Origin of the sequence: Caballeronia arationis (assembly GCF_001544975.2) — a bacterium.
Lineage (GTDB): Bacteria > Pseudomonadota > Gammaproteobacteria > Burkholderiales > Burkholderiaceae > Caballeronia > Caballeronia arationis.
Genome location: NZ_FCOG02000019.1, coordinates 1 through 114,198 on the forward strand (window position 1 = coordinate 1; position 114,198 = coordinate 114,198).

The 114,198-nt window shown below is 64.8% G+C and carries 100 protein-coding genes and 1 tRNA gene (1 of these 101 only partly in view); 55 read left to right on the forward strand and 46 right to left on the reverse strand.

Annotation, left to right across the window (positions count from 1 at the left end; genetic code table 11):
• Nucleotides 1–116: 116 nt before the first annotated feature.
• Entirely contained in the window at nucleotides 117–389 is a 273-nt protein-coding gene (locus tag AWB81_RS13785; protein ID WP_062636188.1) for an oxidative damage protection protein, read from the reverse strand.
• Nucleotides 390–466: 77 nt separating this feature from the next.
• On the reverse strand, nucleotides 467–1,855 hold the full coding sequence (argA, locus tag AWB81_RS13790) for an amino-acid N-acetyltransferase (RefSeq protein WP_062636190.1): 1,389 nt from the start codon (nucleotides 1,853–1,855) through the stop codon (nucleotides 467–469).
• Between the two features lie 22 nt (nucleotides 1,856–1,877).
• Between argA and hrpA the strand changes: the two genes are divergently transcribed.
• Complete coding sequence (hrpA, locus tag AWB81_RS13795) at nucleotides 1,878–6,686, forward strand: ATP-dependent RNA helicase HrpA (RefSeq protein ID WP_062636192.1); 4,809 nt, start codon at nucleotides 1,878–1,880, stop codon at nucleotides 6,684–6,686.
• Nucleotides 6,687–6,764: 78 nt separating this feature from the next.
• Here hrpA and AWB81_RS13800 read toward each other — a convergent pair whose 3' ends face one another.
• The 4 genes from AWB81_RS13800 to AWB81_RS48755 form a co-directional block, all read right to left on the reverse strand.
• Nucleotides 6,765–7,328: an outer membrane protein assembly factor BamE gene (locus AWB81_RS13800; RefSeq protein ID WP_087134974.1), complete on the reverse strand. Its 564-nt coding sequence runs from the start codon at nucleotides 7,326–7,328 to the stop codon at nucleotides 6,765–6,767.
• A 103-nt stretch (nucleotides 7,329–7,431) separates the two neighbouring features.
• Complete coding sequence (locus AWB81_RS13805; protein ID WP_144444131.1) at nucleotides 7,432–10,305, reverse strand: YadA-like family protein; 2,874 nt, start codon at nucleotides 10,303–10,305, stop codon at nucleotides 7,432–7,434.
• Nucleotides 10,298–10,561, reverse strand: coding sequence for a hypothetical protein (locus AWB81_RS48750; protein WP_087134975.1), 264 nt, complete (start codon nucleotides 10,559–10,561; stop codon nucleotides 10,298–10,300). The genes AWB81_RS13805 and AWB81_RS48750 overlap by 8 nt, the downstream gene beginning before the upstream one ends.
• A gap of 8 nt (nucleotides 10,562–10,569) precedes the next feature.
• Nucleotides 10,570–10,698, reverse strand: a complete 129-nt coding sequence (locus AWB81_RS48755) for an ESPR domain-containing protein (protein WP_087134976.1) — start codon at nucleotides 10,696–10,698, stop codon at nucleotides 10,570–10,572.
• A gap of 523 nt (nucleotides 10,699–11,221) precedes the next feature.
• Between AWB81_RS48755 and AWB81_RS13820 the strand changes: the two genes are divergently transcribed.
• The 4 genes from AWB81_RS13820 to AWB81_RS13835 all read left to right on the forward strand — a co-directional run bounded on the left by AWB81_RS13820 (nucleotide 11,222) and on the right by AWB81_RS13835 (nucleotide 15,152).
• Nucleotides 11,222–12,235, forward strand: coding sequence for a YncE family protein (locus AWB81_RS13820; RefSeq protein WP_062636396.1), 1,014 nt, complete (start codon nucleotides 11,222–11,224; stop codon nucleotides 12,233–12,235).
• A gap of 55 nt (nucleotides 12,236–12,290) precedes the next feature.
• Nucleotides 12,291–13,316: a sterol desaturase family protein gene (locus AWB81_RS13825; protein WP_062636200.1), complete on the forward strand. Its 1,026-nt coding sequence runs from the start codon at nucleotides 12,291–12,293 to the stop codon at nucleotides 13,314–13,316.
• A gap of 192 nt (nucleotides 13,317–13,508) precedes the next feature.
• The gene (locus AWB81_RS13830; RefSeq protein WP_062636202.1) at nucleotides 13,509–14,336 is read left to right on the forward strand and encodes an EI24 domain-containing protein; all 828 of its coding nucleotides are present in this window, start codon (nucleotides 13,509–13,511) and stop codon (nucleotides 14,334–14,336) included.
• A 9-nt stretch (nucleotides 14,337–14,345) separates the two neighbouring features.
• Nucleotides 14,346–15,152 (forward strand): competence/damage-inducible protein A, encoded by an 807-nt coding sequence (locus AWB81_RS13835; RefSeq protein WP_062636205.1) that lies wholly within the window; start codon nucleotides 14,346–14,348, stop codon nucleotides 15,150–15,152.
• A 33-nt stretch (nucleotides 15,153–15,185) separates the two neighbouring features.
• Here the strand turns inward: AWB81_RS13835 and AWB81_RS13840 are convergent, their stop codons facing one another.
• Nucleotides 15,186–15,650, reverse strand: a complete 465-nt coding sequence (locus AWB81_RS13840; RefSeq protein ID WP_062636207.1) for a rhodanese-like domain-containing protein — start codon at nucleotides 15,648–15,650, stop codon at nucleotides 15,186–15,188.
• 372 nt (nucleotides 15,651–16,022) lie between these two features.
• On the opposite strand from AWB81_RS13840, the gene glnA reads away from it, so the two are divergent.
• The 3 genes from glnA to ntrC all read left to right on the forward strand — a co-directional run bounded on the left by glnA (nucleotide 16,023) and on the right by ntrC (nucleotide 20,370).
• Entirely contained in the window at nucleotides 16,023–17,438 is a 1,416-nt protein-coding gene (glnA, locus tag AWB81_RS13845; RefSeq protein WP_062636209.1) for a type I glutamate--ammonia ligase, read from the forward strand.
• 162 nt (nucleotides 17,439–17,600) lie between these two features.
• Complete coding sequence (gene glnL / locus AWB81_RS13850; protein WP_062636212.1) at nucleotides 17,601–18,743, forward strand: nitrogen regulation protein NR(II); 1,143 nt, start codon at nucleotides 17,601–17,603, stop codon at nucleotides 18,741–18,743.
• Between the two features lie 118 nt (nucleotides 18,744–18,861).
• The gene (ntrC, locus tag AWB81_RS13855; RefSeq protein ID WP_062636214.1) at nucleotides 18,862–20,370 is read left to right on the forward strand and encodes a nitrogen regulation protein NR(I); all 1,509 of its coding nucleotides are present in this window, start codon (nucleotides 18,862–18,864) and stop codon (nucleotides 20,368–20,370) included.
• 21 nt (nucleotides 20,371–20,391) lie between these two features.
• Here the strand turns inward: ntrC and xth are convergent, their stop codons facing one another.
• Entirely contained in the window at nucleotides 20,392–21,168 is a 777-nt protein-coding gene (gene xth / locus AWB81_RS13860) for an exodeoxyribonuclease III (protein ID WP_062636397.1), read from the reverse strand.
• A 244-nt stretch (nucleotides 21,169–21,412) separates the two neighbouring features.
• Complete coding sequence (locus AWB81_RS13865; protein WP_143753656.1) at nucleotides 21,413–22,399, reverse strand: toll/interleukin-1 receptor domain-containing protein; 987 nt, start codon at nucleotides 22,397–22,399, stop codon at nucleotides 21,413–21,415.
• A 235-nt stretch (nucleotides 22,400–22,634) separates the two neighbouring features.
• Between AWB81_RS13865 and AWB81_RS13870 the strand changes: the two genes are divergently transcribed.
• Nucleotides 22,635–23,909, forward strand: a complete 1,275-nt coding sequence (locus tag AWB81_RS13870; RefSeq protein WP_062636218.1) for an amidohydrolase family protein — start codon at nucleotides 22,635–22,637, stop codon at nucleotides 23,907–23,909.
• Between the two features lie 53 nt (nucleotides 23,910–23,962).
• On the opposite strand, the gene AWB81_RS13875 is transcribed toward AWB81_RS13870, so the two are convergent.
• The 6 genes from AWB81_RS13875 to fixL all read right to left on the reverse strand — a co-directional run bounded on the left by AWB81_RS13875 (nucleotide 23,963) and on the right by fixL (nucleotide 33,623).
• Entirely contained in the window at nucleotides 23,963–26,104 is a 2,142-nt protein-coding gene (locus AWB81_RS13875) for a M3 family metallopeptidase (RefSeq protein ID WP_062636220.1), read from the reverse strand.
• 154 nt (nucleotides 26,105–26,258) lie between these two features.
• Entirely contained in the window at nucleotides 26,259–27,128 is an 870-nt protein-coding gene (folD, locus tag AWB81_RS13880; protein WP_062636221.1) for a bifunctional methylenetetrahydrofolate dehydrogenase/methenyltetrahydrofolate cyclohydrolase FolD, read from the reverse strand.
• A 381-nt stretch (nucleotides 27,129–27,509) separates the two neighbouring features.
• Complete coding sequence (locus AWB81_RS13885) at nucleotides 27,510–28,460, reverse strand: DUF2950 domain-containing protein (RefSeq protein WP_062636223.1); 951 nt, start codon at nucleotides 28,458–28,460, stop codon at nucleotides 27,510–27,512.
• Nucleotides 28,461–28,527: 67 nt separating this feature from the next.
• Nucleotides 28,528–29,952, reverse strand: coding sequence for a DUF3300 domain-containing protein (locus AWB81_RS13890; protein ID WP_374730487.1), 1,425 nt, complete (start codon nucleotides 29,950–29,952; stop codon nucleotides 28,528–28,530).
• Nucleotides 29,953–30,459: 507 nt separating this feature from the next.
• Complete coding sequence (gene fixJ / locus AWB81_RS13900; RefSeq protein WP_062636227.1) at nucleotides 30,460–31,098, reverse strand: oxygen response regulator transcription factor FixJ; 639 nt, start codon at nucleotides 31,096–31,098, stop codon at nucleotides 30,460–30,462.
• Nucleotides 31,095–33,623, reverse strand: coding sequence for an oxygen sensor histidine kinase FixL (gene fixL / locus AWB81_RS13905; RefSeq protein ID WP_062636229.1), 2,529 nt, complete (start codon nucleotides 33,621–33,623; stop codon nucleotides 31,095–31,097). Before fixL ends, fixJ begins: the two co-directional genes overlap by 4 nt.
• Before the next feature lie 270 nt (nucleotides 33,624–33,893).
• On the opposite strand from fixL, the gene aceE reads away from it, so the two are divergent.
• From aceE to lpdA, 3 genes are all read left to right on the forward strand, one after another.
• Nucleotides 33,894–36,599, forward strand: a complete 2,706-nt coding sequence (aceE, locus tag AWB81_RS13910) for a pyruvate dehydrogenase (acetyl-transferring), homodimeric type (RefSeq protein ID WP_062636231.1) — start codon at nucleotides 33,894–33,896, stop codon at nucleotides 36,597–36,599.
• Nucleotides 36,600–36,686: 87 nt separating this feature from the next.
• Complete coding sequence (aceF, locus tag AWB81_RS13915; RefSeq protein WP_062636233.1) at nucleotides 36,687–38,336, forward strand: dihydrolipoyllysine-residue acetyltransferase; 1,650 nt, start codon at nucleotides 36,687–36,689, stop codon at nucleotides 38,334–38,336.
• A gap of 109 nt (nucleotides 38,337–38,445) precedes the next feature.
• The gene (gene lpdA, locus AWB81_RS13920) at nucleotides 38,446–40,521 is read left to right on the forward strand and encodes a dihydrolipoyl dehydrogenase (protein WP_087134977.1); all 2,076 of its coding nucleotides are present in this window, start codon (nucleotides 38,446–38,448) and stop codon (nucleotides 40,519–40,521) included.
• 207 nt (nucleotides 40,522–40,728) lie between these two features.
• Here lpdA and AWB81_RS13925 read toward each other — a convergent pair whose 3' ends face one another.
• Nucleotides 40,729–41,304, reverse strand: coding sequence for a phasin family protein (locus AWB81_RS13925; RefSeq protein ID WP_062636235.1), 576 nt, complete (start codon nucleotides 41,302–41,304; stop codon nucleotides 40,729–40,731).
• A gap of 312 nt (nucleotides 41,305–41,616) precedes the next feature.
• Here AWB81_RS13925 and AWB81_RS13930 point away from each other — a divergent pair, with 312 nt between their 5' ends.
• Complete coding sequence (locus tag AWB81_RS13930) at nucleotides 41,617–42,570, forward strand: histone deacetylase family protein (protein ID WP_062636238.1); 954 nt, start codon at nucleotides 41,617–41,619, stop codon at nucleotides 42,568–42,570.
• 396 nt (nucleotides 42,571–42,966) lie between these two features.
• On the forward strand, nucleotides 42,967–44,163 hold the full coding sequence (gene pbpG / locus AWB81_RS13935) for a D-alanyl-D-alanine endopeptidase (RefSeq protein ID WP_062636239.1): 1,197 nt from the start codon (nucleotides 42,967–42,969) through the stop codon (nucleotides 44,161–44,163).
• Nucleotides 44,164–44,249: 86 nt separating this feature from the next.
• Here the strand turns inward: pbpG and AWB81_RS13940 are convergent, their stop codons facing one another.
• On the reverse strand, nucleotides 44,250–45,056 hold the full coding sequence (locus AWB81_RS13940; protein WP_062636241.1) for an IclR family transcriptional regulator: 807 nt from the start codon (nucleotides 45,054–45,056) through the stop codon (nucleotides 44,250–44,252).
• Nucleotides 45,057–45,226: 170 nt separating this feature from the next.
• Here AWB81_RS13940 and AWB81_RS13945 point away from each other — a divergent pair, with 170 nt between their 5' ends.
• Complete coding sequence (locus AWB81_RS13945) at nucleotides 45,227–45,949, forward strand: (Fe-S)-binding protein (protein WP_062636243.1); 723 nt, start codon at nucleotides 45,227–45,229, stop codon at nucleotides 45,947–45,949.
• 18 nt (nucleotides 45,950–45,967) lie between these two features.
• Nucleotides 45,968–47,380, forward strand: coding sequence for a lactate utilization protein B (locus AWB81_RS13950; RefSeq protein WP_062636245.1), 1,413 nt, complete (start codon nucleotides 45,968–45,970; stop codon nucleotides 47,378–47,380).
• Nucleotides 47,381–47,466: 86 nt separating this feature from the next.
• On the opposite strand, the gene AWB81_RS45695 is transcribed toward AWB81_RS13950, so the two are convergent.
• Entirely contained in the window at nucleotides 47,467–48,006 is a 540-nt protein-coding gene (locus AWB81_RS45695) for a hypothetical protein (protein ID WP_062636247.1), read from the reverse strand.
• 250 nt (nucleotides 48,007–48,256) lie between these two features.
• Here AWB81_RS45695 and AWB81_RS13960 point away from each other — a divergent pair, with 250 nt between their 5' ends.
• The 10 genes from AWB81_RS13960 to iscX all read left to right on the forward strand — a co-directional run bounded on the left by AWB81_RS13960 (nucleotide 48,257) and on the right by iscX (nucleotide 55,143).
• Entirely contained in the window at nucleotides 48,257–48,499 is a 243-nt protein-coding gene (locus tag AWB81_RS13960; RefSeq protein ID WP_062636249.1) for a hypothetical protein, read from the forward strand.
• A gap of 149 nt (nucleotides 48,500–48,648) precedes the next feature.
• Nucleotides 48,649–49,131, forward strand: a complete 483-nt coding sequence (locus AWB81_RS13965; protein ID WP_062636251.1) for a low molecular weight protein-tyrosine-phosphatase — start codon at nucleotides 48,649–48,651, stop codon at nucleotides 49,129–49,131.
• 132 nt (nucleotides 49,132–49,263) lie between these two features.
• Nucleotides 49,264–49,791: a Fe-S cluster assembly transcriptional regulator IscR gene (gene iscR / locus AWB81_RS13970; RefSeq protein ID WP_062636253.1), complete on the forward strand. Its 528-nt coding sequence runs from the start codon at nucleotides 49,264–49,266 to the stop codon at nucleotides 49,789–49,791.
• Between the two features lie 85 nt (nucleotides 49,792–49,876).
• Nucleotides 49,877–51,100 (forward strand): IscS subfamily cysteine desulfurase, encoded by a 1,224-nt coding sequence (locus AWB81_RS13975; protein WP_062636260.1) that lies wholly within the window; start codon nucleotides 49,877–49,879, stop codon nucleotides 51,098–51,100.
• Nucleotides 51,101–51,159: 59 nt separating this feature from the next.
• Entirely contained in the window at nucleotides 51,160–51,588 is a 429-nt protein-coding gene (iscU, locus tag AWB81_RS13980) for a Fe-S cluster assembly scaffold IscU (RefSeq protein ID WP_062636262.1), read from the forward strand.
• Nucleotides 51,589–51,712: 124 nt separating this feature from the next.
• Nucleotides 51,713–52,036, forward strand: coding sequence for an iron-sulfur cluster assembly protein IscA (iscA, locus tag AWB81_RS13985; RefSeq protein ID WP_062636264.1), 324 nt, complete (start codon nucleotides 51,713–51,715; stop codon nucleotides 52,034–52,036).
• An 86-nt stretch (nucleotides 52,037–52,122) separates the two neighbouring features.
• Nucleotides 52,123–52,653, forward strand: coding sequence for a Fe-S protein assembly co-chaperone HscB (hscB, locus tag AWB81_RS13990; RefSeq protein WP_062636266.1), 531 nt, complete (start codon nucleotides 52,123–52,125; stop codon nucleotides 52,651–52,653).
• A 42-nt stretch (nucleotides 52,654–52,695) separates the two neighbouring features.
• Nucleotides 52,696–54,561, forward strand: a complete 1,866-nt coding sequence (gene hscA / locus AWB81_RS13995; RefSeq protein WP_062636268.1) for a Fe-S protein assembly chaperone HscA — start codon at nucleotides 52,696–52,698, stop codon at nucleotides 54,559–54,561.
• Between the two features lie 28 nt (nucleotides 54,562–54,589).
• Nucleotides 54,590–54,931: an ISC system 2Fe-2S type ferredoxin gene (gene fdx, locus AWB81_RS14000; protein WP_062636270.1), complete on the forward strand. Its 342-nt coding sequence runs from the start codon at nucleotides 54,590–54,592 to the stop codon at nucleotides 54,929–54,931.
• A 14-nt stretch (nucleotides 54,932–54,945) separates the two neighbouring features.
• Entirely contained in the window at nucleotides 54,946–55,143 is a 198-nt protein-coding gene (gene iscX, locus AWB81_RS14005) for a Fe-S cluster assembly protein IscX (RefSeq protein WP_062636272.1), read from the forward strand.
• A gap of 117 nt (nucleotides 55,144–55,260) precedes the next feature.
• Here the strand turns inward: iscX and AWB81_RS14010 are convergent, their stop codons facing one another.
• From AWB81_RS14010 to AWB81_RS14030, 5 genes are all read right to left on the reverse strand, one after another.
• Nucleotides 55,261–56,034 (reverse strand): glycine zipper 2TM domain-containing protein, encoded by a 774-nt coding sequence (locus tag AWB81_RS14010; RefSeq protein WP_062636274.1) that lies wholly within the window; start codon nucleotides 56,032–56,034, stop codon nucleotides 55,261–55,263.
• A gap of 265 nt (nucleotides 56,035–56,299) precedes the next feature.
• Nucleotides 56,300–57,826, reverse strand: coding sequence for a lysine--tRNA ligase (gene lysS / locus AWB81_RS14015; protein WP_062636276.1), 1,527 nt, complete (start codon nucleotides 57,824–57,826; stop codon nucleotides 56,300–56,302).
• A 114-nt stretch (nucleotides 57,827–57,940) separates the two neighbouring features.
• Nucleotides 57,941–59,045 (reverse strand): peptide chain release factor 2 gene (prfB, locus tag AWB81_RS14020; RefSeq protein WP_096032058.1). Its coding sequence is split into 2 segments (ribosomal slippage): nucleotides 57,941–58,963 and nucleotides 58,965–59,045, totalling 1,104 coding nucleotides; the frame shifts between segments, so codons are not numbered across the junction.
• A 142-nt stretch (nucleotides 59,046–59,187) separates the two neighbouring features.
• On the reverse strand, nucleotides 59,188–60,894 hold the full coding sequence (recJ, locus tag AWB81_RS14025) for a single-stranded-DNA-specific exonuclease RecJ (protein WP_062636283.1): 1,707 nt from the start codon (nucleotides 60,892–60,894) through the stop codon (nucleotides 59,188–59,190).
• A gap of 18 nt (nucleotides 60,895–60,912) precedes the next feature.
• A complete protein-coding gene (locus AWB81_RS14030) occupies nucleotides 60,913–62,019 on the reverse strand; it encodes a hypothetical protein (RefSeq protein WP_062636285.1) in 1,107 nt (368 codons plus the stop codon).
• A 195-nt stretch (nucleotides 62,020–62,214) separates the two neighbouring features.
• On the opposite strand from AWB81_RS14030, the gene AWB81_RS14035 reads away from it, so the two are divergent.
• From AWB81_RS14035 to ftsB, 10 genes are all read left to right on the forward strand, one after another.
• Nucleotides 62,215–63,468 carry a lipoprotein-releasing ABC transporter permease subunit gene (locus AWB81_RS14035; protein ID WP_062636286.1) on the forward strand — a complete coding sequence of 418 codons (1,254 nt, stop codon included), beginning with the start codon at nucleotides 62,215–62,217 and terminating at the stop codon, nucleotides 63,466–63,468.
• Entirely contained in the window at nucleotides 63,461–64,168 is a 708-nt protein-coding gene (gene lolD / locus AWB81_RS14040) for a lipoprotein-releasing ABC transporter ATP-binding protein LolD (RefSeq protein ID WP_062636288.1), read from the forward strand. The genes AWB81_RS14035 and lolD overlap by 8 nt, the downstream gene beginning before the upstream one ends.
• Nucleotides 64,169–64,181: 13 nt before the next feature.
• Entirely contained in the window at nucleotides 64,182–64,970 is a 789-nt protein-coding gene (locus tag AWB81_RS14045) for a TatD family hydrolase (protein WP_062636291.1), read from the forward strand.
• 83 nt (nucleotides 64,971–65,053) lie between these two features.
• Complete coding sequence (locus AWB81_RS14050) at nucleotides 65,054–67,690, forward strand: ComEC/Rec2 family competence protein (RefSeq protein WP_062636294.1); 2,637 nt, start codon at nucleotides 65,054–65,056, stop codon at nucleotides 67,688–67,690.
• A gap of 48 nt (nucleotides 67,691–67,738) precedes the next feature.
• Nucleotides 67,739–68,560: an alpha/beta fold hydrolase gene (locus AWB81_RS14055; RefSeq protein ID WP_062636296.1), complete on the forward strand. Its 822-nt coding sequence runs from the start codon at nucleotides 67,739–67,741 to the stop codon at nucleotides 68,558–68,560.
• 124 nt (nucleotides 68,561–68,684) lie between these two features.
• Nucleotides 68,685–70,385, forward strand: coding sequence for a CTP synthase (gene pyrG, locus AWB81_RS14060; protein ID WP_062636298.1), 1,701 nt, complete (start codon nucleotides 68,685–68,687; stop codon nucleotides 70,383–70,385).
• Nucleotides 70,382–71,236 (forward strand): 3-deoxy-8-phosphooctulonate synthase, encoded by an 855-nt coding sequence (gene kdsA / locus AWB81_RS14065; protein WP_062636300.1) that lies wholly within the window; start codon nucleotides 70,382–70,384, stop codon nucleotides 71,234–71,236. The genes pyrG and kdsA overlap by 4 nt, the downstream gene beginning before the upstream one ends.
• Before the next feature lie 84 nt (nucleotides 71,237–71,320).
• On the forward strand, nucleotides 71,321–71,608 hold the full coding sequence (locus AWB81_RS14070) for a DUF1330 domain-containing protein (protein ID WP_062636302.1): 288 nt from the start codon (nucleotides 71,321–71,323) through the stop codon (nucleotides 71,606–71,608).
• A gap of 109 nt (nucleotides 71,609–71,717) precedes the next feature.
• A complete protein-coding gene (gene eno / locus AWB81_RS14075; RefSeq protein WP_062636304.1) occupies nucleotides 71,718–73,001 on the forward strand; it encodes a phosphopyruvate hydratase in 1,284 nt (427 codons plus the stop codon).
• Nucleotides 73,002–73,090: 89 nt separating this feature from the next.
• Complete coding sequence (ftsB, locus tag AWB81_RS14080) at nucleotides 73,091–73,546, forward strand: cell division protein FtsB (protein WP_062636306.1); 456 nt, start codon at nucleotides 73,091–73,093, stop codon at nucleotides 73,544–73,546.
• 85 nt (nucleotides 73,547–73,631) lie between these two features.
• Here ftsB and AWB81_RS14085 read toward each other — a convergent pair whose 3' ends face one another.
• From AWB81_RS14085 to AWB81_RS14095, 3 genes are all read right to left on the reverse strand, one after another.
• Nucleotides 73,632–73,994, reverse strand: coding sequence for a hypothetical protein (locus AWB81_RS14085; protein ID WP_062636308.1), 363 nt, complete (start codon nucleotides 73,992–73,994; stop codon nucleotides 73,632–73,634).
• A 137-nt stretch (nucleotides 73,995–74,131) separates the two neighbouring features.
• Nucleotides 74,132–75,082: an Hsp33 family molecular chaperone HslO gene (hslO, locus tag AWB81_RS14090; RefSeq protein ID WP_062636310.1), complete on the reverse strand. Its 951-nt coding sequence runs from the start codon at nucleotides 75,080–75,082 to the stop codon at nucleotides 74,132–74,134.
• A 46-nt stretch (nucleotides 75,083–75,128) separates the two neighbouring features.
• Nucleotides 75,129–75,653 carry a gamma carbonic anhydrase family protein gene (locus AWB81_RS14095; protein ID WP_062636312.1) on the reverse strand — a complete coding sequence of 175 codons (525 nt, stop codon included), beginning with the start codon at nucleotides 75,651–75,653 and terminating at the stop codon, nucleotides 75,129–75,131.
• 197 nt (nucleotides 75,654–75,850) lie between these two features.
• On the opposite strand from AWB81_RS14095, the gene AWB81_RS14100 reads away from it, so the two are divergent.
• The 10 genes from AWB81_RS14100 to AWB81_RS14145 all read left to right on the forward strand — a co-directional run bounded on the left by AWB81_RS14100 (nucleotide 75,851) and on the right by AWB81_RS14145 (nucleotide 85,114).
• Complete coding sequence (locus tag AWB81_RS14100) at nucleotides 75,851–76,687, forward strand: ferritin-like domain-containing protein (RefSeq protein WP_062636314.1); 837 nt, start codon at nucleotides 75,851–75,853, stop codon at nucleotides 76,685–76,687.
• Nucleotides 76,688–76,747: 60 nt separating this feature from the next.
• On the forward strand, nucleotides 76,748–77,641 hold the full coding sequence (locus tag AWB81_RS14105; RefSeq protein WP_062636316.1) for an alpha/beta fold hydrolase: 894 nt from the start codon (nucleotides 76,748–76,750) through the stop codon (nucleotides 77,639–77,641).
• 59 nt (nucleotides 77,642–77,700) lie between these two features.
• Nucleotides 77,701–78,531: a 3',5'-nucleoside bisphosphate phosphatase gene (locus AWB81_RS14110; RefSeq protein ID WP_062636401.1), complete on the forward strand. Its 831-nt coding sequence runs from the start codon at nucleotides 77,701–77,703 to the stop codon at nucleotides 78,529–78,531.
• Nucleotides 78,532–78,735: 204 nt separating this feature from the next.
• Nucleotides 78,736–79,368 carry an L-threonylcarbamoyladenylate synthase gene (locus AWB81_RS14115; RefSeq protein ID WP_062636318.1) on the forward strand — a complete coding sequence of 211 codons (633 nt, stop codon included), beginning with the start codon at nucleotides 78,736–78,738 and terminating at the stop codon, nucleotides 79,366–79,368.
• Between the two features lie 222 nt (nucleotides 79,369–79,590).
• Complete coding sequence (locus tag AWB81_RS14120) at nucleotides 79,591–80,256, forward strand: site-2 protease family protein (RefSeq protein WP_062636320.1); 666 nt, start codon at nucleotides 79,591–79,593, stop codon at nucleotides 80,254–80,256.
• 4 nt (nucleotides 80,257–80,260) lie between these two features.
• A complete protein-coding gene (locus tag AWB81_RS14125) occupies nucleotides 80,261–81,463 on the forward strand; it encodes a tryptophan--tRNA ligase (RefSeq protein ID WP_062636323.1) in 1,203 nt (400 codons plus the stop codon).
• Entirely contained in the window at nucleotides 81,463–82,056 is a 594-nt protein-coding gene (locus tag AWB81_RS14130) for a class I SAM-dependent methyltransferase (RefSeq protein ID WP_062636325.1), read from the forward strand. The genes AWB81_RS14125 and AWB81_RS14130 overlap by 1 nt, the downstream gene beginning before the upstream one ends.
• A gap of 42 nt (nucleotides 82,057–82,098) precedes the next feature.
• On the forward strand, nucleotides 82,099–83,004 hold the full coding sequence (gene dapA, locus AWB81_RS14135; protein WP_062636327.1) for a 4-hydroxy-tetrahydrodipicolinate synthase: 906 nt from the start codon (nucleotides 82,099–82,101) through the stop codon (nucleotides 83,002–83,004).
• Nucleotides 83,005–83,187: 183 nt separating this feature from the next.
• Nucleotides 83,188–84,330: an NlpB/DapX family lipoprotein gene (gene bamC / locus AWB81_RS14140; protein WP_062636329.1), complete on the forward strand. Its 1,143-nt coding sequence runs from the start codon at nucleotides 83,188–83,190 to the stop codon at nucleotides 84,328–84,330.
• A gap of 10 nt (nucleotides 84,331–84,340) precedes the next feature.
• Nucleotides 84,341–85,114: an MBL fold metallo-hydrolase gene (locus AWB81_RS14145; protein WP_062636330.1), complete on the forward strand. Its 774-nt coding sequence runs from the start codon at nucleotides 84,341–84,343 to the stop codon at nucleotides 85,112–85,114.
• A 112-nt stretch (nucleotides 85,115–85,226) separates the two neighbouring features.
• Here AWB81_RS14145 and AWB81_RS46855 read toward each other — a convergent pair whose 3' ends face one another.
• Both AWB81_RS46855 and AWB81_RS14160 read right to left on the reverse strand, forming a co-directional pair.
• The gene (locus tag AWB81_RS46855) at nucleotides 85,227–85,478 is read right to left on the reverse strand and encodes a hypothetical protein (protein WP_167306330.1); all 252 of its coding nucleotides are present in this window, start codon (nucleotides 85,476–85,478) and stop codon (nucleotides 85,227–85,229) included.
• Nucleotides 85,479–85,709: 231 nt separating this feature from the next.
• The gene (locus AWB81_RS14160; protein WP_087134979.1) at nucleotides 85,710–86,918 is read right to left on the reverse strand and encodes a cupin domain-containing protein; all 1,209 of its coding nucleotides are present in this window, start codon (nucleotides 86,916–86,918) and stop codon (nucleotides 85,710–85,712) included.
• A 33-nt stretch (nucleotides 86,919–86,951) separates the two neighbouring features.
• Between AWB81_RS14160 and AWB81_RS14165 the strand changes: the two genes are divergently transcribed.
• A complete protein-coding gene (locus tag AWB81_RS14165; protein ID WP_062636335.1) occupies nucleotides 86,952–87,503 on the forward strand; it encodes an FKBP-type peptidyl-prolyl cis-trans isomerase in 552 nt (183 codons plus the stop codon).
• A gap of 59 nt (nucleotides 87,504–87,562) precedes the next feature.
• On the opposite strand, the gene AWB81_RS14170 is transcribed toward AWB81_RS14165, so the two are convergent.
• The 5 genes from AWB81_RS14170 to AWB81_RS14190 all read right to left on the reverse strand — a co-directional run bounded on the left by AWB81_RS14170 (nucleotide 87,563) and on the right by AWB81_RS14190 (nucleotide 94,625).
• On the reverse strand, nucleotides 87,563–88,891 hold the full coding sequence (locus AWB81_RS14170; protein WP_374730488.1) for a hypothetical protein: 1,329 nt from the start codon (nucleotides 88,889–88,891) through the stop codon (nucleotides 87,563–87,565).
• Nucleotides 88,854–91,547 (reverse strand): DNA mismatch repair protein MutS, encoded by a 2,694-nt coding sequence (gene mutS, locus AWB81_RS14175; RefSeq protein ID WP_062636338.1) that lies wholly within the window; start codon nucleotides 91,545–91,547, stop codon nucleotides 88,854–88,856. Before mutS ends, AWB81_RS14170 begins: the two co-directional genes overlap by 38 nt.
• A gap of 201 nt (nucleotides 91,548–91,748) precedes the next feature.
• Nucleotides 91,749–92,117: an ElaB/YgaM/YqjD family protein gene (locus AWB81_RS14180; RefSeq protein WP_062636341.1), complete on the reverse strand. Its 369-nt coding sequence runs from the start codon at nucleotides 92,115–92,117 to the stop codon at nucleotides 91,749–91,751.
• A 197-nt stretch (nucleotides 92,118–92,314) separates the two neighbouring features.
• On the reverse strand, nucleotides 92,315–93,613 hold the full coding sequence (gene lplT / locus AWB81_RS14185; protein WP_062636343.1) for a lysophospholipid transporter LplT: 1,299 nt from the start codon (nucleotides 93,611–93,613) through the stop codon (nucleotides 92,315–92,317).
• 208 nt (nucleotides 93,614–93,821) lie between these two features.
• Nucleotides 93,822–94,625, reverse strand: coding sequence for an inositol monophosphatase family protein (locus AWB81_RS14190; protein ID WP_062636345.1), 804 nt, complete (start codon nucleotides 94,623–94,625; stop codon nucleotides 93,822–93,824).
• Nucleotides 94,626–94,917: 292 nt separating this feature from the next.
• On the opposite strand from AWB81_RS14190, the gene AWB81_RS14195 reads away from it, so the two are divergent.
• Both AWB81_RS14195 and cysE read left to right on the forward strand, forming a co-directional pair.
• A complete protein-coding gene (locus AWB81_RS14195; RefSeq protein ID WP_235025796.1) occupies nucleotides 94,918–95,691 on the forward strand; it encodes an RNA methyltransferase in 774 nt (257 codons plus the stop codon).
• Between the two features lie 204 nt (nucleotides 95,692–95,895).
• Complete coding sequence (cysE, locus tag AWB81_RS14200; RefSeq protein ID WP_062636349.1) at nucleotides 95,896–96,684, forward strand: serine O-acetyltransferase; 789 nt, start codon at nucleotides 95,896–95,898, stop codon at nucleotides 96,682–96,684.
• 21 nt (nucleotides 96,685–96,705) lie between these two features.
• On the opposite strand, the gene AWB81_RS14205 is transcribed toward cysE, so the two are convergent.
• From AWB81_RS14205 to AWB81_RS14220, 4 genes are all read right to left on the reverse strand, one after another.
• Nucleotides 96,706–97,506: a UDP-2,3-diacylglucosamine diphosphatase gene (locus AWB81_RS14205; protein ID WP_062636351.1), complete on the reverse strand. Its 801-nt coding sequence runs from the start codon at nucleotides 97,504–97,506 to the stop codon at nucleotides 96,706–96,708.
• A complete protein-coding gene (locus tag AWB81_RS14210) occupies nucleotides 97,506–98,000 on the reverse strand; it encodes a peptidylprolyl isomerase (RefSeq protein ID WP_062636352.1) in 495 nt (164 codons plus the stop codon). The genes AWB81_RS14205 and AWB81_RS14210 overlap by 1 nt, the downstream gene beginning before the upstream one ends.
• Nucleotides 98,001–98,064: 64 nt before the next feature.
• Nucleotides 98,065–98,658 carry a peptidylprolyl isomerase gene (locus tag AWB81_RS14215; RefSeq protein ID WP_062636354.1) on the reverse strand — a complete coding sequence of 198 codons (594 nt, stop codon included), beginning with the start codon at nucleotides 98,656–98,658 and terminating at the stop codon, nucleotides 98,065–98,067.
• Nucleotides 98,659–98,783: 125 nt separating this feature from the next.
• Entirely contained in the window at nucleotides 98,784–99,581 is a 798-nt protein-coding gene (locus AWB81_RS14220; protein WP_374730489.1) for a tetratricopeptide repeat protein, read from the reverse strand.
• 288 nt (nucleotides 99,582–99,869) lie between these two features.
• Here AWB81_RS14220 and cysS point away from each other — a divergent pair, with 288 nt between their 5' ends.
• The 6 genes from cysS to AWB81_RS14250 all read left to right on the forward strand — a co-directional run bounded on the left by cysS (nucleotide 99,870) and on the right by AWB81_RS14250 (nucleotide 106,825).
• Complete coding sequence (cysS, locus tag AWB81_RS14225; protein WP_062636358.1) at nucleotides 99,870–101,270, forward strand: cysteine--tRNA ligase; 1,401 nt, start codon at nucleotides 99,870–99,872, stop codon at nucleotides 101,268–101,270.
• A 46-nt stretch (nucleotides 101,271–101,316) separates the two neighbouring features.
• Nucleotides 101,317–102,363 (forward strand): DNA-3-methyladenine glycosylase family protein, encoded by a 1,047-nt coding sequence (locus AWB81_RS14230; RefSeq protein WP_062636360.1) that lies wholly within the window; start codon nucleotides 101,317–101,319, stop codon nucleotides 102,361–102,363.
• A gap of 133 nt (nucleotides 102,364–102,496) precedes the next feature.
• Nucleotides 102,497–103,468 carry an acetyl-CoA carboxylase carboxyltransferase subunit alpha gene (locus AWB81_RS14235; protein WP_062636362.1) on the forward strand — a complete coding sequence of 324 codons (972 nt, stop codon included), beginning with the start codon at nucleotides 102,497–102,499 and terminating at the stop codon, nucleotides 103,466–103,468.
• 25 nt (nucleotides 103,469–103,493) lie between these two features.
• On the forward strand, nucleotides 103,494–104,921 hold the full coding sequence (gene tilS, locus AWB81_RS14240; protein WP_062636363.1) for a tRNA lysidine(34) synthetase TilS: 1,428 nt from the start codon (nucleotides 103,494–103,496) through the stop codon (nucleotides 104,919–104,921).
• Between the two features lie 383 nt (nucleotides 104,922–105,304).
• Complete coding sequence (locus AWB81_RS14245; RefSeq protein ID WP_062636364.1) at nucleotides 105,305–106,555, forward strand: aspartate kinase; 1,251 nt, start codon at nucleotides 105,305–105,307, stop codon at nucleotides 106,553–106,555.
• Between the two features lie 176 nt (nucleotides 106,556–106,731).
• Nucleotides 106,732–106,825, forward strand: a tRNA-Ser gene (locus AWB81_RS14250).
• 133 nt (nucleotides 106,826–106,958) lie between these two features.
• Here the strand turns inward: AWB81_RS14250 and loiP are convergent.
• The 9 genes from loiP to AWB81_RS14295 all read right to left on the reverse strand — a co-directional run.
• Complete coding sequence (loiP, locus tag AWB81_RS14255; protein ID WP_062636365.1) at nucleotides 106,959–107,708, reverse strand: metalloprotease LoiP; 750 nt, start codon at nucleotides 107,706–107,708, stop codon at nucleotides 106,959–106,961.
• A gap of 237 nt (nucleotides 107,709–107,945) precedes the next feature.
• Entirely contained in the window at nucleotides 107,946–108,884 is a 939-nt protein-coding gene (mdcH, locus tag AWB81_RS14260; RefSeq protein WP_062636402.1) for a malonate decarboxylase subunit epsilon, read from the reverse strand.
• A complete protein-coding gene (locus AWB81_RS14265) occupies nucleotides 108,881–109,513 on the reverse strand; it encodes a malonate decarboxylase holo-ACP synthase (protein ID WP_327372174.1) in 633 nt (210 codons plus the stop codon). The genes mdcH and AWB81_RS14265 overlap by 4 nt, the downstream gene beginning before the upstream one ends.
• Nucleotides 109,510–110,334, reverse strand: a complete 825-nt coding sequence (gene mdcE, locus AWB81_RS14270) for a biotin-independent malonate decarboxylase subunit gamma (protein ID WP_062636369.1) — start codon at nucleotides 110,332–110,334, stop codon at nucleotides 109,510–109,512. Before mdcE ends, AWB81_RS14265 begins: the two co-directional genes overlap by 4 nt.
• A complete protein-coding gene (locus tag AWB81_RS14275; protein WP_062636371.1) occupies nucleotides 110,331–111,179 on the reverse strand; it encodes a biotin-independent malonate decarboxylase subunit beta in 849 nt (282 codons plus the stop codon). The genes mdcE and AWB81_RS14275 overlap by 4 nt, the downstream gene beginning before the upstream one ends.
• On the reverse strand, nucleotides 111,176–111,478 hold the full coding sequence (locus AWB81_RS14280; protein WP_062636372.1) for a malonate decarboxylase subunit delta: 303 nt from the start codon (nucleotides 111,476–111,478) through the stop codon (nucleotides 111,176–111,178). Before AWB81_RS14280 ends, AWB81_RS14275 begins: the two co-directional genes overlap by 4 nt.
• Before the next feature lie 13 nt (nucleotides 111,479–111,491).
• The gene (locus tag AWB81_RS14285; protein WP_062636374.1) at nucleotides 111,492–112,352 is read right to left on the reverse strand and encodes a triphosphoribosyl-dephospho-CoA synthase; all 861 of its coding nucleotides are present in this window, start codon (nucleotides 112,350–112,352) and stop codon (nucleotides 111,492–111,494) included.
• A 5-nt stretch (nucleotides 112,353–112,357) separates the two neighbouring features.
• On the reverse strand, nucleotides 112,358–114,019 hold the full coding sequence (mdcA, locus tag AWB81_RS14290) for a malonate decarboxylase subunit alpha (RefSeq protein WP_062636378.1): 1,662 nt from the start codon (nucleotides 114,017–114,019) through the stop codon (nucleotides 112,358–112,360).
• Nucleotides 114,016–114,198: the final stretch of a GntR family transcriptional regulator gene (locus AWB81_RS14295; RefSeq protein WP_062636380.1), read on the reverse strand. It continues 600 nt past the right edge of the window; the window shows 183 of its 783 coding nt (coding positions 601–783); the start codon falls outside the window, past its right edge; its stop codon occupies nucleotides 114,016–114,018. The genes mdcA and AWB81_RS14295 overlap by 4 nt, the downstream gene beginning before the upstream one ends.

Genomic DNA, 114,198 nt, shown 5'->3' on the forward strand with positions numbered 1-114,198 from the left:
CGACCGAGTCGTCAAATCCCGCCCTAAACGCTACACCGTTCGATACCTCAAAAAGAACATTAACTGAACGGCATTAGCCACGAAGGGCCGGTTTTCGGGAGTCGCAGGGCGCGTTTTCAGCTTTGCGGCGGCACGTAGCCCGACGCGGTATCGGCACCTTCGCCGAAGAAGTATTTCTCGGTCTGCTTGAGCAGATACTGGCGCGCGCGCGGATCGGCCATGTTCAGGCGGTTTTCGTTGATCAGCATGGTCTGCTGCTTCAACCAGCCCTGCCACGCCTCCTTCGACACCGTCTCGTAAATCCGCTTGCCGAGTTCGCCCGGCAGCGGCGGAAAGTCGAGTCCTTCGGCTTCCTTGCCGAGCTTCGCGCATTGAACCATTCGGGCCATCGTGTGTTTCTCCTCAAGTCGGGGTAGCGGGGCGTCGCGGTTGTGGTCGTTACCTGCGGCCGCCCGAATGTGGTGAGTTAAAGCTGCTTCTTCAATACGAGCGACTTGCGTTGCCAGTTATATAGACGGCGCCGGTCTTCGGGCAGATCGTCGACGGTGGCCTTCACGAAGCCACGCTTGAGGAACCAGTGCTCGGTGCGCGTCGTCAGCACGAAGATGTGCGTGAGCCCGCGCGCCCGCGCGCGCTGCTCGATGCGTTTCAGCAGCCGCTCGCCGTCGCCGGAACCTTGCGCCTCGGGCGCGACCGTCAGGCACGCCATTTCGCCGATGCGCTCCTGCGTATATGGATAGAGCGCCGCGCAACCGAACAGCACGCCATCGTGCTCGATGACCGAGAAGTGGTCGATGTCGCGTTCGATCTGGTGACGTCCGCGCCGCACGAGCGTGCCGTCGGATTCGAGCGGCTCGATCAGCGTGAGAATGCCGCCGACGTCGTCAGGCGTCGCCTCGCGCAGACTTTCGAGATTCTCGTATGAGATCATCGTGCCGACGCCGTCGTGCAGGAAGAGTTCGAGCAGCACGCTGCCGTCGAGCGCGTACGGAATGATGTGCGCCCGCGCCACGCCGCCGCGGCACGCGCGAATCGTGTGCTTCAGGTAGAACGCGGCGTCACCCTGCAATTCGCCGCCTTCATGCAGGCGATACGCGTCATCGAGCGACATTTCGCGCACGAGATCGCCGTTTTCGTCGACGAGGCCCGGCGTTTCGGTCAGGAAGATGATCTTGTCGGCGCGCAGCGCGATGGCTGCCGCCGAGGCCACGTCTTCCATCGACAGGTTGAACGCCTCGCCCGTCGGCGAAAAACCGAGCGGCGAGAGCAGCACGAGCTTGTTGCTCGCGAGCGAATGACGAACCGAGTCGCCGTCGATCTTGCGCACGACGCCCGTGTGCTGGAAATCGACGCCATCCAGAATGCCGACCGGCCGCGCCGTCACGAAATTGCCCGACACGACGCTGATGTGCGCATGCGCCATCGGCGTGTTCGGCAGGCCCTGGCTGATCGCGGCCTCGATGTCGAGACGCACTTCACCGGCGGCTTCCTTCGCGGATTCGAGCGCGCGCGCATCGGTGATGCGCAACCCGTGCGAAAACGACGACTCGACGCCGTGCAGCCGTAACTGCTCTTCGACCTGCGGCCGCGAGCCGTGCACGAGGACGACGTGGATGCCCATCGCGTGCAACAGGCCGACGTCCTGCACCAGCGCATTGAGCCGGCCTTCCTGCACCAGCTCGCCGCCGAACGCGACGACGAACGTCTTGTTGCGGAACGCGTGGATGTAGGGCGCGACGGAACGCATCCATTCGACGAACTGGGCGTGCTTGGCGTCCACGTCGGAGATCTGGGGCGTTTCCGGTTCGGCTGCAACCGGCGACGGCGCGGTGGGGAGGTCGGTTTGAGAATTCATGCCCGGATTATAATGCGACGCTATGCCGAATGTTTCCAAACGCCCCGTCGACGGGGACAAGCTCGATCCTCAGGAGCAGTTGAAAAAGCTGCGTGAAAATCTCTTGCGCGATGGGGCGGCGCGTCCCGAGGGCGCCGAAGACGACGAAGCGAGCCGGGCGCTCAGTAAGAAGGAAGCGGCGGCGCGGCGGTTTGCGGGGGCATCCGGGAACGCGGGGGCGCAGGCGAAACCCGCGAGCGGCGGCGAACGGCAGGCAGCGCAGACGCCGCGTGTGCTCGCCGGTTCTGCGGCAAGCGTCGAACGCGAGCGGGAATCCGTCGCGAAAAAACAGCAGCAAGCGAAGCCCGCGCCGTCGCGTTCCCGCGATGCGCAAAGCCGGACTCGCGATACTTCTTCTGACGACGCCGCAGCCGGGCAGCCTGTTCAACGTCCGGCTCCGAAGCAAACGAACGCGTCGTTGCGCGAGCCGCGCACTGGCGCGCAGAAAGGCGTGAGCGAGCGGGCGAGCACCGAAGGTGGCGAGAACGCCAGGCAGACGGCGTCAGCCGGGCGCCCCGCGACTTCACCGCGCGACGCGCGGCCTGATGCACGCAACGATGCTCGCCAACCCTCCGAGCGCCGCCCCAGCGACACCCGTGAGACGCGCCCCGAGCCTCGGCACCCGGAAGCTCGCGCACCGCGACACGGTTCGCAGCCACGCGACTCGGAACCAACCGCGCGGCAACGCGGCGACGCTCGTCCGGCGCGCAACTCGGAACGATCCGCCCTGCCGAATACGCCGCGCGCCAAAGACGACACGCGCGCGCCGCAGCGGGACGCAAGGCAAGCACAACCTTCCGCGCCCGCGCCATCGCGCGCCGAAGGGCGTGGCAGCGCACCGCAGCAGTCCGCGGGCGAAAAGCCGCAGGCCGCCGCATCCGCGCCTGCGCGTCGCGACCAGCCGCGCCGCGAGGGCACGCGTCGCGAACGACCGGCCGTTGAACCGAATCCGATCCCGCCGATCACGTTCTCCGAAGCGCTCCCGGTCTCCGGCCGTCGCGAGGAAATCGCGCGCGCGATCGCGGCGAATCAGGTTGTTATCGTGAGCGGCGAGACGGGCTCCGGCAAGACCACGCAGTTGCCGAAAATCTGTCTCGCGCTCGGACGCGGCCTGGGCGCCGGCGGTTCCGGCCTGATCGGCCACACGCAGCCGCGCCGGATCGCGGCATCGGCGACGGGGCGGCGCATCGCGGAGGAACTCGGCACGCCGTTCGGCGAAGTGGTCGGCTACAAGGTGCGTTTCACCGACAATCTCGCGCCCGGCGCGTCGGTCAAACTCATGACGGACGGCATCCTGCTCGCCGAAACGCAGACCGATCCGCTGCTCAAGGCCTACGACACGATCATCATCGACGAGGCGCACGAACGCAGTCTCAATATCGATTTCCTGCTCGGGTATCTGAAGGAAATCCTGCCGCGCCGGCCCGACCTCAAGCTGATCGTGACCTCCGCGACCATCGACGCCGATCGCTTCGCGCGCCATTTCGGCAGCGACGAGAAGCCCGCACCGGTGATCGAAGTGAGCGGGCGGCTGTATCCGGTGGAGATGCGCTACCGGCCGGTCGAAGAGAACAGCCCCGCCGTGAAGAACGCGCAGGGCACGCCGCAGAAGGAGCCGCGTCAGAAGAGCCAGCGCGAAACCGACCGCGACCTGATGGAAGCGATCGTCGATGCCGTCGACGAGCTTTGCCGCGAAGGTCCCGGCGACGTCCTCGTGTTCCTTCCCGGCGAGCGCGAGATCCGCGACGCCGCCGAGGCGCTGCGCAAGCACCATCCGCCGCATACGGAAATCCTGCCGCTCTTCGCGCGCCTGTCGGCGGCGGAGCAGGAGCGCGTGTTCAGGGCGTCGAACGCGCGGCGCATCGTGCTCGCGACCAACGTCGCCGAAACATCGCTGACGGTGCCGGGCATCCGCTATGTCGTCGATACCGGCATGGCGCGCGTGAAGCGCTATTCGTATCGCAACAAGGTCGAGCAGTTGCAAATAGAAGGCGTGTCGCAGGCGGCGGCGAACCAGCGCGCGGGCCGCTGCGGGCGCGTCGCGGATGGCGTGTGCATCCGTCTTTACGACGAAGCCGATTTCCAGTCGCGTACCCGCTTCACCGATCCCGAGATCCTGCGTTCGTCGCTCGCATCGGTGATTCTGCGGATGAAGTCGCTGCATCTGACGGCGATCGAGACGTTCCCGTTCATCGAGCCGCCACCGGGACGCGCCATCGCCGACGGCTATCAGTTGTTGAACGAACTCGGCGCCGTCGACGACGACAATGCCCTGACGCCTCTCGGCCGCGAACTCGCTCGCCTGCCGCTCGATCCGCGCGTCGGGCGGATGATTCTCGCCGCGCGCGACCATCAGGCGCTACGCGAGGTGCTGATCATTGCGTCGGCGCTGTCGGTGCAGGATCCGCGCGACCGGCCGGTCGAAGCGCAAGAGCAAGCGGACCAGGCGCACCGCAAATTCGTCGACGAGCGCTCCGAGTTCCTGCAATGGACGCGCATCTGGGCGTGGTTCGAAGAAGCGATCGCGCACAAGAAGTCGAACAAGCAGCTCGGCGATGCATGCCGCGCGAACTTCCTTTCGCAGATGCGCCTGCGCGAGTGGCGTGACGTGCATTCGCAACTGCTGACGGTCGTGCGCGAGCACGGCTGGCGTCTGAACGAAGCGGAGGCAACTTTCGAGCAGGTGCATCTGTCGCTGCTGACGGGCCTGCTCGGCAACGTGGGCCTCAAGGCCGACGACGAGCCGTATTACCTCGGCGCGCGCGGCATCAAGTTCTATCTATGGCCGGGCTCGGCGCTCCTGAAGAAGGCGGGGCGCTGGGTGATGGCGGGCGAGCTTGTCGAGACGAGCCGGCTGTATGCGCGCACCATCGCGAAGATCGAGCCGGAATGGCTCGAACAGGTCGGCGCGCATCTGCTGAAGAAGTCGCTTTCCGAGCCGCATTGGGAGAAGAAGGCGGCGCAGGTCGTCGCCTTCGAGCGCGCGACGCTGCACGGGCTCACCGTGTACGCGCGGCGGCGCGTGTCCTTCGGCAGCCAGGACCCGTCGCGCGCCCGCGAGATGTTCATCCGCGGCGCGCTGGTCGAAGGCGAATTCGAAACCAAGCTGCCGTTCTTCGCGCACAACCGCAAGCTCGTCGCGGACATCGAGCAGCTGGAGCACAAGTCGCGCCGCCAGGACGTGCTCGTCGACGACGAACTGATTCACGCGTTCTACGACGCGCTCGTGCCGCAGGGCATCCACACGGGCGCGGAGTTCGAGCGCTGGTATCGCGACGAGGAGAAAGCGGGCAAGTCGCGTCTTTTGTTCCTGTCGCGCGACGACCTGATGCGTCACGAGGCCGCCGGCATCACGACCGACCTGTTCCCCAAGCGCATGACGATGGCGGGCATCGAAATGTCGCTCACGTATCACTTCGAGCCCGGATCGCCGCGCGACGGCGTGACGCTCACTGTGCCGCTCTACGGGCTGAACCAGGTCGATGCGCGCCGCGCCGAGTGGCTCGTGCCCGGCATGCTGAAGGAAAAGGCGCAGTTGCTGCTGAAATCGCTGCCGCAGAAGCTGCGCCGGCACGTCGTGCCGCTGCCCGAGTTCGCGGCGGGTTTCGTCGATCGGCATGGCGGGCCGAAGTTCGGCGCGGGCGGTTTGCTCGAAGCGCTGATCGCGGATGTGCGCGGCGAGACGCAGGTCGCGATGAAGAGCGCCGACTTCAAGCTCGAAACCTTGCCGGCGCATCTCTTCATGAACTTCAAGGTCATCGACGAGCACGGACGCCAGCTCGCGATGGGCCGCAATCTCGCGCAGTTGCGCGCGGAACTCGGCGGCCAGGCGCAGCAGCATTTTCAGAAGCTGGCGGCGGCCGCGACGCTCGATTTCGGCGACGATGCAGCGCCGCAAACGTCGGTGGCGGTTCCGTCGGGCGATCCGTCGAGCACCGCGCTCTATGAAAATCTGACGACGTGGAACTTCGGCAAGTTGCCCGAATTGCTCGAAATCCGTCGTCGCGGACAGACGCTGTTCGGCTACCCGGCGCTCGTCGATCGCAATACGCATTGCGATGTCGAAGTCTTCGATTCGCCCGAGGAAGCGGCGCGGATTCATCGCGCGGGTCTGCGGCGTCTCTTCGCGCTGCAGTTGCGCGAGCCGATCAAATATCTCGAAAAAAATCTCGGGGGCTTGCGCGAGATGTCGCTGCACTACATGGCGCTCGGCACGCTGGAGGAGTTGCGCGATCAGATCATCGAGACCGCGCTGGATCGCGCGTGCCTGCAGGACCCGCTTCCCGACGACGACGCCAGTTTCCACAAGCGTCGTGACGAAGGGAAGGGTCGTCTCACGCTGCTCGCGCAGGAGATTGCGCGGTTGACGGGACAGATCCTTGCCGAATATGCGGGCGTCGTGAAGAAGCTTGCGCAGGCGAAGTCGTTCGGAACCGCGTACGCCGATATGCAGTCGCAATTGAGCGGGCTGATCGGCAAGCGCTTCGTGATCGACACGCCTTATGCGCAGTTCGCGCATTTTCCGCGGTATCTGAAGGCGATCGCGCTGCGCATCGACAAGCTGAAAGCCGATCCGTCGCGCGACGCGCGTCTTTTCGCCGATCTGCAGCCGCTCGTGCAGCACTATCAGCGCGCGATCGCCCAGCGCGGAGGCGTGGCAGATGCGCGGCTCGCCGAATATCGATGGTTGCTGGAGGAGTTGCGCGTGTCGCTTTTCGCACAGGGGTTGCGCACGCCGATGCCGATCTCCGTCAAGCGCCTTCACAAGGTGTGGGAATCGATGCAGCGCTGAAGGGCTCACGTGCCGACGCGTGCCAGAAGAACAAGGCCGGCATTGCGTCGGCCTTTGTTCTTCGATACTCGATCACAGCTATTTCAGTCGTTCGGTAGCGATCGGCTCGCCCGTTACGGCCGCGGCGGTCGCAGCGACGCCATCTCGCGAGGTCGCTGCCGCCGGAACGGTGACTTCCACCGGCGGTTCGTACTTGCGCCATTTGCCGTCGAGGAGCGTCTCGACGTTCTCGCCGCACTTCCGATAGTAATTGCGCGCCTCATTGCGCGAACTGAAGACCACCTTCAACTGGCAGACGAACTGCGGCGCGCCGGCTTCGTTCGTCACGTTCAGACGATAGTCCCATTCCCGAACGCCGAAAAAGCCTTCCCGATACTGCGGGCGGCCCATCAGCGTGGCGATCTGGTCCTTCGTCATGCCCGGCTTGAGCTTGCGAAGCGCCTCGACGAGCGGGAACGAGCCGTTGCGGGTCCATGTCGACGAGTCCGCGGCCGGGAAGTCGAGCTTGTCATGCATGCCGTCGTCGGAGAGCTGGCTGCGCGTCGCGCAGCCCTGCATCAGCACGGTGGCCGACAGCGCCACGGCGAGCGCCATCCAGACGGGCGTGCGGCGGGAGAGGGGGCGAAATATTTCTTTCGTCATGCTTGAGTCACCTTTGTTCGATCTTTTTGTTGTATCGGGCCGGGCGTCGGCAGATGCCGCCGAAACCCGGCCCGAGCGTGCTTGCGACGATCAGGCCGTCCGCTTACCAGTGCATGCCGGCGCCGACGCCGACGCCGAACTGGCCGCGGGTGCTCGTGGTGCCGGTGAACTTGTAGGCCCAGACGCCGTTGTCGGACAGTTGCGACACGCCGATGGCGAGCGCGCTCTGGCCGCCGTACGTGCCCCCGCCGACCGCTACCATGCCGTGGCACGGCAGCACCGCTTGCGGCAGGCTCGCGATGGCGATCGCCGATGCGGTGCCGCCGTAGGCATCGCGACGGGCGTCTTCGAACTTCTGGTTGGTGTAGGGGTTAGCCTGATTCAGGACGTTCGACGAGCTTTGCTGCAACTGGTTGACGTTGACGTTGACGGCGTCGGTGCCTTGCGTGCCCGGCGCGACGTTGACGATCTGGCGTTCCTGGCCGGCGGCCCCGACGGACACGGTGTTCGTGCGATCGGCGACCGAGTTCTGGCCGAGGGCGACAGCGTTGTCGGCGGTGGCTTTCGAGCCGCTGCCGAGGGCCGTTGCGCCGTTGCCGGACGCTGTGGCGTTCTGACCGGCCGCGAGAGCGGCGGTGCCGGAAGCCGATGCGCCGGCGCCGAACGCGGACGCACCCGTGCCCGATGCCGATGCGCTCGCGCCCGATGCCACTGAGTGCGCGCCCGTGGACGTTGCGCCTTCCGTGTCGCGGTCGCCTTCCGCGCTGAAGAACGGATTGGCCGCGTTGACGACGGCGTTGTTGACTTGCCCGAGGGCGTCGTTCAACTGGCCGAGGTTCACGGCGTCGGTGGCGGCGGTGCCGGCGGCGACGTTGTGGAGGGCAGTGCCGCCTTCGCCTTCGAGGGTGACGCTGTTTTTGTTGATTTCGCCGCTTGCAGGATCGCGGTCGTATTTCACGACGCCGTCGATGGAAGCCTCGACCTGGTCGACCTTCGTCGACACGCCCTTCAACTGCGCGACGTTGACGGCGTCGTCGTCGTTCTTGCCGGCTGCGACACCGCTGATCGTGCGACTGCCGACGTTGACTTCGCCCGACGAGGTTTGCGGAGCAGAAAGGCCGTAGGCGGGGTAGTTAGACTGCGCACCGGTCTTCGTTGCCGATCCCGCGCCGAGGGCGACGCTGTTGGCGTGCGCGGCATTCGCGCCCGCGCCGATGGCGACGCTGTTTTCTAATGCCGCCTGAGCGTTCAGGCCGATCGCGATGGCATTCACCCCGGCGGCGTTGGCCTGCGAGCCGACCGCAATGCTAGCGTCAGCGGCTGCAACTGCTCCGACGCCGAAGGCGGCTGAACTATCGCCGGAAGCCTTTGCGAACGCGCCCACTGCTGTTGCGTTTTCCCCTGCCTGAGCGCTAAAGCCTGTTGCCACTCCGACGCCGCCGGCATTGGCATTCGCTCCGGTCGCTACCGCTGCGAAGCCCGCTTTGGCATTCGCGCCACCGGCGGTCGATTGCCAACCGCTCGCCTGGGCACCCGCGCCGAGTGCAGTGGCATTCGTGTGGGAGGCCACGGAGTTCGCGCCGTATGCGGACGCGTTGTCGCCCGTGGCTGATGCGTTGTCGCCCGATGCCACCGAGTGTGCGCCCGTCGCCTTCGCGCCTTCGCTCGCGCGATCGCCTTGCGCTCTGAAGAACGGGTTGTCGGCGTCGCTAATCGCGCTGTTCAACTGGTCGACATTCACGGCGTCGTTTCCTTCCACGCCGGCCGCGACGTTGTGCAGCGCCGTGGGTGTGGATGCGCCGATTCCGCCCAGTGTGACGCTGCTCGTGTCGATCGAACCATCCGGTTTGGGGTCGTACATCACTGCGCCGTCGAACTTGCTGTCCACGCTTTTCAACTGCGCGACGTTGACGGCTTCGTCATCATTCAGGCCGGCTGCGACGCCGCTAATCGTGCGGTTGCCGATGTTGACTTCGCCGATCGATGCTTGCGTACCGGTGAGGTTGTAGCCGGTGTAAGAGCTACGTGCGCCGATTGTCGTCACCGAGCCCTCACCGAGCGCGACGCTGTAGGGCGTCGTGGATATCGCGTCCTTGCCGATGGCGACCGAATAGGTGCCGGTAGCGGTACTTTGGGCGCCAATCGCCACGGTGCCCGCGCTCGATTGATTGCCGGCGATGCCTGCGACACTGCTTTCACCGATCGCGATGGATCCGCGTGCGTTCGACTTCGCGCTCGAGCCCACTGCAATGCCGTTGAAGCCGGTGACGGAACTCGCCGCGCCGACGCCGATGCCGCCGAACGTGCTCGTCACGTTGGCTGCCTGTCCGATGGCGATGTCGCCGGTCTTCGTCGCCTGGGCATTCATCCCGGCTGCGATACTCCCGGTGCCGGTGGCGATGGCGCTGTCGCCGATCGCAACGCTGGATGTTCCGTTCGCCGTTGCATTCGTTCCAAACGCCGATGCCCGCGGGGCTTCGGTATCCGCATACGCGCCGACCGCGGTGCTGTCTTGAGCGATCGCCTGCGAGTAATAGCCAACGCTCGTGGCGCGATCTCCGCCCGCGCCGGAGTAGTGGCCGACTGCGGTGGTGTCCGTACCTTGCGCGTAGCTGTTTGCGCCGTAGGCGGCGGCATTGTTTCCGATAGCGGTGGCGGCATAACCCGTCGCGACGGCCTGCTCACCAACGGCGGATGCCTGGTTGCCAACCGCAACGCTGGAAGTGCCGCCAGCATTGGCGTTGGAACCGAACGCGGAGGCGCCGTCAGAGCCTATCGAGGCCGTGGATCCCACGGCGATGCTGTTCGCGCCTTCCGCGTCGGCGAGTTGTCCGATGGCGACTCCGTTTGCGTTCGCAGCGCCGGCGAATTTGCCGATCGCGATCGAACTGGTGCCAGCAGCGTAGCTGTCCGCGCCGACCGCAACGGCGCTAAGGGCGGCCGACGTGGCCTGGACGCCGAACGCAGTGCTATCCACGGCGCCTGCGTTCGCCCCCACGGCCAACCGCTACGGCAGAGTCGGCGGTCGCTTTCGCCTGCTGTCCGTATGCAGTAGCGCCTTCGCCGGAAGCAGTGGCGCTCACGCCCACGGCCGTTGACCAGTCTTGCTCCGCCAGCGTGTTCGTGCCGATTGCCACCGTGTATATGCCGGTTGCATTCGCGCTGCTGCCTCCCTGAAGCGAAACTGGGCCCGATCCCGTTGTCCATTGCGCTTGAGCCGATCCCGCCGCCATGCCGCCCGCTACCACCGCGCACGCCGCGACAAGGCTTCCAAGCGACGACTTCCGCTTCGTTTCCCCCCTGCCGTTTCCGAAGCGGCGACCCACGTCCCGCTCGATTCGTTCCAGACTGCCTTGAAGATTCTGTTCATAAAAAAGGATGCCTAACAAAAACAATGAATTACTGTGGGTTCGAGGAAAACGTCGTCGTCCGAGCCTGTCGCTCTAAGAAGCCGATTCCTTTTTTGCGTACGCGGCGTTTCTCGTGCTCTCTCCGGTCGGGCGCAGCGAGTTGCAACACGAAAGGCCTCTCCGGAAGCGCGTGATGATCGGCGTGAAGCGCGACCTGAAATACACGACTATTCCGAATTGCTGACTAATTGCGTGAGAGCTGACGATTCGCAAATAAAAGGTGTTATTCGCTCAAGCAATCGTGCTTTGATTCGATAAAATTGAGAAAACGACAGTAATTTATCTGTTGATTCTCAAAACTCTGTGCAAGGGATCTAGGATCGATCCGATGGAAACTCGTCCTTGCGTTCGGGATCGAAGGCGGAGAATCGCCGGGTAAAGGGCGTTCTCTCGGGCAAAGGCCGCCAAAATGCCGCGCCCGGGTCAACGCGCGGCAACATGCAAACGTTCTACAATGACGGCTGTTTTCTGACTCGACCTTTCATGCGCAACCTTTCCCTCTCCGGCCGCGTTCGCGCGACCGTCGTCCGTGCGGTGTTCGCCGCCGGCGCCGCCTTCCTCGCAACCGCAGCAAGCGCCAACAACGTGATCGTGCTGAATTCCGGCGAGGCCACGCTGAGCCTCATCGATGAAGTCAGCCGCCAGGTCGTCGGGACCGTTCCGACGGGCAAGGAACCGCATCACCTGATGCCGACGCCCGACGGCTCGTCGCTGATCGTCGCGAATTCGGTCTCGAACAACCTGATGTTCGTCGACCCGAAGACGGGCAAGACCCAGCGCTGGCTGGAAAACATCGAAGATCCCTACCAGATCGGCTTCTCGCCGGACCGCAAGTGGCTCGTGACAACCGGCCTGCGTCTCGATCGTCTGGACATTTACCACTACGACGGCAAGGACATTTCGATCGCGAAGCGCCTGCCGCTCGCCACCATGCCGAGCCACATCGCGTTCACGAACGACAGCCAGACGGCGTTCATTTCGCTGCAGGTGTCGGGTGAGATCGCGGCGATCGATCTCGCGACGCAGACGGTCAAATGGAAAATGAAGGTCGGCAAGGTGCCGGCGGGGGTCTGGCTCACGCCCGGTGACAAATACCTGCTCGTCGGCATGACGGGCGCCGATTACGTCGCCGTGGTCGACTGGCGCAACCAGAAAATCGTGAAGACGATCAAGACGGGCAACGGCGCGCACAACTTCCGCTCGCTCGCGGATGGCAAGCACGTCGCGGTGTCGAACCGGGTGGCGAGCACGATCAGCATCATCGACGAGGACACGCTCACGAATGTCGGCGACATCACAGGTCTCATGCCCGGTCCCGACGACATGGAACTTTCCGCCGACAAACGCTATCTGTGGGTAACGTTCCGTTTCGCGAAGCACATCGGCATCATCGACCTGACGAATCGCAAGCTGATTCAGACGATCGCCGTGGGCCGGTCGCCGCATGGGATTTATTTTTACAATCGCGCGCCGGTGACGGCGCCGAACGGCGCCTGAAGGCGAGTGTGTACTACCATTGATGCAGGCCGGCCGCTGCATCTGACGGAGCACCATGTTTCATTCCATCTTTTCGTCTCTCGATAGTTTCGTTTCGACGCTTCAGACACTTCTGTACGTCGACGTCGTGCAGCCGTTCCTGTTCAAGGTCGGCCTCATGGACTACGACGAAGACACCTATGACGCGCTCTATTGGGTGATCGTCGGCGTGCTCGAAGTGATTGCGATGTACGCGATCCTCCGCCCGCTCGAGGCGTTGCGGCCGGCGGAGAAATGGGAAAACCGCAAGGGCGTCCGGGTCGACGTGCTGTACACGTGGATCGTGAAACTGGGCATCCTGAACCTGTTTTTCTTCTTCACGTTCCAGCCGCTCTTCGATTCGCTGCAAGGCTGGCTGCGCCTTCACAACGTACCGAATCTTGAAATCGACAATCTCTGGCCGGGTGTGACGACCCAGCCGCTCGTCGCGTTCGCGATCTATCTGGTCGTGCTCGATTTCGCCGGCTACTGGTATCACCGTCTGGAGCACCGCTTCGGGATCTGGTGGGAACTGCATGCGGTGCACCACAGCCAGCAGAAGATGTCGCTCTGGTCGGATGATCGCAACCACTTGCTGGACGATATCCTCCAGGCGAGCTTTTTCGCCACCGTCGCGCTCGTGATCGGCGTGGAGCCGTCGCAATTCGTGGTGCTCGTCGCGATCACGAACCTGATGCAGAGCGTCCAGCACGCGAACATCCGCCTGAGCTATGGCTGGCTCGGCGAGCGGCTGCTGGTCGGGCCGGCATTCCATCGCCGGCACCACGCGATCGGCTTCGGCCACGAAGGCACCAAATACGGCTGCAATTTCGGCGTGCTGCTCCCGTGGTGGGACATGCTGTTCCGGAGCGTTTCGTGGAATCGCGAGATCGAGCCGACCGGTATCCGCGACCAGATCGCCGTGCCTGGCGCGCGCGCGGTGAACTACGGGGACGGATTTATCGAGCAGCACTGGCTCGCATTCAGGCGTATCGGAGCGCGCTTTACCGCGTGGCGTAGCGGCGGGCGGCGCAACTCCGATACGGACACCGCGCCGGTCTGACCGCCCTCGCGTGCCCTCTTCGGTGCGGCGCATACGTTCGGTTTTTTCGTCCTCTCAACAGTCAGCCGTCATCCATTCGGCCAACTGCGCGGCCGGCCTTCGCTGGTTTATCCTGTCTTCTTTGTCGGCCGGGGTCAGCGCTTGACTCTGGCCCCATGCAAGGTAATTTCTCCCTTTTCAGGCAAATCACGCATGAATGACTTGCTGCGCTCGTTCGTGCGCGCGCTCGCGAACGCGTTTCACCCGAGGATGCTCTGGCTCACCTTCATGCCGTTCGCCGTCGCGACGGCGGGGTGGGGTGTCGTTCTGTGGTTCTTCTGGCAGACGCTGACTGGCGCGGCGACCGGCTGGCTCGAGGGCTGGGCGTTCACGTCCTCGATGTACCGTGTCTTCGATTCATTCGGCTTCTCGTCGCTGCATTCGGTCATCGCGCCGTTTCTGGTCGTCGTAATGGCGATTCCGCTGATCGTCGTGACGGTTTTGCTGCTGATCGCGACGATGTCGATGCCGGCCGTCGTCAAGCTGCTCACGCGGCGGCAGTACGCGACGCTCGAGGCGCGACGCGGTGGCTCGTGGTACGGCAGTCTCGGTCATTCGGTGGTGACGACGGTCGTCTGTCTCGTGCTGCTGGTGGTGACGCTGCCGCTTTGGCTGATCCCGCCGTTTTTCGCGTTGATTCCCCCGCTCCTTTGGGGCTGGCTGACCTATCGCGTGATGACCTACGACGCGCTCGCCCTGCACGCAAGCGCCGACGAGCGCCGCCAGATCGTGCGGGCCGCGCGCTGGCCGCTCTTCGCAATCGGCATCGTGAGCGGTCTGTTCGGCTCGCTGCCAACCATGCTCTGGGCCTGGTCGGTGTGGCTGCTGCCGCTCTTTCCGGTCGTCGCTGCGGCCACGATCTGGATCTACGCTTTCATCCTCGTCTTTTCGGCGCTCTGGTTCGCGCACTACTGCCTGCATGCGCTCGAACGCCTGCGTGCCGGAACGGCGGGCGTGCCAGCGTTGCCGGCTCAATCCTGAGAGGCTTTCATGGGCTTTGGCGTCATCATCATCGGCGATGAAATCCTGTCCGGCCGGCGCTCGGACAAGCATCTGCCGAAAATCATCGAATTGCTGGCGACACGCGGGCTCGCGCTCGACTGGGCCGAATACGTCGGCGACGACCCCGCGCGGATCACGGCGACGCTTGCGCGCACGTTCGCGTCGGACGACGTCGTATTCTCGACCGGCGGCATCGGGGCGACGCCCGACGATCACACGCGGCAATGCGCCGCCCAAGCGCTCGGCGTCCCGCTCGCGCTGCACCCGGAAGCCGCGGAACTGATCCGGGCGCGCGTCATCGACATGGCGGCGGGCAAGCCGGTCGATCTGCAGTCGCCCGAAAACCTGCACCGGCTCAACATGGGAACCTTCCCGCAGGGCGCCTCGATCATTCCGAACAGCTACAACCGGATTCCCGGTTTTTCAATCGTCGATCATCATTTCGTGCCGGGCTTTCCGGTGATGGCGTGGCCGATGATCGAATGGGTGCTCGACACGAAGTATTCGCATCTCCATCACGCGAGGCCTTATGTCGAGCGGTCCGTGCTGGTGTTCGGCCTGCCCGAGTCGCGCATCACGCCGCTGATGGTGGCGATCGAGCAGGACTTTCCGGGCGTGCGAGTATTCAGCCTGCCGAGCGTCGGCGATGCATCGCGCGGCGCGATCTACGCGCGCGCCCATATCGATCTCGGCGTGAAGGGCGATCCGGATACCGCGGGCGCGGCTTTCGAAGCGCTGCGCGAGGGCGTGCACGCCCTCGGCGGGGAGATGGTGGAGGCGCAGCCCGACGCGTGACGTTTCGGTCGGTTCAGCGGCTGCGCGTGGGCTTTAAGCGCCAATCCACGGCAATTTGCGGAAGCACCAGCCCGACACGGTCTTGCGATGTCCCTGCGAGTCCTTGTCGCCTTCGAAGCCCTCCAGCAGGTCGAAGGACTGCGCGAAGCCTTCTTTTTGCGCAGCGACCGCGGCGAGCTTGGAGCGCGCCGCGCTGCGGCAGAGAAACAAAACCGGGGTATCCGGGGTGGCGACCTGCCGTAGTTGTTCGATAAACTCGGCATTCGGCACCGAGCCCGGGTAGCGGATCCACTCGATGTGAACGTACTGCGCGCCGTCGATCGCGGGACGGCCGACCCAGTCGAGTTCGGCGCGGGTGCGGACGTCGATGAGGCGGGCGCGCGGATCGAGCTGCAGCAGCTCGAACGCCTCGGTGGGCAGAATGGCTCCCGCGTAAGGCAAGCGATTCTCGGCGGCGCGAGCCGTGGCCTGACCATACAACTGCTCGAGCGTGCTCATGACGCAAGTCTCCGGAAAGCTTAAAGGATCATTCTAACGTGGCGCCGCCGCAGCCTGTGATCCTGCGCTGACAGGCAAAACCACTAGCAGCATGCATCAAGTTGGTGCGCGAAACATCGAATGCCTCGTTTCGGTGCTAACGTTAGACGAGTGACAAGGGGAAGCACCATTTTAGTGCGTGACCGTGCGGTGACCGACAGGCGGTCCGAACTGCGAAAAACGGAGCTTCACCGAAAATGCGCGCTGCTTCAATTGCTTGGCGCAACGATGGTGCGCCCTGGCATGGAAGCTGCTTTTTAGACGCCGATAGTTTTCGGATCGGTACGGGGCGGCGAAGTTGTTCGCCGACTTTTGTTAATCAGGAGATAGGTAATGAGTAAATCCGTGGCCGACGTCATGCAACTCGTCAAGGACGAGGACGTCAAGTTTGTCGATTTCCGTTTCACCGACACGCGCGGCAAAGAACAACACGTTTCGGTGCCGGTTTCGGCATTCGACGAAGACAAATTTGAAAGCGGCCACGCTTTCGACGGTTCGTCCATCGCCGGCTGGAAGGGCATCGAAGCGTCGGACATGCTGCTCGTGCCGGACGCCGACACGGCCTTCATCGACCCGTTCTACGAAGAATCGACCCTCGTGCTGTCGTGCGACGTCGTCGAGCCGGCGGACGGCAAGGGCTATGAACGCGATCCGCGCTCACTCGCAAAGCGTGCCGAAGCGTACCTGAAGAGCTCGGGCCTCGGCGACACGGCATTCTTTGGTCCGGAGCCGGAATTCTTCATTTTCGACTCGATCAAGTGGGGCACGGACCAGTCGGGCACGTTCGTCAAGATCGGCTCGGAAGAAGCACCGTGGTCGTCGGCGATGGACTTCGAAGGCGGCAACACCGGCCACCGTCCGGGCACGAAGGGCGGCTATTTCCCGGTCGCTCCGGTCGACACGTTCCAGGACATCCGCTCGGAAATGTGCCTGTTGCTCGAACAGATCGGCATTCCGGTTGAAGTGCACCACCACGAAGTGGCGGGCCAGGGCCAGAACGAAATCGGCACGAAGTTCTCGACGCTGGTTCAGCGCGCCGACTGGCTGCAGCAGATGAAGTACATCATCCACAACGTGGCGCACACCTACGGCAAGACGGCGACGTTCATGCCGAAGCCGGTCGTCGGCGACAACGGTTCGGGCATGCACGTTCACCAGTCGATCTGGAAGGACGGCCAGAACCTGTTCGCGGGCAACGGCTACGCGGGCCTGTCGGAATTCGCGCTGTTCTACATCGGCGGCATCATCAAGCACGCTCGCGCGCTGAACGCCATCACGAACCCGGGTACGAACTCGTACAAGCGTCTCGTGCCGCACTTCGAAGCACCGGTGAAGCTCGCCTACTCGGCGCGTAACCGTTCGGCATCGATCCGCATTCCGCACGTCTCGAACCCGAAGGGCCGTCGTATCGAAACGCGCTTCCCGGATCCGCTGGCAAATCCGTACCTGTGCTTCTCGGCGCTGATGATGGCGGGTCTCGACGGCGTGCAGAACAAGATCCACCCGGGCGAAGCCGCCGACAAGAACCTGTACGACCTGCCGCCGGAAGAGGATGCAAAGATCCCGACCGTGTGTGCCGGCCTCGACGAAGCGCTCGACGCACTGGATGCGGACCGCGAGTTCCTGACGCGCGGCGGCGTGTTCACGGATTCGATGCTCGATGCCTACATCGAACTGAAGACGGGCGAGCTGCAACGCTTCCGTCAGGCGGTGCATCCGATCGAGTTCGAAATGTACTACTCGCTGTAAGCGCGCTCGATGGCGCGGGTTGATCGCCTACAGGACGATGCAACGCGCGCCTCGTTGCGATCAACGCGGTGAACGACAGAAAGGGACGGCGCGCCGTCCCTTTTTTAATCGCCGCCGCGCCTGAATTTCAAGACAGATCCACGACCAAGGCCTCATCGCAAGATGGTTCTCAAGAATCTGATCAAGTCGAGAAAGACGCAGTCTGATGCGCTCTCCGACGATTCGCAGCTCGTGCACACGGGCCTCTTGCCCGGACTGGAGGCGCTGCCCACCGTCGTGCTCGTCCTCGACAAGCGCAGCCTGAAGATCGCGTATGCGAACCCGTCGGCGGAGTCGATGCTGGAGATGTCGAGAAAGCAGTTGACGCAGACGCACTGGCCCGAGCTTTTCGCAAACGCGGAGGAGCTGGTCAGCACGATCGCGAAGATTGCCGAGAACCGTTTCAACGCGACTCATCTCGACGCCGTGCTCGAACGCCCGGGACGCGAGCCGCTGCATGTGCATGCGGTCGTCGCTTATCTGGAGGTCGCGGCGGATTACGTACTGCTCGAACTGTTCGAGAACGAGCGCCATCTGAGAAGCGACCGCGAAGAGCGCATCCACGATCTGACCGCGGTCAACAAGCAACTGATCCGCAACCTCGCGCACGAGATCAAGAATCCGCTTGGCGGCATTCGCGGCGCCGCGCAGTTGCTGGAGTTCGAACTCGGCGCGCGCGAACGCGACGAGTTGCGCGAATACACGCAGGTGATCATCAAGGAATCGGACCGCCTGCAAACGCTCGTCGACCGCTTGCTGGAGCCGCATCGACATCCGCATATCGTCGGCGACGTGAACATCCACGAAGTCTGCGAGCGCGTGCGGCAGGTGATTCTCGCGGAGTTTCCGCGCGGCCTCACAATCGAACGCGATTACGACGTGAGCGTGCCCGACCTGCGTGGCGACAAGGAGCAGCTGATCCAGGCGCTCCTGAACATCGTGCGCAACGCGGCCGAAGCGTTGCGCGAGCGCATTTCGCAGGGCGACGCCAAGATCGAATTGCGCACGCGGATCGCGCGCAAGGTAACGATCGGCAAGCGCCTGCACAAACTGGCATTGGACTTGCATATCACTGACAACGGCCCTGGCATCCCCGGCGATATCCGCGACCGCATCTTTTATCCGCTCGTGTCGGGCCGCGACGACGGCAGCGGACTCGGTCTCACGCTCGCGCAGTCCTTCGTGCAGCAGCACGACGGACTGATCGAAGTGGAGAGCAGGCCGGGCTGCACCGAGTTTGCCATCCTGCTTCCGTTTGGAAGCTGATGTCGCGATCCATGACAATCAGGTTGATCATCCAGACCCAAAACGCGAAACACGCTTTGACGCCTGACCGTTTCGACGGGCTCACACCGAACCACACGAAGACTTCTCGCCGAACGATATGAAGCCGATCTGGATAGTAGACGACGACCAATCCATCCGCTGGGTGCTCGAAAAAGCCCTGGCACGCGAGAACTTCGCGACGCGCAGTTTCTCCGGCGTGCGCGATGCGCTCGCCGCACTCGAGCAGGAAAGCCCGCAAGTGCTCGTATCCGACATTCGGATGCCGGGCGGCTCGGGCCTCGAACTCCTGCAGACCGTCCGCGACCGGCTGCCGGGGCTGCCGGTCATCATCATGACCGCGTTCTCCGATCTCGACAGCGCCGTCGCCGCTTTCCAGGGCGGGGCGTTCGAGTATCTCGCGAAACCGTTCGACGTCGACAAGGCGGTCGAGTTGATCCGCCGCGCCGTCGACGAGAGCATGCGCGGCGAGGCGGCCTATGACGACCGTGTGACCGAAACGCCGGAAATGCTCGGGCAGGCGCCCGCGATGCAGGACATGTTCCGCGCGATCGGCCGGCTCTCGCATTCGGCGGCGACCGTGCTCATCACGGGCGAATCAGGCACCGGAAAGGAGCTTGTCGCGCGCGCGTTGCACCGACATAGCCCGCGCGCGAACGGACCGTTCATCGCGCTCAATACAGCGGCGATTCCGAAGGACCTGCTGGAGTCCGAACTCTTCGGCCACGAGCGCGGCGCGTTCACGGGCGCGCAGGCGATGCGTCAGGGCCGCTTCGAGCAGGCCGAGAACGGCACGCTCTTCCTCGACGAAATCGGCGACATGCCGTTCGATTTGCAGACGCGCCTGTTGCGCGTGCTTTCGGACGGGCAGTTCTATCGCGTCGGCGGTCACAATCCGCTGAAGGCGAACGTGCGCGTGATCGCGGCGACGCACCAGAATCTCGAATCACGCGTGCGTCAGGGCCTGTTCCGCGAGGACTTGTATCACCGGCTGAACGTGATCCGGCTGCGGCTGCCCGCGTTGCGCGAGCGTAGCGAGGACATTCCGCTGCTCACGCGTCACTTCCTGCAAAAGAGCGCGCGCGATCTCGGTGTTGAACCGAAGCGCGTGTCCGAGGAAGCGCTTGCTTATCTCGCGTCGCTGCCGTTTCCCGGCAACGTACGGCAGCTCGAAAACCTCTGCAACTGGCTGACCGTGATGGCGCCCGCGCAGACGATCGAGCAGAAGGACCTGCCGCCCGATCTCACGCCGACGCAGGAATACGCCGGCGAAAGCACAGCGCTCGCGGCGAACCCGGATGCGGGCGGGATGGCGCAGCCGACGGCCGGCACCAACGGCACGTCGAGCATGCCGGCAACGCTTGCCGGCGCCGCGCCTGCGGGCGTGCCGGTCAGCGTGTGGGAGAACGGCCTGCGTACGGAAGTCGCGCGGCTCTTGCGTGAGAACACCGCCGATGTCATGGACGAACTCGCGCGCCGCTTCGAGGCGGCCGTGATTCGCGAAGCGCTCGATTTCACCCGCGGCCGCAAGGTCGAAGCGGCGGAGCGCCTCGGCATCGGACGCAACACCATCACGCGCAAGATCCAGGAACTGCATCTCGACGCCTGAAGCGCAACGCGTCTCGAATAATCAGCCGATCGTCGCGATCACGGGCGCGTGATCCGACGGCTGATCCCACTTGCGCGGCACCTTGTCGACTTCGCAGGCCGAGCACTGCGCCGCCAGTTCCGCCGACAGCAGGATGTGGTCGATGCGCAGCCCCGCATTGCGGCGAAACGCGAGCATGCGGTAATCCCACCACGTGAAGAGCTTCTCGGGCTGCTCGAACTTGCGAAACGCATCGGTCAGACCCAGTTCCATGAGCCGCACGAAGTGCGCGCGTTCCTCCGGCGAAACCAGGTTCTGTCCTTCCCAGGCTTTCGGATCGTGCACGTCGCGGTCGTCGGGCGCGATGTTGTAGTCGCCCGCCAGCGCGAGCTTCGGATGCAGCTTCATTTCGGCGCTGATCCAGTCGTGCAGCGCGTCGAGCCAGCGCATCTTGTAGGCGAACTTCTCGCTGCCGACCGCCTGTCCGTTCGGAAAATACGCCGACACGATGCGCACGCCTTCAATCGTCGCAGCGATCACGCGCTGCTGCGGATCGTCGAAGCCGGGGATGTTGCGCAAGATGCTGGCTTCGTCGACGTCGACACCGTCGCGCACCAGGATGCCGACGCCGTTGTAGGTCTTCTGCCCCGCGAACCAGCTTTTGAAGCCGGCGGCTTCGAAGTCGGCGCGCGGGAATTTCTCGTCGGGGAGCTTGAGTTCCTGCAGGCACAGCACGTCGACACGGCTCAGTTCGAGCCAGTCGATCACATGCTGCTGGCGGACTTTGAGGGAATTGACGTTCCAGGTGGCGATTTTCATGATGATGAGCGGATATCTGATGTCGGGAGGCGGCATGCGGGAGCGCCGGGCGGCTGCCGCATGCATGCTGTCGGCCCGCGCTGGCAAGGCACGGGTGAACCGCGGTGGTTGACCGAGATCATAACCGTCGTGATTCGAAAGCGAAAACCATCGACGCGACTGTCCGCGCGGTACGAACGCGCAACGGCCGTTTCCGGCGCGGCGGGTGTCGGCGATTCGCGTCGAAGGGATTGCCGTGCGCGGGCTAGGCAGGTTGCGGCGACGCGTCCGGCGGCTCGATGCCGAGCAGCGTAAGGCCTTTGCGCACGGTCGCGGCAACGTCTTCTTCCCGTTCGCAGGCAAGGAATCGCGCCTCCTTGCCGGCCGCTATGTCGAACACCGCCACCTTGTTCGGGTGGATCGCCAGCCCGCGCTGCGTCGCCATCACTTCGACGACGTGCCAGTCGCGCGACACGAGGTCGCCGCCCGGTCCGATCATCCCGTGGCCGTCCGACACCACATCGGCTGCGGTGCGGCCGGGACCGGGAACCACGGAATGCAATGTGGCTTCGAAGACCACCGTGCAGCGCGAGTGCTCGACGGCGTTGCGCAGCATCGTCTCCAGATGAGCGTGGTCCCAGGGCACGGCGCGGTCGGCACGCTTGCCGAGAACGAATTCGTCGAACCAGACTGCGTATCCCTGAGCCTTCAGATACGTCGCGAGCTGGTGCGCGCGGTCGGCGTGCCGCCGGGTCTTGTAACTCACGAACACGTCGTACGGCGTTGAGTCGAGTACCGGCGGCGGTTGAAGCTGAATGACGTCGAAGAGGCGCGACTCCCCGAGTCCGGCTGCCTTCCGTCCGAGCGTGGCCCAGATCAGCACCGTGTTGAAGATCGACTCCGCGACGGTCCGGTAGACATCGCCCCGGTCTTCGCGGTCGGCTGCATCCTTGAATCGTTGCGCGGCGTCGCACACGCTCTCCCTGACCGCCGGGTCTGCGTCCTTGAGATGCTCGTTCATTTTTTCAACGGCAGCGGCCGCGGCCTGAACCAGCGCGCGCAGGGCCGTCCACTGTTCGTCATCGACGGCTTGCGCGGGCACGGGCACCCCGGGCAGCGACCAGTCCGTCGCTTCGTGGAACAGCAGGCCCCAGTCGGCCCACTGATCGTTGCCCACGTGGGACCAGAACTCGTGGAAAGTCCCCGCGTCGCGGGCCTGAGAGAGACGGTTCAGGACGAGAACGGCTGTCATGACGGTGAAGTCCTCCAGAACGGCCTGCCTGACCTGCCGGGCGCGCGAAGAGCACGGGTTCCTCTCCGACTCTATCACCGAACCGAAGCGCCGCTGCTGCGGGTCGCGTTCTTCGAAGCCCATCGACCGGGCCGCTTTGTATATGTCACGCCCGCCAGCGTGCACGCATTTTCTGTCCCGCTACAATCATCTGAACGGACCATACTCAAGTCTCCGCACGCCAAAGGAATCGCCAATGGACCTCATAATCCGCCGCGCCGCGCTCGCCCGTTCCCGCGATGCAGTCGACATTGGGATAGAAGCCGGCCGCATCGCTGCGATCGAGCCGCGCCTCTCGGCCACCGCACGCGAAGAGATCGACGCGGACGGTTCGCTCGTCACCGCGCCTTTCGTCGACGCGCACTTCCACATGGACGCGACGCTCTCCTACGGCCTGCCGCGCGTGAACGCGTCGGGGACGCTGCTCGAAGGCATCGCGCTCTGGGGCGAACTGAAGCCCGAGCTGACGCAGGAAGCGCTCGTCGAGCGCGCGATGCAGTATTGCGACTGGGCCGTCGCGCGCGGCCTGCTCGCGATCCGCTCGCACGTCGACGTATGCGACCCGCGCCTGCTTGCCGTCGAGGCGCTGCTCGAAGTGAAGCGTCGCGTGAAGCCGTATCTCGACTTGCAACTCGTCGCGTTTCCGCAGGACGGCGTGTTGCGCAGCGCGGGCGCGTTCGAGAACCTGAAGCGCGCGATCGCGCTCGGCGTCGACGTCGTCGGCGGAATTCCGCATTTCGAACGCACGATGGCGGACGGCGCGGCGTCGGTGAAACTGCTGTGCGAATTCGCGGCAGAGAGGGGCCTGCGCGTCGACATGCATTGCGACGAAAGCGACGACCCGATGTCGCGCCACATCGAAACGCTGGCTGCCGAAACACATCGTCTCGGCTTGCAGGGACGCGTGACGGGCTCGCATCTCACGTCGATGCATTCGATGGACAACTACTACGTCAGCAAGCTGATTCCGCTGATGCGCGAATCGGGCGTCGCGGCGATCGCGAATCCGCTCATCAACATCACGCTGCAGGGCCGCTCCGACACCTATCCGAAACGGCGTGGCATGACGCGCGTGCCGGAGCTGCTGGCGGCGGGCGTCGATGTCGCGTTCGGTCACGACTGCGTGATGGACCCGTGGTACAGCCTCGGCTCCGGCGACATGCTCGAAGTCGCGCATATGGGACTGCACGTCGCGCAGATGACGGGCATCGACGGCATGCGCGCCGCGTTCGATGCGGTGACAACGACGCCCGCGCGCATTCTCGGGATCGAAGGCTACGGGATCGAAGTGGGCTGCAACGCGGACTGCGTCGTGCTCGACGCGCGCGATCCGGTCGAGGCGATCCGGCTGCGCGCCGCGCGCACGGCGGTGATCCGGCGCGGCAAGGTGGTGAGCCGCTCGCCTTCGATGCGCGCGAGCCTCGCGCTGGAAGGGCGGCCGGCGGGAGTGAACTTCAGGCTCGAACGCTAAAAAACAAAGGCCCTCGAAAGGGCCTTTGTGTCACTGCGAGTCTGCAACGAAGATCAGTCGACGCGCAGATGCACCGCGTCCGCCGTCATGCCGTTATGGCGCAGGAGGGCGTCGATGTTCGGCTCCCGCCCGCGAAACGCCTTGAACGATTCCATCGCGGGCCGGCTGCCGCCCACTTCGAGAATCTCGCGGCGGTACCGCACGCCCGTCTCGGCATCGAGCACCGAGCGGTTCGACAATTTCGCCGCTTCCTCGAAGGCCGCATACGCATCCGCCGACAGCACTTCCGCCCACTTGTAGCTGTAGTAGCCCGCTGAATATCCGCCCGCGAAAATGTGGCTGAACGTGTTCGGCCAGCGCGAGAACGGCGCCTGCGGCACCACATGGAACTTCTCGTTGATCTCGCGGGCGACGTCGTTGACGCTCTTGCCTTCGTCGCGCGACGGGTCGTAGGACGTGTGCAGCACCATGTCGAACATCGAGAAGACGATCTGCCGCAGCGTGCCGAGGCCGCTCTGGAAATTCTTCGCGGCGAGCATTTTGTCGAAGAGCTCGCGCGGCAGCGGCGCGCCGGTTTCGACGTGCGCGGACATGTCGGTGAGGACGTCCCACTCCCAGCAGAAGTTTTCCATGAACTGCGACGGCAGTTCGACAGCATCCCACTCCACGCCGTTGATGCCCGACACGCCCATTTCATCGATGCGCGTCAGCATGTGATGCAGCCCGTGTCCGAACTCGTGGAAGAGCGTGATGACTTCGTCGTGTGTGAAGCACGCCGGCTTCCCGCCGACGGGCGCGGAGAAGTTGCACGTCAGGTACGCGACGGGCGTCTGCACGTTGCCGCCCGCGAGCTTGTGACGCGAACGCGCATCGTCCATCCAGGCGCCGCCGCGCTTGCCTTCGCGCGCGTACAGGTCGAGATAGAACTGTGCGACGAGCGAGCCGTCCTTGTTCTCGACGCGGAAAAAGCGCACGTCCGGATGCCAGACGGCCGCTTCGTCACGGCGGATCGCCACGCCGAAGAGCGTCTCCGTGACCTTGAATAGGCCCTTCAACACCGCTTCCTGCGGGAAGTACTGCTTCACCTCGTTTTCCGAGAACGAATAGCGCTGCTGGCGCAGGCGCTCGGCAGCGAAGGTCGCGTCCCACGGCAGCAGCTCGGGCATGCCGAGTTCGGTCGCGGCGAATGCGCGCAGTTCCATCCAGTCGTTTTCGGCGTGCGGACGCGCGCGCTTTGCGAGGTCTTCGAGGAATGCGATCACCTGCGCGGGCGACTCGGCCATCTTCGGCGCCAGCGATACTTCCGCGAAGTTCTGGTAGCCGAGCGTATGCGCTTCTTCGGCGCGCAGCTTCAGGTTCTCGGCGACGTTCGCGGTGTTGTCCCATTCGGCCTTGCCGTCGCCGTACATCGGGCCGAGCTCGGACGCGCGCGTCACGTAGGCGCGATACATCGCCTCGCGCAGCGGGCGGTGTTCGGCGTATTGCATCACCGGGAAATACGACGGGAAGTGCAGCGTGAACTTCCAGCCGTCCTTGCCGTCCTTCTGCGCGGCTTCGCGCGCCGCCTGGACTACGTCTTCCGGCAGTCCCGCGAGTTCGCGCTCGTTCGTGACGAAATGGGCGAACGCGTTGGTGGCATCGAGGACGTGGTCGGAGAAGCCCTTCGACAGCGCCGCCTGTTCTTCCTGCAACTGCGCGAAGCGCGGCTTGCGGTCCTCGGGCAGTTCGGCGCCTGACAGGCGGAAATCGCGCAGGGAGTTTTCGAGGATCTTCTTGCGTTCCGGTGAGAGCGTGGCGAACTCGTCGCCGGCTGCGATCGCCTTGTATTTTTCGTAGAGCGCGAGATTCTGGCCGACGCTCGCCCAGAATTCGGTCACGCGCGGCAGGTTTTCGCCGTAGACGGCGCGCAGCTCGGGCGTATCGGCGACGGCGTTCAGATGCCCCGCGACGCTCCACGCGCGCGACAGCTGCTCGGAAGCCGATTCGACGGACTGGACGATGTCTTTCCAGGTGGCGGGCGTGGCGGGCGCGCTCGCGTGCTCGACGGCGGCCTTCGCTGCGGCGAGCAGTTCGTCGAGCGCGGGCGTCACGTGTTCGGGTTTGATCTCGCCGAAACGCGGCAAGTCGGAGAAATCGAGCAGCGGGTTGGGCGGATTGGCCTGATCCGCTGACGTGGCTAACGTGGTGTCGCTCATGGCTCTCCCGGTCTCGTGTAAGGGGCAGGGCGCGGACGCCCGGCCGTGTTCTTTCGTGGCTACAGCCCGATTATTGGGGTGATGAGAGCAAATCTCAAATCGATTGTCCCTACGGACGCGATTGATGCGATGCGCAGGCGCAGCGCGCCGCCGCTCAAATCGCCTGTGCCTGCCGTTGCGCCGCGCGCTCGGCCGCCTCGATCGTGTTGACGAGCAGCATCGTGATCGTCATCGGGCCGACGCCGCCCGGCACCGGCGTGATGAAGCCGGCCACTTCCCGCACGCCCGCGAAATCGACGTCGCCGCAGAGCTTGCCCGCCTCGTCGCGGTTCATGCCGACGTCGATCACCGTCGCGCCCGGCTTCACCATCTCGGCGCTGAGCACGTTACGCTTGCCGACCGCCGCGACGACCACATCCGCGTTCCTCGTGTGCGCGGCGAGGTCGCGCGTCTTGCTATGGCAGATCGTGACGGTCGCGCCGGCTTCGAGCAACAGCAGCGCCATCGGCTTGCCGACGATATTGGAACGCCCGATCACGACCGCGTTCGCGCCCTTCAGGTCGATCGCGTACTCCTGGAACATTTTCATCACGCCATACGGCGTGCACGGGCGAAAGAGCGGCTTGCCGGTCAGAAGCGCGCCCGCATTGGCGACGTGAAAGCCGTCGACGTCCTTTTCCGGGGCGATCGCCTCGATGACCTTGTGGCTGTCGATGTGCGCGGGCAGCGGCAGCTGCACGAGAATGCCGTGGATCGCCGGATTGCGGTTGAGCGTTTCGATATGGGCGAGCAGGTCGGCTTCGGAGAGCGACGCGGGAAAGCGGTCGAACACCGAGGAGAGGCCGTTGTCCTGGCATGCCTTCACCTTGTTGCGCACGTAGACTTCGCTCGCCGGATTGTCGCCGACCAGCACGACGGCCAGGCCCGGCTGGTGCCCGCGGGCGGTGAGGGCGGCGGCGCGGGTGGCGACATCGGTACGGAGTTTCTTGGACAGGGCGGTGCCGTCGATGAGTTGGGCAGTCATGGCAAATCGGTCGAGAGTAGGCAAGTGGTGTGATGCGGGCGGCTTTCGCGGCGTGCGCTTGGGCGCCTTTCGTGGCGACGGTTTCGACTATGGGCGGCGGGGTTCGGGTCGCGTTCGGGCGCGGCCTGGGGCGGCTCCGCAAGTTTTGCGGACAGGCGCCGGTTGAAACGCGGCGTGGCCGGAGCGATCGGCGATGCTCACGCCCTGAACGGCGCGCTTTGCAACCGGCTCACAACCGCTCGAACCCGTGCCCGGAAATCGATTGGGACGGCGCTGATGGAAAGAGCGAAATTATACCGCTTCGGGCTGGCGTCTTGCCCGGCGAGGCCCGGCGGCGGGCCTCGCTCGTCCTGCGCGACAACTTTGCAGCGTCCGACGGTTTCAGGGCGAGACCGGCTGCCAGCTGTCGTCGGGATCGAACTGGCGCAGGGCGGCAGCGGCTGTCGCCGTCGACGGTCCCAGGTTCTTCTGGTAGACCTGACCGTCCTGATTGACGATGAACGTCATCACGCCGGACTTGCCGTATTGCGCCGGCCACGCGACGAGACCGAAGCCCTTCGACATCTCGCCGCCGCTCACGTAGCTTGCGGCGCCGCCTTTCGCGTGCGGACCTTGCGCCGTGAGGATCTTGAAGTGATAGCCGTGATAGGCGTCGGCGGGCAGGGTGTGGTTCGGCATCGTCGCGGCGAGGGGCCCGAGCGGGCTCTCCGGCTCGCCGGGCGCGCTGTCCCAGTAGAGGCCGTCGCGCTTGCCCGGCGTGCTCACGAATCGCTGCGCGTAGTGCTGCTGCTGCTTCTGGTAATCCTGCTGGGCATCGACGTAGCCGAGCGCGGAGAGCATCGCCGAATGCTCGTTGCGGCCGATGCGCCGCGTCGTGATCTCGTCGCGCGCGGCGGGCAGGTCGAACTGCCAGCCCTTTGCGCGCTGCACGAGCGGGATCGGCAGCGTCCAGCCGCTGTCGCCGACTTCGACGTGCGCGCTCGCCTGTCCGCCGAGCGGCGCGGCATCGTTGACGATGCGATGCTGCTTCGCCCACGCGCCGAGGTAATCGTAGATGTCCTGCTCGCCGATGTTGTCGGTCGGGATGAAGCGGCCGAAGTCCTTGCCGAGCACCTGACGCAGGGCGTCGTGATCGTTTCTCGCGATGGCGTCGGTGAACGCTTCGGCTGCGGCGTCCGGGCTCTGGTAAGTCGACTGTGCGTGAGCCGCCGGCGTGGCGATCAGCAGCACGGGGGCGGCCGCGAACGTGCCGAGCACGCCGATCGCGGTGACCCACGCCGCGACGCGCGCGCGAAGGGCCCCGGACGGGACGATGAAGGAAAGTTGAGTCATTGCTGGGCTCCTGAAGCTGATTGCGTCAAAACGTGAAGCACGCGTGAGGCAGCGCGGCCGTGCGCGGTTACCGGCGATGCATGCCGTGCCCGCCGCCGCCACCGCCGCGTCCGCCTCCGCCAAATCCGCCTCCTCCGCCTCCTCCGCCTCCTCCGCCTCCTCCGCCACCACCACCTCCGCGGTGGACGCCGCCGCCACCGGCGCCGAATCCACCGCCGCCACCACCGTGCTGAACGCCGGCCCCGCCCGCCCCGTGTCCACCGCCTCCGCCGCCGCGGTTCGCGAGCGATTCGCGGCTCGCCTGGCCGCGCTGCGTGTCACGCCGCGCGGCGTCGCCGTCGCCGGCTCCGCGCAACGCGTTGTCGCGATTCACGCCCTGCGCGCGCTGCTGCACGTCGGCGCGATTTGCGCCGCCCGCGCCGGTGCGATTGCCGCCCTGCTTGATGTCCTGCACGCGCTGGCTCGCCGAGCCGCTCACGTCCTGGCCGGTACGCGTTTGCAGCGTCTGGCGCGCCTGCGCGCGCGGATCGTCGCGGCCGCGGAACTGGTCGCGATTGGCGCCGGCGTTGGCCGCATTGACGTTGTTCTGCCGGTTGCTCAGATTCGCGTTGTTGCGGTTGAACTGCGGATCGTTGCGATTCCAGCGCGCGGTCGTGTTGTTCGCGTTGATGCGGTTGTTGACGTTGATGTTGTTATAGCGATTGACGTTCACATTGACGTCGTGGTTGTTCCAGTTGAAGCCGCCCCACAGCGCGTTTGTCACGGCGATCCCCGCGCCAAACGCGATCCCCGCCGCGAAACCCGACGCGATCGCATACCCGGGCGGCGGCGGCACATAGACGGGCGGATACGCAGGATAAGGCCAGGTGCCGTAGACGACCGTCGGGTTGTAGGTCGGCACGTAGACGACCTGCGTGCTGGTCGGCTGGATCTGGATCGTGCTCTGCTCGACGACCACCTTCTGCTGCTCGTTCGACTTCAGGTTGCCGGCCGTCTGCGCCGCGCGGCGCAGGCGCTGCACGGAGTCCATCACGTCGTTCGGCTGCGCGAGGAAGGCGTTGCCGAGCTGCGTCGTCCAGTCGGGCTTCGAGGCCATCGTCGCGAGCACCTGCGGGAACGCCACGAGCGATTGCACGCTCGGGTCCCACGGCTCGGAAGCGACTGCCTTCACGGCGTCGTCGCCCTTCAGGTTCGTGTGCGAACTCGACCACGCCGCCGCCGCGCTCACTTCCGACGGGTAGGTCGACGCCATCAGCACCTGCGCGAGCAGCGCGTCGGGATAGAGCGCGACGGGTGCCGTCAGCGAATCGAGTTGCTGGTTGGAGAGCTTCGCCGCAGCGGGCGCGCTCGTCTGCGCCTGCGCGAAGGCGGGCGGCGCGTGGACGGCGAAGAACGGCCCCGCGAGGAGCGCTGCGCACAGCAGGAGGGTGCGCGAGGTTGGGCAGGCATCGGACACGCGCTGTGCCGATGCGTCGTTCCGGTATCGATTCACGATCGGGTCCTCCGGGCGGCCGCCAGGGCGACAGCCGATGACAAGACCGCCAGGACGGGCATCGCCGGGAACCGGACGAGGCCGCCGTGCGGCGAAAGAATCGGAAAGGGCGTTTGACGAGCAGGGTGGATGAGGCCCGGCGCGCGGCGCGAGAGCCGGATGGAAGCGCCCGCCCGACCAGGCGGGCGGAATAACGTAACGCAGAGGTCACTGCAGCCTGCCTGCCGATCCAGGACGTTGCTTGACGCCTTGTCGCGCATAACGGGTTCCGGTGGTTTCGGTTGGGCTATTTAAATGGCCGTAGACATTCCATGTCAACGTGACAGAAGCAATACCACGTTTCTGAAAACGCGGGAACTTGTGCGAAGGAGGGAAAGCGGAGGGGACGAGGCGGGCCGGGACGACGTGCGGCCCTATGGAGCGCGCCGGATATCGACGATCCGGCGCGCGTGCGGTAAAGCGACCGGCGAGCGCCCGGCGGCTGGATTCAGCCGCGGGCGCGCAGGCTCATTGCTGGGGCTTGTTGGAGAGCGCGAGTCTCAGCAGGTCGGCGACCGTGTTGACGCTCAGCTTCTCCATGATGTTCGCGCGATGCGCCTCCACCGTCTTGATGCTGATGCCGAGGTCGTCGGCGATCTGCTTGTTCAGGCGCCCCGCGATGATCCGCTCGAGCACCTGATGCTCGCGCGCCGTGAGTTTGCCGAGACGCTCGGCGGCCGCACGCTGCTGCTGGACGCTCGTGCTCTCGCTGCGCGCCTTCTCCAGCATGCGCTCGACCAGCTTGCGCAGTTCGGCTTCGTCGAACGGCTTTTCGATGAAGTCCATCGCGCCTTTTTTCATCGTCGAGACGGCCATCGGCACGTCGCCGTGCCCGGTCACGAAGATGATCGGCAGCAGCGAGTTCTCGGCGATCAGCTTCTCCTGCAGTTCGAGGCCGGTCATGCCCGACATCCGCACGTCGAGGATCAGGCACGCGATCGCGCCCGAATGCGCGATCGGCAGGTAGACGTCGAGAAAACTCTCCGCGCTCGCGAAGCACTGCACGCGATAGCCGTTGGCTTCCAGCAGCCAGCGCAAAGAATCACGCACGGCTTCGTCATCGTCGACGACAAAGACGGTTTCCTGAGTGGTGACTGGACTGCTCATAGCTCTCCCGTAACGGTTTGTTGTCTGGTTTGTTCACTGTGAGCGTCCGGCCCGCCGTTGCTCGGGCTGTCGGACTCTCCAATTGGCAGACTGCAGTGGAACGTGGCGCCCGTGATGTGGCCGTCGGACTCGACGTTGTTCACGACCCACAGGCGTCCGCGATGCGATTCGATGATCGAACGGCAAATATTCAGCCCCATGCCCATGCCGTCGGACTTGGTGCTGTAGAACGGTTCGAAGAGACGCTCGGCGGTGGCTTCGTCGACGCCCGGACCCTGGTCCACGACGCTGATGCACACGAAGTTGCCGTCGGTGCGCTGCACGACCACGCGAATCACCGGATCCACTGCGTTCGGTTTCGCATCATGCATCGCTTCGGCCGCGTTTTTCAACAGGTTGACCAATACTTGTTCGATCAGAACCGGATCGACGTAGATCACCGGCATGCGCGAGCGGATCTCGGTCAGGATGCGGATCTTGCGCTTTCTCGCTTCGATCTCCGCGAGCCCGACCGCATCGGCAACGATATCGGCGACGCGCGTCGCCTGGCGCTTCGGCTCGCTGCGCTTCACGAACTCGCGGATGCGCTTGATGATCATGCCCGCGCGCACGGCCTGCTGCGCGGTCTTTTCGAGCACGGGCAGGAGGTTCTCCTGCGTCATGCGGCCCGACTTCACCATCGCGACGCAGCCCGAGCAGTAGTTGTTGATCGCGGCGAGCGGCTGGTTCAGCTCGTGCGCGAGCGACGACGCCATCTCGCCCATCGTCATCAGTCGGCTCGTGAACTGCAGCTTCTCTTCCTGCTGATGCGCGAGTTCCTGCGCCTGCTTGCGTTGCGTGATGTCGGTCGCGATCTGCATCTGCGCGAGATGGCCGTCGACCCACTGGATGTACTGGCGCCGCACTTCGAACCACTTCTGGATGCCTTCGACATAGACTTCCTGCGCGTCCGCCGAGCTCTCCGTGAGCGCGGTGGCGGGCAGGCCCGCATAGGTATCCACCATGTCGATCGTGTCGGGCGATGTCTGTGCGCCGTCGAACCCCCCGCCCGCGAGCTGCAGGTGGCCGTCGGGCCGGATGCCGAAGAGGTGCCGGTAATAGCGGTTCGCGAACAGCAGTTCGGCTTCGTCGGCGGCGAGCACGGACACGGCCGCGTCGAGGCTTTCGAGCACCGTCGTGAAGCGCTCGTGCGCGGCGGCGAGTTCCTCGCGCGCGCGCTTGGGTTCGGTGATGTCCGTCATCGACGACATCCAGCCGGTCTGGCGTCCGGAGCTGTCGATGAGCGGCGACACGTAGAGCCGCGCGTGGAAAAACGACCCGTCCTTGCGGCGCACGCGCAGCTCGAAACCGGACGAGGGCGCCTTGCCGCGCAGTGTCATGTCGAGCTGGCGCTGCATCTCGGGATACGAGTCGCGCGGCCAGTACGGAAAAGGCTTGGTCTTGCCGACGAGATCGCTTTCGTCCCAGCCCGTCATGCGGCAGAACGCCGGATTCACGTGCGTGATGCGCCCGTGCATGTCGAGCACGCGCATGCCGATCAGCACGGAATTTTCCATCGCGCGGCGGAAGAACGCTTCGGCATAGAGCGCCTGCTGTGCCTCGAAGCGCTGCCGCGTGTGCTTCCAGAGGCTCCAGAGGCTCCACAGCACGAAGCACGACAGGCCCGCCACGAGCCACACGAGCGTGTTGTTCGTGAAGTTCGTGAGTTGAGGATACGAGTAAACGCGCACCGACACACCTTGTCCCGGCGGATCGAGCGGCAGGTCGTAGAACATGTCGCGCGGCAGGCGCGGACGGCTCGACGTGGTGGCGAGCTCGCGGTTGTTCGGATCGGTGATCGAAATCTTGTACTTCGCCGACAGCTCGCTCGGAATGTCGTGCTTGAGGATGCCTTCGATCGAGAACACCGCCGCGATCGAGCCCATGAACTCGCGGTCGCGGAACACGGGCGTCTGCAGCGTGATGTAGCCGTTGCCGAGATCGTCGTAGAGAAGCGGCGAATAGATCTGGCGGCGCGTCGTGCGCGCCTCGTCGAACGAGGCCTGCACGGCTTCGTCCATCTGCGTGTCGTTGGGCTTGGCGAGGCGGGAACCCAGCACCGGCAGCGGCGTGTTGGGCCAGCGGGGCTTATGCTCGCTCGTGTACCAGTTCATGTACAGGATCTCGGGATGACCCTGCATGATGTCGGTGGAAGAGGTCTGGAAAGTCTGCGGATCGCCGTGTCCGGTGGCGATGTCGCGGGCGAGCGCCTGAATCTGTTCTTGCGCTCCGGTCATGGAAAGACGAATCTGCTGCTGGGCCCACGCGACATTGCGGTACAGCGTGTCTTCCTGCTGCTGCTGTTCGCGCCGGTTGAGACTCCAGAGAATCAGGCTCATCACGACCAGAAAGACCAGAATCGAGATGAGCGGCGTCAGTAAATAGGAGTTCGACCACCACGGTCCGTGGTGCCAGCGGGACGGCGACGAGTCTGTCGGCTTGCGCGACGACTTCGCCGAACGTGCGAAAAGCCGATCGGTCAACATGGCGGCAATTGTAACGCAGCGTTTGATTGTTAAATGGCGTAAAAAGGCGGGAAACCGCCTTCAAATGGTCGCAAGGGAGCGAAACGTCTATCAGAAAAGCCTTCACCGACGGTGCGTTGCAGCAATTTTTCGTATTATGAGATTCACTCTCATGATTTGAAAAATTCCTTGCGTGTTTGTCCGGACCCTCTTTAGAATTGCCGCACGCGGCCGGCGCCGTATGGCGCGTGATGTCTGTTCATAGAGCGTTCCTCAAATCAGGAGACGAGCATGTCCGCTGTACCCGACGAAGTTCTGAAATATGTCGCCAACGCCAACGACGACGATCCCCAGGAAACCGCCGAGTGGCTCGAAGCGCTAGACGGCGTGATTTCGGCAGTGGGCCCTGATCGCGCGCACTACCTGATCGAAAAGCAAATCGAATTCGCCCGCGTACACGGCGAGCACCTGCCGTTTTCCGCCAACACTCCCTACATCAACACGATTCCCGTCGCCAATCAGTCGAAGATTCCCGGCGACCAGGACATCGAACACCGCATCCGCTCGTACACCCGCTGGAACGCCATCGCGATGGTGCTGCGCGCCGGCAAGGACACGAACGTCGGCGGCCACATCGCGTCGTTCGCTTCGGCCGCGACGCTCTACGACGTCGGCTTCAACCACTTCTGGCACGCACCGTCGAAGGAACATGGCGGCGACCTCGTGTTCGTGCAGGGCCACTCGTCGCCGGGCGTGTACTCGCGTGCGTTCCTGCTCGGGCGCCTGACCGAGAAGCAACTGAACAACTTCCGCCAGGAAGTGGGCGGCGAGGGCATCTCGTCGTATCCGCACCCGTGGCTGATGCCGGACTTCTGGCAGTTCCCGACCGTCTCGATGGGCCTCGGCCCGATCATGGCGATCTACCAGGCGCGCTTCATGAAGTACATGGAAGCACGCGGCATCGCGAAGACCGAAGGCCGCAAGGTCTGGGCCTTCCTCGGCGACGGCGAAACCGACGAACCGGAATCGCTCGGTGCGATCGGCATGGCCGGCCGCGAGCGGCTCGACAACCTCGTCTTCGTGATCAACTGCAACCTGCAGCGTCTCGATGGCCCGGTGCGCGGCAACGGCAAGATCATCCAGGAACTGGAAAGCGAGTTCCGCGGCGCCGGATGGAACGTGGTCAAGGTGATCTGGGGCAGCCGCTGGGACGCGCTCTTCGCACGCGACAAGACTGGCGCGCTGATGCGCCGGATGATGGAAGTCGTCGACGGCGAATACCAGACGTACAAGTCGGAGTCGGGTGCGTTCGTGCGCGAGCACTTCTTCAACACGGCGGAACTGAAGGCGCTCGTCGCCGACTGGTCCGACGAGGACATCTGGAACCTGAACCGCGGCGGCCATGATCCGCACAAGATCTACGCCGCATACGATCAGGCGCAGAAGGCGAAGGGCTCGCCGACCGTCATCCTTGCCAAGACCATCAAGGGCTACGGCATGGGCGAGCACGGCCAGGCGATGAACATCACGCACCAGCAGAAGAAGCTGCCGATCGAGACGCTGAAGAAATTCCGCGACCAGTTCCGCCTGCCGATTCCCGACGACAAGATCGAGGACGTGCCGTATCTCACCTTCGAGGAAGGCTCGAAGGAACTCGAATACATGCGCGCCCGCCGCCAGGACCTGGGTGGCTACCTGCCGACGCGTCGCGAGAAGGCCGAGTCGCTGCCGGTGCCGGAACTGTCGGCGTTCGAGCCGGTGCTGAAGGGCACGGGCCCGGGCCGCGAGATCTCCACGACGATGGCGTTCGTGCGCGTGCTGAACATCCTGCTGAAGGACAAGGCGCTCGGCAAGCGCATCGTGCCGATCGTCCCTGACGAATCGCGCACTTTCGGCATGGAAGGTCTCTTCCGCCAGATCGGCATCTGGAACCAGGAAGGCCAGAAGTACGTGCCGGAAGACTCCGACCAGTTGATGTTCTATCGCGAATCGGAAACCGGGCAGATCCTGCAGGAAGGCATCAACGAAGCCGGTGGCATGTGTGACTGGATCGCGGCCGCGACGTCGTATTCGACGCACGGCGAGATCATGATCCCGTTCTACATCTTCTATTCGATGTTCGGCTTCCAGCGCATTGGCGACCTGGCATGGGCAGCGGGCGACATGCGTTCGCGCGGCTTCCTGCTGGGCGGCACGGCCGGTCGCACGACGTTGAACGGCGAAGGCCTGCAGCACGAAGACGGCCATTCGCTCCTCTGGGCGGCATCGATTCCGAACTGCGTGAGCTATGACCCGACGTTCGGCTACGAACTCGCGGTGATCATGCAGGACGGCCTGCGCCGCATGGTCGCGGACCAGGAGGACGTGTACTACTACATCACCGTGATGAACGAGAACTACGAACATCCGGCGATTCCCGAAGGTGCGGGTCTGGAAAACGTGGCCGCCGACATCATCAAGGGCATGTACTCGTTCAGGAAGGCCGAAGCCGACAAGAAGGCGCCGCGTGTCCAGCTGATGGGTGCAGGCACGATCTTCAACGAAGTGATCGCCGCCGCCGAACTGCTGAAGAGCGACTGGGGCGTCGCCGCCGACCTCTGGAGCGTGCCGAGCTTCACGGAACTGGCCCGCGAAGGCCAGGCCGTCGAGCGCTACAACCTGCTGCATCCGACGGAAGAGAAGAAGGTCGCGCACGTCACGAAGTTGCTGAAGGATGCGCCGGGTCCGGTCATTGCGTCGACGGACTACATCCGCGCGCTCGTCGACCAGATCCGCGCGTACGTGCCGCAGAAATTCGTGGTGCTCGGCACCGACGGCTTCGGCCGCTCGGACACGCGCGAGGCGCTGCGCCACTTCTTCGAAGTCGACCGCTACTGGGTCACGGTCGCGGCGCTCAACGCGCTCGCGGACGAAGGCACGATCGAGCGCAAGGTCGTCGGCGAGGCGATCAAGAAGTACAACCTCGACCCGTCCAAACCCAACCCGATGACCGTCTAAGGCATCGCCCCCGAGCGTTGTGAAGGCGCATCCTCCCCGAGCCCAAAAGCGGGGAGGATGTGTCGTGCAACCCAGGAGACACTAATAATGAGTCAAGCGATCGAAGTCAAAGTGCCGGACATCGGCGATTTCACGGACATCCCCGTGATCGAGGTGCTGGTGAAGGCGGGCGATGTCGTCGAGAAAGAGCAGTCGCTCGTCACGCTCGAATCCGACAAAGCCACGATGGACGTCCCCAGTTCAGCCGCGGGCACCGTCAAGGAAGTGAAGGTCAAGGTGGGCGACAACGTGTCGGAAGGCTCGTTGATCGTCGTGCTCGAAGGCGGCGCCAATGGCGCTGCTCCCGAAGCGCCCAAGGCCGCGCCGGCCAAGCAGGAAGCCGCTCCGGCTGCTGCGGCGGCGCCCGCTGCCGCGGCGGGCGGCGGCACCGTCGAGGTGAAAGTGCCGGATATCGGCGACTTCACGGATATCCCGGTCATCGAGATCGCGGTGAAGGTCGGCGACAAGGTCGAGAAGGAGCAGTCGCTCATCACGCTCGAATCCGACAAGGCCACGATGGACGTGCCGTCTCCCGCGGCCGGCACCGTCAAGGAACTGAAGGTCAAGCTCGGCGACACTGTTTCGGAGGGCACGCTGATCGTCGTGCTGGAAAGCGGCGGCGGTGCTGCCGCGCCGGTCGCGCCCGCCGCGAAACAGGAAGCGCCAAAGGCCGAAGCGCCGTCCGACGCGCCGGCCAAGCCCGCTCCGCAGAAGGAAGCGCCGTCCGCGCTCGCGCAGGCGCCTGTCATGCCTGCCGGCGACGGCACGCACACGTCGAGCCACGCGTCGCCTTCGGTGCGCAAGTTCGCGCGCGAACTGGGCGTCGATGTGTCGCGCGTCACGGGTTCCGGTCCGAAGGGACGCATCACGCAGGGCGACATCACCGCGTTTGTGAAGGGCGTGATGACAGGCCAGGGCAAGGCGCCGGCGGCAGCGGCTGCGCCGGCTGGCGGTGGCGGCGGCGAACTTGGTTTGCTGCCATGGCCGAAGGTCGATTTCACGAAGTTCGGCCCGGTCGATCCGAAGCCGCTTTCGCGCATCAAGAAGATTTCGGGCGCGAACCTGCATCGCAACTGGGTCATGATCCCGCACGTCACGAACAACGACGAAGCGGACATCACCGAACTCGAAGCGCTGCGCGTGAAGCTGAACAAGGAAAACGAAAAGGCCGGCATCAAGATCACGATGCTCGCGTTCGTCATCAAGGCCGTGGTGTCGGCGCTGAAGAAATTCCCGACCTTCAACGCGAGCCTCGACGGCGACAACCTCGTGTTCAAGCAGTACTACCACGTCGGTTTCGCCGCGGATACGCCGAACGGGCTGATGGTCCCGGTCATCCGCGATTGCGACAAGAAGGGCCTGCTCGACATCGCGAAGGAAATGGCGGACCTGTCGAAGGCGGCGCGCGACGGCAAGCTCAAGCCCGATCAGATGCAAGGCGGCTGCTTCTCGATTTCGTCGCTCGGCGGGATCGGCGGGACGAACTTCACGCCGATCATCAACGCGCCCGAAGTGGCGATTCTCGGGTTGTCGCGCGGCGCGATGAGGCCCGTCTGGGACGGCAAGCAGTTCGTGCCGCGCCTGACGCTGCCGCTTTCGCTCTCGTATGACCATCGCGTCATCGACGGGGCCGAGGCTGCGCGCTTCAACGCGTACTTGTCGGGGATTCTGGCGGATTTCCGTCGGGTGATTCTTTGATCCCGTGCGATGCCGCTTTCACGAGCGGCATCGCCTGTCATCCGCCGACGAAGGAACCGGCCGCTTCGCCTGAAGCCCGGTTCTCTCCGCACAATTCTTAGGGGACAACATGAGTCTCGTCGAACTAAAAGTACCCGATATCGGCGACTTCACTGACGTCGATGTCATCGAAGTCAATATCAAGGCCGGCGACGCCATCGAAAAAGAACAAGGCGTCATCACGCTCGAAACCGACAAGGCCACGATGGAAGTGCCGGCCGACGTCGCGGGCACCATCAAGGAAGTCAAGGTCAAGGCGGGCGACAAGGTCTCGCAGGGCTCGGTCATCGCGATGATCGAGACGGCCGGGGCGGGCGCGGCTGCCGCGCCGGCCGCCAAATCCGCCGAGCCCGCCTCCGCCGCGAAGCCGGCCGCGCCGAAGGCCGCGGGTGGCGGCACGCAGGAAGTGAAGGTGCCGGACATTGGCGACTTCAGCGACATCCCGGTCATCGAAGTGCATGTGAAACCGGGCGATACGGTCGAAAAAGAACAGTCGCTCATCACGCTCGAATCCGACAAGGCGACGATGGACGTGCCGTCGCCGGCTGCCGGCACGGTCAAGGAACTGAAGGTCAAGGTCGGCGACAACGTGTCGGAAGGCGTCGTCATCCTGACGCTCGAAGGCTCGGGCGGCGGCGTGAGCGAAACGCCGGCCAAGCCGCAGAGCGCAGCGCCGCAGCCGGCCGAGAAAGCCGCCGCGCCCGCGCCGAAGGCCGGCAGCTACTCGGGTACCGCCGACATCGAGTGCGACATGCTCGTGCTCGGCGCTGGTCCCGGCGGCTATTCCGCCGCGTTCCGCTCGGCCGACCTCGGCATGAAGACCGTGCTCGTCGAGCGTTACGCGACGCTCGGCGGCGTGTGCCTGAACGTCGGCTGCATTCCGTCGAAGGCGCTCCTGCACACGGCGCTCGTGTTCGACGAAGCCAAGGCGCTCGAACATCACGGCATTACTTTCGGCGCGCCGTCGGTCGATCTCGACAAACTGCGCGGCTTCAAGGAAGGCGTCGTCAAGAAGCTGACGGGCGGCCTCGGAGGCATGGCGAAGGCGCGCAAGGTGCAGGTGGTGACGGGCGTCGGCAACTTCGTCGACCCGAATCACATGGAAGTCGAAACCGCCGACGGCAAGAAGGTCGTGAAGTTCGCGAAGGCGATCATCGCGGCGGGCTCGCAGGCCGTGAAGCTGCCATTCATGCCGGAAGATCCGCGCGTCGTCGATTCGACCGGCGCGCTGGAGCTGCGCCAGATTCCGAAGCGCATGCTGGTGGTGGGCGGCGGGATCATCGGGCTCGAAATGGCGACCGTGTACGCGGCGCTCGGCTCGGAAATCGACGTCGTTGAAATGCTCGACGGCCTGATGACGGGCGCCGACCGCGATCTCGTGAAGGTCTGGGAGAAGTACAACGCGAAGCGCTTCGCGAACGTCATGCTCAAGACCAAGACGACCAAGGCCGAAGCCAAGGCCGACGGCATCTACGTGTCGTTCGAGGGCGAGAAGGCGCCGGCCGATGCGCAGCGCTATGACCTCGTGCTGGTCGCGGTCGGGCGCAGCCCGAACGGCGGCAAGATCAGTGCGGACAAGGCGGGCGTCGCGGTGACGGAGCGCGGCTTCATCAACGTCGACAAGCAGATGCGCACCAACGTCGAGAACATCTACGCGATCGGCGATCTCGTCGGCCAGCCGATGCTCGCGCACAAGGCCGTCCACGAAGGCCACGTCGCGGCGGAAGCGGCGCACGGCGAAAAGGCGTACTTCGACGCGCTGCAGATTCCGTCGGTGGCCTACACCGATCCGGAAGTGGCCTGGGCCGGCAAGACGGAAGACGAGTGCAAGGCGCAGGGCATCAAGTACGGCAAGGCGGTGTTCCCGTGGGCCGCTTCCGGCCGCGCGATCGCCAACGGCCGCGACGAAGGCTTCACGAAGCTGATTTTCGACGAGGAAACGCATCGCGTGATCGGCGGCGGTATCGTCGGGCTGAATGCGGGCGACCTGATCAGCGAAGTGTGTCTCGCGGTCGAGATGGGCGCGGACGCGACGGATATCGGCAAGACGATCCATCCGCATCCGACGCTCGGCGAATCCATCGGCATGGCGGCGGAGCTGTACGAAGGCGTCTGTACCGACCTGCCGCCGCAGCGCAAGAAGTAAGCGGCGGCGGTTGTCGTGAGTGTCGCGACGAGCGGCGCACCCTTTCCCGGGGTGCGCCGTTTTTTTTGTGGCGTGCCTGGTGAGCGACGGTACCTATCCGACAGACGAAAAAAAACCGCGCTCGAATCGAGCGCGGTTTTTCTGGTACCGAGGTCTGCGCAACCGGCGGGCGAACTAGCCAGCCGATCGGTCTTTCACGCAAGAACCTTAGGCAACCGACTTCTTCGCGACGCGCGAAGCTTGTTCCGTCGCTTGTGTAGCAGCCTTCGTGGCGGCCGTAGCGGCTGCGTTGAAGTTGCTTTCAGCGATTTCGACGGCTTGCTTCGTTGCCTTGTGAACCGTTTCGTACGTGGTGTTGGCGGCGGTGATGGCCGACTTCATCACGGCGACAGCCGTTTCCGAACCTGCCGGTGCGTTCTTCGCGACGTTGTCGACGAGCGTCTGCACCTTGCGGTTTTGCTCTTCGTACTGTGCTTCAGCAACACGGGCGAATTCAGCTTGCGTGGCCGATGCGATTTCATACAGGTGACGGCCGTACGACAGAACCTTCTCAGCGACCGGCTGCGTCAGGCTGGCTTGCAGCGAGAGCAGTTCCTGCGCGTCCTTCACCGACAGGGCGCGCTGCGTGTTTTCCTGGCTTTCGGCCAGCGTCGACTTCACGACTTGCAGGTTCAGCTCGACCAGCTTTTCGATGCCTTCAAATGCCTTGTTCGTGAGGCCGAACAGGGTGTCGAAGTTGGCTTTTTGCGCGGCGGCGACTTGCTCGGGGGTCAACAGGGTCATCTCACACTCCTGAAATTCGACCCTTGATCGCGGGTCGTGGTTTTGTGGCGGACACCGGGAATCCGGCTACCGAATGAAGCAACAACTATTGGTGCGTCGCAACATGGAACCCATTTTAGCCAAATTCTGATGGTAGTCAAGTTCTTTTTGTGCGCTGCACAAAAAGAGTAATCATTTGTTTAAACAACGACTTACATGTGAGGTGAGCGGCGTGCTGGATATCCGGGAAAACCCGTATGCACCAAGACAAGACAAGGCGTACAGGACGATTCCGAGCTACGATCGGGCGTCAGAGAAGAGGGTTGGGACTAGATGAGAGCATTCTATAGTGACCGTTTCGTGTTGCCCTTACCTGGCGGTCACCGCTTTCCTATGCAGAAATATCGCCTGCTGCGCGAACGTGTCGCAGCGGAGTTGCGCGATGTCGCGCTGCACGAAGCGCCGATCGCCAGCGACACCGAACTCACACGCATACATTGCGCGGGCTATGTCGAACGGGTCGCGACCGGAGCGCTCGATGTGCGCGAGCAGCGCGAAATCGGTTTTCCGTGGTCGCCTGAAATGGTGGAGCGTTCACGCCGCTCGGTCGGCGCGACGATCGCCGCGTGCCGCGCCGCGTGCGTCGACGGCTTCGCGGTAAATCTCGCCGGCGGCACGCATCATTCGTATGCGGCGCACGGCGCGGGCTTTTGCGTGTTCAACGACGCCGCCGTCGCCGCCCGCGCCATGCAGGCCGAAGCGCGCGAGAAGGGCGGCAAAGGGGCGCGTGCACAGATCGCGATCGTCGATCTCGATGTGCATCAGGGCAACGGCACCGCCGCGATTTTCCGCGACGACCCGAGCGTGTTCACGCTCTCGCTACATGGCGAATCGAACTATCCGTTCGCCAAGGAGGCGAGCGATCTCGACGTGGCGCTGCCCGACGGCTGCGACGACGACACCTACGCCGACGCGCTTTCGCGCGCGCTTGCGACGATGTTCGAACGCTGCGAGCCTGCGCTGATCATCTACCTAGCGGGCGCCGATCCGCACAAGGGCGACCGGCTGGGCCGCCTGGCGCTGAGCCTGGACGGCCTAGCGCGCCGCGACCGCCTCGTCTTCGACGCCGCCGTGGCGCGTGAGCTGCCGGTCGCGATCACGATGGCGGGCGGTTATGGCCGCGATATCGACGATACGGTCGATGTTCACTTGCAGACGATCCAGCTTGCGGCGGCGGCCTGCTCACGGCGCCAGAGGCAGCAAAATCCGAGCGCAGCACTTTTTTAGGATGCCGCCGTAAACCTAAATTGTTCAAGGAACGTTAACATTTGGACTTAGTCGAAACGCGCGTTGCCGAACGGCAACAGGCGTTCCAGCCGTTTCGCGTCGACCGGTTCCGGTTGCGCGATCGACGGCTCCGGGCACAAAAAAGTCGACATTCCCCTCAAGTTGCAGAATTAATTGCCGATAGGCAGGGAAGGCCCCGGCGGGTGCCGGGCGATCGGTGCAAAGTTTTCCGAACAACGATCGTTTTTGGCGATCAAAATGCTAAACGTTATTGGCTTTTTGCAATCGAGGTTTACAACTCGGTTTAAAGAGCGTCGATAAGTGCTTAATATTGCTTAAATTTCGCAGCTTTACTACACTTGCGGTACTCTCTCGCCGCCCCAGAACAGAACACTAATGAAAACCGAAATGTTTTCGCCGCTAAAGGTGATGCAAGGCGTGGCGCTCCGAACGGCCGTGTCGGTCGCGGTATCCATCGCGGTTGCGACATCCTTCGCGGCCATGCCCGGCGAAGCCTTCGCAAAAACCACCACGGCGTCCAAGACGGCCGCCAAGAAATCCACGCAATCCGAATCTGCCGCCGCAACGCCCCGGGCGAAGAAGTCCGCGAAGACCGCCAAGGCTGCACCGGCCGCGAAGTCCGCCAAAGTCGCCGCTGCGGACGACGACGATGACGCGCCCCGCGCGTCGCGCAAGCGTCGCGTGAACTACCGGATGGACCCGCACGGCCGCCGCAGCGCGGTGCACGCCGTCGCGTTCCAGCCGCGCACGCCGAGCGTCGGCCAGGCGTTCGGGCTGCACGAAACGCCGGACACCCTTGCGCTGCGTTCGAGCGTCGCCTATGTGGTCGACCAGAACACGCAGGAAATGCTGTTCGACAAGAACTCGCGCGCAGTCGTGCCGATCGCGTCGATCACGAAGCTGATGACGGCCATGGTCGTGCTCGATTCGCACGCCGCGCTCAACGAAGAACTCCAGGTCACGGACGAAGATCGTGACTACGAGAAGTACACGGGCTCGCGGCTCGCGGTCGGCTCGGTGCTCAATCGCGAAGACATGCTGCACATCGCGCTGATGGCGTCGGAGAATCGCGCAGCCGCCGCGCTGTCGCGCTACTACGCGAACGGCCGTCCGGGCTTCATCGCCGCGATGAATGCGAAGGCGAAGTCACTCGGCATGATGGACACGCACTTCGAGAATTCCACGGGTCTGACGAGCCAGAACGTGTCGAGCGCTCGCGACCTCGTGAAGATGGTCAACGCGGCGTACCAGTATCCGCTGATCCGCAAGTTCTCGACCGACACCAGCTACGACGTGTTCACGGGCAAGCGCAATATCGCCTACCGAAGCACGAACGCACTGATCCGCAATCCGTCGTGGGACATCGGCCTGCAGAAGACGGGTTTCATCAACGAAGCGGGCGAGTGCCTCGTGATGCAGGCGACCATCAACGGCCGGCCGGTCGTGATGGTGTTGCTCGATTCGTCGGGCAAGTATTCGCGTTTCGCCGACGCGGGCCGTCTGCGCTCGTATCTCGATACGGCTGGCGAGCCGCGCATCACCAGCGCGGACGCGGGCGGCGGCGGGACCTGATTTCCCGCAGCAGCCAGAAAAAAACCGGATTCATCGCGAGATGAATCCGGTTTTGTTTTTGGTCGCCGCGTTTGCGGTTCTGTCTGTCAGCGATGCGGCTGTGGCTGCGCCGCTTGAGTCGCTTCCGCGTGATAGCCGAGCGAGCGCGAAATTTCGAGCGCCGTATGGCTCAGTTGCTTGAGCCATGCATCCTGAAGACGGTCAGCGGGCGCCGAGAGCGACAATCCCGCGACCAGCCGCCCCGTATCGTCGTAGATGCCGGCGGCGATGCAGCGCACGCCCAGCTCCAGTTCCTCGTTGTCGCGCGCGCACGCCTGCTGGCGCACGAAGGTCAGTTCGCGCTCGAGCTTGGCAAGATCCGTGATGCTGTTCTGCGTATGCCCCGACAGGCCCGTGCGCGTGGCGTAGGCGCGTACGCGCGACGCTTCGTCGGCGGCGAGAAAGAGTTTGCCGACCGAAGTCAGATGCAGCGGCGCCCGGCCGCCGATCGCCCGCACCACCTGCATGCCCGAGCGCTCGGAATACGCGCGCTCGATATACACGATCTCGTCGCCCTGACGCACCGAGAGATTGACCGTCTGGCCCGTCTGGCGGTGCAGTTCGCGCATCGGCGGCATCGCGGCTTCGCGCACCGACAGGCGCGCCTTCACCAGATTGCCGAGTTCGAGCAGCCGCATGCCGAGCCGGTACGTACCCGGGTCCGACCGGTCGACGAGCCGGCACAGCACCATGTCGTTCAGGATGCGGTGCGCCGTCGACGGATGCAGCGCCGTGCTCTGGGCAAGTTCCTTCAGGCTGACGGGATCGGTGTGCGCGGCGAGGGCATCGAGAAGCTTCATCATGCGCTCGATGACCTGGATGGACGTTTTGGATTCCGGGTTCGTATCGCTCATCGTGGAAAATCGGTTGACGCGTCAAACAGCGGAACCGCAATTGTATCTCGTAATGTGAAAAAGATGTGCGCCACCGGTCTTACCCTTTTAATCGGCGGGCGCCCGCGCGTGTAGATTAATCGCAGATAATCGGGGACGTTTTCCGTACGAGTCGAAAAGAGGAAGTCCCCATGCGAGTCGGTTTGTTCGTTACCTGTCTCATCGACCTGATGCGGCCGGAGATCGGTTTTTCCGTCATCAAGCTGATCGAAAATGCCGGATTCGAGGTCGTCGTGCCGCCCGCGCAGACCTGCTGCGGCCAGCCGGCCTATAACTCCGGCGACCGTCCGCTCGCGCGCGATCTCGCCGAAAAGACGCTGCGCGAGTTCGAGCAGTTCGACTATGTGGTGGTGCCATCGGGCTCGTGCGGCGGGATGATCCGCGCGCATTACGGCGACCTCTTTCGCGACGATCCCGAACTGATGAATCGCTACGGGCGCCTGCAACCGCGCGTGTTCGAACTGACCGATTTCCTCGTGACGGTCGCGAAGGCGCGCATCGAGCCGGGCGTGTTCGAGGGCGCCGTGACGTATCACGACTCGTGCTCGGGCCTGCGCGAACTCGGCGTGAAGGCGCAGCCGCGCGCGCTGCTCGCGCAGGCGGGCGTGCCGGTCACGGAGATGAAGGGCTGCGAGCACTGCTGCGGCTTCGGCGGCACGTTCGCGGTGAAGTACGGTGACATCTCGACGGCCATCGTCGACGAAAAGTGCGCCAACATTCGCGAGAGCGGCGTGAACGCCGTCGTGCTCGGCGACCTCGGCTGCATGCTCAATATCGAAGGACGCCTGCGCCGCACTGGCGACACCGCGACACGCGTCCTGCATATCGCGCAAGTCCTCGCGGGCGACGCCTGACCGCCAACCGGAGCCGCCATGCAAGTCCAGACTATGCAGTTCAAGGCGCGCGCGGGCAGCAAGCTCGCCGACGAACGCCTGCAACAGAACCTGACCAAGCTGTCGACGAAATTCGTCAGCGCCCGCGCGAGCGCGATCACTGCGATCGACTTCGAAGCCACGCGCGCCGCGTTAAAAGAGCGTCGCAACCGCGCTCTGGAAAACCTCGACGTTTGGCTCGAAACTTTCGAGCGCGAAGCGACCCGCCGCGGCGCGACGGTGCTCTACGCGGAATCGACGCAGGACGCGGCGCGGCTCGTCGCGGACATCGCGCGCAAGCACGACGTCAGGAAGGTGATCAAGACGAAGTCGATGGTGTCGGAGGAAATGCAACTGAACCGCGTGCTCGGCGAGATGGGCGTGCAGTCGATCGAAACGGACCTCGGCGAATACATCCTCCAGATCAACGACAACGAACCGCCGAGCCACATCATTGCGCCCGTCGTCCACAAGGACAAGGAGGAGATCGCCGATCTCTTTGCGAAGACGCATCACAAGCCGCGCCTGACCGAGATTCCCGACATGACGCGTGAGGCGCGGGAGGTGCTGCGGCCGCACTTCATGTCGGCGGACATGGGCGTGACGGGCGGCAATTTCGTGATCGCGGAGACGGGATCGGTCGCGGTCGTGACCAACGAAGGCAACGAAGGCATGTGCACGGTGATGCCGCGCGTGCACGTGGCCGTGACGGGCATCGAAAAGGTGCTGCCGACGCTCGAAGACCTCGCCACCGCGATGCGCCTCTTGCCGCGCTCGGCAACCGGGCAGACGATGTCGAACTACTTCTCGCTCCTGACCGGACCGCGCGCGCCAGGAGAACTCGACGGGCCCGAGCATATGTATTTCGTGCTCGTTGATGGCGGGCGTACCGGGCTCATCGGCGGGGAATTCCAGGAGATGCTGCGCTGCATCCGCTGCGGCGCGTGCATGAATCACTGCCCGGTGTATCAGAAGATCGGCGGGCATGCGTATGGATGGGTGTATCCGGGACCGATGGGGTCGGTGCTGACGCCGGCTTATATCGGCATCGATCGCGCGCTCGATCTGCCGCAGGCCGCGACGCTTTGCGGTGAGTGCAACAGCGTCTGTCCGGTTGGAATCCCGCTGTCGGACCTGCTGCGCAAGCTGCGCGAGAAGCAGGTGGAGCGGCGTCTGAGGCCTTGGCGTGAACGCGCGGCGCTGTCTGTCTGGGGCTTCCTGGCGCTGCATCCCGACTGGTATGCGCTCTTCACGAAGCTGTCGGTGCGCATTCTCGAGCGCATGGGCGGGAGCCGCAAAGCGATCACGCGGATGCCGCTCGGCGGCGGCTGGACCAATACCCGCGATATGCCCGCCCCTGTCGGGCGGACGTTTCGCGAACTCTATAAAGCGCAGCGATCGCATATCGGTTGATCCGGCATCGCATCCAACGAAAAAGCCGCGCGAATCCGAAAGGACTCACGCGGCCTTTTATTGCGTGCGTCTGCTTGGGCGCTGCCTCAACCGCCGAACGGTCCCAAACTCTGACGCGGCGGAGGTCCGCTGCGGCTGCCGCCCTGATTGCCCGACGGAGCGGGCGCCACGGTCGGCCGGCTCGGCGCTGCTCCGCCAACCGCGACCGGCGGCGGATGTCCGCCACCTCCGCCTGCCTGCGGTCCGCCCTGTCCACCGTGATTTCCGCCGCCACCGCCACCGCCACCACCTGCCTGCTGTCCCGGCGGCGGTCCGTTGTGTCCGCCGTGCCCGCCGCCTTCCCCTTGCGGCCGACCTTGCCAGGCACCCGACGGATGCCGGTAGCCGGGGCCATCGTCCCAATATCGACGCGGCGGCGGGCCGTAGTAACCCGGGCCGTAGTAGCTTCCGCCGCCGACATACACGCCGGACTGCACGACCGGGCCGCCATAACCATAGGCGCCATAACCTGGGTCGTACCCGGCGGGATAACCGCCGCCGTAAGCGGGCGTACCGTCCGGATAGACCGCACACCCGGCGACGAGCGCCGACGAAGCGATGACGATTCCTGCGACTGCGAGTTTCATGATGTTGGCAAAACCGTTGACCGATTACTAATCAGACACCGCGCCGGCGCGGGTGTCCCCGAAAACTTTGTAAGCCTTTATAACTGGCGGTGGAATTATCCACACATCGCGCACGGTGATACGTCTTATTGCTTTTCGCGCAACAAACCTTTGCTTTTAAGTGTCTTTATGAGATAAGGGCAAACCCGTAGACTTCTACCTGTCGAAAAGTGGGCCTGTTGCCCGCGCGACATCGAAGCAGGGGTGCTCAATGAAAAAGACAATATCGACCTACTGGCCTGTCGCGATCCTCGTTCCGATCGTTCTTGCCGTCTATCTTCACGCCGCGAACAGCGGCCATGCCGACGCCACGCCCGGCGAACTGGCGAGCAGCGCGAACGTAAGCGCGGAACTCGCGCGCGCGGTGTCCTTCGGGTACGTCGAACCGGACGGCATGTGGAGCCCCGCTGGTGCATCGCCCGACGATGCGGCGCCGTCGCCGCGCGTGCTCTGACCTGCGTTTTTAAGCGCGTTCCGATGGCGCTGCCCGTTGTATCGGGCGCTTTTTTCCTGCTCTTTGTATAATTCGCGAGAATTTGCGAAAGCGGCGGGCGGTTGCGCGCGCCGGTTAAATCCCGCTCAACCCCACGCCGCCTCCCAACGATGAACTCGATCGCCGTCTGCTTCGTGTGTCTCGGCAACATTTGCCGCTCGCCGAGCGCCGAGGCCGTGATGCTGCATCGCGTGGCGCAGGCTAAGCTTGCGGACCGCATCGTCGTCGATTCGGCCGGCACCGGCGACTGGCACATCGGCCAGCCGCCCGACGAGCGCGCGCAGCGCGCGGCCAAACGGCGCGGCTACGACCTTTCGCCGTTGCGGGGACGCCAGATCGCGGCCGCCGACTTCGCGCGCTTCGACCTCCTGATCGCGATGGACGACGCCAACGCCGCCGCGCTGACGGAAGTCTGCCCGCCGGAGCATCGCGACAAGATTCGTCTGTTGATGGAATTCGCGACGCGCGACGACAGCCGCGTGGTCGTAGATCCGTATTTCGGTGACGACGACGGCTTCGAGCGCGTGCTGGATCAGTGCGAGGACGCCTGCGAAGGGCTCTTGAAGGCGCTGCGCACGCAACTCGTGGTCTAGAGCGCCGCCCCCAGGACGGTCGCCGGTCCTTAAGTAAATTCCTATAGATTTTCCGGCGGGGATACTTGACTAAATCTGTAGGCTATTTATACTGGACGAAAATCCTCAAGTATTAGCGGTAGCCCCCAAATTATGAGACTCACCACGAAAGGCCGTTTCGCCGTCACGGCGATGATCGACCTGGCATTGCGCCAGGAGCAGGGCCCGGTGACGCTGGCCGGCATCAGCCAGCGCCAGCGCATCTCGCTTTCCTACCTCGAGCAGTTGTTCGGCAAGCTGCGCCGGCACGAGATCGTCGAATCGGTCCGCGGGCCGGGCGGCGGCTACAACCTCGCGCGCCGCGCGGAGAACGTGACGGTGGCGGACATCATCATCGCGGTGGACGAGCCGATCGACGCCACGCAGTGCGGCGGCAAGGGCACCTGCGAAGGTACGAAGCAGCACGACGGCCACTGCATGACCCACGAACTCTGGGCGACGCTCAACCAGAAAATGGTCGAGTACCTCGATTCGGTGTCGCTCAAGGATCTCGTCGACCAGCAGCGGGCCCGTGAAGGATCGCCGGCGGTGCTGCGCGACCGGCGCGCCGAGTCGGCGGGCGTCGATGCGGCGCGCGTGGTGCCGAAGGGACCGAATTCCGTTTTCAACCTGGCGGGCTGACGTTTCCAGCGCGCGCCTTGAGCACTTCGAGCGCAGCGCGGACGTCGAGAACAACGCCATTTGACCGTTTTACCCGGAGCGACTGATGAACAACGATATTCCCCACCTGCCCATTTACATGGATTACAGCGCGACGACCCCCGTCGATCCGCGCGTGGTGGACAAGATGATTCCGTATCTGCGCGAGCAGTTCGGCAATCCGGCGTCGCGCAGCCACCAGTATGGCTGGGACGCGGAGCGGGCGGTCGAGGAAGCGCGCGAGAACGTCGCCGCGCTGGTGAACTGCGATCCGCGCGAAATCATCTGGACGTCGGGCGCAACCGAGTCGGACAACCTCGCGATCAAGGGCGCCGCGCACTTCTACAAAAGCAAGGGAAAGCACCTCATCACGGTGAAGACCGAGCATAAGGCCGTGCTCGACACGATGCGCGAACTCGAGCGCGAAGGCTTCGAAGTCACGTATCTCGACGTGAAGGATGACGGCCTGATCGATCTCGACAAGCTCCAGGCTGCGATCCGCCCGGACACGATCCTCGTCTCGGTGATGAGCGTGAACAACGAGATCGGCGTGATTCAGGACATCGAGGCGATCGGCGAGATCATGCGTGCGAAGGGCATCATTTTCCACGTCGACGCGGCGCAGGCCACCGGCAAGATCGCAATCGACCTGCAGAAGCTCAAGGTCGACCTGATGTCGTTCTCGGCGCACAAGACGTACGGCCCGAAGGGCATCGGCGCGCTGTACGTGCGTCGCAAGCCGCGCGTGCGCATCGAAGCGCAGATGCACGGTGGCGGCCACGAGCGCGGCATGCGCTCGGGCACGCTCGCGACGCATCAGATCGTCGGCATGGGCGAGGCGTTCCGCATCGCACGCGAAGAAATGGCGACCGAGAACGAGCGCATCCGCATGCTGCGCGACCGCCTGCTGAAGGGCCTGCAGGATATCGAAGAGGTGTACGTCAACGGCGACATGGAACGCCGCGTGCCGCACAACCTGAACATCAGCTTCAACTTCGTCGAAGGCGAGTCACTGATCATGGCGGTGAAGGATGTCGCGGTGTCGTCGGGTTCGGCTTGCACGTCGGCGTCGCTTGAGCCGTCGTATGTGCTGCGCGCGCTCGGCCGCAACGACGAACTCGCGCACAGCTCGATTCGCTTCACAGTTGGTCGCTTCACGACCGAGCAGGACGTCGACTACGTGATCAACCTGCTGAAGAGCAAGATCGCCAAGTTGCGCGATTTGTCGCCGCTCTGGGAAATGCACAAGGATGGCATCGATATCTCGACCATCCATTGGGCCGCGCACTAAGCGCCCCGGATCACGACGGAATCGACGACCACACACGGAATACGAAAGGAGTTTCAATCATGGCATACAGCGACAAGGTTCTGGACCACTACGAAAACCCGCGCAATGTCGGCTCGTTCGGCAAGGACGACGACACGGTCGGCACCGGCATGGTCGGCGCCCCGGCTTGCGGCGACGTGATGAAGCTGCAGATCCGCGTGGGCGCGGACGGCGTGATCGAAGATGCGAAGTTCAAGACGTACGGCTGCGGCTCGGCCATTGCCTCCAGCTCGCTCGTGACCGAGTGGGTGAAGGGCAAGACGCTCGACCAGGCGCTGACGATCAAGAACACGCATATCGCGGAAGAACTCGCGCTGCCGCCGGTGAAGATCCACTGCTCGATCCTCGCGGAAGACGCGATCAAGGCAGCGGTCGCCGACTACAAGCAGCGTCACGGCGCGGTGGCTCCGGCAGCAGCGGAAGCCGAAGCGAAGCAGCACGCGGCGTAACGAGCGGACGGACGCGCCCGACAGGGTCGCGCCCCTGATTTTCGATGCAGAGCAAGGCCGCAGTTTGCGACCGCCGGATCTGAACAGGCTTCGAGCGGACGAGCAGCTGCGGGAACGAGAGACTATGGCAATCACGTTGACCGAAAAAGCGGCACAGCACGTGCACAAGTATCTGACGCGACGCGGCAAGGGCGTCGGCCTGCGCTTGGGCGTTCGTACGACGGGCTGCTCGGGCCTTGCGTACAAGCTCGAGTACGTCGACGAGCTTTCGCCGGAAGATCAGGTGTTCGAGTCGGCGGGCGTGAAGATCATCATCGATCCGAAAAGCCTCGCCTATCTCGACGGCACCGAACTCGACTTCGCTCGCGAAGGATTGAATGAAGGCTTTCGCTTCAACAATCCGAACGCGAAGGACGAGTGCGGCTGCGGCGAGTCGTTCCGGGTTTGACGCCGGGAGTACCGGCCAGAGAGGCGGCGCGTGCCGCCTTTTTCTTTCGTGCTTCCGCTTATTGCATTTGCTTCACCTGACCCATCATGGCCACGCTCAACGACAGCCACTTCGACCTGTTCCATCTCCCGCCGACCTTCTCCGTCGACCAGCCGTCGCTCGACGACGCGTATCGCACGGTACAGGCGCAGGTGCATCCCGACCGCTTCGCGGCGGCCGGCGACGCGCAGCGGCGCATCGCGATGCAATGGGCGACGCGCACGAACGAGGCATACCAGACGCTGCGCGATCCGTTGAAGCGCGCGCGCTACATGCTGTCGCTGCGCGGCGTCGATGTCGACGCGGCGAACAACACCGCGATGGAGCCTGCGTTCCTGATGCAGCAGATGGAATGGCGCGAGAACATCGAGGACGCGGCGGATGCGAAGAATCTCGGCGCGCTCGAAGCGCTGCTCGACGAGTTGCGCGACGAAGAGCGCCAGCGCTTTTACAAGCTCGCGGCGCTGATCGACAGCCACGCGGATCAGGCGGCGGGCGAAGCCGTACGCCAGCTGATGTTCATCGAGCGCGTGGCGAGCGAAATCGGCGCGCAGATCGAGAAGCTGGAACACGCATAAAAGCGAAGCACCCACGCGCGCATAACCCCCACTAGAACAACGATGGCTTTACTGCAAATCTCAGAACCCGGCATGGCGCCCGCGCCGCATCAGCGACGCGTGGCGATCGGCATCGATCTCGGCACGACCAACTCGCTGGTCGCCGCCGTGCGCAACAGCGTGCCCGAAGTGCTGCCCGACGAAGACGGCCACATGCTGCTGCCGTCTGTCGTGCGCTATCTCGAAAAGGGCGGGCGGCGCATCGGCCGGGTCGCAAAGGAAGAAGCGGCGCTCGATCCGCGCAACACGATCGTGTCGGTGAAGCGCTTCATGGGGCGCGGCAAGAGCGAAGTGGAAGGGGCGGAAAACGCGCCCTACGATTTCATCGATGCGCCGGGCATGGTGCAGATCCGCACCATCGACGGCGTGAAGAGCCCGGTCGAAGTGTCGGCGGAGATTCTCGCGACGCTGCGTTATCGCGCGGAAGACACGCTCGGCGAGGACCTCGTCGGCGCGGTGATCACGGTGCCCGCCTATTTCGACGAAGCCCAGCGCCAGGCGACCAAGGACGCCGCGCGCCTCGCGGGCCTGAACGTCCTGCGCCTCCTGAACGAGCCGACTGCGGCGGCCATCGCCTACGGTCTGGATAACGCGTCCGAAGGCCTGTACGCCGTCTACGACCTCGGCGGCGGAACGTTCGACCTGTCGATCCTGAAGCTCACGAAGGGTGTGTTCGAAGTGCTCGCGGCGGGTGGCGACTCCGCGCTCGGCGGCGACGACTTCGACCACGCGCTGTATCGCCATGTGGTCGCGGAGGCCGGCATTGAAATCGGCACGCCCGAGGACGTGCGCCTCCTGCTCGATCGCGTGCGGACGGCGAAGGAAGCGCTTTCCGATACGCCGGAAGCACGCATCGACGTAACGCTTTCGAGCGGCAAGTCGATCGACGTGACGATCACCGAAGCGCAATTTGCGACGCTCACCGAAGCGCTCGTCGCGCGCACGCTCACGCCGACCCGCAAAGCGCTGCGCGACGCGAAGGTGGCGCCGGCCGACATCAAGGGCGTGGTGCTGGTCGGCGGGGCGACGCGCATGCCGGTGATCCGGCGCGCCGTCGAACAGTATTTCGGCCAGCCGCCGCTCATCAATCTCGACCCGGATCAGGTCGTCGCGCTGGGCGCTGCGATCCAGGCGGACCTGCTCGCCGGCAATCGCCGCGGCGACGGCGACGACTGGCTGCTGCTCGACGTGATTCCGCTCTCGCTTGGCGTCGAGACAATGGGCGGCCTGACCGAGAAGATCATCCCGCGCAATTCGACGATTCCCGTCGCGCGCGCGCAGGATTTCACGACTTTCAAGGACGGCCAGACCGCGATGGCGATTCACGTCGTGCAGGGCGAGCGCGAGCTTGTCGCCGACTGCCGGTCGCTGGCGCGCTTCGAGCTGCGTGGCATTCCGCCGATGGCGGCGGGCGCCGCGCGCATCCGCGTGACGTATCAGGTCGACGCGGACGGCCTTCTGTCCGTGTTCGCGCGCGAACAGGAATCGGGCGTGGAGGCGTCGGTGGTGGTGAAGCCGTCGTACGGTCTTGCCGACGACGACATCGCGCGCATGCTCGAAGAGAGCTTTACCACGGCCGAGACGGACATGCGCGCCCGTGCGCTGCGCGAGGCGCAGGTGGAAGCCGAGCGTCTCGTCGAAGCAACGCAGGCCGCGCTCGCCGCCGATCCGGAACTCCTCGACGACACCGAACGCGCCGAGATCGACGCACTCGTCACGGAACTGGCCGCGATTGCGCGGGGCGACGACCACGATGCGATCGAGACCGCGACCAAGGCGCTCTCGGAGGCGACCGACGAATTCGCCGCGCGCCGGATGAACAAGAGCATTCGCCGCGCGCTCGCGGGCCGCAAGCTTGACGACGTCTGATCGAACCATCGAATCTACGGAAAGACTCATGCCTCAAATCGTTGTACTGCCTCATGTGGAACTGTGCCCGGACGGCGCGGTGATCGACGCCGACCTGAGCAAAAGCATCTGCGACAACCTGCTGGATCACGGCATCGAGATCGAGCATGCCTGCGAGAAGTCGTGCGCGTGCACGACGTGCCACGTGATCATCCGCGAGGGCTTCAACGCGCTCACGCCGTCGGAAGAAGACGAGGACGATCTGCTCGACAAGGCCTGGGGCCTCGAGCCGACATCGCGGTTATCATGTCAGGCGATGGTGCCGGCCAAAGAGGATCTGGTGGTTGAGATCCCGCGCTACTCCATCAATCACGCAAAGGAAAATCACTGACAGGAGCGCTTGCCATGAAGTGGACGGACACGCAGGAGATCGCGATGGCATTGACCGACGCGCATCAGGAAATAGATCCCCAATATGTGCGTTTCACGGACCTGCATCGCTGGATTACCGAGCTGGAAGGCTTCGACGACGATCCGTCGAAGTCGAATGAAAAGATTCTCGAAGCGATTCAGGCTGCGTGGATCGAAGACGCGGATTATTGAGCGCTCGCAGTGCGCGCATGATTTCCGCGGCGCAGCAGGCAAAGCAAAACAAAACGGCGATTCCGCGAGGAACCGCCGTTTTGTTTTTGTGCTCTCTTCTCGACGAGAGCAGCCGGATCAGCCCGCGGAGAGCGTGCCGTTGCGCACGCGGACCGGCTGGCCTTGTTGGAACGGCGGCGGCTCGCGATACGTGAACGTGCGGTACTTACCATTCTCCATTCGCACGCGAACGGTGTAGTCGGTCTCGCTGCGGATGTGCTTCTCGACCGAATTGCCGGCGAGGCCGCCGCCGAGCGCGCCGAGGAGAGTCATCGCGGTGCGGCCGCCGCCGTTGCCGAACTGATTGCCTACGACACCGCCCGCCACCGCACCTCCAACCGCGCCGATGCCGGTACCGTGGCCTTCATGCTTGACGGCCGTGATCGATTCGACGGTTCCACAGGTCGAGCAGTACGCCGGCTTTTGCGCGTAGGACGGCTGGGGCGGAGCAGCGGGTTGCGCGGGCGGTTGTTGAGCCAGTTGCTGCTGTTGTTGCGCCGCGGCTTGCTGCGCTGCGGCCTGCTGTTGAGCTTGCTGCTGGGCCTGCTGTTGCTCGGCGGCTCGCTGGGCCGCCTGCTGTTGAGCCGCAGTCTGCTGCTGAGCCGCTTGCTGCTGGGCGGCAGCCGCGCTCGGAGACGCCGAATCGACGACGGGTTGCGGCGCGACCGCGGCTGTCTGCGTTTGCCCGTTCTGCGCGAGATTGCTCGACGCCTTGGGGAAGATCCCGGTGATAGCAGCCGTCGCCGCGAGACTCGCGACAATGACCGCGCCCGCCGCCGTCGCGATGAGCGGGTGCAGGCGTCGCGGTTGCGACGCACCGGTCGTGGTGAGCTTGTCGTTCATGTCAGCCATGTTGAACCTCCGCTTCGAGGCGCGTTATTCATGAGACGTAGTTTCGCGGAAAACGCTCCCGCACGCATTTCAATCTGTAACAGAAACTGACGCTCGTTCCCGCGATTCAAGCACTTTCAGTGCCAGAACAGGGGCGCTCCACGATGCTCCGGAACATCGCGATGCACATGGCCGGCAAGCTTTTACCGATGGTTACACTCGTTGCGGATGAATAAACGCGCACCGTGCGGTGCGCGTTTTTTTCAATGACTTAGCCGCAAGTAACTCAGTCTTCGCGACGCAGATGCGGAAACAGGATCACGTCGCGGATGCTCGGGCTGTCGGTGAGCAGCATCACCAGACGGTCGATACCGATGCCGCAGCCGCCCGTCGGCGGCATGCCGTATTCGAGCGCGCGGATATAGTCGGCGTCGTAATACATCGCTTCCTCGTCGCCGGCGTCTTTCTGGTCGACCTGCTTCTGGAAGCGCGCCGCCTGGTCTTCCGGATCGTTCAGCTCGGAGAAGCCGTTCGCGATCTCGCGGCCGGTGATGAACAACTCGAAGCGCTCGGTGATGCCGTCAACCTTGTCCGACGCGCGGGCGAGCGGCGACACTTCGATCGGATAATCGATGATGAAGGTCGGCTCCCACAATTGCGACTCGGCGGTTTCCTCGAAGAGCGCCAGTTGCAGCGAGCCGACGCCCGCGTTGAGAAACGCCGGCTGCGCCGTGTCGACACCGAATTTTTTCAGTTCGGTGCGCAGGAATGCGGCGTCTGCGAGTTGCTCGGTCGTGTATTGCGGCGCGTATTTCTGGATGGCCTGCACGATTGTCAGGCGATGGAACGGCTTGCCGAGATCCAGTTCGCGGCCCTGATACGTGATTGCCGCCGTGCCGCGCGCGTCGATGGCAGCCTGGCGGATCAACTGCTCGGTGAAGTCCATCAGCCACTGATAATCCGTGTAGGCGGCGTAGAACTCCATCATCGTGAATTCCGGATTGTGGCGCGGCGACACGCCCTCGTTACGGAAATTCCGGTTGATTTCGAACACGCGCTCGAAGCCGCCGACGATCAGCCGCTTCAGGTAAAGCTCCGGCGCGATGCGCAGGAACATCTGCATGTCGAGTGCGTTGTGATGCGTGACGAAAGGCTTGGCCGCCGCGCCGCCGGGAATCGGGTGCAACATCGGCGTTTCGACTTCCATGAAGTTCGCCTGAGCCATGAAATTGCGGATCGACGTGAACGCCTTCGTGCGCGCGATGAACGTCTGACGCGCTTCCGGCGTCACGATCAGATCGACATAGCGCTGGCGATAGCGCATTTCCTGGTCGGACAAGCCGTGGAACTTGTCCGGCAGCGGGCGCAGCGCCTTCGAAAGCAGCCGCAGTTCCGTGCAGCGCACCGACAGTTCGCCCTTGTTGGTGCGAAAGAGCACGCCCTTCGCCGCGACGATGTCGCCCAGGTCCCACTTCTTGAAGGCGTCGTAGACTTCGGCGCCGACGTCGGCCGGGGTGATGAAGAACTGGATCTGGCCGCTGCCGTCCTGCACGGTCGCGAAGCTCGCCTTGCCCATCACGCGCTTCAACATCATCCGGCCGGCGAGCGCCACTTGCAGCGGATTCGCTTCGAGCGCTTCCTTGTCGGTCTGCGCGTATTCGGCTTGCAGCGCGGCGGCGTGATGCGTCGGACGAAAGTCGTTCGGGTAGGCGATGCCTTGCTCGCGCAGCGCGCGCAGCTTCTCGCGGCGTTCGGCGACGATCTGGTTCTCTTCCAGTTCGGGAGCGGCGCTCGTCTGGGTCGGTTCGGTCATGGTGATTTGGCTTTGATTTCGGTTGGGCGACAAGCGCGGCATGGCGCGAGCCGGGCAGTGCGCCTCTCGGAAAACGATGCGGCGCGGCTTCGTGAAAAGCCGCGCCGTTCGCGCTTACACGCCCTGTTTCAGGCTGGCGCTGATGAAGTCGTCGAGGTCGCCGTCGAGCACGGCCTTCGTGTTGCTGATTTCGACGTTGGTGCGCAGATCCTTGATGCGGCTGTTGTCGAGCACGTAGGAGCGGATCTGATGGCCCCAGCCCACGTCCGACTTGCCCGCTTCGAGCTTGTCCTGCTCCGACTGGCGCTTGCGCATTTCCGCTTCGTAGAGGCGCGATTTCAGCATCGCCATGGCCTCGGCGCGGTTGCGGTGCTGCGAGCGGTCGTTCTGGCACTGCACGACGATGCCGCTCGGCGTGTGCGTGATCCGCACGGCCGAATCGGTCTTGTTGATGTGCTGGCCGCCCGCGCCCGAAGCGCGGAACGTGTCGATGCGCAGGTCGGCGGGATTGACGTCGATTTCGAACGAATCGTCGATTTCCGGGTACACGAACACCGACGAGAACGACGTGTGCCGTCCGCCCGACGAATCGAACGGCGACTTGCGCACGAGGCGGTGGATGCCGGTTTCGGTGCGCAGGTAGCCGTACGCGTATTCGCCTTCGACCTTGATCGTCGCGCTCTTGATGCCGGCGATGTCGCCTTCGGATTCTTCGAGCACTTCGGTCTTGAAGCCCTTGCGCTCTGAGTAGCGCAAATACTGGCGCAGCAGCATGGCAGCCCAGTCGCACGCTTCGGTGCCGCCGGCGCCGGCCTGGATATCGATGAAGCAGTTGTTCGGATCGGCCGGATTCGCGAACATCCGGCGGAACTCCATGTCCTCGACGCGCGCCTGCAGCGACGCGGCGTCGGCTTCGCAGGCGACGAGCGTTTCTTCGTCGTTTTCCTCGCGGGCCATGTCGAAGAGGTCCTGCGTGTCGCGCAGGTCGTTATCGAGGTCGGTAAGCGTCGTGACGACGCCGTCGAGCAGCTTCTTTTCCCGGCCGAGCGCCTGGGCGTTCTTCGAGTCGTTCCAGACGTTCGGGTCTTCGAGGACCCGGTTGACTTCGTCTAGACGCTGGGCTTTCGCGTCGTAGTCAAAGATACCCCCGAAGCTCGCCCGCGCGATGGCGCAGGTCGGCGAGAAGGTTCTCGATCGAGTTGAGACGTTCCGCTTCCATGTTCGATTTTTCGGCTGAGTGAAAAGGGGAAATTATAGCCGATCGGATGTTTCCGAAGCGCGCGCCGCACCGCGCCGGGCTTCGCTCGTGGGGCGTCGGTGGCGTTTTTTGGGGGCCGCAGAAGCGGGATTCCGGCCCGCGCCTAGCCCGCTGCGTGCTCGACGATCATCTGCACGCGGGCGATGCCGTTCCACGAGTCGCTGACGAGCCGGTACGCGACGGTCGCGCGTGCCGGAAGGGGCTCGACGTGATTGAACCAGATCGCGGAAAAGCGCTGGCGGCCGCGCGCGAGCTGCAGCTTGAGGTGCTTGTCCTTGACGAGGGCCTGCGACGCCACCTCGAATTCGCCGGAGAACACCGGCGCCGGAAAGCCCTGGCCCCAGACCGCCGCGTCGATCAGCTCGACGAACTGCGGCGTGAAATACGCGTCCTCCAGCTCGCCATCGGTTTCGACGACCCGCGAGAGCGCGTCGGCGGTGAGCCATTCCCGCCCGACCGCTTCGAACGCCGCGGTGAAGCGCGGGATGTCGGCGGTGGCGATCGTCAGGCCCGCCGCCATCGCGTGGCCGCCGAACTTGACGATCATCCCGGCCTCGCGCTTCGAGATCAGGTCGACCGCGTCGCGCAGGTGAAAGCCGGGAATCGAGCGCCCGGAGCCCTTCGACAGCACGCCGCTGTCGTCGGCGTGCGCGAACGTGAACGACGGCCGGTGAAAACGCTCCTTCAGCCGCCCCGCGACGATCCCGATTACGCCCTGATGCCACGCCGGGTTGAAGAGCGTGAGCGTCGCGTGGTCGCCGGGATCGACGGATTGCAGTTCGTCGAGCGCCTGCTGCTGCATGCCCGCCTCGATCTCGCGACGCTCGCGGTTGATCGCGTCGAGTTGCTGCGCGAGTTCCCACGCGCGGCCGATGTCGTCGGTGGTCAGGCACTCGATGCCGAGCGACATGTCCGAGAGCCGCCCCGCCGCGTTCAGGCGCGGACCGAGCGCGAAGCCCATGTCGAAGCCTGAAGCGACGCGCGCGTCGCGCCCGGCCGCGCGAAAGAGCGCGGCGATTCCGGGCTGCATGCGGCCCGCTCGAATCCGCTTCAAACCCTGCGCGACGAGAATCCGGTTGTTCGGATCGAGCTTCACGACGTCCGCGACGGTGCCGAGCGCGACCAGGTCGAGCAGGCCGTCGAGTCGCGGTTCGGGATTCGCGTCGGTGAAGGCGTTGCGGCGGCGCAGTTCGGCCCGCAGCGCAAGCAGCACGTAGAACATCACGCCGACGCCCGCGATGCACTTGCTCGGAAACGTGCAGCCCGGCTGGTTCGGATTGACGATCGCGCGCGCGGGCGGCAGTTCGTCGCCGGGGAGGTGATGGTCGGTCACGAGGACGTCGATGCCGAGCGCGTTCGCGGCCTCGACGCCATCCACGCTCGCGATGCCGTTATCGACCGTGATCAGCAGTTCGGGCTTGCCCGACGGATTGCGCGCGGCCAGCTCGACGATTTCGGGCGTCAGCCCGTAGCCGTATTCGAAGCGGTTCGGCACGAGATAGCCGATTTGCGCGCCGAACATGCGCAGTCCGCGTACGGCGACGGCGCAGGCGGTCGCGCCGTCGCAGTCGTAATCCGCGACGACCAGCATGCGGCGCTTTGCGGCGAGCGCGTCGGCGAGCACGGCGGCGGCTTCGTCACAGCCTTTCAGCCCGACGGGCGCATGCAGGCGCTTGAGTTCGGTCTCGATTTCATCGGGCGTCGTCACGCCGCGCGACGCGTAGAGCCGCGCGATGACCGGATGCAGGCCGTGACGCATCAGCACTTCGGCATCGACGGGGGAGGGGGCGCGGGTGACGATTCGGGTCATGCGGAAAAGGCCGGTGATTTATTCGATGAAGAGCGCGGCGATCGGGCGGCGGCGCCAGAACTTGCGCAGGTTGCCGCGCGTGACGGTGAGCGTGACCGAGCCGGTATCGCTGCAAAGTGTCATGCAGAGCGTGCCGAGCGAGCCGTCGTTCAGCGCGGCGAGGGCGGGCGCGAACCAGTCGGTTTCGAGCTGTTGCAGCGCTGCGTTCCAGCGCGCCCAGTCCTGCTCGATGAACGGCGCCGAGAACGGATCGAGTTCGACGAGCGTGCGGCCCGTTTCGCCCGCTGCGGCGAGCGCGCTGAACGATGCGGGCGGCGAGGCGGGCGGCGAGGCGGGCGCGAGGTCGGCGGCGAGCGCGAGTCCGCGCGTCGCGGCGGCGTCCGACATCACGCGCGCGAACGGGCTCGACACCGTCCGGTACACGCCTTGTCCGTGCAGCCAGATCGAGTTGATCGCGGGCAGGCCGCGCGCTTCGCGCGCCTCGTTCAGCGGATGCTCGAACCAGGCCATCTGCACTTCGTTCTGCAGCTTCATCCACGCGCGCGAGCGCTGGCCGGTCTTCGCTTCGTGCGGCAGCCAGATTTCGATATTGCGCCCGCTCGCCCGCAGCGGCGACGCGCCCGAGAGCGCGCCGAGGCTCTCGCCCGAGACGTACCAGCGCGTCGCGCCCGGCGCCTGCACCTCGATGCCCATCTCTTCGATCAGCGGCTTTACGGTCTGAAAGAGCGCACGGGCTTCGTCGGCGGAGACTTCGAGCGTGGCCGGATCGATCAGCACCAGATGGTCGTGCGCGATGCGCACATGCACCGGTTCGACGCAGGCCCAGCGCGCATCGCCGGGCGTGCCGCCGTCGGCGAGCAGCATGTAGGGCGCGAGCGGCGCGTCGTCGGCCAATGCGCTGTCCGGCGCGTTCGCGACGCCGAACGCGCGCGCGATCCAGCGCTCGTGCGGCAGCGTGCGCTGGAAATCCTCGCCGATCACGCGCTCGTCGAGCGTCGCGCGGGCGAGCAGCTTTTCGAGCGCGGGTGTCTCCAGGTTGTGCAGTGCGGTCGCGGCGTCCGCGGCGGACGGCAGCGCGAACGGGAGCAGAAGGTGGAGGTGGTGAAGAGGCATGATGGTGCGCATTGTATGGCAAACTTCGCGGTTGACTGATCGCCCGGCGCTGGCCTCGCGCCCGCCGGAATGCGCGCCAGGGCGTCCGGTGGGCGTTTGCGTGCGTATATGAAGATGCGCGAAGATTTGCGTCGCGCAAGATCGCATACGGCACACTGGCTGGCTCGCCGGCCTGCTGCCCGCGCGGATCGAAACAAAAGGACTCGCTTGAAACTACCCTACGAATGGCAGATCGGCTGGCGCTATACGCGCGCCAGCAAACGCACGACAGGCAACGGCTTCATCTCCTTCATCGCGCTCGTTTCGATGGCGGGCATCGCGCTCGGCGTCGCCGCCCTGATCGTGGTGCTTTCGGTCATGAACGGCTTTCAGAAGGAAGTCCGCGACCGCATGCTCTCGGTGCTCTCGCACGTCGAAATCTTTTCGCCGACCGGCTCGATGCCGAACTGGCAACTCACCGCGCAGGAAGCGCGCCGCAATCCGGAAGTGATCGGCGCGGCGCCGTACGTCGAGGCGCAGGCGCTCCTCACGCGTCAGGGCGCGGTGAGCGGCGTGGCGCTGCGCGGCGTCGAGCCGTCGCTGGAGCCGCAGGTCTCCGACATCGGCAAGGAGATGCGCGCCGGCTCGCTCGCGAGCCTCGTCCCGGGCGAATTCGGCATCGTGCTCGGCGCCGATCTCGCGACCAACCTCGGCGTCACCACCGGCGACAAGATCACGCTCGTCGCGCCCGAAGGCACGATCACGCCCGCCGGCATGATGCCGCGCCTCAAGCAGTTCACGGTCGTCGGCGTGTTCGAATCGGGGCACTACGAGTACGACTCGACCCTTGCGCTCATCTCCATCCGTGACGCGCAGGCGCTCTTTCGCCTGCCCGCGCCGACCGGCGTGCGCCTGAAGCTGAAAGACATGCAGCGCGCGCCCGAAGTCGCGCACCAGCTCGCGCGCACGCTCTCGGGCGACCTCTACATCCGCGACTGGACGCAGCAGAACAAGACCTGGTTCTCCGCCGTGCAGATCGAAAAGCGCATGATGTTCATCATCCTCACGCTGATCATCGCGGTGGCGGCGTTCAACCTCGTGTCGTCGCTCGTGATGACCGTCACCGACAAACAGGCCGACATCGCCATCCTGCGCACGCTCGGCGCACAGCCGGGGTCGATCATGAAGATCTTCGTCGTGCAGGGCGTGACGATCGGCTTCATCGGGACGGCGATCGGCGTGTCGCTCGGGTGTCTCATCGCATGGAGCATTCCGTGGCTCGTGCCGATGATCGAGCACCTGATCGGCGTGCAGTTCCTGCCGCCTTCGGTGTATTTCATCAGCGAGTTGCCGTCCGAGCTCGTTCCCGGCGACGTCGCGAAGATCGGCATCATCGCGTTCCTGCTGTCGTCGCTCGCGACGCTCTATCCGAGCTGGCGCGGCGCCAAGGTTCGTCCGGCGGAGGCGCTGCGCTATGAGTGACACGAACAACAACATCGTGCTGCAGGCATCGGCGATCTCGAAGACCTTCGTGCAGGGCGGCTTCAACGTGCAGGTGCTGAACAACGCGCAACTCGACGTGTATCGCGGCGAGAAGCTCGCGATCGTCGGCGCGTCGGGATCGGGCAAGAGCACGCTGTTGCACGTGCTCGGCGGACTCGACGAACCGAGCGCGGGCAAGGTGTCGCTGCTTGGCAAGCCGTTCACGGAGCTGAAAGAGCGCGAGCGCAACGAACTGCGCAACCGCGCGCTCGGCTTCGTGTACCAGTTCCATCATCTGCTCGCGGAATTCACCGCGCTCGACAACGTCGCGATGCCGCTCAGAATTCGCCGCATGTCTGAAGACGACGCGCGCAAAGAGGCGATGGTGATGCTGGAGCGGGTGGGCATCGGGCACCGGGCGAAGCATCGGCCGGGTGAGCTCTCGGGTGGCGAGCGGCAGCGCGTGGCGATCGCACGCGCGCTCGTGACGCATCCCGCGTGCGTGCTCGCGGACGAACCGACCGGCAACCTCGACGGCGGCACCGCCGACACCGTGTTCAACCTGATGCTGGAGTTGTCGCAGACGCTCGAGACAAGCTTCGTGATCGTCACGCACGATCCCGACCTCGCCGCGCGCTGCGACCGCATCATGCGGCTGCGCGACGGCGTGCTGTACGAAGAGCCGTCGGTGCCGGTGTAAGCTGCAGGGCATCATGTGGATCGATACGCACTGCCATCTCGATGCTTCCGAATTCGACGCCGACCGCGACGACGTCGCGGCAACGGCCCGGCGCGCGGGCGTGTCGCGTATCGTGATTCCGGGCGTCGAGCGTGCGAACTTCGCGACGGTGCGCGATCTTGCGCATCGCATCGAGGGCGGCGCGTATGCGCTCGGCATTCATCCGCTTTTCACGACGCGCGCCGAGGACGATGACCTGCGCGTGCTGCGCGAAGCGATCGTCGCGAGCCTCGACGATCCGCGTTTCGTCGGCATCGGCGAAATCGGGCTCGACTATTTTGTGCCGACGCTCGACGATGCCCGCCAGCAGTTCTTCTACGACGAGCAGCTGAAACTCGCGCGGGAATTCGATCTGCCCGTGATTTGCCACGTGCGCAAATCGCAGGACAAGGTGCTCAAGGGGCTGCGCGTGCATGGCGTGAAAACCGGCATCGCGCATGCGTTCAACGGCAGTTTCCAGCAGGCCGAGGCGTTCATCGCGCACGGCATGCATCTCGGTTTTGGCGGCAACCTCACATTCGAGCGCGCGCGGCAGATTCGCCGGCTGGCGGAGCAACTGCCGCTGGAGGCGATCGTCCTCGAAACCGACGCGCCCGATATCGCACCGGCCTGGCGTTACAAGGAGCGCAACGCGCCGGATCAGGTCGCGGGCATCGCCAGGGTGCTGGCAGAACTGCGCGGCATCGGCGAAGAGGCGCTTTCCATAGGCACAACGGCTAACGCTCACGCCGCGCTGCCTCGACTCGGGCTTCACTCCTCATAATCGTTCACGTGTCGACGGCGGACATCGGGTGAATCGGTCATCCGGTGCGGATGCGCTCGTCATGAACCTTGGCGAGGGCGTGCGTGCGGGGTGTTCTGATCGGCTTCGCGCTGGGTGTCGGGTGGCTGCAGCAGCAGGCCGTATTGCCGGGGTGGGGCGAGTGGATCGCGTTGTGCGCGGTTTTTTGCGGCGCGTGCGCGCTTGCTTGCCGGAATCGCCGGGCGCTGCTGGTTGCGGCTTGCGCGGTCGGGTTCGGTTACGCAGCCGTGCGCGCCGATGTGCGGCTGCAGGCGCAACTGCCCGCGACCTTCGAGGGGCGCAATCTGGGGCTTACTGGCTTCGTGCGCGGCTTGCCTTCTATCGACAACGACAGCGCGCGCTTTCTCTTCGAAGTCGAATCGAACGATGCGCAGCTTCGTCACTTTCCGCGCGTCGTGCAATTGTCGTGGCTCGCCGTCGATGGCGCTGCGCCGCCCGCGCTCGTCGCCGGCGAGCGCTGGAAGCTCACGGTTCGTCTGAAGCGCGCGCACGGCAACGCGAACTTCGGCACGCGCGACGCCGAGGCGGCGCTCCTCGCACGCGACATCCGCGCGACGGGCTACGTGGCGGAGAACGCGAGCGCGCGCCGGCTTCCTCGCGACGCGCACGGCATCGCGCTGGCGATCGACCGGCTGCGGGCGCATCTGCGCGAGCGCATCGGGCGCACGCTCGGCGCGGCGCCGCATCGCGGGATCGTCGTGGCGCTGGCGGTGGGCGCGCAGGACGGCGTGAGCGACGACGACTGGGCGCTGATGCGCGCGACCGGAACGAGCCATCTGGTGGCGATCTCGGGGTTGCATATCGGCTTTGTCGCCGGGCTGGCGGCGTGGCTGACCGGTTTTCTATGGCGCCGCGCGCGCTGGCGCGGGATGCCGCTGCCGATTTGCGTGGCCGCGCAGAAAGTGGCCGCGGGCGGCGCGGCGGTGTTCGCGGCGTTCTATGCGGGCCTCGCCGGATTCAACGTGCCGGCGCAGCGCGCGTTGTGGATGCTCGGCGTCGTCGCGCTCGCTTCGATGACGGGGCGGCGGCTCGCGCCATCGCTCGTGCTGGCGTGGGCGCTCGCGCTCGTGCTCCTCGCCGATCCGTGGGCGGTCACGGCGGCCGGCTTCTGGCTGTCGTTCTGCGCAGTCGGCGCGATTCTGTTTGCGATCGCGGGGCATGGGCGGCAGTCGTCGAAAGGGCGGGGCGCGGATCGGGATGAATCGGAGCGCGATGTCGACGCGTACGAAGCGCGTCAGCGTGCGATGGAAGCGAGCGCGGGCGAGCCACGCGATGCCTCGCCGGCGCCAAGCATCGTTGCATGTGCGGCCACGAAACATGGTCGGTTACTTCCTGCCGCCACACACCCTGTGCCCGCTTCGCTTGGTCCTGCTGCAACACGGGGCTCCACGCGTCCCTTGAGAAACCGTGCGCGCGCCACGTTGCGCCGGGGACTGCGCCATGCACGCGGAACGGCGAGGCGCCTGCGCACGCACGCCGCATCGAGCGCGCGCGTCCAGTACGCGGTGACGATCGCGCTCGCGCCGCTCACGGCCAACTGGTTTTCGCAGGTTCCGCTCATCGGACCGCTGGCGAATGCCATCGCGATTCCGTGGGTCAGCATGCTCGTCACGCCGGCGGTGCTCGCGGGCGTGCTGCTGCCCGCGCCGCTCGACGGGTTCGCCTACCAGACTGCGCACGCGCTGCTCGCGACGATGTGCGACGCGCTCGCGCACTTCACGAGCCTGACGTGGGCGTTGTGGCGCTTGCCGCAGCCGGGACCGTTCACGCTGGCGGCCGCGGCGGCCGGTGTCGGCTGGGCGCTCGCGCCGCGCGGCTGGCCGTTGCGCTTCGCCGCTCCGCTGACGTGGCTGCCGCTCGTCATGCCCGCGCCGCATGCGCCCCCGCCGGGCGCGTTTCGCCTGACGGCGCTGGATATCGGTCAGGGCTCGTCGATCGTCGTCGAAACGGCGCGCCACACGCTGCTCTTCGACGCCGGTCCTGGCCCCGAATCGACGCGCGCGGGCGAGCGGATCGGCGTGCCGTATCTTTTCGCCGATGGCGTGACGACGCTCGACGCCCTCGTCATCAGCCATTCCGATTCGGATCACGCGGGCGGCGCGCCCGCCGTGCTGCAATCGATCGGCGTGCGCCAGTTCGTTGCCTCCCTGCCGCCGCAGGACACGCTGTGGCGAACCGCCGGCGCGCACCACGCGCGGGCGCTGCGCTGCGCGGCGGGCCAGCGCTGGACGTGGGACGGCGTCGAGTTCGCGATGCTCTGGCCCGACCCGGCGCCGCTCGCGGGCAAGCCAAACGCGCAGTCGTGCGTGCTGAAGGTGACGAGCGCGGCAGGCCGTTCGGCCTTGCTCGCCGCCGACATCGAAGCGGATGTCGAGCGAACGCTGCTGCGGCGCGACTCCGGCGCGTTGCGGGCCGACGTTCTCGTCGTTCCGCATCACGGCAGCAGGACGTCGTCGACCGAGCCTTTCCTCGATTCCGTCAGGCCGCTCGTCGCGGTATTTCAGGTAGGCTATCGCAACCGTTTTCACCATCCGCACCCGACCGTTTTTCAGCGCTATCGCCTGCGCGGGCTCGAACTCTCCCGCAGCGACGAAGACGGCGCCGCGCGCATCGAGGTTTCATCGGCGATTTCGCTCGAACGCTACCGGCAGACGCATGCGCGCTACTGGATGGACCGGTGAACGAAGACATAAAAACCCACGGCACGCGACAAGAGGAGCGCTCACCGCTTGAAGGACATCATTCATTTCTCGCACGCGAACGGGTTTCCGGCATCGACGTACCGGACGATCTTCGCCGAACTCGCCGAGGACTACGAGATCCGCTCAGTGGAGCGCTTCGGCCACGATCCGCGCTATCCGGTCACGCGCGACTGGCCGCGCCTCGTCGACCAGTTGCTCGACGACATCGCGAGCACGCGTCACGGCTCGACGACCGCGCAAGACGAACGCGCCAAGGTATGGCTCGTCGGCCATTCGCTCGGCGGCTATCTCTCGCTGATGGCGGCGCTCAAGCGCCCGCAGTGGGTGAAGGGCGTCGTGATGCTCGATTCACCGGTGATCGGCGGCTGGCGCAGCAGCGTATTGCGCGTGTCGCAGTTCACGGGGCTCGACGAGCGCCTGTCGCCCGCCGCCGCGACAAAAAAACGCCGCACCCAGTGGGCGAGCCGCGACGAGGCGTGGCGCCACTTTCACGCGAAGCCGGCGTTCGCGCGCTGGGACGAACGCATGCTGTCCGACTACATCGACTATGCGATTCCGCAGACGGGCGCGAACGGCGCGCGCACGCTCGCATTCGACCGGCACGTGGAGTACCTGATCTACCGGACGCTGCCGCATACGCTCGGCGCGCGGCTCGCACGCGGCGCGCAGGTGCCGGTCGGCTTTATCGCGGGGACGCATTCGAAGGAAGTGCAGCAAGTGGGGCTCGATCTCACGCGGCGCATCGCGGGCGAGCATTTCGAATGGATCGAGGGCAGCCATCTCTTCCCGATGGAGCGACCGATCGATACTGCGCGCGCCGTGCAGCGAATGCTTAACACGCTCGTCTGATTCGCAGGGAACACGCGCGGCGGGGCAGAAAAAGCGCCGCGCTGCACTGCAAAACTCGCGCGGCGTGCTCTGGGTCGGAGGCGGCCTTTACGGTATAATCCGTTTTTCCCGCGAGCACCTAGCGATGACCAAATATGTATTCGTCACCGGCGGCGTAGTTTCTTCCCTTGGCAAGGGTATTGCCGCCGCTTCCCTCGCCGCGATCCTCGAATCGCGCGGCCTCAAAGTCACCCTCCTCAAGCTTGATCCCTACATCAACGTCGACCCCGGCACGATGAGCCCGTTTCAGCACGGCGAAGTGTTCGTGACGGAAGACGGCGCGGAAACCGACCTCGATCTCGGCCATTACGAGCGCTTCATCAGCACGAAGATGCGCAAGGCCAACAACTTCACGACCGGCCAGATCTACGAATCGGTAATCCGCAAGGAACGCCGCGGCGAGTATCTCGGCAAGACGGTCCAGGTCATTCCGCACATCACGAACGAAATCCAGTCCTTCCTCGAACGCGGCGCCGCAGCGGCGACGTGCGGCGAGCCGGATGTCGCGATCGTGGAGATCGGCGGCACGGTGGGCGACATCGAATCGCTGCCGTTCCTCGAAGCGGCGCGCCAGATGAGCCTGCGCCTCGGGCGCAACAGCGCGTGCTTCGTGCACCTGACGCTGGTGCCGTACATCGCCACCGCGGGCGAACTCAAGACGAAGCCTACGCAGCACAGCGTGCAGAAGCTGCGCGAGATCGGCATCTCGCCGCACGTGCTGCTGTGCCGCGCGGACCGCCGTATTCCCGACGACGAATGCCAGAAGATTTCGCTCTTCTCGAACGTGCCGGAAGACGCGGTCATTTCCGTGTGGGACGTGGACAGCATCTACAAGATTCCGCAGATGCTGCACGACCAGGGCCTCGACCAGATCATCTGCGAGGAGCTCAAGCTCGCGCCGCAGCCGGCCGATCTCGCCATGTGGTCGCAACTGGTCGAGAAGCTCGAGAATCCGAAGAGCGAAGTGACGATCGGCATGGTCGGCAAGTATGTCGAACTCACCGAATCGTACAAGTCGCTGATCGAGGCGCTACGCCACGCGGCCATCCATACGTCGACCAAGGTCAACATCGAGTACATCGATTCCGAGCAGATCGACGTGGAAGGCGTCGAAGGCCTGAAGCATCTCGACGCAGTGCTGGTGCCGGGCGGCTTCGGGCGCCGCGGCACGGAAGGCAAGATCAAGGCGATCCAGTACGCACGCGAATCGAAAACACCTTATCTAGGCATCTGCCTCGGCATGCAGCTCGCGGTGATCGAATTCGCCCGCGACGTCGCCGGTCTCGCCGATGCGAACAGCACCGAGTTCGAGCCGTCGACGCAGAATCCGGTCGTCGCGCTGATTACGGAGTGGTACGACCGCGCGGGCCGCGTGGAAAAGCGCAACGAAGAATCGGATCTCGGCGGCACGATGCGCCTCGGTTCGCAGAAGTGCCCGATCAAGCCGGGCACGATGGCCGAGCGCATCTACGGCACGGATGTGAACGAGCGTCATCGTCACCGTTATGAAGTCAATAACCGTTTCGTGCCCCAACTCGAAGCGGGCGGCCTTATCATCAGCGCCCGTACCCCGAGCGAGGACCTGCCGGAAATGATGGAATTGCCGCAGTCGATGCATCCGTGGTTCGTCGGTGTCCAGTTCCACCCGGAATTCACCTCGACGCCGCGCGACGGCCATCCGCTCTTCAAGGCGTTCGTCGAAGCAGCGCGCGGGCACAGCGAATCGGCCGACGGCACGCAAGCGGCGGAGCAACCGGCGCGCGCCACGGCGGGAGCGCAGGCATGAAACTCTGCGACTTCGACATCGGCCTCGACAAGCCGTTCTTCCTGATCGCGGGCACGTGCGTCGTCGAATCGGAGCAGATGACGATCGACGTCGCCGGGCGACTGAAGGAAATCTGCGCGAAGCTTTCGGTGCCGTTCATCTACAAGTCGTCGTACGACAAGGCGAATCGCAGCTCGGGCAAGTCGTTTCGCGGGCTCGGCATGGACGAAGGCCTGCGCATCCTCGGCGAAGTGAAAAAGCAACTCGGCCTGCCGGTGCTGACTGACGTCCATTCGGAGCACGAGATCGAAGCGGTCGCATCGGTGGTCGACGTCTTGCAGACGCCTGCGTTCCTGTGCCGCCAGACCGATTTCATCCACGCATGCGCGCGTTCGGGCAAGCCGGTGAACATCAAGAAGGGCCAGTTTCTCGCGCCGCACGACATGAAGAACGTGATCGACAAGGCGCGCGACGCGGCTCGCGAAGCGGGTCTTTCGGAAGACCGCTTCATGGCGTGCGAGCGTGGTGTGTCGTTCGGCTATAACAATCTCGTCTCGGACATGCGCTCGCTCGCGATCATGCGCGAGACGAACGCGCCCGTCGTCTTCGATGCCACGCACTCGGTGCAGTTGCCGGGCGGGCAGGGCACGAGTTCCGGCGGCCAGCGCGAATTCGTGCCGGTGCTCGCGCGCGCAGCGGTTGCAACGGGCGTGTCCGGGCTCTTCATGGAGACGCATCCGGACCCGGCGAACGCCAAGTCGGATGGGCCGAACGCGGTGCCGCTGCACCGGATGGAAGCGTTGCTGGAAACGCTCGTCGCGCTCGATCAGGCCGTGAAGCGCGGCCCGTTTCTCGAGAACGATTTCAGCTGAAAGCTCGTCGCGAGCGTCGCTTCGCGACGTTCGCATCAAAAAAAGTGCTGCACGAAGCAGCGCATCGGACAGGGGGAGAACTCAGTGGCGAAGGGCTACATCATCGCGAACATGGAAGTGACGAACCCCGAGCAGTACGCCGATTACCGTGCGCTCGCGCCGGCAGCCATCGAAGCGCATGGCGGCGCGTACCTCGTGCGCGGCGGTCAGAGCGAAACGCTCGAAGGCGCGTTCCATTCGCGCACCGTCGTCCTCGAATTTCCTTCCTTCGAAGCAGCAAAGACGTTCTATCATTCCGCCGAATATGAAGCCGCAAGGCATGTCCGCGAAGGCGCGGCGCGGGTGAACCTGATGGTGGTCGAAGGAGTCTGAGCGGTGCGGCACAACTGTGCCCTGCATCCGCTTCCTTCGAAAATCTTGAGCGAGGCCGGCAGGAAGCGTCGCCGGCAGCAGGAATTCAACGTCATTTCTTGAGGAAACCATGAGTGCTATCGTAGATATCATCGGCCGCGAGATTCTCGATTCGCGAGGCAACCCCACCGTCGAATGCGACGTGCTGCTCGAATCGGGCACAATGGGCCGCGCGGCCGTCCCCTCGGGCGCATCCACGGGATCGCGTGAAGCGATCGAACTGCGCGACGAGGAAGGCAACCGCTACGGCGGCAAGGGCGTGCTGAAGGCCGTCGAGCACATCAATACCGAAATCTCCGAAGCCATCATGGGCCTCGACGCGTCGGAACAGGCGTTCCTCGACAAGACGCTGCTCGAACTCGACGGCACCGACAACAAGTCGCGCCTCGGTGCGAACGCGATGCTCGCCGTGTCGATGGCGGTCGCGAAGGCCGCGGCTGAGGAAGCCGGCCTGCCGCTGTATCGCTATTTCGGCGGCTCGGGCGCGATGCAATTGCCGGTTCCGATGATGAACATCGTCAACGGCGGCGCGCACGCGAACAACAGCCTGGACATCCAGGAATTCATGATCGTCCCGGTCAGCCAGCCGACCTTCCGCGAAGCGCTGCGTTGCGGCGCCGAAGTGTTCCACTCGCTGAAGAAGATCCTGTCCGAGCGCGGCATGAGCACGGCGGTTGGCGACGAAGGCGGCTTCGCGCCGAACTTCGGCAGCAACGACGAGTGCCTCTCCACGATCCTGCAGGCCATCGAGCGAACCGGCTATCGCGCGGGCGAAGACGTGCTGCTCGCACTCGACTGCGCCGCGAGCGAGTTCTACCACGACGGCAAGTACCAGCTCGCGGGCGAAGGCCTGCAGTTGTCGTCGGCGGAATTCACCGACTATCTCGCGACGCTCGCCGACAAGTTCCCGATCATCTCGATCGAGGACGGCATGCACGAAAGCGACTGGGAAGGCTGGAAGATTCTCACGGATCGTTTGGGCAAGCAGATCCAGCTCGTCGGCGATGACCTGTTCGTTACGAACACGCGCATCCTGAAGGAAGGCATCGAGAAGGGCATCGCGAACTCGATCCTGATCAAGATCAACCAGATCGGCACGCTGACGGAAACTTTCGCGGCCATCGAGATGGCGAAGCGCGCGGGCTATACGGCGGTGATTTCGCACCGTTCCGGCGAAACCGAAGATTCGACGATCGCGGACATCGCCGTCGGCCTGAACGCCGGCCAGATCAAGACGGGCTCGCTCTCGCGCAGCGACCGCATCTCGAAGTACAACCAGTTGCTTCGTATCGAAGAAGATCTCGGCGATATCGCGAGCTACCCGGGCAAGTCGGCGTTCTACAACTTGCGCTAAAGCTTTAGCCGAATTGGACGTTAGTTAATTTTTCAGCCCGCCGCCCTCGCGTTTTCGAACGCCGGGCGGCGCTTATTTCGGCTCTCTCAATGCGGCTTGTAACTGTTGTCCTCATCCTCCTGCTGGCGCTGATCCAATATCCGCTGTGGTGGGGACATGGTGGCTGGCTGCGCGTCCACGAATTGCAGGGACAACTCGCGCAGCAGACCCAGAAGAACGCCGACCTCAAACTGCGCAACGAACGCGTGCAGGGCGAAGTCCAGGATTTGCAGAGCGGCACGGCGGCCGTCGAGGAGCGCGCGCGCTACGAGATGGGCATGGTGAAGGACAGCGAGGTTTTCGTGCAGTTCGTCTCGCCGAATTCCGCTGCGCCCGTCAACTCGGCGAACGCGCCCGGCGCGAATGCGTCGACGCGCGGGCAGGTATCGGCGGCACCGCTGCGCGTGGTACCGAATCCGGTGTCGCGTTCGAAGGAAGAGCGTCGCGCGTTCGAAAAGAAAGCCGCGAAGGAAAAGGAAGACGCAAAGAAGAAGCAGGGTGGCTGAACGGAAACCTCGGAAACCTCATCGGTCTTTGGCGTAAAAAAAGCGCGGTCATCGACCGCGCTTTTTTCAATTTTGGCATCTCGTTTTACCACCAGTATCCCGTTCCGAAGCCGACGCCGGTTCCCCAGTACGGACCGCCGCCCCAGCCACCGCTGGAATACCCGCCGTAGATGCTCACAGGCGCCCGGTAATACTGCGACCACGCCTGTGCTTGCGCATCGGCGGCCATTGCCTGCTGCTGTTCGGCGAGCACTTGCTGGTCGATCTGGTTATACCGTTCCTGCTCGTCCTTCGACAGCGGCTGCGCCGGTTGCGTCTGGGCCGAAGGCAGGCGGCTGTAGATCGGCGACGGGCCGGGCGGGTCCATCGTGCAGCCCGTGAGCAACGCAGCAGCGGTCAACGCCGACACCGACAACGAAACACCCCGGAACCACGCAGCGTTTTTCATATCGACCTCCAGCGGGCCGCAGAACCAGACAGACCTGAATCATATCGTGCCGGAACACTCACGGACGGCACGCAGGCCGCCCGTCCCGACGGTCGTGGCACGCGGCCGCTACGCAAAATATCTCGTGAAATCAAGGCTCAATGACGTTGTTGGGAGGCCTCGCTCACTCCTTGTGAGAGTTCCTTTGCGACAAAAAGTTGCGCTACGTCGACGCTGTCGAACTCGTAGCGCTGATTGCAGAACTCGCAATGCACCTCGACGCTACCGCGTTCGTCGATCACCCCGTCGACTTCCTCGCGACCCAGCATCTTCAACATTCCGCCGACTTTCTCGCGCGAGCAGGAGCACTGGAAACGCGTCGCGGCGGGTTCGAAATGCTGCACGTTTTCCTGCCAGAAAAGACGCCGGAACACGGTTTCGGGCTCTTCGCCAAGCAGCTCGTCCACCGAGAGCGTACTGCCCAGATGACACACGCGCTGCCACGTGTCCGCGTCGTGCTCGCCCGGATGCGGGACGATACCGCCGTCGCCGGGAAGTTTCTGCAAAAGCACGCCGACCGCGCGATCCGTATTCGCCGCGAGCCACATGCGCGTGTCGAGCTGTTCCGAGTGATGCATGTAATGTTCCAGCACTTCGGCCATCGAGCCGAGCGGGCCGTGCTCGCCCGACAGCGGCACAATGCCCTGATACGGCTGCTGGCCCGGCCTCTTCTCCTTCGGATCGAGCGTGATCACGCAGCGGCCGCGTCCGTGCTGGTTGAGCAGGTCCGCAAGCGACATGCCGTCGGTGATGCGCTCGGCGGCGTCGTCGGCGAGTTTTGCCGTGGCGCGCAGCGAAAGATCCGAACTGCACTGGACGACCAGCATGGTCACCGGCCCGTCGCCGTAGATCTGCATGATGAGCGTGCCGTCGAACTTGAGGTTCGCCGACAGGAGCGCGCAGGCAGCCGTCATCTCGCCGAGCACGTTGCGCACGGGCGCCGGATAAGAGCGGCGCGCGAGCACTTCCTGCCACGTATTGCGCAGCGAGACGATCTCGCCGCGCACGGGCGCCGCGTTGAACATGAATTTCTGCAACTGGTCGTTCACAACTCTTCCTTTCGATACGGCGCCACGACGTGCCGCGGACCGCCTTTCAGCCAATCCGCACAAGTTGCGCCTTGTAGTATTCGCGCCGGTCCGCGTAACTGCGCGTGGCCGACTGGATGCGGGCGATGTCCGCCTCGGTGATCTCGCGCACCGCCTTCGCGGGCGATCCGAGGATCAGCGTGTTGTCGGGGAACACCTTGCCTTCGGTCACCACTGCGCCCGCGCCAACCAGACAGTTGCGGCCGATTACCGCACCATTCAAGACCACCGCCTGGATTCCGATCAGCGCGCCTTCCTTGATCGTGCAGCCGTGCAGCATCGCCTGATGGCCGACGGTGACGTTCGCCTCGATGGTCAGCGGAAAACCCGGGTCGGCATGCAGGATCGCGCCTTCCTGGACGTTGCTGCCGCGCCCGACGACGATCGGCTCGTTGTCGCCGCGCAGCGCCGCGCCGAACCAGACGCTCGAATTTTCCTCGAGCGTCACGCGGCCGATGATGGTCGCGGTGTCCGCGAGAAACACGCTTTCGTGGATGGTGGGGGCCTCGTCGCCGAGCTTGTAGATGGCCAACTGTGTCTCCTGGTCGGTGGGGACGGTGCGCGCATCGACGCCTTCGGTACGCAAACCCGGCGCTACAATGCCGGACGGCGGCGTACCTTTTCAGCTTTGTCCGATGGCGAAGTCCGGTTCGTAAAGCGCCATTTTAGCCTTTTGCGCGCGAAGCCCGGCGCGCGGCGCCCGTCTCTACTGCCCGAACGTTCCTCGCAATGCCCGACGCTTCCTCCCCGACCGGTCCCGATTTGCGCTGCGCCCGCCAGGCGGCGCTCGACATCCTTTGCGAGCGCGATCCGCAGATGAAAGCCGCGCGCGCCCGCGAGCTTTACGCTCAAGTCCAATCCGGCAAGGTATCGGTCGATCCTTCGCTTCAGCTTGCCGAACCTGCCTGCCTGCCCGGCCGTCCGGAACGGCCGCCGCTCGTCGAACCGGGATCGCTCAAGCGCCGCGGGATGCAGACCGAAGCGGGGCGGGCAGTGCTCCTGCACGCGCTCGCACATATCGAATTCAACGCGATCAACCTCGCGCTCGACGCCGTCTGGCGCTTTCCATCGATGACGGATGAATTTTATCTTGACTGGTTGAAAGTCGCTGCGGAGGAGGCGTATCACTTTTCGCTGTTGAGCGCGCGACTCGGCGAGTTCGGCCACGTCTACGGCGACTTTCCGGCGCACGACGGACTCTGGGAAATGGCCGAGCGCACCCGCGCTGACGTGCTCGCGCGCATGGCGCTCGTCCCGCGCACGCTGGAGGCGCGCGGTCTCGACGCGTCGCCGCCGATTCGCAAGCGCCTCGCGCAGGCGGGCGATCACGCGTCGGCCGCAATTCTCGACGTGATCCTGCGCGACGAAATCGGCCATGTGCTGATTGGCAACCGCTGGTTCCGGCATCTCTGCGACGCGGCGGGCACCGATCCGCACGTCACCTATGTGTGCCTCGCCGAGCAGTATCGCGCGCCGAAACTGCGCGGCCCGTTCAACTTCGAGGCGCGCCGCGACGCCGGTTTCGACGAAGCCGAACTGCGCGCGCTCGCGCAACTCGACGACTAGCGCGTCTCAAAATCAGCGCCGCTGGCTATAATCGAACGATCATTCTTTTTGGAGCCCGCGATGCGCATTTCTTCCTCCGAATTCGTCGATGCGCGCGGCGTGCGCCTGCATGTGCGGCGGTGGAGCGCCCATTCGCCCGATGCGCCGCTGCTCTTCATGCTGCACGGCTGGATGGACGTGGCGGCGTCGTTCCAGTTCGTCGTCGACGCGCTCGGCGACGGCTGGCAGGTGATCGCGCCCGATGCGCGCGGCTTCGGCCTGTCCGCGTGGCCTGTCGCGGAGCGCGGCGGCGGCCATTACTGGTTCCAGGACTACCTCGCCGACCTCGACGTGCTGCTCGACCACTACGCGCCGCACGGCGAAGTGAATCTCGTCGGCCACAGCATGGGCGCGAATGTCGTCGGGCTTTACGCGGGCGTGCGGCCCGAGCGCGTTCGCCGGGTAGTCGATCTGGAAGGCTTCGGCCTCGCCGCGGGCGATCCGAAGCGCTCGCCCGCGCGCATCGCGCAATGGCTCGACGATCTGCGCGTGCCGCCCGAACTGCGCAGCTACGCGACGCTCGATGAAGTCGCCGAACGTCTGATCCGCACGAATCCGCGTCTTGCGCGGCCGCGCGCGCGGTTCCTCGCAGAACACTGGTCGAAGGAAGGCGCGGACGGACGCTTTCACCTGCTCGCCGATCCCGCCCACAAGCTGCGCGGACCGTTGCTTTATCGGCTCGACGAGGTGACGGCGGTCTGGTCGCAGGTGCGCGCGAGGGTCCTGCACGTCGAAGCTGCCCATTCGTCGACGCTGGCGTCGATCGCGGGCGACGTCCCGCTCGACGAATTCAAGGCGCGCTTTGCCGCTTTTCCCGACTGGCGCGAGGAAATCGTCGAGAACGCGGGGCATATGCTGCATCACGATCAGCCCGAGCGCGTTGCCGCGCTCATCGCGCAGTTCTGCGAGGGTTAGGGCACGCGGCCCGAATCGTGCGTTGCAGTAGAATGTCAGTGAATTCCCAGCACATTACGATGAACGCCGATCTCCATTGCCACTCCACCGTTTCAGACGGCCTGCTCGCACCTTCCGAGGTCGCGCGGCGCGCGCACGCGAACGGCGTGACGCTGTGGGCGCTAACCGATCACGACCAGCTCGGCGGCCAGCAGGAAGCGCGCGAAGCGGCCGAGGCGCTCGGCATGCGCTATCTCGCGGGCGTGGAAATCTCGGTGACGTGGGCGGGGCGCACGGTACACGTCGTCGGCCTGAACGTCGACCCGCAGAACCAGCAGTTGCTCGACGGCCTCGCCGCCACGCGCGACGGCCGGGCGGCGCGCGGCGAGGCGATCGGCGAGGCGCTCGCGAAGGTCGGCATCCCGAATTGCTACGAAGGCGCATTGCGCTACGTAAACGATCCGAAAATGATCTCGCGCACGCATTTCGCCCGGTATCTGGTGGAAGAAGGCCTCGCGCAATCGACTTCGGATGTCTTCGCGCGCTATCTCGGCGAGGGCAAGCCGGGATTCGTCGGCCATCGCTGGTCGAAGCTGACGGACGCGTTGAAATGGATCAGGGAGGCGGGCGGCGAGGCGATCATCGCGCATCCCGGCCGCTATAACTTCACGCCGATCGAATTCGCGGCGCTCTTCGACGAGTTCATTGAGCTTGGCGGCAACGCCATCGAAGTGGTGACCGGCAGCCATACGCCGGACCAGTATCGCGAGTACGCTGACGTCGCGCGCCGGTATGGTTTTTACGCGTCGCGCGGCTCGGACTTTCACGGCGCGGGTGAAGGCCGGATCGACCTCGGACAGCTTCCGCCGCTTCCCGCCGATCTCAAGCCCGTCTGGGAGCACTGGCTCTAAATGCTCGCAGCGCGTGCGCAAATCCATGCACGCACTTGGCACGATTCTGGCACGTTTCATCGAGTTCCTGCAGACGGTGCTCACATCATGCATCACGCCGTTCGCGTTCTGAATCGAGCCGCACCGTCCGCGCTTCGCGAGCCGTGTGGCAACCGCGGTCCTGCTGCGTCGCGCGACAAGCGATACCAAAAACATCACGCCGCCATGTCTCAATTCTTTCGCATTCATCCGGACAATCCCCAGCCGCGCCTGATCAACCAGGCGGTGCAGATCGTCAACGACGGCGGTGTCATCGCGATGCCGACCGATTCGAGTTACGCGCTCGCCTGCCATCTCGACGACAAGGACGCCGTCGAACGCATCCGCCGCATTCGCGGGCTCGACGAGAAGCAACTGCTGTCGCTGCTCGTGCGCGACCTGTCGCAACTCGCCAATTTCGCGCAGGTCGACAACCGGCAATACCGGCTGCTGAAATCGGTGACGCCGGGGCCGTACGTGTTCGTCCTGCAGGCGACGAAGGAAGTGCCGCGGCGCCTTTCGCACCCGTCGCGCAAGACGATCGGCCTGCGCGTGCCCGATCACGCGATCACGCTCGCGCTCCTGGAGACGCTCGGCCAGCCGCTCCTCGGCTCAACGCTGATCCTCCCGCCCGACACCGAGCCGCTCAACGACCCCGAGGAAATCCGCGAGCGGCTCGAAAAGCAGGTCGACCTCGTGATCGACGCGGGCGCGTGCGCCGCCGAGCCTTCGACGGTCATCGACCTGACGGGGCCGGAACCCCTGCTCGTGCGCCCGGGCCGCGGCAGTCTCGAACCGTTCGGCCTTACCGCCGATTGAGGTGCACGAGTCCGCTCCTGCGGCGGAAGATGAGCCGAATATAAAATCGGGCGAGATTTCCCAACCATAGGCATTATTCTCCGGTCGGCGGCGGTTTTGCTGCCTTCCGGCTAGAACCGGGCCGCAACCCGACCGCACCCACGCTCGCCTCGCGCAACCGTGACCTTGACCGCCATGAGTGGCGCCCTGAACTGCCTGAGACGCTTGTTACAATAGCGAGCTATGGATTCTTCCCTGATACAGACAATCGCGGTCTACGCGCTCCCGGTGATCTTCGCGATCACGCTGCACGAGGCCGCGCACGGCTACGTCGCCCGCCTGCTCGGCGACAACACCGCTTACGTGCTCGGCCGCGTGTCCTTCAATCCGATGCGGCACATCGACCCCATTGGCACCATCGTCATTCCGATCGTTCTCTATTTCGTCACGAGCGGCGCCTTCATGTTCGGCTACGCGAAGCCCGTTCCGGTCGCGTTCGGCAACCTGCGCAATCCGCGCTGGGGCAGCCTCTGGGTGGCCGCCGCCGGTCCCGCCAGCAACTTCGTGCAGGCGCTCGTCTGGGGCGTGATCGCGGTCGCGCTCGCCGGGTTTCACGTCGACGAGGCGTTTTTCACGCGCATGGCGGCGGCGGGCGTCGGCGTGAATCTCGTGCTCGGCGTGCTGAACCTCTTTCCGCTGCCCCCGCTCGACGGCGGCCGCGTGCTGATGGCGCTGCTGCCGGTCCGCGCGTCGCTTGCGCTGCAACGGCTCGAACCATATGGCTTTTTCATCGTGATGGCGCTCGTCGTAACGGGCGGCCTCACGCGGTTCTGGCTGAGCCCGCTCGTGAACATCGGCTATGCGGCGGTGTCGGCCATTCTGAATCCCTTTGCCTCGTTCTTCTTATAAAACCATGTTCCCTGACCGTATCTTCTCAGGCATGCGGCCGACCGGCTCGCTGCATCTCGGCCACTATCACGGCGTGCTGAAAAACTGGGTGCGGCTGCAGTCCGAGTACCCGTGCTTTTTCGCCGTCGTCGACTGGCACGCGCTCACGACGCACTACGAAACGCCCGAAGTGATCGAGAAGAACGTCTGGGAAGTGCTGATCGACTGGCTCGCGTCCGGCATCGACCCGGCGCAGGCGACGCTCTTCATCCAGAGCCGGGTGCCGGAGCACGCGGAACTGTCGCTCCTGCTCGGCATGGCGACGCCGCTCGGCTGGCTCGAACGCGTGCCGACCTATAAGGAACAGATCGAGAAGCTGAAGGAGAAAGATCTCTCGACTTACGGTTTTCTCGGCTATCCCGTGCTGATGGCGGCCGACATCCTGCTGTACCGCGCGTCGCTCGTGCCGGTCGGCGAGGATCAGGTGCCGCACGTCGAAATGACGCGCGAGATCGCGCGCCGCTTCAATTATCTGTACGGCAAGGAGCCGGATTTCGAGGAGAAGGCGCTCGAAGCCGCGAAGAAGCTCGGTGGCAAGCGCGCGAAGCTGTATCACGAGTTGCGCGTGGCGTACCAGCAGGAAGGCGACGACGAAGCGCTCGAACAGGCGCGCGCCATGTTGCAGGAGTCGCAGAGCCTTTCGATGAACGACCGCGAGCGGCTGTTCGGCTATCTGGAAGGCGCGCGCAAGCTGATTCTGGTCGAGCCGCAGGTGCTGCTCACGGCCGAATCGCGCATGCCGGGCCTCGACGGCCAGAAGATGTCGAAGTCGTACGGCAACACGATCGGCCTGCGTGAAGACGCGGAAACCATCACGAAGAAGGTCCGCACGATGCCGACCGACCCCGCGCGCGTGCGCCGCACCGACCCGGGCGATCCGGACAAGTGCCCGGTCTGGCAACTGCATCTGGCGTACACCGACGAAGCCACGCACGAATGGGTGCAGAAGGGCTGCCGGACTGCCGGCATCGGGTGTCTCGACTGCAAGCAGCCGGTGATCGAGGGCATCCTGCGCGAGCAGCAGCCGATGCTCGAGCGCGCGCAAAAGTACATGGACGATCCGTCGCTCCTGCGCGCGATCGTCGCCGACGGCTGCGACAAGGCGCGCAAGTTCGCCACCGAAACGATGCGCGACGTGCGCGAAGCGATGGGGCTGTCGTACAACTGATGGCGGACGGGGTGGACTTCGCGAGCGCGTGGGTGCGGCAGTGGGCGCATCTCGTCGAATCATGCGGCCCGGTGCTCGATGTCGCGTCGGGCAGCGGCCGGCATGCGCGCTGGTTCGCGTCGCGCGGACATCCCGTGCTCGCCGTCGACCGTGACGAGGAAGCGCTGCTCTCGCTTGCCGGCATCGAGCGGATCGCGACGCGTGCGGCCGATCTGGAAAACGCGCCTTGGCCGCTCTTAGCCGATGAAAAATTCGCGGCGGTCGTCGTGACGCGCTACCTGCATCGTCCGCTCTTTCCCCATCTCGCCGATGCGCTCGCACCGGGCGGCGTGCTGATCTACGAAACCTTCGCGGCCGGCAACGAAACCGTCGGCAAGCCGTCGAATCCGGCATTTCTGCTCGCCCCCGGCGAACTCATCGACGCGTTTCATTCGCGCCTGCGGATCATCGCTTTTCAGGATGGCTTTACGAGCGATCCGCGCGCATCCTACGTGCAACGAATCTGCGCGGTCCGCGAGCCGGACCGATCCTCAACCGGCCTCACCATTCGTAACAATGCGTCGATCCCGCCGCGTTACGATCTGGCGGGCTAATCCGCTACAATCGCGGTTTACCGATCAAATTCATAGCGTTTCATGACAAACGGAACACACGGCGGCATCCAGATCCGCGGCAGCATTCCTGCCATCGTCACCCCGATGCACGAGGACGGTAGTCTCGATCTGCCGGCGTTTCGAAAACTGATCGACTGGCACGTCGCGGAAGGCTCGAACGGTCTCGTCGTCGTCGGCACGAGCGGCGAGTCGGCCACGCTTTCGGTCGAGGAACACATCCTGATGGTCCAGACGGCGGTCGAGCATACGGCCGGCCGCTTTCCGATCATCGCGGGCGCGGGCGGCAACTCCACGGCCGAGGCCATCGAGTTGTCGAAGGCGGCGAAAAAGGTCGGCGCCGACGCCACGCTCCAGGTCGTTCCGTATTACAACAAGCCGACGCAGGAAGGCATGTACCGTCATTTCGTGAAGATCGCGGAATCGGTCGACCTGCCGGTGCTGCTGTACAACGTGCCGGGCCGCACCGTGGCCGACATGAGCAACGAAACGATCCTGCGCCTCGCGAACGTGCCGGGCATCATCGGCGTGAAGGAAGCGACGGGCAACATCGACCGCGCGGCGCATTTGATCAAGTACGCACCGGCCGGTTTCAGCATCTTCAGCGGCGACGATCCGACCGCAATCGCGCTGATGCTGCTCGGCGGCCACGGCAACATCTCGGTCACCGCGAACGTCGCTCCGAAGGCGATGAGCGAACTGTGCCGCGCGGCGCTCGAAGGAGACGCGATCACCGCCCGCCGCATTCATCTGAACCTTCTGTCGCTCCACAAGCAGCTCTTCTGCGAATCGAACCCGATTCCGGCGAAGTGGGCGCTCGAAGCAATGGGCCGCATGCAAGGCGGCATTCGTCTTCCGCTCACGCCGCTCGACGCGCGCTATCACGACATCGTGCGTGATGCATTGCGCGAAACAGGGCTCCTGGCCTAAGACCCGATTGATGGCGGCGGGCGCACACATGACTCATTAGACCGTGCCGCCGCCATTCATCGGGATCGACCATGCAGCCAGTCAACAACCGTCGCTAAACGTCTGCTTCCATCGAATTCGTTATCGACTCCGTTCCCCGGCATCCGCACGAGGCAACGCGCTTTCAGCATCACGAAGGACCTCATGAAACGATCCGCACTTTCCACTCACGCCGCGCGCCTGAGCGCGCTGTCGCTTGGCCTCGCCACGGTCGTCGCGCTTTCCGGTTGCGATACGCTCAACGACTGGCTCGCACCCGATCGCGTCAACTACAAGGCCGCTGAAACCGCGCCGTCGCTCAACGTGCCGTCCGACCTGTCGACGGCGGACATCAGCCAGCGCTACGCCGCGCCGCCGAAGGTGAATTCGCTTGGCGGCGGCACCGAGCGCGCGCTCACGCCCGCCGGCAACGCCACGCTCGGCGTGCCGACCGCGCAGGATCCCTACGGAATGCACGTCGAACGCGACGGCGACCGTCGCTGGCTCGTCATCGATGGCCGCACGCCGGACCAGGTCTGGCCGCAACTGCAGGAGTTCTGGCAGGAGAGCGGCTTCACGCTCAAGACCGATGCGCCGCAGACCGGCATCATGACGACTGACTGGGCCGAGAACCGCGCGAACATTCCCGATGACTGGTTCAGGAAGAGCATCGGCAAGCTCGTCGACTTCGCGTATTCGTCGGGCACGCGGGACATGTTCCGCACGCAGGTGGATCGCGCGGCAGACGGTTCCACCGACATCTCCGTCACGCACAGCGCGATGGAAGAAGTGATGACGGGACAGGACAAGACGTCCTCGCGCTGGGAAGCGCGTCCGCGCAATCCGGCGCTCGAAGCCGCGTTTCTCGCGAAGATCATGGAGAAATTCGGCCTGACCGACGCGCAGGCGAAGCAGTTGATCACCGATGCGCGTCCCACAGGCGCGAAGGTCGCGGTGGAGCAGGCGGGCAACGCGTCGACGCTCGACATCTCCGAGCCGTTCGATCGTGCATGGCTGCGCGTCGGACTCGCGCTCGACCGTACGAACTTCACGGTCGATAACCGCGATCGCGAGAAGGGCCTGTATTACGTGCATTACTCGGATTCGATGCAGGAACTGAAGAAGGACGGCCTCTTCGGCAAGTTCTTCTCGAGCAACACGCCGACGCCCACGCGCCAGTTCCTCGTCAATGTGCGCCCGAAGGCGGATTCGATGACGCAAGTCGCGGTCGTCGATTCGAGCGGACAACTGGACAGTTCGTCGGATGCGCAGCGGATCGTCTCGCTGCTGCACGCCCAGTTGAACTGAGCGAAGGGCCGTGCGATTCGCGAGTCTCGGCAGCGGCAGCGAAGGCAATGCGTTGCTCGTCGAGGCGCAGTGCGGCGCGACGACCACCCGCGTGCTGCTCGATTGCGGTTTTTCAGCGAAGGAAGTGGAGCGCCGGCTCGGCCGGCTCGGCTTGAGCGTCGAGGATCTCGACGCGATCGTCATCACCCATGAGCACACGGACCATATCGGCAGCGCGCTGACACTCGGCCGCAAATGGTCCATTCCGCTCCATATGAGCTGGGGCACGGCGCGCGCGATCGGCGCCGACGAAGCCCCGGTCGATCTGCACGTGCTGTGGGGCGACGAGAGCGTGGCCATCGGCGGTCTCTCGGTGCTGCCCTATACGGTCCCGCACGACGCACGCGAGCCGCTGCAATACGTCTTCTCCGACGGCGCAAGCCGCCTCGGTGTCCTGACCGATGTGGGTGTGTCGACGCCGCATATCACGAACGTCCTGTCCGGCTGCGACGCGCTCGTGCTGGAATCCAATCACGATCTGCAGATGCTCGCGACGAGCCGCTATCCGGCGTCGTTGAAGGCGCGTATCGGCGGCACGCATGGGCATCTGAACAACGACGCGGCGGCAGCCATTCTCGCTACGCTCGATCGTTCGAAGCTGCGTCATCTGGTGGCCGCGCATCTGAGTCAGCAGAACAACCTGCCGCATCTCGCGCAGGCGGCGCTGGCGGCAGTGCTGGGGGCGTCGGCGGTCGAAGTGGTCGTCGCAACGCAGGCCGAGGGTTTCGACTGGCTCGCGCTATGACACATCCTGCATGAAGTGAAACACTCGCGGCGATAAAACCGCAGGCGTAAAAAAACCGGCTCGAGAGCCGGTTTTTTTACGCAAGTCCCTCGGTGGGACCCGCATGCAAGCCTTACTGGCTTGCGCCCGATGCCGGAGCAGCCGAAGCAGCTGCGTCCGAAGCAGCGGCAGCAGCCGACGAAGCGTCGCTTGCAGCAGCCGAAGCGCTCGATGCTGCAGCGTTTGCGTCCGATGCAGCAGCTGCCGGTGCCGAAGCAGCCGACGTATCGCTTGCAGCGCCCGGAGCAGCCGTATCGCTAGACTTGTTGCATGCAGCCAGAGCAACAGCAGCCAACAGGGATGCTACGAGGAGAGATTTCTTCATGATCACGTCCTTTTATGGTTAAAGGTAAGCAACAGCGCAAAGTACCGGTAATGTGTTCAGACACCGACCAGGGCCGCTCGCGGAGACCCACATTATATTTGAGTGTGAGACTTCCCGCGGCTTGGGCGGAAATTATATGCACTTTCGTATCGACCGTCGATAAATGCGGGGCCAATACGTTGTCTTTCTCATACAAATTTTCACACTATGAACAGCAGGATGCGCTTTACGTCAGGCGTAAGCGTCGACCTGAATCCAGCCCGCACGATACCACTCGTGCAGGAGGGATGTCATTGTCGAATCGTCTGCAAGTGTTACAAAGCGTTTCGCCTCCAAATGCCTGTAATTGGCGAATTCCGGGAGCCATTTTCTGAGTTTTGCGTCGAGTAATTCGGGTTCGCCATTCAGAAAATACGAGCGCTTGTCGTAAAGCAACACGGTCTTTCGATCAAGCCTCAAACCGGACTTCTTCGCTCGTTCAACGAACTTCTGCTCAGTGAGCGGTCGAGCGGGCGGATCGAAGACCACGTTCGCTTTCGGCTCGCTCATATAGGATCCGAGGAATGAGGCGACGTCCTTTTCGTGCCATGTGACGTTCGCAAGGATCGCGCCAACCCGCTCGAGCAGAAGCTCCGGCAATTCTGCCGGATGGCGCACTGGCTCCTGCTTCGGATCGCGATAGTGCGCGGCCGGGACGTTCGAATCGCCTGTGCGCTCGGCCAGGTGATAAAGAAACTGCCCCGTGAGTTCTTGCGTGGAAGGCGCCCGAAAGCCGATCGAACACGTCATGCATTCACCTTCGGCGACGCCGTCATGCGCGATATGCGGCGGCAGGTAGAGCATGTCTCCAGGCTCCAGCACCCATTCCTCCTCGGGCTCGAAATGCTGTAAAACTTTCAACGGAAGTCCCGGTTTTAGCGAGAGATCGCGCTGTGCGCCGATCCGCCAGCGGCGCTTGCCGAGGACCTGCAGCAGGAACACGTCGTAGGAGTCGAAGTGCGCGCCGACGCCGCCGCCGTCGGTCGCATAGGAGATCATCAGGTCGTCGAGACGCGCATCCGGGATGAACCGAAAGCGGTTCATCAGTTCATGGGCGCGATCGTGATGCAGGTTCACGCCTTGCACGAGCAGTGTCCATCCGCGCTTTTTCACCGAAGGCAGTTCGTCGGGTGCGAACGGTCCATGTTCCAGCGCCCAGGTCTTGCGAAAATGCGTGATGAGGCGCGACTCGGCGTCGTCGAGATCGGCGAGTTCGAACAGTTCGTCGCGCGAAAGCGGTGCCCGGATATCGGGAATCGCCTGGCGAATCAGCAGCGGCTTTTTCTGCCAGTATCGACGCATGAATTGCGCGGGCGTCCGGTTGCCCAGCAGGGGAGTCACTTCGTCCGGGAGCGGCGCTCTCGGCCGGCCGTCGGTTGCATCAAGGGGCCGCGTTGGCATCGTATAATTGAGGCTTGTATCTTGGAGAATCCAATGAAAATCGCAAAAGACACCGTCGTATCGGTCGCCTACAAGCTATCGGATGCGCAGGGCAATCTGATCGAGGAAAGCGACGAGCCGATGGTCTATCTGCACGGCGGCTATGATGGCACGTTCCCCAAGATCGAGGAAGCGCTGGACGGGCAGGAAGCCGGCTATCAGACGCAGATCCAGCTCGAACCCGTGGACGCGTTCGGCGAATACGATCCCGAACTCGTGAAGGTCGAATCGCGCAGCCGCTTTCCGGAGCCGCTCGAAGTTGGCATGCAGTTCGAGGGCACGCCGGAAGACGGCGAAGAAGACGTCGACTCGCTGATCTACACGGTCACGGACGTCGCGGAAGACAAGGTCGTGCTCGACGGCAATCATCCGCTCGCGGGCATGGCGCTGCGCTTCGCGTTGTCGGTGCAGGAAGTGCGCGTCGCGACCGAAGATGAAATCGAACATCAGCACGCGCACGGCGCCGACGGCCTCGAGATTCTCGACGAAGACGAGGACGACGCCGACGACGAACCCGGCAAGGAATCGGGCCCGACGCTGCACTGAGCGTCACAGCGGTCCCAACACATGAGAGAAGGGCGCAGCGATGATCGCTGCGCCCTTTTTCATTCTCCCGTTCCGCTCGCCGGATTGGCTCGATACGTGCCGTTCTGCACGCCCGACGCGGGCGTGGGCAGAATCGGCGGCATGCCTTGGGGTGGGGTGAGGATCGGCGGCAGCGGTCCGGGCACCGAGGACGGCAAAGCCGGTGGCGGCAGCGATGCGGGAAGGTCGTCGCGAGGTTGGGGCGGGGCTGCTTCGTCCGACGGCGGCTCGTATGGTTCAGACGGTTTGCCTGGCGGTTCGGACGTCGTAGCGCTACTTCTCGCGACATCTCTCACACGCACCCTGAATGGCGGCCGCCAGTCTGCATCCGTCTGTACTTCGAGCCATTGCACCTGCGGTTTTTTCAGCGCGATTGCAATGCGCGTCAGATTGGCGACCAGTGATCCCTTTTCGTCGTGGAGCGGCTGGTCGATCAGAAAGCCGCCTGCGACCGGCGTCTCCGCACCGTGAATCACGATCACGGGACCGCGAAACAGTTCGGCCACCTTGACGAGACTTCGCTTGAATTCGACGAAGCCGTCGCGCGGCTGGTTGCCGCGCGTGAAGCGCAACCACGCGAAGCGGTCGCGTCGCTCGTAGCGCGCGAAGTCGGGATCGCCTTCGAGAAAGACGACGAGCGCACGCTCGCCCGAACGTCGCGCCGACTCCGCCGCGTGCTCGAGCCAGAACGCATTCGCGATGCTACGGTCCTCGAATTCGCCGTTGCGCCCGCCTGCTGTCAGATAGTGATTGTTCGGACCGGGCGCGTTCAGCCCGACGAACGCGACACCCTGCGCCCGCCAGCGCACGTTCTCGCGAAATGGCCTGAAGCGCGCGACTTCGCTTTCCCGCGCGAGCGCGAGCGGTGTTGAACCGAGGGAATTCGAATCGCCGAAGAAGAGCTGTCGCACGAAGTCGAGTCGCTCGACGGGGTCGTAGCCGCCCGCCTGCGCCTGACCGCAGTCGGCCCAGTCGTGCTGTCCGGGAATCAATACGAGCGGCGTGCGCGACGCGTCGAGCAGATCGTGACGCGCGTCGTAGATCCTGTCTCGGCAAGGCTCCGAAGGGCCCTTAATATTGCCGTCGTAGACGATGAACGCCATGTCGCGCTCGCGTGCGATCGCGTCGAGCAACTGGCGCACGGGGGAAACGTCGGCGGGGCGGGTCAGCGCATCGGCGATGACGGCGAACCTGAGTGGTCCGTCCTGAGCCGATGCATGCTGCTGCATGAACGTGCCGCACACGAGCGCGGCGGCCAACGCCCGCGCCGCCACGCGCGCAGCACGTGGCGCGCAGGCCGGGCGAGCCGCCTCAACGCGATCCATCCGGCGCGGGCGTCGCCAGCTCATGCAGTTCGTAGAGCAGATCGAGGGCGTCACGCGGGCGCAAGTCGTTCGGGTCGAGGGCACGCAGCTTCTCGAGCACTGGATGCTCCTGTGCCGGCGCGGCATCTTCCGCGTCGGGGGCGTCTGCGGCATACGGCGCTGCCGCGAAAAGGTCGAATTGCGGCGATGGCTGCCCGATCGATTGCTGTTCGAGATGCACGAGGTGCTTTCTCGCCGCGCGGATCACGGCCGAGGGCACGCCCGCCAGTTGAGCGACCTGCAGGCCGTAGCTCTGGTTCGCGGGACCTTCGTTGACCGCATGCAGAAACACGATGCCGTGATCGTGTTCGACTGCCGAGAGATGCACGTTCGCCGCCTGCGCGAACTCGTTGGGCAGTTGCGTGAGCTCGAAGTAGTGCGTCGCGAAGAGCGTGTAGCAGTGGTTGTGCGTGAGCAGATGCCGCGCGATCGCCCAGGCGAGCGCAAGGCCGTCGAAGGTCGAGGTGCCGCGGCCGATTTCATCCATCAGCACGAGGCTCGATGCGCTCGCATCGTTCAGGATCGCGGCGGCTTCGGTCATTTCCACCATGAACGTCGAGCGGCCGCCGGCGAGATCGTCCGCGGCGCCGATGCGCGTGAAGATGCGATCGAGCGCGCCGAAACGCGCGCGCTTCGCCGGCACGTAGCTGCCGACATACGCCATCAACGCGATCAGCGCGGTCTGGCGCATGAAGGTCGACTTGCCGCCCATGTTCGGGCCGGTGATGAGCAGCAGCTTGCGATCGGTGGAGAGACAGCAGTCGTTCGCGATGAACTGCTCGACCTGCGCTTCCACGACGGGATGCCGTCCCTGATCGATGTCGATGCCAGCGTCGGCGGCGAACTCGGGCGCGACCCAGTCGAGCGCGCGCGCCCGTTCCGCGAACGCGCCGAGGAGGTCGAGTTCTGCCAGCGCGCCCGCCACGCGCTGGCAGTCCGCGATGAACGGCAACAGGTTTTGCAAGAGCGCGTCGTAGAGCGCGCGTTCGCGGGCAAGCGCGCGCTCTTGCGCCGAAAGCGCCTTGTCCTCGAACGCCTTCAGCTCCGGCGTGATGTAGCGCTCGGCATTCTTGAGCGTCTGGCGGCGACGATAGTCGTCGGGCACCTTGTCGGTCTGGCCGCGCGTCACTTCGATGTAGAAGCCGTGCACCTTGTTGTACTCGACGCGCAGATTGCCGATGCCGGTGCGCGTCCGTTCGCGCGCTTCCAGGTCGATCAGGAATTGGTCGCAGTTCTCCGAAATGTCGCGCAATTCATCGAGATCGGCGTCGTAGCCTCGCGCGATCACACCGCCGTCGCGGATCAACGCTGCCGGTTCGGGCGCGATGGCCGCCGCGAGCAGATCGAGACAATCGCGCGGCGGTTCGAGCGCGGCGTCGATGCGTTCGAGCGCGACGGCGTTCATGCACACGGCGCCCAGCAGTTCGCGCAATTTGGGCAAGGCGGCGAAGGTATCGCGCAGGCTCGACAGGTCGCGCGGCCGCGCCGACAGCAGCGCGAGGCGCCCGGTGATGCGTTCGATGTCCGAGATCTGCCGCAGCGCCGCGCGCAGTGTGTCGAGACTCGCGCCCGACGGCGCCTCAAGCAGCGCGCCGATCGCCTGTTGGCGGCCACGCGCGATCGACGCGTCGCGCGGCGGATGATGCAGCCAGTGACGCAGCAGCCGGCTGCCCATCGTCGTGCAGCAGGTGTCGAGGAGCGAGCAGAGCGTCGGCGATTCGGTGCCGCGCAGCGTTTCGGTGAGTTCGAGGTTGCGTCGCGTCGCCGGGTCGAGACCGATGTACTCCGATTCGTGCTCGACCTTGAGGCTGCGCACGTGGCGCAATTGCTGGCCTTGCGTCGCGGCGGCATAGAGCAGGAGCGCGCCCGCCGCGCCGCATGCGCAGGTGAGCGAATGCGCGCCGAAGCCGTCGAGGCTCGCCACATCGAGTTGCTCGCACAGGCGCTGACTACCCGAAGCGACGTCGAAATGCCACGCCGGCACGCGCGTTGTCGCGCCGATATTCGGCACGCTGAATGACGCGCTGGCATCCGCGATCGAATCGGCGATCAGCGTTTCGGCCGGGCGGATGCGTTCGAGCGCAGCGCTGACTTCTTCGGGCGCGACCTCGGCGAGCCGCAGCGCGCCGCTCGCGAGATTCAGCCACGCGAGCCCGACGCTCGTCACCACGCCGCGCCGGTTGTGCGACGGGCAGAGCGCGAGCAGATAGACATCGCTTTTATCGGAGAGGAGCGCGGCATCGGTGAGCGTGCCGGGCGTGACGACCCGCACAACCTTGCGCTCGACCGGGCCTTTCGACGTGGCCGGATCGCCGATCTGTTCGCAGATCGCGACCGATTCGCCGAGCTTCACGAGCTTCGCGAGATATTGCTCGCAGGCATGATGCGGGACGCCCGCCATCCTGATCGGATTGCCGCCCGAAGCGCCGCGCTGCGTAAGCGTGAGGTCGAGCAGACGCGCGGCCTTTTCGGCGTCGTCGAAGAAAAGCTCGTAGAAGTCGCCCATCCGGTAGAAAACGAGCGTGCCGGGATGCTCCGCCTTGATGCGCAGATACTGCTGCATCATCGGCGTGTGGTGCGACAGGTCGGCTGTTGCCGCGGGTGCGCCGGCCGTTTCGGGAGTTGCGGTGTGAGTGCCCATCTTGCGTACGTTCGGTGCAGGAGGACCGGTTGCGGAACGAACCGGTCATATAGGGCGAGAGTGTAACCCGTCGCGCGGACGGGATGCCGTCGGCCGGATGACCAAGGCGTCGGTCAGTGACGATTCGCGCGGTCGGCGCAAAAGCAAACGCCGGTTCGAAAACCGGCGTTCGTGCGCGTAACGCGCGGGCTGGATGCAGGGTTAAGCGCGCCCGGCCAGAAAGCCGACGAGCAATGCCAGCCCCGCGACCGCGCCCAGCGTATGCCACGGCTTGTCGTGCACGAATTCGTCGGCGTAACCGGCGGCATCGTTCAGTTTGGCCGTTACCGCGGAACTCGCGCCGTCCATTTGCGAGCGCACGGTTTTCAGCTTCGACTGCAGTTCCTTGCGAAGCTTGTCCGCATCGAGATCCTTCGCGTCGCGCAGCGAGCTGTCGAGTTCGTCCAGCAGACTGCGCAACTGGCCACTGGCGGAATCGACCGCGTCGCTTGCGCCGGCGACGGCGCGCTGGCCGAGATCGGCCGCGCCGTTGATCTTGCTATCGAGCGTCGAACGTGTGAACAATCCCATTTGCTGCTCCTTTTGACGTGCCGAAAAGTTAAATCGCGGCTCGTTCGGGCAACGGCCGGCTGAGGCGCCGTGGCGTCAATGCCAGCCTTGCGCGACGAGTCGTCCTGTATTTACGACTTCGACCCGCCCCATCGTTCCCCGCTTTTCCGGTGCCGGTCGACGAGGCGTTGAGGTGAGAGTACACCCTTCAGCAAGCTTCATTCCTCCACCAGCGCGCCGAGGTCGTTCTGCCTCTCGTTGTGGGAGTAGCGGCGCATCGTGAGCCACATCATCAGGCAGACGAAGAGCCCGAAAATCACGATGATCCACTGCACCGGCACGTTGGCCGTGAGGAGCAGCGCGTAGGAGCCGAGCATCGCGAGCACGGCGAGATTCTGGTTGAAATTCTGCACAGCGATGGAGTGTCCTGCCGAGAGAAGCGTCGCGCCGCGATGCTGAAGGATCGCGTTCATCGGCACGATGAAGAAGCCCGACAGGCTGCCGAGCAGGATCATCAGCGGGTAGGCCATCAGGATATAGGCGGGCGCAAAGAGCTGTCCGAGGTGCACGCCCGCGCCCGCCGGGAACAGGTCCTTGTTGTAGAACGCCATCGCGACGGCGACCGCGCCCGTCACCACGCCGACGGGCAGTACCTTCAGCGACTGCCTGAGCGGAATGAACGCGGCCGCCGCGCCCGCGCCGATCGCGATGCCGACGCCCGTCACGCCCTGCAGCACGGCCGCCTTCGAGAGCGACAGGCCGAGATTCGCGTCCGCCCATTTCAGCACGAGCAGTTGCAGCGTGACGGCCGCGCCCCAGAGGAGCGTCGTGACCCATAGCGCAATCTGCGCGAGCTTGTCGGTCCAGAGCACCTTGAAGCAGTGGGAGAAATCGCCGATCAGCTTTGTCGGTTCGGTCAGCCGGTTTGGATAGCGCGCGCCGGTGTTCGGAATGCCGACGTTGATGACGGCCGCCGCCGCGTAGATCAGCATCACGGCGAAGAGCGCGGCGTCGGCGGCGGTGCGCACGAGCGGCAGGTGCAGGCCGGACACCCAGCGATCGACATACTGGCTCACGAGCGCGCCGCCGATCACGGTGCCGAGGATGGTCGAGCCGACCGTCGCCGATTCGAGCCACGCGTTCGCGGCGATCAGCTTCTCGGGCGGCAAAAGCTCGGTGAGGATGCCGTACTTGGCGGGCGAATAAGCGGCGGCGCCCAGGCCCACGACGCCATACGCGATCATCGGATGCACGCCCGCGATCATCACGGCGCAGCCCGCCGCCTTGAGCGCATTCGAGACGAACATGACGTGGCGCTTTTGCAGCGCATCCGCGAATGCACCGACGAAGGGCGCGAGCAGCACGTAGGAAATCGTGAAAAATATCTGCAGGAGCGGCGTGATCCACGACGCCGACTTCATCACGGTGAGCATCGCGATCGCGGCGATCAGGAGCGCGTTGTCGGCGAGCGACGAGACGAACTGCGCGGCGATGATCGTGTAGAAGCCTTTTTTCATGTGACGACGGAGATGGCGGTCGGTAGGCGCGGCGAGGGATCGCGACGGTCCCGGCAAAGAGATGCACTCTAGCGGAGCCGCGCAATGCTTGCACACAGCACGATGCGCGCCCAGCGTGCCGCGGACGGGAATCGACGGGAAGGAAGCGCCCCGAAAAGCAAAAAGGCGGCCGAAGCCGCCTTTGCATATCCACAAGAGACGCGCGCGCTCAGGCCGCGCTTTGTCGCGTGCGCGTGTACTGGTCGAGAATCTTGATCATCTGCGCGTACACCTTCGGATTCCCGGCGACGATTTCGTTTTCGTGCAGGAAGTTCGACTCGCCCGTGTAGTTGCCGACGAGACCCCCCGCTTCCGTGATGATGAGGCTGCCCGCCGCGACGTCCCACGCATGGATGCCCTGCTCGAAGAAGCCGTCGAGCCGCCCGGCCGCGACGTTCGCGAGATCGAGCGCGGCCGCGCCCGGCCGGCGCAGGCCCGCGCACGAGAGCGTCATTTCGGAGAAGAGCCGTGCGTAAGCGTCGAGGCCCGCGCCGTCGCGGAACGGGAAACCGGTGCCGATCAGCGCGTCGGCCAGGCGGTCGAGCTTGCCGACGCGGATGCGCCGTTCGTTCAGGTACGCGCCGCGGCCGCGCGAGGCGGTGAAGAGGTCGTTGCGGGTCGGATCGTAGACGACCGCCTGCGTGACGATGCCCTTGTGCGCGAGCGCAATCGACACACAGTAATACTGGAAGCCGTGGATGAAGTTGGTGGTGCCGTCGAGCGGATCGATGATCCACTGGAATTCGGACTCGCGGTCGTCGGTGCCGGATTCTTCGGCGAGGATCGAGTGGTCGGGGTAGGCGGTGTGCAGCGTCTCGATGATCGCGGCTTCGGACGCCTTGTCGACTTCCGTGACAAAGTCGTTGTGCTGCTTCTTGCTGACCTGGACGCGGTCCAGGTCGAGCGACGCGCGGTTAATGATCTGCCCGGCGCGGCGAGCGGCCTTGACAGCGATATTGAGCATCGGATGCATGAGCGAAATCCTTTGGCCGGCGCGGGGACGGCACCGTTCGGGTGCACGGGCGAGCCGGAAAGTTGGCGACAACGACTATGTCGACGAAAGACGAATTGGATAAGAGCGGGGCGGCCGGCGAATGTCAGTTGACGCTGTCAATTGAGGCTTCGAGGCGCGCGAAGGCGGTATTTTACCTGAAGTAAGCCGGCGACAGCGGGTTTCGGCTTCGTCCTATGGCGTCCGGCCAGTTCAGGCGCGTCACGGGAGGCGCTACCATAGCGTGCTCGAACTCTCACCGGCGACCGAAGCTTTGGACCCACTCGAATCTCCTCATCCCCACGGCGGCTTCACGTCGACCCGCTTCGTGCTCGTCGAGCCGAGCCATCCCGGCAATGTCGGCGCGGCGGCGCGCGCATTGAAGACGATGGGCTTCGCGCGCCTCGTGCTGGTCGCACCGCGCGTCGCGAACGTCAAGAACGAGCCGGAAGCCGTCGCGATGGCGTCCGGCGCTGATGACGTGCTGGCGTCGGCGCTCGTCGTCGACACGCTCGCGGACGCGCTCGCGGGCGTGCATTGGTCGGTGGCGCTCACGGCGCGCATGCGCGAATACGGCCCCCCGCAACTCCCGCCGCGAGCTGCGGCGGCACGCGCGCACGAGTTCGTGCATCACGGCGAGATTGCGCTCGTGTTCGGCAATGAGCGCACCGGCCTCTCGAACGCGGATGTCGAGCGCTGCAGCGCACTCGCGCACATTCCGGCCAATCCGGCGTACAGCTCGCTGAATCTGGCGCAGGCCGTGCAGGTGCTGGCGTACGAACTGCGCCTTGCCTACAGCGATGACGGCGGCCGGCCGCCGACGCTCGAAGTGGCGAACCCCAGCGCATCGAGCGAGGATATCGAAGGCATGTACGCGCATCTGGAAAACGCGCTCATCGAACTCGAGTTTCTCGATCCGGCGAATCCGAAAAAGCTGATGTCGCGCATACGGCGTCTCTTTGCGCGTTCGGGGCTGGAGCGCGAGGAGGTGAACATCCTGCGCGGCATTGCGAAACACATCCTGCTGCGGGGCCGGAAAGCCGACTGACGCAGCCGGAGCGACCGCGCGGCCAACGGGGACATCGAGCAGAGTCAGCGGGCTCGTCCTACAATCGCCCGAAACCATCGGCGAAAACCGATATAAGCTTTGCGCGATCCGTGCTTAATGCTGTCCGAATCGGCAGACCATATCGGCAGACCAAAGCGGCGGATCGACGCCGCGCCCGTACCCCCCAATTACCGAGCCATCGACATGTTCAAACGCCTGCGCGAAGACATTGCCGCCATCCGCGAGCGCGACCCCGCCGCCCGCAGCGCCTGGGAAGTGCTCACGTGTTATCCGGGATTCCACGCAATCGTGCTGCATCGGCTCGCGCACGCATGCTGGGTGCGGCAGTGGCGCTGGCTCGGGCGTTTCATCTCGCAGATCGCGCGTTTTCTCACCGGCATCGAGATCCATCCGGGCGCGACGCTCGGGCGGCGCGTGTTCATCGATCACGGCATGGGCGTCGTGATCGGTGAGACGGCCGAACTCGGCGACGACTGCACGATCTACCAGGGCGTGACGCTCGGCGGCACGTCGCTCGCTCGCGGCGCCAAGCGCCATCCGACGCTCGGCCGCGGCGTGATCGTCGGCGCGGGCGCGAAGGTGCTCGGCGGCTTTACGGTCGGCGAGGGCGCGAAGATCGGCTCGAATGCGGTTGTCGTGAAGCCGGTGCCGGCGGGCGGCACGGCGGTGGGCAATCCGGCGCGGATCGTCGTGCCGGCGACCGCACGTGCCGCGGACGACTCGCGCAAGACTGAGGCGAGCGGCTTCTGCGCCTACGGCATCACACCGAACGCTGACGATCCCGTGTCGCTCGCGATTCACGGCCTGATCGACCACGCGTCGAGAGAAACGCAGCGGATCGACGACATCGTCGCGGCACTCGAGCGGATCGGCACGCGGGTGGAAGCGCTCAACGGCATCGACGGCGCCGCGCTGCTCGACCTGAAGCGGCTCTCGGCGGCGATGGAAGGGGAAGCGGCGGCGCGGCGCTGACTCAGATGTGAAGCGGCGTGTTCAGCCGAGCGGCAGCGCCCGGATGCCCGCGGCGTCGAGCCGCAGATAGCCGCCGCGCGGCTCGCCGTGATCGAGTTCCCAGTCGGGAATCACCCAGCGCGTGCCGTCGGCTTCGCGATGGCGCGCCGGCCGGTGTGTGTGACCGTGGATCATCGTGTGCGTGCCGCTCGACGCGAACAATTGCGCGACCGCCTCGCGCGTCACATCATATTTCGCCGACACGGGCAGCGCGCGCGCATCCTCGCTTTTCGAGCGCATGCGCTCCGCGATCGCAAGCCGCTTCTTCAGCGGCAGGCTCAAAAACAGACGCTGCGCAACGCGGTTGCGCGCGAAACGCCGAAAGCGCTGATAACCCGCGTCGGCGGTGCAGAGCGCGTCGCCGTGCGCGAGCACGATGCGCGTGCCGAACGCGGTCATCGTGAAAGGATCTGGAAGCGGCAGCGCGCCCGCTTCCTTCATGAAGCGCCTGCCGAGCAGGAAGTCGCGATTGCCATGCATTACATAGAGCGCGATGCCGCGTTCTGAGAGCGTATGCATCAGCGCCGTCATGCGGCGTGCAAAGCGAGCGCGCTCGTGACCGACCGACGCGTCGAGCACATCGTCGCCGACCCAGAATTCGAACAGATCGCCGAGGATGAAGACCGAATCGGCCTCGTTGGCCGTCACGCGCACGAAGTGTTCGAACGTCGCGACCGTGTTCGGAATCGCGTCGCTCAGATGCAGGTCGGCGATAAAAAACAGCGGGCGCGGCTCGGTGGCCGCGCCCGCTGTTCGCGCGTCGTCAGGCGTCGCGTCGGTCATCAGTCGACGACGACCGCCTTCTCGATCACGACGTCGTCGAGCGGCACGTCCTGGTGGAAGCCCTTCGAGCCCGTCTTGACCTTGCGGATCTTCTCGACCACGTCGAGGCCGTCGACCACGCGGCCGAATACCGCATAGCCCCAGCCTTGCGGCGTCGGCGACGAATGATTCAGGAAGTCGTTGTCGTTCACGTTGATGAAGAACTGGGCGGTCGCCGAATGCGGGTCGTTCGTGCGCGCCATCGCGAGCGTGCCCTTGTCGTTCTTCAGGCCGTTGTTCGCTTCGTTCTGGATCGCCGCGTCGGTGCCTTTCTGCTTCATGCCCGGCTCGAAGCCGCCGCCCTGGATCATGAAGCCGTCGATCACGCGATGGAACACCGTGTTGTCGTAGTGGCCCTTCTTCACGTAGCTAAGGAAGTTCTCAACCGACTTCGGCGCCTTCTCGCTGTCCAGTTCGATCTTGATGATGCCGTGGTTCGTATGCAATTCGACCATGATGTGTTCTCTCCGTTGTTGGGTGGGGGCGAGGCGCCGCCCGCGGGCGGCGGCATGCGCTGCGTTACTTCGAGACGACCGTCGCCGATTCGATGACGACCGGCTTTTGCGGTACGTCGGCCATCGGCCCGCGCGTGGTGGTGGGCGTGCCTTCGATCTTCTTCACGACGTCCATGCCCGCCGTGACCTTGCCGAAGACGGCATAGCCGTTGCCATCCGGATTCGGGAAGTCGAGCCCCGCATTATCGACCGTATTGATGAAGAACTGTGCGGTGGCCGAATTCGGATCGCTCGTGCGCGCCATCGCGAGCGTGCCCGTCGTGTTCTTTAGGCCGTTCTTGCTCTCGAGCTGGATCGGGGCGCGCGTCGGCTTCTCGGCGAAGCTGGTGCTGTAACCGCCGCCCTGGATCATGAAGCCAGGAATCACGCGATGAAAGATCGTGCCACTGTACTGACCTGACTTCACGTAGTCGAGGAAGTTCGCGACGGTCTTCGGCGCCTTCTCGGGATAGAGCTCGACGCGAATGTCGCCTTGCGAGGTCTTGAACAGCACGCTCGGATGCGCAGGCTGCGTGCCCGCCGGATTCTGGCCCTGGGCGAAGGCGGGAGCGCCTGCGATCAGTGCGGCGCTGCCGAGCGCCAACATCAGCAATTTCATGAAGGATCGATCCTCTGGTTGGAGTGGCTACGAATGCGGCGTCGTGTCGATGCTTGAAGTCCGCCTGGTTCCTGCGCCGCGTCGAAATGCGCGCTCGTCCGGCCGTGCCGGGCGAGGGGTCGCGTTCAGGGTTCCGCGTTCGGCGCGACGTAGGGCGAGGTCGGGAACGGGCCGGTCGGGCCGCCGAACGGCGAGTACGGCGTGGGCAGTGTCATCGCCGGGACCGTGCCCGGGCCGCTCACACCGGGCGTGCCGTATTCGGACGACGGGACGATGCGCTTTTTCTGCGCGGGCGGGGCGATGATCTTCTGGATGTCCGCGACGCGCTGACGCGAAAGTGCGCTCTTCGACCCAAGCGCTTGCGCGCGCTTGTACGATTCGCTCGCGAGCCGCAGATACAGGTCGCCGAGGTTGTCATAGGCGAGCGCGTAGCTCGGGTTCGCCTTGATGGCCACTTCGAGCGCGGCGCGCGCGTCTTCGTAGCGGCCTTGCTTTGCATATAGCGCGGCGAGATTGTTGTACGGCTCGGGCAGTTCGGGATATGCCTGCGTGAGCTCGGTAAATGCGGTGATCGCTTCGTCGTCGCGGTTCAGGCGCGCGAGGACCGTGGCGCGCTTGAACTTCGCCTGCACGTCGCGCGGGTTCGTCTTCAGGCGCTCGTCGAGTTGCGCGAGCGCGTTCGTCCAGTCCTTCTGCGCGATGCTCGCATCGACCTGCGGCGTACCGTCCGAGGTGGCGGTGGACACCTGCGCATGAACCGTGCCGATGCACAGAAAGCTGGCCGCGAGACCGAAACTTGCAGTGACCGTCGCGGTGGCGAAGGTGGTCGCGGCAGCGGTTGCGACGAAGCCCGCGAGCCCAGTGGCGACGCGGCTTGCGGCTCGGTTGGCAACGCCTCGTGCGCGACCGTTTGATGGTTTCATAGGCTCAAGTCTGGATGTTATACTCCGACCCATTCTAACAAAAGGTCTGCGCGTTCCGTCGAACGTCAGACTGTCGTTACGCCACTCGTGGTCCTCTCCGTTTCGATCGCAGCGTGAGCAACATGCGTGCGCAGGCGGCGCGCGAGATCGGGGGCGTTTCGTTGAGGGACCATCGTCCTCCATCGCAACGCGCTTCCGGGTCTTCGCACCGCATCGAACAGCATCGTGCCGACACGTGATTCCTGCGACACCAACACGCGGATGTTTCCGACCCACGCATCGCCTTCTATGAATCCACTGCGCATCTACAACACGCTCGCGCGTGACAAGCAATCTTTCGTGCCGCTTCGGGATGGCGAGGTGCGCATGTATGTCTGCGGAATGACGGTATACGACTATTGTCACGTCGGCCATGCGCGCGTGATGGTCGTGTTCGACATCGTGCAGCGGTGGCTGCGCACGCTCGGCTACAACGTGACGTACGTGCGTAACGTCACCGACATCGACGACAAGATCATCCGCCGCGCCGTCGAGAACGGCGAGCCGATCAAGGCGCTCACCCGGCGCTTCACCGACGCGATGCACGAAGACGCGGACGCACTCGGCGTGGCGCGCCCCGACATCGAGCCGCGCGCGACCGACTTCATCCCGCAGATGCTCGGCATGATCGACATGCTCGCGGCGAACGGCTACGCGTATCAGGGCAAGGACGGCGACGTGAACTACGCGGTGCGCAAGTTCGCGGGCTACGGCAAGCTGTCGGGCAAGTCGATCGAAGACCTGCGCGCGGGCGAGCGCGTCGCCGCGAACGAAGCGAAGGAAGATCCGCTCGACTTCGTGCTGTGGAAGCAGTCGAAGGAAGGCGAGCCCGCCGACACCGGGTGGGACTCGAAGTGGGGCCGCGGTCGCCCGGGCTGGCACATCGAATGTTCTGCGATGGGTTGCGACCTGCTCGGCGACCAGTTCGACATCCACGGCGGCGGACAGGACCTGCAATTCCCGCACCACGAGAACGAGATCGCGCAGAGCGAAGCAGCAACCGGCAAGCAGTTCGTGAACTACTGGATGCATAACGGTTACGTGCAGATCGACAACGAGAAGATGTCGAAGTCGCTCGGCAACTTCTTCACGATCCGCGAGGTTCTTGAAAAATTTGATGCGGAAGTGGTGCGCTTCTTTATTGCGAGGGCACACTATCGGTCGCCGCTGAACTACAGTGACGTGCACATCGAAGACGCGCGCGGCGCATTGACGCGTCTTTACACCGCATTGAAGGACGTGGAGCCGGACGATCAGCCGCTCGACTGGAACGAACCGAATGCAGAGCGCTTCCAGTCGGCGATGAACGACGACTTCAATACACCCGTCGCGGTGTCGGTGCTGTTCGATCTCGCGACGGAAGTGAACCGCACGCGCGACGCAGCGCTCGCGCGCCAGTTGAAGCAGCTCGCAGGCGTGCTCGGACTGCTCGGCCGCGAGCCGCGCGCGTTCCTGCAGCAGGCAGTGGGCAAAGGCACGGGCGATGCAGGCATCGCGCCGGCCGAGATCGAATCGATGATCGCCGCTCGCGTTGCAGCGAAGCAGGCGAAGAACTATGCCGAAGCAGACCGGATCCGCGCACAGTTGCTCGAAGCCGGTGTTGCGCTTGAAGACAAACCGGGTGGGTCGACCGAATGGCGCCGCGTCTGAGCGCGGCCCTTCACACCCTCAATCGACTCACCAGGCAGGAGGCATGATGGCAACGGCCAGGAAGGCGCCGGCTAAGCGAGCCGCGTCCGCAAGAAACGCAGCGCCCGCGACGAAGACCGCGCGGCGCACGCAGGCGAAGGCGCCTGCGAAGGCAGTGAACGGTGCAGCCCACGCGATCGCGCGCAAGAGCCAGGCGAAGAAAGCGGCGTCCGACGATGTGACGGTCGCCAGCCGCGGCAATGGCGCCGCGCGCGCAGGCAAGGCCGTTACGCCTTCGCCCGCATCGCGAAAACGGGTGCGTGCAACGGCCGCCAATGGCGCCGCAGCGAAAGCGTCCGCAACAAAAGGCGAAGGCGCTTCGGTCCAGGCGCTCGTGCGCGATCCGCAGCACGAAGGCGAAGTCGTGCGCAAGTCGCGCGCGATCACCCCGGAAGCCGCGGTGCCGGTGCAGATCGGCGGACTCAAGCCCGAAGTTACGCGCCCCGCATACTGGGACAAGGCATGTGCCGACCTCGTGAAGCGCGACCGCATTCTCAAGAAGCTGATTCCGAAGTTCGGCCCGGTGCATCTGATCAACCGTGACGATCCGTTCACGACGCTCGCGCGCTCGGTCGTCGGCCAGCAGATTTCCGTGCGCGCCGCTCAGAGCATCTGGGAGCGCGTCGAGTCGGCGTGCGCGAAGCTTGCGCCGCAGCAGTTCATCAAGCTCGGTCACGAAAAACTGCAGGCGTGCGGACTCTCGAAGCGCAAATCGGAATACATTCTGGATCTCGCCCAGCATTTCCAGTCGGGCGCGCTGCACGTCGATACCTGGACCTCGATGGACGACGAAGCCGTGATCGCCGAACTCACGCAGATTCGCGGCATCGGCCGGTGGACGGCGGAGATGTTTCTCATCTTCAACCTGTCGCGCCCGAATGTATTGCCGCTCGACGACCTCGGCCTCATCCAGGCGATCAGCGTCAACTATTTCAGCGGCGAGCCGGTCACGCGGAGCGAGGCGCGCGAAGTCGCGGCGAACTGGGAGCCGTGGCGCACCGTCGCAACGTGGTACATGTGGCGCAGTCTCGATCCGATCCCTGCCGATCATTGAGGGTCTACGGCAAGCCCGCTGAAAACAATAAGACAGGTCGCTATCGCTATCTTATACTTGATAGTTGCGACCCGAATTTGTCAGGGTGACGCGCGGTTAGAATACGCGCTGCCCAGCTCCTAGGATTCGAACAATGAAGACCACGTTTCTGGATTTCGAGCAGCCGATCGCTGAGCTCGAAGCGAAAATCGAAGAGTTGCGCTTCGTTCAGGACGATTCCGCTGTCGATATTTCGGAAGAAATCGAGCGGCTGTCGAAGAAAAGCCAGCAACTGACCAAAGATCTCTACGCGAACCTGACGCCCTGGCAGGTTTCGCAAATCGCGCGTCATCCGCAGCGCCCTTACACGCTCGACTACGTCAGCGAGCTCTTTACCGATTTCCACGAACTGCACGGCGACCGCTCGTTTGCCGACGACCTCGCGATCATCGGCGGCCTCGCGCGCTTCAACGGCCAGCCGTGCATGGTGATCGGCCATCAGAAGGGCCGCGACACGAAGGAGCGGGCGATGCGCAACTTCGGCATGCCGCGCCCGGAAGGCTATCGCAAGGCCGAGCGGCTGATGCGTCTCGCCGAGAAGTTCGGCCTGCCGATCTTCACATTCGTCGATACGCCGGGCGCGTATCCCGGCATCGGCGCCGAGGAGCGCGGGCAGTCGGAAGCGATCGGACGCAATCTCTATGTGATGGCCGAGCTGAAGACGCCGATCATCACGACAATCATCGGCGAAGGCGGCTCGGGCGGCGCGCTCGCGATCGCGGTTGCTGACAGTGTCATGATGCTGCAATTCTCCACGTATTCCGTGATCTCGCCGGAAGGTTGCGCGTCGATTCTCTGGAAGAGCGCGGCGAAGGCGCCGGAAGCGGCCGAGGCGCTCGGGCTCACCGCGCATCGCCTGAAGGCGCTCGGGCTGATCGACAAGATCGTCAATGAACCGCTCGGCGGCGCGCATCGCGATCCGAAGGGCATGGCCGCTCTCCTGCGCCGGGCGCTCGCCGATTCGCTGCGCCAGTTCCACGGCATGAACGTGAACGACGTGCGCGCACGCCGCTTCGACAAGCTGATGGCCTACGGCAAGTTCAAGGAAACGCTGCCGGGCGCGTAAGCCGTGCACCCCGCGCGCTTGTATCGTGACATCCGGCACCGACACATCCGCCAGCCGCCTCGTGACCGAGGCGGTGCGCGCGGCGCTCGGTCGCGGAACGGTTTCTCCCGATGCTTTCTTTGCAGTCGCGCTGAGCGGCGGTCTCGACTCGACCGTGCTGCTCGATGCCGCCGTGCGCGTCGCGGGCGCATCGCGCGTGGTCGCGCTGCATGTCCATCACGGCTTGAGCCCGAACGCCGATGCGTGGGCCGTGCACTGCGAATCGTTCGCCGATTCGCTCGGCGTGCGCTTTGCGGCGCGCCACATCGAAGTGACGCGCGCGGGCGGCGAGAGTCTCGAAGCCGCGGCGCGCGACGTGCGCTATCGCGCGCTGGATGCGCTGTGCGACGAGCACGGCGCACGTTCTCTCTGGCTCGCACATCACGCCGACGATCAGGCCGAGACCGTCCTGCTGCAACTTTTGCGCGGCGCCGGCGTGGCCGGGCTCGCCGCGATGGCGCCGGAACGCGCCGACGGTGCGCTCGCGGTGCCGCGCGTGCGGCCGCTGCTCAACCTGCTGCGCGCGCAGCTCGAAACCTACGCGCACGAACGCGACCTGAACTGGATCGACGACGAATCGAACGTCGATACGCGCTACGCCCGCAACGCGCTCCGGCACGACGTGCTGCCGGTGCTCGCCGTGCATTTTCCCGGCTTTCGTGACGCGCTTTCGCGTACGGCATCGCACGCGGCGTCGGCGCAGCGTCTGCTCGACGAACTCGCGCGCATCGATCTCGATGCCGCGCGGCGCGAAGACGGCGCACTCGCGCTCGACGTGCTCCTCGCATTCGACGACGAGCGCGCCGTCAATCTGCTGCGCTACTGGATGCGATCGCTCGGCCTCGCCGCGGCGTCGACGGCGCGTATCGCCGACATGCTGCGGCAACTGCGCGACGCGCTCGCGACGCGCGACGGCCACGCCTTGCGCATCGATCACGCCGGACATTGCCTGCGCGAATATCGCGGCTCGATCTTCTGGGAGAAGGGCGACAGCGCCGATCCGCCCGATCTCGACGAACGCGCGGCCGCGCCGAAGATGCCGGTCGAATTGCGGTGGCAGGGCGAGGAAGTCTGGCGATTGCCGCAATGGCGCGGCACGCTGGTGTTCGAGCCGTGCGACGACGCGGACGATACCGACGCGGTCGCGGAAAGCGTACTGCGCTCGGCGCCGCTCGTCGCGCGTTCGCGCTCGGGCGGCGAACGGCTGCGGCTTGCCGCCGATGCGCCGGGCCGTACGCTCAAGAATCTGTTCCAGGAGCGCGGCGTGCCCGCGTGGAAGCGCGATGTGCCGCTCGTCTTTGTCGGCGAGGCGCTGCTATTCGTGCCGCTCATCGGCGTGAATCGCGGGGCGGGAGACGACTCAGGCGGTCCGCGCCGGCGCATCGTGTGGCGGCCGGACGTGATCATTGCGTGATGTGAAACCAGCGACGGACAATGTCTGCAAAATGGGCGCCGAACAGGGCCAAATGCCTGTTTCGACTTGTATTTTGAGACCCGATCGGGTAATTTAACTCGTTTGTCCGCCGTGCGTTTTGTGTAGCATCTGCGTCCGTCCACGAGATCCGTGACCCCGATCTTCGCCGCCAGCACCATGCACAAAGCGTGCATGTTGCGACCATAAAGCGGCCATAAAGCGCACCTTCGTGCAGCAGGCTCTGACGAGTCTCGCGCGAGCGGCATCTGCGCTATCCAAACGATGCGCGCCACGATCGTTGCCGAATCCCACGCCACCCTAAGCCGTCGATCGCAACAGCCGTAGCGCTTCGAGCGCGGTTTTTCCTCCAGTTCAAAACGACAATGGCACTCATCGTACACAAATACGGCGGCACCTCGATGGGCTCCGTCGAGCGCATCAAGAACGTCGCGAAGCGCGTCGCGAAATGGCACAAGGCCGGCCACAAGATGGTCGTCGTGCCCTCGGCGATGTCCGGCGAAACGAATCGCCTGCTCGGTCTCGCGCGCGACATCACGCCCGATCCGGATCCGCGCGAGCTCGACATGATCGCGTCCACCGGCGAGCAGGTGAGCGTCGGGCTGCTCGCCATCGCGCTGCATGCGGAAGGCCTCGAAGCCGTGAGCTACGCCGGCTGGCAAGTGCCGATCAAGACCGACAGCGCATTCACGAAGGCGCGCATCAGCGAGATCGACGGCGAACGCGTGCTCGCCGAGCTCGACGCGGGCAAGGTCGTCGTCATCACGGGCTTCCAGGGCGTCGATCCGGAAGGCCATATCGCGACGCTCGGCCGCGGCGGCTCGGACACGTCGGCGGTCGCGATCGCCGCGGCGCTGAAGGCCGAGGAATGCCTGATCTATACCGACGTCGACGGCGTGTACACCACGGACCCGCGCGTCGTCGAAGAAGCGCGCCGGCTCGATCGCGTGACCTTCGAGGAAATGCTGGAAATGGCGAGCCTGGGCTCGAAGGTGCTGCAGATCCGTTCGGTGGAATTCGCCGGCAAGTATCAGGTGAAGACGCGCGTGCTCTCCAGCCTGACCGACCCGCTGATGCCGCTCGACGACGAAATGCACTCGGGCACCCTGATTACTTTTGAAGAAGACGAGAACATGGAAAAAGCAGTGATTTCGGGCATCGCGTTCCAGCGTGACGAAGCGCGTATCGCCGTCATGGGCGTGCCCGACAAGCCGGGCGTCGCGTACCAGATCCTGGGGCCCGTCGCCGATGCGAACATCGACATCGACATGATCATCCAGAACCAGAGCGTGGACGGCAAGACCGACTTCACGTTCACGGTCGGCCGCGGCGACTACCATCGCGCGATGGATATCCTGAACGGCCAGGTGAAGGATCACGTGAAGGCCGAGCGCGTGCTGGGCGATCCGAAGGTGTCGAAGGTCTCGGTGGTCGGCGTGGGCATGCGTTCGCACGTGGGTATCGCGAGCACGATGTTCCGCACGCTGTCGGAAGAGGGCATCAACATCCAGATGATCTCGACGTCGGAGATCAAGATCTCGGTACTGATCGACGAGAAGTACACCGAGCTTGCCGTGCGCGCGCTGCACAAGGCGTTCGAACTCGATCGCGTTTGATGGCGCGTTCTTGACGCGACGCGGACGGCTCGCGGGCTGTCGCGTCGGCGCGGGTTGTCGAGTGCAGGGCATGCGTTGGGCGAACGAAAAAATTCGTCTGCGAAATTGACCGGCGCTCTCGAACCCGCTATTATCTTGGCTTCGTCGCGCTGACTCCCTGCGCGACCGAAAGTTTGGGAGACGTGGCCGAGAGGTCGAAGGCACTCCCCTGCTAAGGGAGCATCTGGGCCAAAACCTGGATCGAGGGTTCGAATCCCTCCGTCTCCGCCAGCGATGGCAGAGAGAACCCCGCAGAGTCTAGGCTCTGCGGGGTTTTTGTTTTTGGGTGCTCAAGCGAGCGTCGATTCCCTTCGATCAAACGAACGGCCTCGACATCAGAGGCCGTATCGGTCCCATATCGCCGTCACTTCCCCGACGCAATCCGGTCCTGAATATGCTTCGCGCGCGCGGGCGAAGCCGGATGCGAACTCAACATGCTCGACTGGCCGCCATCGACCTTCGCCAGCTTGTTGAACGCCGTCACGAGCCCGGAAGGATCGAGTCCCTTCTTCTTCTGCATATCGAACGAATAATCGTCGGCGGCACTTTCCTGCGCCTGCGAGAACTGCGCGTTCACGAACTTCTCGGAGAGATCGCCCAGCTCCGACGACGACAGGCTCGCGACCACACCCGTCCCCGACGATGCCACCGAGCGCACCGCCGACGCCGCGTACGCCACCTGCATCGCCTTCTTCGTGTGCCCCAGTGCGACGTGTCCCATCTCGTGTCCGACGACGCCGCGCACTTCGTCGTCGTTCATCAGGTCCATGAGGCCGCTATAGACGCGCACGCAGCCGTTGCCCATCGCCCACGCATTGACGTCCTTCGTCATGTAGACCTTGTAGTTGACGGGCACGCCGTTGATGTTGTTGCCGAGCTGCGCGGCGATCTTGTTCAGGCGTTGCGTGTACGTGCTGCTGGCCGGCGCGATGGTGTTTTCCTTGTCGAGCTGCGTGCAGGACTTGTCGGAGAGGGTGCGGACGTCGGCGTCGCTGAGCATGGCGGCCTGCGTCGCGAGCGTGCCCGATTGCACGAGCGCGTTCGGGTCCATGCCCGCACAGCCGGCGAGCGTCGCGCAGAAAGAAGCCGCGATGAAAAAACGGTGAAGTCTCATTGTTTGCTTTCCTGTGTAGAAGAACCTCGACAGCGGCATAGACCGCCTGTGCGTGATGGTCGACAGAAGGAAAGGGCAGCGCTACCCGATGTTTCCTATTTGCTTACGCCGTCGAGTCAGTGGACAGGCGCGCGACGGTTGTCGTAAGGAGGATGTTAGCAAGCGAGCGAACGCGCGGATACCCGGCAGCCGTCGGGACGCAGGAAATCGGCGATGTGATCGGCTTTGATCGCGGCTTCAGGCGCCGCTGCGGGCGATCGCGGCGCGCACGCGCGCCGCAGCCGAGCCGATCGACGATTGCTCGACGGCAACTGTCGCGATGTCGGGCAGGGCCTCGTCGGCGAGCTGGGTGAGCGTGCGTCCCGGCGGCATCTCGACGAAGACGCGGGCGCCGAGTTCGCCGAGCACGACTGACGCTTCATGCCAGCGCACCGGATGACGCAGGTTGGTCGCGAGATCGTCGCGGACGGCATCGGCGGTGCGCAGCACGCGCGCGCCGCGATTGCCGATGTAGGGAATGCGCGGCGCATCGAACCTGACCTCGCGCGCGGCGTCGGTCAGCTGGCGGGCGGCGGCGTCGAGCAGTTCGCAGTGCGACGGCACGCTCACCGCGAGGCGCTCGGCCTTGCGCGCGCCGCGTTCGAGCACGCGCTGCCGCACGCGCTCGAGCCCCGCGTCGCTGCCGGCGAGCACGATCTGACGCGGCGCGTTCAGATTGCCGACATAGACATCGTCGACGCCGCTTTCCGCGATAACCGCGCTGATCTCGCGCCCGTTCAGCCCGACGACCGCAAGCATGCCGTAGCCCGACGGATACGCGTTTCCCATCAGTTGCGCGCGCAATTGCACGAGCCGCAGCGCATCGTCGAACGCAATGGCGCCGCTCGCGACCGCCGCGCCGTACGCGCCCACCGACAAGCCCGCGGTCGCCTCGGGTTCGATGCCTTCGGCGCCCAGCGCGCGCATCGCCGCGACGCCCGCGACCACTAGCGCGACCTGAACCGCGACAGTCGAACGCTGCGCATCGGCGCTGTCCAGATCGAGCACGTTAAGCTTCAGGACGTCGGACGCTTCGGACAACGTGGCCGCGATCAGCGGATGCGGATCGGTGCCGCCGAGCGCATGCAGGAATCCGGGGGCTTGCGCACCCTGGCCGGGAAACAGGAACGCGATCACGCGACCGACTCCGCGCGCCACGGATCGGCGACGAGCTTCGGGCCATCGGCGCAACGCAACATCACGCGCAGGTTCGGGCGCGCGAATTCGCCGAGCGAGAACGCGGCATCACGCGTCTCGATTTGCACGTCGATGCGCGTGGCGGCATGGCGCGCCGCGTTCGAAAGCGTATCGAAGAGCGCGGCTGCGCGCTCGCGGGCAAGCGGTTCGGGCGCGCGCATCACAAGATCGAGATCGCTCGCGGGGGTGACGGTCGCGACGCCGCTCGCAAGTTCGAAGCCCGCGCTGCCCGTCGGACCCCAAACGCAGCCCGTGGCGTCGAGCAAGGGCGCCACCGCGCGAAGGAGCGCGAAGGCGGGCAGTGTCGAGCGGCTGGACGCCGGTGAGCGCAGGTCCTCGGGCGCGATGACGCTCGCGACATCGCGCGGATGAAGCCAAGTCCCGAAGCGCTCGCTGCGCGTCGAGCCGCGCACACCGACGGGAATCGCAGCGTCGAGACGCGGCGCGCGGCGCACGACGACCCAAGGCGCACGCGCCAGTGCGTCCGCGACCCACGCGGGCGCGTCGGCGAAGGCGGGCGCGTCGGGCACGAGGCGGAGCAGGTCGTGCGGTCGCAGGTCCAGGGTCACTGCGCGTCCCATTGTTCGGCCAACCGCTTCCGCGCTTCGATCGATGCCGCGCGCGTGCGTTTCGCCTCGGCGGAAGCGAGACGATTCGACAGATCGCGCGGGCCGCGCCGCGCATCCTTCACCGCATCGATCAGCGAGGCGCGTACACGTTCGATATCGGCATCGGCGGGCGCGTCGGCATCGACGCCTTCGATCAGTTCGTGCAGCAGCCCGAGCCTTGCATACGCACTCATCTTGTACGACATCGGCAGCACCGTATCGCCGAGCGCGTCGAGCCCTTCGACGCTGCGGCGCGTTACGCGCGCGGCGGCTTCGCGGCCCATTGCGTGGACGGCGATGCCGGGCGCGTCGAGCGCGACGATGCGGTTCGCCTGATAGCCGTGCGCGAGATACGCGCCCGACATCGCCGGCCCGACGATCAGCGCGATCACCGGATGGCCCGCGAGCCGCGCCTGCGCGTAGGCATCGACGGCGGCGGCGCACGCCAGATGGACGCCGAGCAGTTCTTCGCGCCGGCCGTAGGCCTGGCTCTTCACGTCGACGATCGCGACGAGCGGACGTTTCGTCGCGGCATCGCGATCGGCGTCGAGCGCTTCGCGCACCGCGCGGGCGAGCAGCCAGCCCTGTTCGAGCCCGACGACGTTGTCGCGCGCGCGAGGAAAGCGGTTTTGCGGATCGGGCACGACCGCGATGAAACGCGCGGTTTCGTCGCCGAGCGGGGCATCGGCGGCGCGGATCGGTCCGCTTTGCTGCGCGCCGGCGTGCGATGTCAGCGCGTCGAACCAGCGCTGTCCGCGGGACCTGGAAAGGGCATCGGTCATCGTGAATCTCCTTGCCAGAGCGTGCGCAGCGTGTCGGGATCGATGGCGTCCGGGTTCACGCGCGCGAGCCGTTCGAGTTGCCGGTCCACCTGTTCGCTGCGATGCTGCGCCGGTACGCCGCGCTCGAACGCAGCGATGACCGCCGCGCGCACTTCGCCGCTGTCGTCTTCGACGAGCGTATCCGCGAGCCCGACCGCGACGCGCTCCTCGCCGCCGATCATCGACCAGATCAGCTTGCGGTCGGACGAGTCGAGTTCCTCGACGCCCGCTTCCTGTTCGATCACTTCGGGGCCGTTCATGCCGAGCCGCGCCTGCCGCGTCATCACGAGTTCGGTGCAGAGCGCGGCCGCGAGCGACATCCCGCCGAAGCAGCCGACCATCCCGCCGATCACGCCGACGACCGGCACGTGCCGCCGCAACGCGACGATCGCCGCCTGAATCTCCGCGATGACCGCGAGCCCGAGATTCGCCTCCTGCAGACGCACGCCGCCCGTTTCGAACAGGACCACGGGACGGATCGCGCGTCCTGAATCGAACTCGCGCGCGGCGAGTTCGAGCGCGGCGGCGATCTTCGTGCCCGAGACTTCGCCGATGCTGCCGCCCTGGAACGCCGGTTCGATGGCAGCGACGACGGCCGGCTCGCCGCCGAGCATGCCGCGCGCGATGACCACGCCGTCGTCGGATTGACAGACGACGTTCTGCATCGCAAGCCAGGGCGATTCCAGCCGGTCGAACGGTCCGAGCAGTTCGCGGAAGGTGCCACGGTCGAGCAGCGCGATTGTGCGTTCGCGCGCCGTCAGTTCGATGAAGCTGTGCCGCGCGATGAAGGTGTCGTGAGCGTTCATGGCGCGTCTTCCTCGCTTGCTTCGACCGCTTCCGCAAGCCGCAGCATCACGACGCCGGGCGTCGCGCCGAAGTCGTTGAGTTCGATTTTCGCAGCGCCGTCGTAGCGCGTGAAGAAGCGGTCGAGGACGCTCTTCCACACGTGTCCGTAGCCATCGACGCTGGTGCGGATCACAACCTCCGCATGCGGCGCACCGGAAGGCGAGAGCAGCACTTCGAGATCGCCCGAGCCGACCACGCCGACGTGCGCGCGCCGCTTCACAGGCCGCGTCGCGGGATACTCATAACGCATGTTTTCCATTGATCGTTCCTCTTCAGTTGAGGCGCTGCAGGCGGTCGAGAAGAAGCGTCGCGGCGAGCAGGTCCGCGGCGCCGCCAGGCGATGCATTCAGCGCGAGCAGCGTGCGGTCGAGTCGCGCGAGTGCGGCGCGGCCGGCTTCCTGCGCAACGCCGCCCGCTTCGATGACACGCCGCGCACCGTGTTGAGCGGCGCGCAATGCTGCGAGGCCGCCGCGATGCAAGAGACACGTGTCGTCGAGCGATGCGACGATTGCGATCAGCGTGTCGAGACGGGCGTCGTCTTCGTTCAGATGCCTGGCGCGCGCGTTCACGAGCGCGGGGAGGCCTATGCGCGATACATGCGGAAAGCCTTCGCGCGCTTCGCCCCGCGCGCCCGCGACGCCGTATCGAGCGGCGACGCGCGCGCCGTGGCTCGATGCCGCGGCTTGCGGCGCGAAGCGGTCGTGAAAGCGCGCGATGGCGGCCGCCGAGGCGCAGATGGCTTCGCTGCCGTCCGGCGCGTTCATCGCGGCGCCCGCGCACAGCAAGCCGACGATCCAGATCGCCCCGCGATGCGCGTTGCTATCGCCGGTGGCGGTCATCATCGTGTGCTCGCCTTCGCGGCCGATGCGCGCGAGCCGCTCGCGCAATGCCTGCGACGGCCGCTCGCCCGCCGCTGCGCGCGCAATCGCGAAGAACGTGGGTCGAAGCGCGCGCGCCGAGCGCAGCATCGTGTCGAGATCGAGGTCGCGATGCGCGCCGCTGCCGCGCCGGTCCACGAGCGCGGGCTTCGGCGTGAGACAGGCTTCGTCGATCAGGGCAGCGACGGCGTAATCGGCGATGAGCGCCGGATCGCCGGGCGCGTCGATTCGTAAAAGGGGAAGGGCGGCCGCCATCGCGCTCACCAGCTCCTGAATTTCGCGGGCGGCGCGTACAGTCCGCCCGACCACGCGACGAGATCGTCGATGCTGCGCGCCGCGAGCAAGGACCGCTTCGCTTCGCCGCGCCGCACGCCGAGATCCTCGGGGAACGCGACGATGCCGCGCCGGCGCAGTTCGGCGGTTTTCGCGGGATCGGCACGCATGCCGATCGGCGTGACGCCCGCGACCGCCGCCAGCGCCGCGCGCCGCTCATCGACACCTTCGGCCGCGTGCAGGTACGCGATGCCTTCCTCGGTTACCACATGGCTCACGTCGTCGCCGTAGATCATCACGGGCGCGATCGGCATGCCGCTCTTCTCGCCGACGGCGATCGCATCGAGCGCGTCGACGATGGTCGGTTCGCCGCCTTTCTTGAACGTCTCGGCGGTCTGCACGACCAGCTTGTGGCCGCGTCCGATCGCCGGATTCGGTCCGTCCGACTTCATCAGCTTGAGCCACGCCTCGCTCGAATGGCGGCGCCCGCGTGGATCGTGGCCCATGTTCGGCGCACCGCCGAAACCGGCGAGACGTCCGAGCGTAACGGTCGACGAGTTGGCATCGGCGTCCATCTGCAGCGTCGAGCCGATGAAAAGATCGACGCCGTATTGGCCGGCCAGCTGGCACAGCACGCGGTTCGAGCGCAGGCTGCCGTCGCGGCCGGTGAAGAAGACGTCGGAGCGCTCGGCGATGTAGTTCTCCATGCCGACTTCGCTGCCGAAGCAATGCACGCTCTCGACCCAGCCGCTTTCGATTGCGGGAATCAAGGTCGGATGCGGATTGAGCGCCCAGTTCCTGCAGATCTTGCCCTTGAGCCCGAGCGATTCGCCGTACGTCGGAAGCAGCAACTCGATCGCGGCGGTATCGAAGCCGATGCCGTGATTGAGCGTCGTCACGCCGTAGCGCTCGTAGATGCCGCGAATGGTCATCATCGCCATCAGGATCTGCAACTCGCCGATGTGGCGCGGATCGCGCGTGAAGAGCGGCTCGACCGCGAACGGCCGGTCCGCTTTCACGACCACGTCGACCCACGAGGCGGGTATGTCGACGCGCGGCAGTTCATCGACGATCTCGTTCACCTGCGCGACGACGATGCCGTGGCGAAACGCGGTGGCCTCGACGATGGTCGGCGTGTCCTCGGTGTTTGCGCCCGTGTAGAGATTGCCCTGCCGGTCCGCCTGCACCGCGCACACAAGCGACACCTGCGGCGTGAGGTCGATGAACATGCGCGCATACAACTCGATGTAGGTATAGATCGCGCCGATTTCCAGCTTCCCGTCTTCGAGCAGTTGCGCGACACGCAGGCTCTGCGGCCCCGCGAACGAAAAATCGACCTTGTGCGCGATGCCGTTTTCGAACAGCGCGAGATGCTCGGGCCGGCTGATGCTCGACAGCAGCAGATGCACATCATGCACGCGCGCCGGATCGACTTTCGCGAACGCGCGCGAGAGAAAGTCTGCCTGCTTCTGGTTGTTGCCTTCGAGCGCCACGCGATCGCCGGGGGCGATCAGCGCTTCGAGTGCATCGACGATGCGCTCCGATTTCAGCACGCCGCTGTCGAGCCATGGCTCGATCAAGGCGAGACGACGCGCCTTCTCCAGCGCACGAGTATTCCATTGCCGCAGCTTCGGATCGGACGAGTTCATGGCTTGGCTTCGCCGGTGGAGGAAGTCGCGGCATGGCGCGCTGCCGGGCGGCGCCGCTTCTTCGCGTGAGTGGATTGAGCGAACGCCTGCGCTTCGCTCAGGAAACGATAGACGAGTTCGCCCGTCGCCAGCAAATGACGCGCGACGAGCCGCTGCGCCGCTTCGATGTCGCGCGCGCG

What these genes read in the sequence shown, in the direction of transcription:
- AWB81_RS13785 (WP_062636188.1), bottom strand. Translation starts at nt 389, where the DNA reads ATGGCCCGAATGGTTCAATGCGCGAAGCTCGGCAAGGAAGCCGAAGGA.
- argA (WP_062636190.1), bottom strand. Translation starts at nt 1,855, where the DNA reads ATGAATTCTCAAACCGACCTCCCCACCGCGCCGTCGCCGGTTGCAGCC.
- hrpA (WP_062636192.1), top strand. Translation starts at nt 1,878, where the DNA reads ATGCCGAATGTTTCCAAACGCCCCGTCGACGGGGACAAGCTCGATCCT.
- AWB81_RS13800 (WP_087134974.1), bottom strand. Translation starts at nt 7,328, where the DNA reads ATGACGAAAGAAATATTTCGCCCCCTCTCCCGCCGCACGCCCGTCTGG.
- AWB81_RS48750 (WP_087134975.1), bottom strand. Translation starts at nt 10,561, where the DNA reads ATGGCGGCGGGATCGGCTCAAGCGCAATGGACAACGGGATCGGGCCCA.
- AWB81_RS48755 (WP_087134976.1), bottom strand. Translation starts at nt 10,698, where the DNA reads ATGAACAGAATCTTCAAGGCAGTCTGGAACGAATCGAGCGGGACGTGG.
- AWB81_RS13820 (WP_062636396.1), top strand. Translation starts at nt 11,222, where the DNA reads ATGCGCAACCTTTCCCTCTCCGGCCGCGTTCGCGCGACCGTCGTCCGT.
- AWB81_RS13825 (WP_062636200.1), top strand. Translation starts at nt 12,291, where the DNA reads ATGTTTCATTCCATCTTTTCGTCTCTCGATAGTTTCGTTTCGACGCTT.
- AWB81_RS13830 (WP_062636202.1), top strand. Translation starts at nt 13,509, where the DNA reads ATGAATGACTTGCTGCGCTCGTTCGTGCGCGCGCTCGCGAACGCGTTT.
- AWB81_RS13835 (WP_062636205.1), top strand. Translation starts at nt 14,346, where the DNA reads ATGGGCTTTGGCGTCATCATCATCGGCGATGAAATCCTGTCCGGCCGG.
- AWB81_RS13840 (WP_062636207.1), bottom strand. Translation starts at nt 15,650, where the DNA reads ATGAGCACGCTCGAGCAGTTGTATGGTCAGGCCACGGCTCGCGCCGCC.
- glnA (WP_062636209.1), top strand. Translation starts at nt 16,023, where the DNA reads ATGAGTAAATCCGTGGCCGACGTCATGCAACTCGTCAAGGACGAGGAC.
- glnL (WP_062636212.1), top strand. Translation starts at nt 17,601, where the DNA reads ATGGTTCTCAAGAATCTGATCAAGTCGAGAAAGACGCAGTCTGATGCG.
- ntrC (WP_062636214.1), top strand. Translation starts at nt 18,862, where the DNA reads ATGAAGCCGATCTGGATAGTAGACGACGACCAATCCATCCGCTGGGTG.
- xth (WP_062636397.1), bottom strand. Translation starts at nt 21,168, where the DNA reads ATGAAAATCGCCACCTGGAACGTCAATTCCCTCAAAGTCCGCCAGCAG.
- AWB81_RS13865 (WP_143753656.1), bottom strand. Translation starts at nt 22,399, where the DNA reads ATGACAGCCGTTCTCGTCCTGAACCGTCTCTCTCAGGCCCGCGACGCG.
- AWB81_RS13870 (WP_062636218.1), top strand. Translation starts at nt 22,635, where the DNA reads ATGGACCTCATAATCCGCCGCGCCGCGCTCGCCCGTTCCCGCGATGCA.
- AWB81_RS13875 (WP_062636220.1), bottom strand. Translation starts at nt 26,104, where the DNA reads ATGAGCGACACCACGTTAGCCACGTCAGCGGATCAGGCCAATCCGCCC.
- folD (WP_062636221.1), bottom strand. Translation starts at nt 27,128, where the DNA reads ATGACTGCCCAACTCATCGACGGCACCGCCCTGTCCAAGAAACTCCGT.
- AWB81_RS13885 (WP_062636223.1), bottom strand. Translation starts at nt 28,460, where the DNA reads ATGACTCAACTTTCCTTCATCGTCCCGTCCGGGGCCCTTCGCGCGCGC.
- fixJ (WP_062636227.1), bottom strand. Translation starts at nt 31,098, where the DNA reads ATGAGCAGTCCAGTCACCACTCAGGAAACCGTCTTTGTCGTCGACGAT.
- fixL (WP_062636229.1), bottom strand. Translation starts at nt 33,623, where the DNA reads ATGTTGACCGATCGGCTTTTCGCACGTTCGGCGAAGTCGTCGCGCAAG.
- aceE (WP_062636231.1), top strand. Translation starts at nt 33,894, where the DNA reads ATGTCCGCTGTACCCGACGAAGTTCTGAAATATGTCGCCAACGCCAAC.
- aceF (WP_062636233.1), top strand. Translation starts at nt 36,687, where the DNA reads ATGAGTCAAGCGATCGAAGTCAAAGTGCCGGACATCGGCGATTTCACG.
- lpdA (WP_087134977.1), top strand. Translation starts at nt 38,446, where the DNA reads ATGAGTCTCGTCGAACTAAAAGTACCCGATATCGGCGACTTCACTGAC.
- AWB81_RS13925 (WP_062636235.1), bottom strand. Translation starts at nt 41,304, where the DNA reads ATGACCCTGTTGACCCCCGAGCAAGTCGCCGCCGCGCAAAAAGCCAAC.
- AWB81_RS13930 (WP_062636238.1), top strand. Translation starts at nt 41,617, where the DNA reads ATGAGAGCATTCTATAGTGACCGTTTCGTGTTGCCCTTACCTGGCGGT.
- pbpG (WP_062636239.1), top strand. Translation starts at nt 42,967, where the DNA reads ATGAAAACCGAAATGTTTTCGCCGCTAAAGGTGATGCAAGGCGTGGCG.
- AWB81_RS13940 (WP_062636241.1), bottom strand. Translation starts at nt 45,056, where the DNA reads ATGAGCGATACGAACCCGGAATCCAAAACGTCCATCCAGGTCATCGAG.
- AWB81_RS13945 (WP_062636243.1), top strand. Translation starts at nt 45,227, where the DNA reads ATGCGAGTCGGTTTGTTCGTTACCTGTCTCATCGACCTGATGCGGCCG.
- AWB81_RS13950 (WP_062636245.1), top strand. Translation starts at nt 45,968, where the DNA reads ATGCAAGTCCAGACTATGCAGTTCAAGGCGCGCGCGGGCAGCAAGCTC.
- AWB81_RS45695 (WP_062636247.1), bottom strand. Translation starts at nt 48,006, where the DNA reads ATGAAACTCGCAGTCGCAGGAATCGTCATCGCTTCGTCGGCGCTCGTC.
- AWB81_RS13960 (WP_062636249.1), top strand. Translation starts at nt 48,257, where the DNA reads ATGAAAAAGACAATATCGACCTACTGGCCTGTCGCGATCCTCGTTCCG.
- AWB81_RS13965 (WP_062636251.1), top strand. Translation starts at nt 48,649, where the DNA reads ATGAACTCGATCGCCGTCTGCTTCGTGTGTCTCGGCAACATTTGCCGC.
- iscR (WP_062636253.1), top strand. Translation starts at nt 49,264, where the DNA reads ATGAGACTCACCACGAAAGGCCGTTTCGCCGTCACGGCGATGATCGAC.
- AWB81_RS13975 (WP_062636260.1), top strand. Translation starts at nt 49,877, where the DNA reads ATGAACAACGATATTCCCCACCTGCCCATTTACATGGATTACAGCGCG.
- iscU (WP_062636262.1), top strand. Translation starts at nt 51,160, where the DNA reads ATGGCATACAGCGACAAGGTTCTGGACCACTACGAAAACCCGCGCAAT.
- iscA (WP_062636264.1), top strand. Translation starts at nt 51,713, where the DNA reads ATGGCAATCACGTTGACCGAAAAAGCGGCACAGCACGTGCACAAGTAT.
- hscB (WP_062636266.1), top strand. Translation starts at nt 52,123, where the DNA reads ATGGCCACGCTCAACGACAGCCACTTCGACCTGTTCCATCTCCCGCCG.
- hscA (WP_062636268.1), top strand. Translation starts at nt 52,696, where the DNA reads ATGGCTTTACTGCAAATCTCAGAACCCGGCATGGCGCCCGCGCCGCAT.
- fdx (WP_062636270.1), top strand. Translation starts at nt 54,590, where the DNA reads ATGCCTCAAATCGTTGTACTGCCTCATGTGGAACTGTGCCCGGACGGC.
- iscX (WP_062636272.1), top strand. Translation starts at nt 54,946, where the DNA reads ATGAAGTGGACGGACACGCAGGAGATCGCGATGGCATTGACCGACGCG.
- AWB81_RS14010 (WP_062636274.1), bottom strand. Translation starts at nt 56,034, where the DNA reads ATGGCTGACATGAACGACAAGCTCACCACGACCGGTGCGTCGCAACCG.
- lysS (WP_062636276.1), bottom strand. Translation starts at nt 57,826, where the DNA reads ATGACCGAACCGACCCAGACGAGCGCCGCTCCCGAACTGGAAGAGAAC.
- recJ (WP_062636283.1), bottom strand. Translation starts at nt 60,894, where the DNA reads ATGACCCGAATCGTCACCCGCGCCCCCTCCCCCGTCGATGCCGAAGTG.
- AWB81_RS14030 (WP_062636285.1), bottom strand. Translation starts at nt 62,019, where the DNA reads ATGCGCACCATCATGCCTCTTCACCACCTCCACCTTCTGCTCCCGTTC.
- lolD (WP_062636288.1), top strand. Translation starts at nt 63,461, where the DNA reads ATGAGTGACACGAACAACAACATCGTGCTGCAGGCATCGGCGATCTCG.
- AWB81_RS14045 (WP_062636291.1), top strand. Translation starts at nt 64,182, where the DNA reads ATGTGGATCGATACGCACTGCCATCTCGATGCTTCCGAATTCGACGCC.
- pyrG (WP_062636298.1), top strand. Translation starts at nt 68,685, where the DNA reads ATGACCAAATATGTATTCGTCACCGGCGGCGTAGTTTCTTCCCTTGGC.
- kdsA (WP_062636300.1), top strand. Translation starts at nt 70,382, where the DNA reads ATGAAACTCTGCGACTTCGACATCGGCCTCGACAAGCCGTTCTTCCTG.
- eno (WP_062636304.1), top strand. Translation starts at nt 71,718, where the DNA reads ATGAGTGCTATCGTAGATATCATCGGCCGCGAGATTCTCGATTCGCGA.
- ftsB (WP_062636306.1), top strand. Translation starts at nt 73,091, where the DNA reads ATGCGGCTTGTAACTGTTGTCCTCATCCTCCTGCTGGCGCTGATCCAA.
- AWB81_RS14085 (WP_062636308.1), bottom strand. Translation starts at nt 73,994, where the DNA reads ATGAAAAACGCTGCGTGGTTCCGGGGTGTTTCGTTGTCGGTGTCGGCG.
- AWB81_RS14100 (WP_062636314.1), top strand. Translation starts at nt 75,851, where the DNA reads ATGCCCGACGCTTCCTCCCCGACCGGTCCCGATTTGCGCTGCGCCCGC.
- AWB81_RS14105 (WP_062636316.1), top strand. Translation starts at nt 76,748, where the DNA reads ATGCGCATTTCTTCCTCCGAATTCGTCGATGCGCGCGGCGTGCGCCTG.
- AWB81_RS14110 (WP_062636401.1), top strand. Translation starts at nt 77,701, where the DNA reads ATGAACGCCGATCTCCATTGCCACTCCACCGTTTCAGACGGCCTGCTC.
- AWB81_RS14115 (WP_062636318.1), top strand. Translation starts at nt 78,736, where the DNA reads ATGTCTCAATTCTTTCGCATTCATCCGGACAATCCCCAGCCGCGCCTG.
- AWB81_RS14120 (WP_062636320.1), top strand. Translation starts at nt 79,591, where the DNA reads ATGGATTCTTCCCTGATACAGACAATCGCGGTCTACGCGCTCCCGGTG.
- AWB81_RS14125 (WP_062636323.1), top strand. Translation starts at nt 80,261, where the DNA reads ATGTTCCCTGACCGTATCTTCTCAGGCATGCGGCCGACCGGCTCGCTG.
- AWB81_RS14130 (WP_062636325.1), top strand. Translation starts at nt 81,463, where the DNA reads ATGGCGGACGGGGTGGACTTCGCGAGCGCGTGGGTGCGGCAGTGGGCG.
- dapA (WP_062636327.1), top strand. Translation starts at nt 82,099, where the DNA reads ATGACAAACGGAACACACGGCGGCATCCAGATCCGCGGCAGCATTCCT.
- bamC (WP_062636329.1), top strand. Translation starts at nt 83,188, where the DNA reads ATGAAACGATCCGCACTTTCCACTCACGCCGCGCGCCTGAGCGCGCTG.
- AWB81_RS46855 (WP_167306330.1), bottom strand. Translation starts at nt 85,478, where the DNA reads ATGAAGAAATCTCTCCTCGTAGCATCCCTGTTGGCTGCTGTTGCTCTG.
- AWB81_RS14160 (WP_087134979.1), bottom strand. Translation starts at nt 86,918, where the DNA reads ATGCCAACGCGGCCCCTTGATGCAACCGACGGCCGGCCGAGAGCGCCG.
- AWB81_RS14165 (WP_062636335.1), top strand. Translation starts at nt 86,952, where the DNA reads ATGAAAATCGCAAAAGACACCGTCGTATCGGTCGCCTACAAGCTATCG.
- AWB81_RS14170 (WP_374730488.1), bottom strand. Translation starts at nt 88,891, where the DNA reads ATGAGCTGGCGACGCCCGCGCCGGATGGATCGCGTTGAGGCGGCTCGC.
- mutS (WP_062636338.1), bottom strand. Translation starts at nt 91,547, where the DNA reads ATGGGCACTCACACCGCAACTCCCGAAACGGCCGGCGCACCCGCGGCA.
- AWB81_RS14180 (WP_062636341.1), bottom strand. Translation starts at nt 92,117, where the DNA reads ATGGGATTGTTCACACGTTCGACGCTCGATAGCAAGATCAACGGCGCG.
- lplT (WP_062636343.1), bottom strand. Translation starts at nt 93,613, where the DNA reads ATGAAAAAAGGCTTCTACACGATCATCGCCGCGCAGTTCGTCTCGTCG.
- AWB81_RS14190 (WP_062636345.1), bottom strand. Translation starts at nt 94,625, where the DNA reads ATGCATCCGATGCTCAATATCGCTGTCAAGGCCGCTCGCCGCGCCGGG.
- cysE (WP_062636349.1), top strand. Translation starts at nt 95,896, where the DNA reads ATGTTCAAACGCCTGCGCGAAGACATTGCCGCCATCCGCGAGCGCGAC.
- AWB81_RS14205 (WP_062636351.1), bottom strand. Translation starts at nt 97,506, where the DNA reads ATGACCGACGCGACGCCTGACGACGCGCGAACAGCGGGCGCGGCCACC.
- AWB81_RS14210 (WP_062636352.1), bottom strand. Translation starts at nt 98,000, where the DNA reads ATGGTCGAATTGCATACGAACCACGGCATCATCAAGATCGAACTGGAC.
- AWB81_RS14215 (WP_062636354.1), bottom strand. Translation starts at nt 98,658, where the DNA reads ATGAAATTGCTGATGTTGGCGCTCGGCAGCGCCGCACTGATCGCAGGC.
- AWB81_RS14220 (WP_374730489.1), bottom strand. Translation starts at nt 99,581, where the DNA reads ATGAAACCATCAAACGGTCGCGCACGAGGCGTTGCCAACCGAGCCGCA.
- cysS (WP_062636358.1), top strand. Translation starts at nt 99,870, where the DNA reads ATGAATCCACTGCGCATCTACAACACGCTCGCGCGTGACAAGCAATCT.
- AWB81_RS14230 (WP_062636360.1), top strand. Translation starts at nt 101,317, where the DNA reads ATGGCAACGGCCAGGAAGGCGCCGGCTAAGCGAGCCGCGTCCGCAAGA.
- AWB81_RS14235 (WP_062636362.1), top strand. Translation starts at nt 102,497, where the DNA reads ATGAAGACCACGTTTCTGGATTTCGAGCAGCCGATCGCTGAGCTCGAA.
- AWB81_RS14245 (WP_062636364.1), top strand. Translation starts at nt 105,305, where the DNA reads ATGGCACTCATCGTACACAAATACGGCGGCACCTCGATGGGCTCCGTC.
- loiP (WP_062636365.1), bottom strand. Translation starts at nt 107,708, where the DNA reads ATGAGACTTCACCGTTTTTTCATCGCGGCTTCTTTCTGCGCGACGCTC.
- mdcE (WP_062636369.1), bottom strand. Translation starts at nt 110,334, where the DNA reads ATGACCGATGCCCTTTCCAGGTCCCGCGGACAGCGCTGGTTCGACGCG.
- AWB81_RS14275 (WP_062636371.1), bottom strand. Translation starts at nt 111,179, where the DNA reads ATGAACGCTCACGACACCTTCATCGCGCGGCACAGCTTCATCGAACTG.
- AWB81_RS14280 (WP_062636372.1), bottom strand. Translation starts at nt 111,478, where the DNA reads ATGGAAAACATGCGTTATGAGTATCCCGCGACGCGGCCTGTGAAGCGG.
- AWB81_RS14285 (WP_062636374.1), bottom strand. Translation starts at nt 112,352, where the DNA reads ATGGCGGCCGCCCTTCCCCTTTTACGAATCGACGCGCCCGGCGATCCG.
- mdcA (WP_062636378.1), bottom strand. Translation starts at nt 114,019, where the DNA reads ATGAACTCGTCCGATCCGAAGCTGCGGCAATGGAATACTCGTGCGCTG.